Source organism: Bacillus sp. LJBS17, from assembly GCF_019334685.1.
GTDB lineage: Bacteria > Bacillota > Bacilli > Bacillales > Bacillaceae > Bacillus > Bacillus subtilis.
In genome coordinates this window covers 1,375,099-1,490,441 of record NZ_CP079759.1, presented here as the reverse complement: position 1 = coordinate 1,490,441, position 115,343 = coordinate 1,375,099, and the positions used below count along the sequence as shown (strand labels likewise).

122 protein-coding genes and 4 riboswitches (2 of these 126 only partly in view) are annotated in these 115,343 nt (G+C 42.1%); of the genes, 30 read left to right on the top strand and 92 right to left on the bottom strand.

Translation table 11 applies throughout. The features are described from left to right. The 15 genes from KXZ66_RS07745 to KXZ66_RS07675 all read right to left on the bottom strand — a co-directional run. A protein-coding gene (locus KXZ66_RS07745) for a PTS fructose transporter subunit IIABC (protein ID WP_038829599.1) crosses the window boundary here: on the bottom strand, positions 1-194 show its 5' portion. Its footprint begins 1,714 nt before the window's first position; the window shows 194 of its 1,908 coding nt (coding positions 1-194); its start codon is at positions 192-194; its stop codon lies off the left edge, out of view. A gap of 14 nt (positions 195-208) precedes the next feature. Further along, positions 209-1,120 carry a 1-phosphofructokinase gene (gene pfkB / locus KXZ66_RS07740; protein ID WP_003244923.1) on the bottom strand — a complete coding sequence of 304 codons (912 nt, stop codon included), beginning with the start codon at positions 1,118-1,120 and terminating at the stop codon, positions 209-211. After that, entirely contained in the window at positions 1,117-1,872 is a 756-nt protein-coding gene (locus KXZ66_RS07735) for a DeoR/GlpR family DNA-binding transcription regulator (protein ID WP_043857424.1), read from the bottom strand. The genes pfkB and KXZ66_RS07735 overlap by 4 nt, the downstream gene beginning before the upstream one ends. A gap of 279 nt (positions 1,873-2,151) precedes the next feature. Continuing rightward, a complete protein-coding gene (skiZ, locus tag KXZ66_RS07730) occupies positions 2,152-3,345 on the bottom strand; it encodes a sporulation-delaying-protein transporter subunit SkiZ (protein WP_032725619.1) in 1,194 nt (397 codons plus the stop codon). Continuing rightward, complete coding sequence (gene yknY, locus KXZ66_RS07725) at positions 3,342-4,034, bottom strand: ABC transporter ATP-binding protein YknY (RefSeq protein WP_003232356.1); 693 nt, start codon at positions 4,032-4,034, stop codon at positions 3,342-3,344. Before yknY ends, skiZ begins: the two co-directional genes overlap by 4 nt. Continuing rightward, complete coding sequence (locus KXZ66_RS07720; RefSeq protein ID WP_085186124.1) at positions 4,035-5,168, bottom strand: efflux RND transporter periplasmic adaptor subunit; 1,134 nt, start codon at positions 5,166-5,168, stop codon at positions 4,035-4,037. A 4-nt stretch (positions 5,169-5,172) separates the two neighbouring features. Beyond that, a complete protein-coding gene (yknW, locus tag KXZ66_RS07715; RefSeq protein WP_049139886.1) occupies positions 5,173-5,868 on the bottom strand; it encodes a YknW family membrane protein in 696 nt (231 codons plus the stop codon). Positions 5,869-5,977: 109 nt separating this feature from the next. Continuing rightward, the gene (locus KXZ66_RS07710; protein WP_151870255.1) at positions 5,978-7,792 is read right to left on the bottom strand and encodes an ABC transporter ATP-binding protein; all 1,815 of its coding nucleotides are present in this window, start codon (positions 7,790-7,792) and stop codon (positions 5,978-5,980) included. An 11-nt stretch (positions 7,793-7,803) separates the two neighbouring features. Next, positions 7,804-9,561 carry an ABC transporter ATP-binding protein gene (locus KXZ66_RS07705; RefSeq protein WP_038829592.1) on the bottom strand — a complete coding sequence of 586 codons (1,758 nt, stop codon included), beginning with the start codon at positions 9,559-9,561 and terminating at the stop codon, positions 7,804-7,806. Positions 9,562-9,784: 223 nt separating this feature from the next. Beyond that, on the bottom strand, positions 9,785-10,018 hold the full coding sequence (moaD, locus tag KXZ66_RS07700; protein ID WP_049139881.1) for a molybdopterin converting factor subunit 1: 234 nt from the start codon (positions 10,016-10,018) through the stop codon (positions 9,785-9,787). Between the two features lies 1 nt (position 10,019). After that, complete coding sequence (locus tag KXZ66_RS07695; RefSeq protein WP_049139880.1) at positions 10,020-10,484, bottom strand: molybdenum cofactor biosynthesis protein MoaE; 465 nt, start codon at positions 10,482-10,484, stop codon at positions 10,020-10,022. Further along, the gene (gene mobB / locus KXZ66_RS07690; protein WP_049139878.1) at positions 10,484-11,005 is read right to left on the bottom strand and encodes a molybdopterin-guanine dinucleotide biosynthesis protein B; all 522 of its coding nucleotides are present in this window, start codon (positions 11,003-11,005) and stop codon (positions 10,484-10,486) included. Before mobB ends, KXZ66_RS07695 begins: the two co-directional genes overlap by 1 nt. Then, positions 10,966-12,258 (bottom strand): molybdopterin molybdotransferase MoeA, encoded by a 1,293-nt coding sequence (gene glp / locus KXZ66_RS07685; protein WP_049139877.1) that lies wholly within the window; start codon positions 12,256-12,258, stop codon positions 10,966-10,968. The genes mobB and glp overlap by 40 nt, the downstream gene beginning before the upstream one ends. Positions 12,259-12,275: 17 nt before the next feature. Continuing rightward, entirely contained in the window at positions 12,276-13,295 is a 1,020-nt protein-coding gene (locus tag KXZ66_RS07680) for a molybdopterin-synthase adenylyltransferase MoeB (protein WP_049139875.1), read from the bottom strand. Positions 13,296-13,345: 50 nt separating this feature from the next. After that, positions 13,346-13,945, bottom strand: coding sequence for a molybdenum cofactor guanylyltransferase (locus KXZ66_RS07675; RefSeq protein WP_049139873.1), 600 nt, complete (start codon positions 13,943-13,945; stop codon positions 13,346-13,348). Positions 13,946-14,081: 136 nt separating this feature from the next. Between KXZ66_RS07675 and cse15 the strand changes: the two genes are divergently transcribed. After that, on the top strand, positions 14,082-15,047 hold the full coding sequence (gene cse15, locus KXZ66_RS07670; protein WP_049139871.1) for a spore protein Cse15: 966 nt from the start codon (positions 14,082-14,084) through the stop codon (positions 15,045-15,047). 40 nt (positions 15,048-15,087) lie between these two features. Here cse15 and rok read toward each other — a convergent pair whose 3' ends face one another. The 3 genes from rok to ahpA all read right to left on the bottom strand — a co-directional run bounded on the left by rok (position 15,088) and on the right by ahpA (position 17,197). Further along, entirely contained in the window at positions 15,088-15,672 is a 585-nt protein-coding gene (rok, locus tag KXZ66_RS07665) for a transcriptional regulator Rok (RefSeq protein ID WP_014113628.1), read from the bottom strand. A gap of 465 nt (positions 15,673-16,137) precedes the next feature. After that, on the bottom strand, positions 16,138-16,584 hold the full coding sequence (ykuV, locus tag KXZ66_RS07660; RefSeq protein WP_014476671.1) for a thiol-disulfide oxidoreductase YkuV: 447 nt from the start codon (positions 16,582-16,584) through the stop codon (positions 16,138-16,140). Positions 16,585-16,654: 70 nt separating this feature from the next. Then, positions 16,655-17,197: a biofilm-specific peroxidase AhpA gene (gene ahpA / locus KXZ66_RS07655; protein WP_003245371.1), complete on the bottom strand. Its 543-nt coding sequence runs from the start codon at positions 17,195-17,197 to the stop codon at positions 16,655-16,657. Positions 17,198-17,433: 236 nt separating this feature from the next. Here ahpA and mscT point away from each other — a divergent pair, with 236 nt between their 5' ends. Beyond that, positions 17,434-18,237, top strand: coding sequence for a small-conductance mechanosensitive channel protein MscT (gene mscT / locus KXZ66_RS07650; RefSeq protein WP_003244994.1), 804 nt, complete (start codon positions 17,434-17,436; stop codon positions 18,235-18,237). Positions 18,238-18,273: 36 nt separating this feature from the next. Here mscT and KXZ66_RS07645 read toward each other — a convergent pair whose 3' ends face one another. From KXZ66_RS07645 to fadH, 13 genes are all read right to left on the bottom strand, one after another. Further along, on the bottom strand, positions 18,274-18,519 hold the full coding sequence (locus KXZ66_RS07645; RefSeq protein WP_003232382.1) for a YkuS family protein: 246 nt from the start codon (positions 18,517-18,519) through the stop codon (positions 18,274-18,276). A gap of 61 nt (positions 18,520-18,580) precedes the next feature. Next, entirely contained in the window at positions 18,581-19,705 is a 1,125-nt protein-coding gene (locus KXZ66_RS07640; protein WP_015252188.1) for an N-acetyldiaminopimelate deacetylase, read from the bottom strand. A 69-nt stretch (positions 19,706-19,774) separates the two neighbouring features. After that, positions 19,775-20,485 (bottom strand): 2,3,4,5-tetrahydropyridine-2,6-dicarboxylate N-acetyltransferase, encoded by a 711-nt coding sequence (gene dapD / locus KXZ66_RS07635; RefSeq protein ID WP_003218680.1) that lies wholly within the window; start codon positions 20,483-20,485, stop codon positions 19,775-19,777. Between the two features lie 104 nt (positions 20,486-20,589). Continuing rightward, a complete protein-coding gene (locus tag KXZ66_RS07630) occupies positions 20,590-21,045 on the bottom strand; it encodes a flavodoxin (protein WP_032721472.1) in 456 nt (151 codons plus the stop codon). Positions 21,046-21,060: 15 nt separating this feature from the next. Then, complete coding sequence (locus KXZ66_RS07625; RefSeq protein ID WP_077670689.1) at positions 21,061-21,954, bottom strand: WD40/YVTN/BNR-like repeat-containing protein; 894 nt, start codon at positions 21,952-21,954, stop codon at positions 21,061-21,063. Further along, positions 21,944-22,420, bottom strand: coding sequence for a flavodoxin (locus KXZ66_RS07620; protein ID WP_032725603.1), 477 nt, complete (start codon positions 22,418-22,420; stop codon positions 21,944-21,946). The genes KXZ66_RS07625 and KXZ66_RS07620 overlap by 11 nt, the downstream gene beginning before the upstream one ends. A 110-nt stretch (positions 22,421-22,530) precedes the next feature. After that, a complete protein-coding gene (gene ccpC, locus KXZ66_RS07615) occupies positions 22,531-23,412 on the bottom strand; it encodes a transcriptional regulator CcpC (protein WP_219144866.1) in 882 nt (293 codons plus the stop codon). A 146-nt stretch (positions 23,413-23,558) separates the two neighbouring features. Further along, positions 23,559-24,002 carry a cyclic-di-AMP-binding protein CbpB gene (gene cbpB / locus KXZ66_RS07610; RefSeq protein ID WP_003218674.1) on the bottom strand — a complete coding sequence of 148 codons (444 nt, stop codon included), beginning with the start codon at positions 24,000-24,002 and terminating at the stop codon, positions 23,559-23,561. Between the two features lie 137 nt (positions 24,003-24,139). Further along, entirely contained in the window at positions 24,140-24,337 is a 198-nt protein-coding gene (gene abbA / locus KXZ66_RS07605) for an AbrB antirepressor AbbA (protein ID WP_010886502.1), read from the bottom strand. 133 nt (positions 24,338-24,470) lie between these two features. Continuing rightward, positions 24,471-24,989, bottom strand: coding sequence for a ribonuclease H-like YkuK family protein (locus tag KXZ66_RS07600; protein ID WP_003232389.1), 519 nt, complete (start codon positions 24,987-24,989; stop codon positions 24,471-24,473). A 109-nt stretch (positions 24,990-25,098) separates the two neighbouring features. Beyond that, entirely contained in the window at positions 25,099-25,338 is a 240-nt protein-coding gene (locus KXZ66_RS07595) for a YkuJ family protein (protein ID WP_003218671.1), read from the bottom strand. Between the two features lie 616 nt (positions 25,339-25,954). After that, a complete protein-coding gene (locus KXZ66_RS07590) occupies positions 25,955-27,178 on the bottom strand; it encodes an EAL domain-containing protein (RefSeq protein WP_021479390.1) in 1,224 nt (407 codons plus the stop codon). A gap of 63 nt (positions 27,179-27,241) precedes the next feature. Next, positions 27,242-28,006 carry a 2,4-dienoyl-CoA reductase gene (gene fadH, locus KXZ66_RS07585; protein WP_015383534.1) on the bottom strand — a complete coding sequence of 255 codons (765 nt, stop codon included), beginning with the start codon at positions 28,004-28,006 and terminating at the stop codon, positions 27,242-27,244. Positions 28,007-28,148: 142 nt separating this feature from the next. Here fadH and KXZ66_RS07580 point away from each other — a divergent pair, with 142 nt between their 5' ends. The 4 genes from KXZ66_RS07580 (at position 28,149) to KXZ66_RS07565 (ending at position 31,515) form a co-directional block, all read left to right on the top strand. Then, positions 28,149-29,006: a metallophosphoesterase gene (locus KXZ66_RS07580; protein ID WP_128737811.1), complete on the top strand. Its 858-nt coding sequence runs from the start codon at positions 28,149-28,151 to the stop codon at positions 29,004-29,006. Positions 29,007-29,062: 56 nt separating this feature from the next. After that, complete coding sequence (locus tag KXZ66_RS07575; protein WP_072174092.1) at positions 29,063-29,557, top strand: L,D-transpeptidase family protein; 495 nt, start codon at positions 29,063-29,065, stop codon at positions 29,555-29,557. 75 nt (positions 29,558-29,632) lie between these two features. Beyond that, on the top strand, positions 29,633-30,925 hold the full coding sequence (locus KXZ66_RS07570; RefSeq protein ID WP_014479656.1) for an MFS transporter: 1,293 nt from the start codon (positions 29,633-29,635) through the stop codon (positions 30,923-30,925). A gap of 125 nt (positions 30,926-31,050) precedes the next feature. Continuing rightward, positions 31,051-31,515: a YkyB family protein gene (locus KXZ66_RS07565; protein WP_086343783.1), complete on the top strand. Its 465-nt coding sequence runs from the start codon at positions 31,051-31,053 to the stop codon at positions 31,513-31,515. A gap of 43 nt (positions 31,516-31,558) precedes the next feature. Here the strand turns inward: KXZ66_RS07565 and cheV are convergent, their stop codons facing one another. Beyond that, a complete protein-coding gene (gene cheV, locus KXZ66_RS07560) occupies positions 31,559-32,470 on the bottom strand; it encodes a chemotaxis protein CheV (RefSeq protein WP_014476655.1) in 912 nt (303 codons plus the stop codon). Between the two features lie 203 nt (positions 32,471-32,673). On the opposite strand from cheV, the gene KXZ66_RS07555 reads away from it, so the two are divergent. Together KXZ66_RS07555 and KXZ66_RS07550 are read left to right on the top strand one after the other, a co-directional pair. Further along, a complete protein-coding gene (locus KXZ66_RS07555; RefSeq protein WP_219144865.1) occupies positions 32,674-32,835 on the top strand; it encodes a hypothetical protein in 162 nt (53 codons plus the stop codon). A gap of 201 nt (positions 32,836-33,036) precedes the next feature. After that, positions 33,037-34,218 carry an aminotransferase A gene (locus tag KXZ66_RS07550; protein WP_021479391.1) on the top strand — a complete coding sequence of 394 codons (1,182 nt, stop codon included), beginning with the start codon at positions 33,037-33,039 and terminating at the stop codon, positions 34,216-34,218. Between the two features lie 9 nt (positions 34,219-34,227). On the opposite strand, the gene kinA is transcribed toward KXZ66_RS07550, so the two are convergent. After that, positions 34,228-36,048 (bottom strand): sporulation histidine kinase KinA, encoded by a 1,821-nt coding sequence (kinA, locus tag KXZ66_RS07545; protein ID WP_015252197.1) that lies wholly within the window; start codon positions 36,046-36,048, stop codon positions 34,228-34,230. A 163-nt stretch (positions 36,049-36,211) separates the two neighbouring features. Further along, a complete protein-coding gene (locus KXZ66_RS07540) occupies positions 36,212-38,332 on the bottom strand; it encodes a peptidoglycan D,D-transpeptidase FtsI family protein (protein WP_032725601.1) in 2,121 nt (706 codons plus the stop codon). A 336-nt stretch (positions 38,333-38,668) separates the two neighbouring features. Here KXZ66_RS07540 and KXZ66_RS07535 point away from each other — a divergent pair, with 336 nt between their 5' ends. Further along, on the top strand, positions 38,669-39,442 hold the full coding sequence (locus KXZ66_RS07535; protein ID WP_041850889.1) for a CAP domain-containing protein: 774 nt from the start codon (positions 38,669-38,671) through the stop codon (positions 39,440-39,442). A 336-nt stretch (positions 39,443-39,778) separates the two neighbouring features. Here the strand turns inward: KXZ66_RS07535 and KXZ66_RS07530 are convergent, their stop codons facing one another. The 3 genes from KXZ66_RS07530 to mcpC all read right to left on the bottom strand — a co-directional run bounded on the left by KXZ66_RS07530 (position 39,779) and on the right by mcpC (position 44,034). Then, positions 39,779-40,669 carry a Vgb family protein gene (locus KXZ66_RS07530; protein WP_151870257.1) on the bottom strand — a complete coding sequence of 297 codons (891 nt, stop codon included), beginning with the start codon at positions 40,667-40,669 and terminating at the stop codon, positions 39,779-39,781. 393 nt (positions 40,670-41,062) lie between these two features. Beyond that, positions 41,063-41,929, bottom strand: coding sequence for an NAD(P)-dependent oxidoreductase (locus tag KXZ66_RS07525; RefSeq protein WP_049139853.1), 867 nt, complete (start codon positions 41,927-41,929; stop codon positions 41,063-41,065). 137 nt (positions 41,930-42,066) lie between these two features. Continuing rightward, complete coding sequence (gene mcpC, locus KXZ66_RS07520; RefSeq protein WP_163117403.1) at positions 42,067-44,034, bottom strand: methyl-accepting chemotaxis protein McpC; 1,968 nt, start codon at positions 44,032-44,034, stop codon at positions 42,067-42,069. 131 nt (positions 44,035-44,165) lie between these two features. Between mcpC and KXZ66_RS07515 the strand changes: the two genes are divergently transcribed. Beyond that, positions 44,166-44,867 carry a GNAT family N-acetyltransferase gene (locus KXZ66_RS07515; protein ID WP_041850892.1) on the top strand — a complete coding sequence of 234 codons (702 nt, stop codon included), beginning with the start codon at positions 44,166-44,168 and terminating at the stop codon, positions 44,865-44,867. Here the strand turns inward: KXZ66_RS07515 and splB are convergent. The 8 genes from splB to papB all read right to left on the bottom strand — a co-directional run bounded on the left by splB (position 44,860) and on the right by papB (position 53,971). Beyond that, positions 44,860-45,888, bottom strand: coding sequence for a spore photoproduct lyase (splB, locus tag KXZ66_RS07510; protein ID WP_003245173.1), 1,029 nt, complete (start codon positions 45,886-45,888; stop codon positions 44,860-44,862). The two genes, KXZ66_RS07515 and splB, sit on opposite strands and share 8 nt — an antisense overlap. A gap of 77 nt (positions 45,889-45,965) precedes the next feature. Then, a complete protein-coding gene (gene splA, locus KXZ66_RS07505) occupies positions 45,966-46,205 on the bottom strand; it encodes a splAB operon transcriptional regulator SplA (RefSeq protein ID WP_003218644.1) in 240 nt (79 codons plus the stop codon). A 90-nt stretch (positions 46,206-46,295) separates the two neighbouring features. Further along, on the bottom strand, positions 46,296-48,008 hold the full coding sequence (gene ptsP / locus KXZ66_RS07500; protein WP_219144864.1) for a phosphoenolpyruvate--protein phosphotransferase: 1,713 nt from the start codon (positions 48,006-48,008) through the stop codon (positions 46,296-46,298). Then, positions 48,008-48,274, bottom strand: coding sequence for a phosphocarrier protein HPr (locus KXZ66_RS07495; RefSeq protein ID WP_003154654.1), 267 nt, complete (start codon positions 48,272-48,274; stop codon positions 48,008-48,010). The genes ptsP and KXZ66_RS07495 overlap by 1 nt, the downstream gene beginning before the upstream one ends. A gap of 97 nt (positions 48,275-48,371) precedes the next feature. Next, positions 48,372-50,471: a PTS glucose transporter subunit IIABC gene (gene ptsG / locus KXZ66_RS07490; protein WP_003244661.1), complete on the bottom strand. Its 2,100-nt coding sequence runs from the start codon at positions 50,469-50,471 to the stop codon at positions 48,372-48,374. Positions 50,472-50,699: 228 nt separating this feature from the next. Then, positions 50,700-51,566 carry a glucose PTS transporter transcription antiterminator GlcT gene (gene glcT, locus KXZ66_RS07485; protein ID WP_003218635.1) on the bottom strand — a complete coding sequence of 289 codons (867 nt, stop codon included), beginning with the start codon at positions 51,564-51,566 and terminating at the stop codon, positions 50,700-50,702. A 62-nt stretch (positions 51,567-51,628) separates the two neighbouring features. Beyond that, a complete protein-coding gene (locus KXZ66_RS07480) occupies positions 51,629-52,594 on the bottom strand; it encodes a LacI family DNA-binding transcriptional regulator (RefSeq protein WP_049139842.1) in 966 nt (321 codons plus the stop codon). Between the two features lie 282 nt (positions 52,595-52,876). Further along, the gene (papB, locus tag KXZ66_RS07475; RefSeq protein ID WP_049139839.1) at positions 52,877-53,971 is read right to left on the bottom strand and encodes a di/tri-peptidase; all 1,095 of its coding nucleotides are present in this window, start codon (positions 53,969-53,971) and stop codon (positions 52,877-52,879) included. Between the two features lie 165 nt (positions 53,972-54,136). On the opposite strand from papB, the gene KXZ66_RS07470 reads away from it, so the two are divergent. Next, positions 54,137-54,340 (top strand): hypothetical protein, encoded by a 204-nt coding sequence (locus KXZ66_RS07470; protein WP_014476643.1) that lies wholly within the window; start codon positions 54,137-54,139, stop codon positions 54,338-54,340. 37 nt (positions 54,341-54,377) lie between these two features. Here KXZ66_RS07470 and pfeT read toward each other — a convergent pair whose 3' ends face one another. The 5 genes from pfeT to KXZ66_RS07445 form a co-directional block, all read right to left on the bottom strand. Then, on the bottom strand, positions 54,378-56,291 hold the full coding sequence (gene pfeT, locus KXZ66_RS07465) for a metal-transporting ATPase PfeT (protein ID WP_219144863.1): 1,914 nt from the start codon (positions 56,289-56,291) through the stop codon (positions 54,378-54,380). 235 nt (positions 56,292-56,526) lie between these two features. Further along, positions 56,527-57,024 carry a sporulation thiol-disulfide oxidoreductase StoA gene (gene stoA, locus KXZ66_RS07460; protein WP_014479641.1) on the bottom strand — a complete coding sequence of 166 codons (498 nt, stop codon included), beginning with the start codon at positions 57,022-57,024 and terminating at the stop codon, positions 56,527-56,529. A gap of 50 nt (positions 57,025-57,074) precedes the next feature. Next, a complete protein-coding gene (ykvU, locus tag KXZ66_RS07455) occupies positions 57,075-58,412 on the bottom strand; it encodes a sporulation protein YkvU (RefSeq protein ID WP_003245552.1) in 1,338 nt (445 codons plus the stop codon). 117 nt (positions 58,413-58,529) lie between these two features. After that, positions 58,530-59,156, bottom strand: a complete 627-nt coding sequence (locus tag KXZ66_RS07450; RefSeq protein WP_003232442.1) for a cell wall hydrolase — start codon at positions 59,154-59,156, stop codon at positions 58,530-58,532. Between the two features lie 299 nt (positions 59,157-59,455). Further along, entirely contained in the window at positions 59,456-59,650 is a 195-nt protein-coding gene (locus tag KXZ66_RS07445; RefSeq protein ID WP_003218622.1) for a hypothetical protein, read from the bottom strand. A 165-nt stretch (positions 59,651-59,815) separates the two neighbouring features. Between KXZ66_RS07445 and KXZ66_RS07440 the strand changes: the two genes are divergently transcribed. Then, entirely contained in the window at positions 59,816-60,001 is a 186-nt protein-coding gene (locus KXZ66_RS07440; RefSeq protein ID WP_003232446.1) for a YkvS family protein, read from the top strand. A 119-nt stretch (positions 60,002-60,120) separates the two neighbouring features. Here the strand turns inward: KXZ66_RS07440 and KXZ66_RS07435 are convergent, their stop codons facing one another. From KXZ66_RS07435 to KXZ66_RS07415, 5 genes are all read right to left on the bottom strand, one after another. After that, complete coding sequence (locus KXZ66_RS07435) at positions 60,121-60,411, bottom strand: YkvR family protein (protein ID WP_003245399.1); 291 nt, start codon at positions 60,409-60,411, stop codon at positions 60,121-60,123. Between the two features lie 725 nt (positions 60,412-61,136). Next, positions 61,137-62,072: a glycosyl hydrolase family 18 protein gene (locus KXZ66_RS07430; protein ID WP_219144862.1), complete on the bottom strand. Its 936-nt coding sequence runs from the start codon at positions 62,070-62,072 to the stop codon at positions 61,137-61,139. A 96-nt stretch (positions 62,073-62,168) separates the two neighbouring features. Continuing rightward, a complete protein-coding gene (locus KXZ66_RS07425) occupies positions 62,169-62,396 on the bottom strand; it encodes a LysM peptidoglycan-binding domain-containing protein (RefSeq protein WP_017695061.1) in 228 nt (75 codons plus the stop codon). A 15-nt stretch (positions 62,397-62,411) separates the two neighbouring features. Further along, a complete protein-coding gene (gene ykvP, locus KXZ66_RS07420; RefSeq protein WP_072175392.1) occupies positions 62,412-63,611 on the bottom strand; it encodes a spore protein YkvP in 1,200 nt (399 codons plus the stop codon). A 481-nt stretch (positions 63,612-64,092) separates the two neighbouring features. Beyond that, positions 64,093-64,839 (bottom strand): SDR family NAD(P)-dependent oxidoreductase, encoded by a 747-nt coding sequence (locus KXZ66_RS07415; protein WP_219144861.1) that lies wholly within the window; start codon positions 64,837-64,839, stop codon positions 64,093-64,095. Positions 64,840-65,007: 168 nt separating this feature from the next. Here KXZ66_RS07415 and KXZ66_RS07410 point away from each other — a divergent pair, with 168 nt between their 5' ends. Further along, positions 65,008-65,364 (top strand): winged helix-turn-helix transcriptional regulator, encoded by a 357-nt coding sequence (locus KXZ66_RS07410; protein WP_003245808.1) that lies wholly within the window; start codon positions 65,008-65,010, stop codon positions 65,362-65,364. A gap of 395 nt (positions 65,365-65,759) precedes the next feature. On the opposite strand, the gene queF is transcribed toward KXZ66_RS07410, so the two are convergent. The 5 genes from queF to KXZ66_RS07385 all read right to left on the bottom strand — a co-directional run bounded on the left by queF (position 65,760) and on the right by KXZ66_RS07385 (position 69,456). Beyond that, a complete protein-coding gene (gene queF / locus KXZ66_RS07405; protein ID WP_003218613.1) occupies positions 65,760-66,257 on the bottom strand; it encodes a preQ(1) synthase in 498 nt (165 codons plus the stop codon). A gap of 17 nt (positions 66,258-66,274) precedes the next feature. Then, positions 66,275-67,006 (bottom strand): 7-carboxy-7-deazaguanine synthase QueE, encoded by a 732-nt coding sequence (queE, locus tag KXZ66_RS07400; RefSeq protein WP_003232460.1) that lies wholly within the window; start codon positions 67,004-67,006, stop codon positions 66,275-66,277. After that, entirely contained in the window at positions 66,999-67,448 is a 450-nt protein-coding gene (gene queD, locus KXZ66_RS07395; protein ID WP_003232462.1) for a 6-carboxytetrahydropterin synthase QueD, read from the bottom strand. Before queD ends, queE begins: the two co-directional genes overlap by 8 nt. Further along, the gene (gene queC / locus KXZ66_RS07390) at positions 67,441-68,100 is read right to left on the bottom strand and encodes a 7-cyano-7-deazaguanine synthase QueC (protein WP_032725593.1); all 660 of its coding nucleotides are present in this window, start codon (positions 68,098-68,100) and stop codon (positions 67,441-67,443) included. The genes queD and queC overlap by 8 nt, the downstream gene beginning before the upstream one ends. Positions 68,101-68,229: 129 nt before the next feature. Then, positions 68,230-68,274: riboswitch (PreQ1 riboswitch) on the bottom strand. Positions 68,275-68,412: 138 nt separating this feature from the next. After that, positions 68,413-69,456, bottom strand: coding sequence for a YkvI family membrane protein (locus KXZ66_RS07385; protein ID WP_038829006.1), 1,044 nt, complete (start codon positions 69,454-69,456; stop codon positions 68,413-68,415). Positions 69,457-69,820: 364 nt separating this feature from the next. On the opposite strand from KXZ66_RS07385, the gene clpE reads away from it, so the two are divergent. The 3 genes from clpE to motB all read left to right on the top strand — a co-directional run bounded on the left by clpE (position 69,821) and on the right by motB (position 73,873). Further along, positions 69,821-71,920, top strand: coding sequence for an ATP-dependent protease ATP-binding subunit ClpE (clpE, locus tag KXZ66_RS07380; RefSeq protein ID WP_165634599.1), 2,100 nt, complete (start codon positions 69,821-69,823; stop codon positions 71,918-71,920). Positions 71,921-72,303: 383 nt separating this feature from the next. Next, entirely contained in the window at positions 72,304-73,116 is an 813-nt protein-coding gene (motA, locus tag KXZ66_RS07375) for a flagellar motor stator protein MotA (protein ID WP_003244739.1), read from the top strand. Continuing rightward, complete coding sequence (gene motB, locus KXZ66_RS07370) at positions 73,088-73,873, top strand: flagellar motor protein MotB (RefSeq protein WP_003232473.1); 786 nt, start codon at positions 73,088-73,090, stop codon at positions 73,871-73,873. The genes motA and motB overlap by 29 nt, the downstream gene beginning before the upstream one ends. Positions 73,874-73,912: 39 nt before the next feature. On the opposite strand, the gene mhqR is transcribed toward motB, so the two are convergent. Then, positions 73,913-74,350: a MarR family transcriptional regulator MhqR gene (mhqR, locus tag KXZ66_RS07365; protein ID WP_021479410.1), complete on the bottom strand. Its 438-nt coding sequence runs from the start codon at positions 74,348-74,350 to the stop codon at positions 73,913-73,915. A 192-nt stretch (positions 74,351-74,542) separates the two neighbouring features. On the opposite strand from mhqR, the gene kinD reads away from it, so the two are divergent. After that, complete coding sequence (kinD, locus tag KXZ66_RS07360) at positions 74,543-76,063, top strand: sporulation kinase KinD (protein ID WP_015252216.1); 1,521 nt, start codon at positions 74,543-74,545, stop codon at positions 76,061-76,063. Positions 76,064-76,090: 27 nt separating this feature from the next. Here the strand turns inward: kinD and KXZ66_RS07355 are convergent, their stop codons facing one another. Both KXZ66_RS07355 and spo0E read right to left on the bottom strand, forming a co-directional pair. Further along, positions 76,091-76,522 (bottom strand): hypothetical protein, encoded by a 432-nt coding sequence (locus tag KXZ66_RS07355; RefSeq protein WP_003245685.1) that lies wholly within the window; start codon positions 76,520-76,522, stop codon positions 76,091-76,093. Between the two features lie 85 nt (positions 76,523-76,607). Beyond that, positions 76,608-76,865 carry an aspartyl-phosphate phosphatase Spo0E gene (gene spo0E / locus KXZ66_RS07350; protein ID WP_003218598.1) on the bottom strand — a complete coding sequence of 86 codons (258 nt, stop codon included), beginning with the start codon at positions 76,863-76,865 and terminating at the stop codon, positions 76,608-76,610. A 202-nt stretch (positions 76,866-77,067) separates the two neighbouring features. Here spo0E and KXZ66_RS07345 point away from each other — a divergent pair, with 202 nt between their 5' ends. Next, entirely contained in the window at positions 77,068-77,388 is a 321-nt protein-coding gene (locus KXZ66_RS07345; RefSeq protein ID WP_003232481.1) for a YkvA family protein, read from the top strand. Between the two features lie 40 nt (positions 77,389-77,428). On the opposite strand, the gene mtnD is transcribed toward KXZ66_RS07345, so the two are convergent. From mtnD to mtnE, 5 genes are all read right to left on the bottom strand, one after another. Then, on the bottom strand, positions 77,429-77,965 hold the full coding sequence (mtnD, locus tag KXZ66_RS07340) for an acireductone dioxygenase (RefSeq protein WP_003232483.1): 537 nt from the start codon (positions 77,963-77,965) through the stop codon (positions 77,429-77,431). A gap of 14 nt (positions 77,966-77,979) precedes the next feature. Then, on the bottom strand, positions 77,980-78,609 hold the full coding sequence (locus tag KXZ66_RS07335) for a methylthioribulose 1-phosphate dehydratase (protein WP_003232485.1): 630 nt from the start codon (positions 78,607-78,609) through the stop codon (positions 77,980-77,982). Beyond that, positions 78,567-79,274 (bottom strand): 2-hydroxy-3-keto-5-methylthiopentenyl-1-phosphate phosphatase, encoded by a 708-nt coding sequence (mtnX, locus tag KXZ66_RS07330; protein ID WP_021479412.1) that lies wholly within the window; start codon positions 79,272-79,274, stop codon positions 78,567-78,569. The genes KXZ66_RS07335 and mtnX overlap by 43 nt, the downstream gene beginning before the upstream one ends. Then, on the bottom strand, positions 79,271-80,488 hold the full coding sequence (gene mtnW / locus KXZ66_RS07325; protein ID WP_038829020.1) for a 2,3-diketo-5-methylthiopentyl-1-phosphate enolase: 1,218 nt from the start codon (positions 80,486-80,488) through the stop codon (positions 79,271-79,273). The genes mtnX and mtnW overlap by 4 nt, the downstream gene beginning before the upstream one ends. Before the next feature lie 84 nt (positions 80,489-80,572). Beyond that, positions 80,573-80,673, bottom strand: a riboswitch (SAM riboswitch). 38 nt (positions 80,674-80,711) lie between these two features. Further along, positions 80,712-81,908, bottom strand: coding sequence for a methionine-glutamine aminotransferase (gene mtnE / locus KXZ66_RS07320; RefSeq protein WP_003244774.1), 1,197 nt, complete (start codon positions 81,906-81,908; stop codon positions 80,712-80,714). 94 nt (positions 81,909-82,002) lie between these two features. Here mtnE and KXZ66_RS07315 point away from each other — a divergent pair, with 94 nt between their 5' ends. The 3 genes from KXZ66_RS07315 (at position 82,003) to mtnA (ending at position 85,377) form a co-directional block, all read left to right on the top strand. Continuing rightward, positions 82,003-82,782 carry a carbon-nitrogen family hydrolase gene (locus KXZ66_RS07315; protein ID WP_038829015.1) on the top strand — a complete coding sequence of 260 codons (780 nt, stop codon included), beginning with the start codon at positions 82,003-82,005 and terminating at the stop codon, positions 82,780-82,782. An 83-nt stretch (positions 82,783-82,865) separates the two neighbouring features. Then, positions 82,866-83,022, top strand: a riboswitch (SAM riboswitch). A 92-nt stretch (positions 83,023-83,114) separates the two neighbouring features. Continuing rightward, a complete protein-coding gene (gene mtnK / locus KXZ66_RS07310; RefSeq protein ID WP_032725589.1) occupies positions 83,115-84,308 on the top strand; it encodes an S-methyl-5-thioribose kinase in 1,194 nt (397 codons plus the stop codon). 7 nt (positions 84,309-84,315) lie between these two features. After that, positions 84,316-85,377 (top strand): S-methyl-5-thioribose-1-phosphate isomerase, encoded by a 1,062-nt coding sequence (mtnA, locus tag KXZ66_RS07305; protein WP_003232498.1) that lies wholly within the window; start codon positions 84,316-84,318, stop codon positions 85,375-85,377. Positions 85,378-85,410: 33 nt separating this feature from the next. On the opposite strand, the gene KXZ66_RS07300 is transcribed toward mtnA, so the two are convergent. From KXZ66_RS07300 to kinE, 3 genes are all read right to left on the bottom strand, one after another. Further along, complete coding sequence (locus KXZ66_RS07300; RefSeq protein ID WP_003232500.1) at positions 85,411-85,536, bottom strand: hypothetical protein; 126 nt, start codon at positions 85,534-85,536, stop codon at positions 85,411-85,413. 89 nt (positions 85,537-85,625) lie between these two features. Further along, a complete protein-coding gene (gene ogt / locus KXZ66_RS07295) occupies positions 85,626-86,123 on the bottom strand; it encodes a methylated-DNA--protein-cysteine methyltransferase (RefSeq protein ID WP_070548878.1) in 498 nt (165 codons plus the stop codon). Continuing rightward, complete coding sequence (gene kinE / locus KXZ66_RS07290; protein WP_219144860.1) at positions 86,120-88,336, bottom strand: sporulation two-component system sensor histidine kinase KinE; 2,217 nt, start codon at positions 88,334-88,336, stop codon at positions 86,120-86,122. The genes ogt and kinE overlap by 4 nt, the downstream gene beginning before the upstream one ends. Before the next feature lie 252 nt (positions 88,337-88,588). On the opposite strand from kinE, the gene KXZ66_RS07285 reads away from it, so the two are divergent. Further along, a complete protein-coding gene (locus tag KXZ66_RS07285; protein ID WP_072174116.1) occupies positions 88,589-89,611 on the top strand; it encodes an acyltransferase family protein in 1,023 nt (340 codons plus the stop codon). A gap of 41 nt (positions 89,612-89,652) precedes the next feature. On the opposite strand, the gene KXZ66_RS07280 is transcribed toward KXZ66_RS07285, so the two are convergent. The 4 genes from KXZ66_RS07280 to htpX all read right to left on the bottom strand — a co-directional run bounded on the left by KXZ66_RS07280 (position 89,653) and on the right by htpX (position 92,557). After that, positions 89,653-89,835 carry a hypothetical protein gene (locus tag KXZ66_RS07280; RefSeq protein ID WP_015715779.1) on the bottom strand — a complete coding sequence of 61 codons (183 nt, stop codon included), beginning with the start codon at positions 89,833-89,835 and terminating at the stop codon, positions 89,653-89,655. Between the two features lie 2 nt (positions 89,836-89,837). Further along, a complete protein-coding gene (locus KXZ66_RS07275; protein ID WP_003232510.1) occupies positions 89,838-89,993 on the bottom strand; it encodes a hypothetical protein in 156 nt (51 codons plus the stop codon). A gap of 144 nt (positions 89,994-90,137) precedes the next feature. Then, complete coding sequence (gene ktrD / locus KXZ66_RS07270) at positions 90,138-91,487, bottom strand: Ktr system potassium transporter KtrD (RefSeq protein WP_219144859.1); 1,350 nt, start codon at positions 91,485-91,487, stop codon at positions 90,138-90,140. A gap of 173 nt (positions 91,488-91,660) precedes the next feature. Beyond that, positions 91,661-92,557 (bottom strand): protease HtpX, encoded by an 897-nt coding sequence (htpX, locus tag KXZ66_RS07265; protein WP_003232513.1) that lies wholly within the window; start codon positions 92,555-92,557, stop codon positions 91,661-91,663. Positions 92,558-92,727: 170 nt separating this feature from the next. Here htpX and htpK point away from each other — a divergent pair, with 170 nt between their 5' ends. Both htpK and sspD read left to right on the top strand, forming a co-directional pair. Further along, positions 92,728-93,429: a transcriptional regulator HtpK gene (gene htpK / locus KXZ66_RS07260; protein ID WP_021479421.1), complete on the top strand. Its 702-nt coding sequence runs from the start codon at positions 92,728-92,730 to the stop codon at positions 93,427-93,429. Positions 93,430-93,559: 130 nt separating this feature from the next. Further along, positions 93,560-93,754, top strand: a complete 195-nt coding sequence (sspD, locus tag KXZ66_RS07255; protein WP_003218568.1) for an acid-soluble spore protein SspD — start codon at positions 93,560-93,562, stop codon at positions 93,752-93,754. 10 nt (positions 93,755-93,764) lie between these two features. On the opposite strand, the gene rsgI is transcribed toward sspD, so the two are convergent. From rsgI to KXZ66_RS07235, 4 genes are all read right to left on the bottom strand, one after another. After that, the gene (gene rsgI, locus KXZ66_RS07250; RefSeq protein WP_032725586.1) at positions 93,765-94,910 is read right to left on the bottom strand and encodes an anti-sigma-I factor RsgI; all 1,146 of its coding nucleotides are present in this window, start codon (positions 94,908-94,910) and stop codon (positions 93,765-93,767) included. Next, positions 94,907-95,662 (bottom strand): RNA polymerase sigma factor SigI, encoded by a 756-nt coding sequence (gene sigI / locus KXZ66_RS07245; RefSeq protein ID WP_003245855.1) that lies wholly within the window; start codon positions 95,660-95,662, stop codon positions 94,907-94,909. The genes rsgI and sigI overlap by 4 nt, the downstream gene beginning before the upstream one ends. A 263-nt stretch (positions 95,663-95,925) precedes the next feature. Next, a complete protein-coding gene (locus KXZ66_RS07240; protein WP_151870263.1) occupies positions 95,926-96,900 on the bottom strand; it encodes a TerC family protein in 975 nt (324 codons plus the stop codon). Positions 96,901-96,976: 76 nt separating this feature from the next. After that, the gene (locus KXZ66_RS07235; protein ID WP_029726984.1) at positions 96,977-97,642 is read right to left on the bottom strand and encodes a DedA family protein; all 666 of its coding nucleotides are present in this window, start codon (positions 97,640-97,642) and stop codon (positions 96,977-96,979) included. Positions 97,643-97,822: 180 nt separating this feature from the next. On the opposite strand from KXZ66_RS07235, the gene KXZ66_RS07230 reads away from it, so the two are divergent. The 3 genes from KXZ66_RS07230 to KXZ66_RS07220 are packed head-to-tail and all read left to right on the top strand — an operon-like array spanning position 97,823 to position 103,036. Then, on the top strand, positions 97,823-100,225 hold the full coding sequence (locus tag KXZ66_RS07230; protein ID WP_151870264.1) for an EAL domain-containing protein: 2,403 nt from the start codon (positions 97,823-97,825) through the stop codon (positions 100,223-100,225). A 36-nt stretch (positions 100,226-100,261) separates the two neighbouring features. Next, entirely contained in the window at positions 100,262-101,197 is a 936-nt protein-coding gene (locus KXZ66_RS07225; protein ID WP_003232529.1) for a non-homologous end joining protein Ku, read from the top strand. 3 nt (positions 101,198-101,200) lie between these two features. Then, positions 101,201-103,036 (top strand): DNA ligase D, encoded by a 1,836-nt coding sequence (locus tag KXZ66_RS07220; RefSeq protein WP_046160323.1) that lies wholly within the window; start codon positions 101,201-101,203, stop codon positions 103,034-103,036. A 25-nt stretch (positions 103,037-103,061) separates the two neighbouring features. On the opposite strand, the gene KXZ66_RS07215 is transcribed toward KXZ66_RS07220, so the two are convergent. Next, positions 103,062-104,075: a glycosyltransferase family 2 protein gene (locus tag KXZ66_RS07215; RefSeq protein ID WP_021479427.1), complete on the bottom strand. Its 1,014-nt coding sequence runs from the start codon at positions 104,073-104,075 to the stop codon at positions 103,062-103,064. 12 nt (positions 104,076-104,087) lie between these two features. Further along, a complete protein-coding gene (locus KXZ66_RS07210) occupies positions 104,088-105,782 on the bottom strand; it encodes a DUF6044 family protein (protein WP_151870265.1) in 1,695 nt (564 codons plus the stop codon). Between the two features lie 192 nt (positions 105,783-105,974). Between KXZ66_RS07210 and KXZ66_RS07205 the strand changes: the two genes are divergently transcribed. Next, positions 105,975-106,787 (top strand): metallophosphoesterase, encoded by an 813-nt coding sequence (locus tag KXZ66_RS07205; RefSeq protein ID WP_151870266.1) that lies wholly within the window; start codon positions 105,975-105,977, stop codon positions 106,785-106,787. Between the two features lie 27 nt (positions 106,788-106,814). Here KXZ66_RS07205 and KXZ66_RS07200 read toward each other — a convergent pair whose 3' ends face one another. Next, a complete protein-coding gene (locus KXZ66_RS07200; protein ID WP_031314982.1) occupies positions 106,815-107,366 on the bottom strand; it encodes a YkoP family protein in 552 nt (183 codons plus the stop codon). A 90-nt stretch (positions 107,367-107,456) separates the two neighbouring features. Here KXZ66_RS07200 and KXZ66_RS07195 point away from each other — a divergent pair, with 90 nt between their 5' ends. Further along, entirely contained in the window at positions 107,457-108,578 is a 1,122-nt protein-coding gene (locus KXZ66_RS07195) for an MGDG synthase family glycosyltransferase (RefSeq protein ID WP_072175403.1), read from the top strand. A 14-nt stretch (positions 108,579-108,592) separates the two neighbouring features. Here KXZ66_RS07195 and KXZ66_RS07190 read toward each other — a convergent pair whose 3' ends face one another. The 3 genes from KXZ66_RS07190 to KXZ66_RS07180 form a co-directional block, all read right to left on the bottom strand. Next, entirely contained in the window at positions 108,593-109,057 is a 465-nt protein-coding gene (locus tag KXZ66_RS07190) for a MarR family winged helix-turn-helix transcriptional regulator (RefSeq protein ID WP_003232536.1), read from the bottom strand. Positions 109,058-109,189: 132 nt separating this feature from the next. Continuing rightward, the gene (ykoL, locus tag KXZ66_RS07185; RefSeq protein WP_003245766.1) at positions 109,190-109,372 is read right to left on the bottom strand and encodes a stress response protein YkoL; all 183 of its coding nucleotides are present in this window, start codon (positions 109,370-109,372) and stop codon (positions 109,190-109,192) included. A gap of 87 nt (positions 109,373-109,459) precedes the next feature. Next, positions 109,460-109,615 (bottom strand): hypothetical protein, encoded by a 156-nt coding sequence (locus KXZ66_RS07180; RefSeq protein ID WP_003232538.1) that lies wholly within the window; start codon positions 109,613-109,615, stop codon positions 109,460-109,462. Positions 109,616-109,809: 194 nt separating this feature from the next. Here KXZ66_RS07180 and tnrA point away from each other — a divergent pair, with 194 nt between their 5' ends. Next, positions 109,810-110,142 (top strand): MerR family transcriptional regulator, encoded by a 333-nt coding sequence (gene tnrA / locus KXZ66_RS07175; RefSeq protein WP_003232541.1) that lies wholly within the window; start codon positions 109,810-109,812, stop codon positions 110,140-110,142. Positions 110,143-110,184: 42 nt separating this feature from the next. Here the strand turns inward: tnrA and mgtE are convergent, their stop codons facing one another. The 7 genes from mgtE to ykoG all read right to left on the bottom strand — a co-directional run. Beyond that, positions 110,185-111,540: a magnesium transporter gene (gene mgtE / locus KXZ66_RS07170; RefSeq protein ID WP_003232543.1), complete on the bottom strand. Its 1,356-nt coding sequence runs from the start codon at positions 111,538-111,540 to the stop codon at positions 110,185-110,187. Positions 111,541-111,557: 17 nt separating this feature from the next. After that, positions 111,558-111,680 carry a hypothetical protein gene (locus tag KXZ66_RS22550; protein ID WP_009967087.1) on the bottom strand — a complete coding sequence of 41 codons (123 nt, stop codon included), beginning with the start codon at positions 111,678-111,680 and terminating at the stop codon, positions 111,558-111,560. A gap of 91 nt (positions 111,681-111,771) precedes the next feature. Next, a riboswitch (M-box (ykoK) riboswitch) is annotated at positions 111,772-111,937 on the bottom strand. Between the two features lie 107 nt (positions 111,938-112,044). Beyond that, positions 112,045-112,182 (bottom strand): transcriptional regulator SplA domain-containing protein, encoded by a 138-nt coding sequence (locus KXZ66_RS07165; protein ID WP_003218541.1) that lies wholly within the window; start codon positions 112,180-112,182, stop codon positions 112,045-112,047. An 81-nt stretch (positions 112,183-112,263) separates the two neighbouring features. Beyond that, entirely contained in the window at positions 112,264-112,776 is a 513-nt protein-coding gene (locus KXZ66_RS07160) for a PepSY domain-containing protein (RefSeq protein ID WP_077670673.1), read from the bottom strand. A gap of 91 nt (positions 112,777-112,867) precedes the next feature. After that, a complete protein-coding gene (locus KXZ66_RS07155; RefSeq protein ID WP_151870267.1) occupies positions 112,868-113,548 on the bottom strand; it encodes a PepSY domain-containing protein in 681 nt (226 codons plus the stop codon). After that, positions 113,545-114,909: a two-component system sensor histidine kinase YkoH gene (ykoH, locus tag KXZ66_RS07150; protein ID WP_003245526.1), complete on the bottom strand. Its 1,365-nt coding sequence runs from the start codon at positions 114,907-114,909 to the stop codon at positions 113,545-113,547. The genes KXZ66_RS07155 and ykoH overlap by 4 nt, the downstream gene beginning before the upstream one ends. Positions 114,910-114,912: 3 nt before the next feature. Next, a protein-coding gene (gene ykoG / locus KXZ66_RS07145; RefSeq protein WP_003232551.1) for a two-component system response regulator YkoG crosses the window boundary here: on the bottom strand, positions 114,913-115,343 show its 3' portion. 256 nt of this gene lie beyond the right edge of the window; 431 of the gene's 687 nt are visible here — the last part of the coding sequence; its start codon lies off the right edge, out of view; it ends in the stop codon at positions 114,913-114,915.

Genomic DNA, 115,343 nt, shown 5'->3' with positions numbered 1-115,343 from the left:
ATAGCGATTCCTTCACCGATACCCGTGGAGCTTTGGCTTTCGCGATTTAAAATGGCTTCTTTATAGGCTTGTCGGTCATTTAACTTTCCAGCCTTATCAAGAACAGTGACCATTTCGTCAATAACATTTTCTTTTTCTTTGCTCTCAATATTAAGCTTTATCGTATGCTTCGTTAAAAGCTCAGTTATTTTCACTTGTGTTTCCTCCTCTATAGACGTGTGACCTTAACTTCAGGAAGAAGCTGCTGGACAAATTCTTCTGTTCCAAGTTCTTCAGAGAACGCGGTAGCACTGCCTGAAGTAACTCCTAAGCGGAATGCTTCTTCAAGCGGCAGCTGTTTGGAAATTCCGGCAAGGAAACCTGCAACAACGGAATCCCCTGCTCCGACTGAGTTTACCAATTTCCCCTTTGGCACGTTAGCAAAATAAACAGCTTCGTTCGTAAACAGAAGCGCTCCGTCTCCGGCCATTGATACAATTACATGTTCAGCGCCTTGTTCTACAAGCTTTTTCCCATAAGGAACAGCTTCCTCAACAGATGTAATGGCCGTGCCGAACATTTCTCCAAGCTCATGATGATTTGGCTTCATCAAAAATGGTTTCATTTCTGTTGCTTTCAAAAGAGCCTCGCCTGAGATATCCAGAACAACTCGTGCGTTCTGCTGTTTGCAGGCCTCTGCGATTTTTTCATAAGTATCGTGAGGGAGTGAAGATGGAATGCTTCCTGCAAGAACGACGATATCTCCCTCTTGCAAAGATTGGAACTGTTCTAAAAAGGCTTTGAAATCTTCATCCGAAATTGTCGGTCCCTGCCCGTTAATTTCAGTTTCATCACCAGTTTTCAGCTTTACATTGATACGGGTATCCCCTTTTACTTCAGAAAAAGCTGTTTCCAGGTTTTCTTCCCGTAAAAATGTTTTGATATATTCTCCGGTAAATCCGCCGACGAATCCGAGCGCTTTAGACGCCACATGGTGTCTTTTCAGCAGTCTCGATACGTTGATGCCTTTGCCCCCTGGATACTTGGTATCATACGAAGAACGGTTCAGGCCTCCTACAGTAAAATCTTCAACGTGAACAATATAATCGACAGATGGATTAAGTGTTACAGTGTAAATCATGGTTTCACTACCTTTACGACAGTTTTTTCTTGGTAATTATCGAATGTAAGCTCTTCAGCGTCAGTCGTAATGATTGTTGCGTCGCCTATTGCGGCGAATGCCGAAAATGAAATTTCTCCGAACTTCGAAGGGTCTGCTAAGACGTAAGCGTGTTTTGCCTGTTTGATCGCTTTCTGTTTTAAAAGGGCCTCATCAGGGTCCGGCGTTGTAAATCCAGCCTCTGTATGGACACCGTTTGTCCCCAGAAAACTCTTGTCAAATCTGTACTGGTCCATGGCAATCAATGAAGCGCCTCCAATAATCGCGCCCGTTCTGTGCTTTACGTATCCTCCAAGCAGATAAAAAGAAATTTCTTTCCTTATTAATGCATCGATATGCATCACCCCGTTTGTGACAACGACAATATCTTTGGTTTTATCCATAAAATCAATCATGTGCAATGTCGTCGTGCCTGCATCAAGGTAAATGCAATCCCCTTCTTCTAAAAGAGAAGCTGCTTTTTCAGCAATCTTCAATTTATCGTGAAGGTTTTTGGATGATTTTTCAAGCATATCGGGTTCAAGTCTGATATCGGAAAGCTTGGCCGCTCCACCATGAACGCGCTTTAAAAAACCGCGTTCTTCAAGTGTCGATAAATCTCTTCTGATTGTTGATTCAGAAGCATTAGTCAGATTTATAAGCTCTTGAATCTTTACCACATCATGCTTTTCTATTTGATCAATAATCAATTGATGCCGTTCAGGAGTTAGCATGCTTCACCTCCTAATGAAAACGTATTCATTTTGAATACAATTTCATTGTAAACGCTATTTTCGGTTTAGGCAACTAAAATCATTCAAATTCATTCAATAACTATCAAAATCTTTCACGTTTCTCCATATTAACGTATGTCTATAGGGTTTGTAAACTGTAAATTCGACAAAAATAAGGACAATTGTACGACATTTTCTTCTTATTTTAATGAAAAAAGTCTTTTATATTCATAGTAGAAATCACTAAACATAAAAAAACCTCATGCATGTTGCATGAGGCTACTCATAACGCAGCGCTTCAATGGGATCAAGCTTTGCAGCTTTATTTGCAGGAAGCATGCCGAAAATAACACCAATGAGCATACTGAACAGCACGCCCCCGCATACAACCTGCCAGGATATGAGTGACGGCCAGCCCGCAATGGCTGAAACAAGCGCGGCCCCTCCGTATCCAATACCAATCCCGACCAGACCGCCAATCAGCGTCAATACGACTGACTCAATTAAAAACTGAGTCAGAATCTGTCCCCTCGTCGCACCGAGGGATTTTCTGATTCCAATTTCCCGTGTCCGTTCTGTGACTGATACGAGCATGATATTCATGACACCGATTCCGCCGACCAAAAGGGAAATACCTGCAATTGAGCCGATAATCGTCGTCATAATTGCCGTTACCTTGCCAATTCCGGCCGCAATCTCCTCCATGTTCATCACTTGATACGAATCCTCTGTGCCATGATTGTCATTTACCAGCTGTGCTGCTTCTTTTCCTGCCGATTTTATGTCGTCTGCTGATTCGACCTGCAATGATACGTTACTGAAATCACTTGTGCCAAAAGAGGATTTCATCATATTAAATGGCACATACATTTCACTTAAACCGAAAGAAAGCAAGCCTGTTTCTTTTTTCAGCACACCGATAATTTCAACGGGCTGTCCGTTTATCCAGACAACTTCACCTAAAGGGGAGGTTTTATCGAACAGTTCTTCAGCCATCTTTTGAGAGATGATTCCGGCTCTATTCCCCGCGAGAAAGTCATTGTCGGTAAATGTTCTGCCGCTTTCGATTTCTAAAGAATTGACAGTCATGTATCCATCATTTATTCCGTTAACCGTAGCATCGGTTTCTTCTTCGTGATAACGCGCTTTCATACTTTCAGAAGTCGAAGCAACGACTTGTTTAATGCCTTCTATTCCTTTTAAACCTTTAATATCGTTTTCTGTAAACGTAGATTCAGCTGCGGCGTTCGGGTTGCTTGCAAGCTCCTCGTCGCTAGGCATATAGTACAGCTCCACAGTATTTCCCGGGCCGCTGATCGACTGCTTCAGCATTTGCTCGCCGCCCTGTCCTACCGCAACGACAACAATGACAGAGCCTACACCAATGATAATGCCGAGCATCGTTAAGATCGAACGCATTTTATGGGCAAGGACAGAGCTTAGAGCCATTCTGATGTTTTCTAACAGGCTCATTCTCCCACACTCCTTTGTCCGGAGCTGGCAGGAACAATGTTTCCGTCACGCACCATGACGATCCGATTCGTGCAATCTGCTACTTCAGGCTCGTGAGTAACCAGAACGATTGTCGTTCCCTCGGCATTTAATGCTGTAAACTGATCCATAATCGCCTCGCTTGTTTTCGTATCCAGCGCGCCGGTCGGTTCATCAGCTAAAATCAATTTCGGCTCATTCACGATCGCCCTCGCAATCGCCACCCGCTGCTTCTGCCCGCCCGACAGCTCGTTGGGCATGTGGAGCATTCGATCGGCTAACCCGACCTTTTCCAATGCTCTCTCAGCCCGCTCTTGACGTTCTTTTTTGCCTATCCCGGAGTAAATCATCGGCAGCTCGACATTTTTTTTTGCGTTCAGCCGCGGAAGAAGCTGAAATTGCTGAAATACAAAACCGATGGACCGGTTACGGACTGCCGCCAGTTCTTTATCTTTATATGAAGAAATGTCTTCGCCGTCCAATTGATATGTACCGGAAGTCGGCCGATCAAGACAGCCGATAATATTCATGATCGTCGATTTTCCTGATCCTGACGGCCCCATAATCGAGACATATTCACCTTGATGAATGTCCAAATCAATAGAATGGAGAACATCAAACGTTTCCTTTCCGATCTGGTAGCTTTTTCGCACATTAGAAAGCTGAATCATTTAAGATTTCACTTCCATTCCGTCAGTCACCTGATCAGATGGATTCAAAATGACTTGATCATCTTGGGTAAGCCCCTCTTTAATTTCTGTCAGGTCATCTGTCACTTCGCCGATTTTGACATCAACTCGCTTTGCTTTTCCGTCTTTTACTGTATACACATAATATTGGTCATCTTCTTTTTTGACTGCCTTTGAAGGAAGCGTATTTGCTTTCCGTTTATCTGTTTCAATATTCATGATAAATTTAAAGCCTGGCTTTCCTTCTGGAAGATTTCCTTTTATTTTCACTTGAAGCGGGTATTGGACCGCCTGTTCTGTTCCTTGTGCCGCAGCGGTCTCCTGCTGATCCGGAACAAGCCCGACTGCGGAAACCGTGCCTTTCCATGTTTTACCCTGTATTACATCTGAAGTGAGTGTGACCTTCTGGCCTTTTTTGACTTTCAATGTATCGTATTCAGACAATTTCCCTGAGACGACAAGGTCTTTTGGGTTGCCGATATGTATGACAGGCTCTTGAATATCTGACTTTTTGGATGCCGCTTCTTGGTTGACAGAAATAACGGTGCCTTCAATTTCGCTTTTCACTTCTAAATCTGACACCCGGTTGGCAAGTGACTGCCGCTGAAGCTCGGTTTGTTTTAATTCGATCTCCGCTGTTTTTTTCTGCATTTGAAGCTCTGTCCGTTCAGATTCGATTTGTTTTTCTGCTTCTTTCTTTCCTACCTGTTTTTCCAGTTCTCTTTCTTTGCTGTCTAAGGCTTTTAACTTTTCTTGAATTTGGTCAATTTGAAGCCGGTTGGATTCAGACGTTAACTGGTTCTGTTCTTTTTCTAGGCTCAGCTGCTCATTTGTATAGGTGACTAAAGGCGTGCCCTTTTTAACTTTATCGCCTTCCTTAACTTTAATGTCTTCTAATGTCCCTTTATCCGCTTCATAAAAGACATACTGTTCATTTGAAAATTTTAGCGTGCCAGGAACCATAACCGTTGATGAGATTTCATTTTCTTCAACGCTCCCCGTCTGTATCTCCTTGCCGGCGCTGCCGCTTGTTGGAGCGGCAGACCGGTATATATTGATTCCAACAAAAAGAGCGACTATAACTGCGATTCCAATTCCGATCCAGACTTTTTTCATGAGCTTATGCACCCGCCACAGAATTGATTAAACCTGAAAAGAATGAAAATACAACTAAAATTCCGAATAGAATGATTGCTGAAATCCACCCGGCTTTTTTGGAGATGCCTCCCGTTTTGTGAAGTCCGATTGCTAATAATACAAAGCTCCAGATGCTGAAAATTTCAAAGGTATTTAACACGCTGGCAAGAGCCCCGTCAGATGGGATAATCCCTGCCAGTGACGTCGTGCTGTAAAGAGGATTCACGTCAGTCGTAAAAGCAACGATTCCATTAACCAATAATCCGAGACTGCTAATCAAAGAGACAAACAGGCCTAGAGAAAGCATTTTTTTATATGTCGTAACACCGCCTGATACTTTTACACAGAGCCAATAAATAAGAGGGGCAATAAATAATGCTGCGATACCGCCGATAATAGCGCCTGCCATTCCGCCAACTTTGGTTATTGTTGCGACAGTTTCCATTTGTTCAGCAGATAGCCCTTGCGTATCCTGGCTTTTCAAAAGCTCACTATAATCCGTACCGAGTGATTGCAGCACGGCACCGACGATGATAATTGCTGCAACAATCAAAAGCGGTCCCCACACAGCCGGCCTTTCTCTTATTCTTTCAAATTGAACGGACGGACTTGTGATTACTCCTAAAAGTGAAGGCTTTTCAGTCGCCGTTCCGCTGTTTTTTTCTACATTCGTTTCCATTTCAAAACCTCCTTGAGAATATCTAACAAATAGTACGGGAAGGATATCAAAAAGTTTCATGTTTTTCTAATAAATTTCCAAAAGCCTTCAATATTGAAGGCTTTTCATATTATTCTATCGCTGTGCTGTATTGCGCTTTCACAAGCCCGGCATAAATGCCTCCTTTAGCAAGCAGCTGATCATGGTTCCCTTCTTCTATTTTCCTGCCGTGATCAAGAACAATGATGCGGTCGGCGTCGCGGATCGTAGACAATCTGTGAGCGATCATCACTGCTGTACGCCCTTTCAGAAGCGTTTTTAACGCTTGCTGAACTTTTACTTCTGTCTCTGTATCAATGCTTGCCGTTGCTTCGTCAAGGATGATAATAGCCGGATCGGCGAGCAATGCTCTTGCAAAGGAAATGAGCTGACGCTGACCGGCAGACAGTACGCTGCCCCTTTCCTCCACCTCTGTTGCGTATCCTTCCGCTAAATCGGAAATAAACTCATCCGCTCCGACCGCTTGGGACGCTTTCATCACCTCTTCATCCGAAGCATTTGGCCTTCCAAAACGAATATTTTCCATGATGGTCCCAGAGAAAATAAATGTATCTTGCAGGACAATGCTGATTTGAGAGCGCAGACTGGCAAGGGAAAGATCCTTAATCGGTATACCGTCTATTTTAATGGTGCCTCCGGTCGCATCATAAAAACGGCTGATTAAATTGGCAATCGTCGTCTTCCCGCTCCCTGTATGCCCGACAAGCGCAAGCGTTGAGCCCGCCGGAATAGAGAAAGAAACGGCGTGAAGGGCTTTTCGTTTTTCATCATACGAAAATTCAACCTCTTCAAAACTGATCTCCCCATTTATCTTTTCATTATGAATGGCATTCGGCTTCTCCTTGACATTTGGCTGTTCGTCCAGAAACTCAAAAATCCGTTCTGATGATGCCATCCCCATTAACAGCTGATTATAGACCTGACCCAGTCTCGAAATAGGTTCCCAAAACATTCCAAGATAGAAAGCAAAAGAAACGAAGACGCCAATCGTAATGGTTTCATTCATGATGAGTGTGGCTCCATACCAAATCAAGACAGCCGTCCCAATCGCATTCGTCATTTCTACAAGCGGACGGAACATGGCATTTTTTCTAGTTGCTTCCCGCCATGATTCGTAGTTCTCCTGATTGACACCGTCAAAATACGCCATGTTTTCTTCTTCCTGCGTAAATGCCTGTGTGACCCGGATGCCCTGAATGCTTTCGTTTAGATGAGAGTTGAGCTTCGATTGCTTTAGCCGTACCGTTTGCCAGGATCGGCGTATTTTTTTTCTGAGACTTGTTGAAATAAAAAACATAATCGGCAATGTCACCATGATGGCTATAGTCAGCTCAGGGCTCAGCGTAAACAAAATGATAATCACGCCGGCCAGAAGCAGCAAGTCGGTCAACAAATTGATGACTCCGCTTGTAAAGAGCTCCTGAAGAGAGTTAATATCATTCATGATCCTGACTAAGATCGATCCCGCCGACCGCTGATCAAAAAATCGATGGGATAAGCGCTGCACATGGGTAAATAAATGCTGTCGCAAATCGTAAATGACATGCTGGCCAAGCTGATTCATCCACCTGATTCTTAACACATTGGCGGCGTAATTGAGGACATATAAACCGCTAATAATAAAAATGAGCTGAATCAGCAGCTCCGGGTTTCTTCCTGTAATCGCTTGATCAAGAACATAAACGCCGATCAGAATGGGGATCACAAGCTTCACAGCAGTGCCAATCAATACGGTGAGAAAAGAAAGCGGCAAAATTGTTTTTCGATATGGTTTGACATAGCTCAGCAGCCGCCACATTTGAGCCCAGTTAAACGGCTTTTCAATGATTTCATCTGAAGAGTAATAGAAACGCTCTAAAATCCCCTGTTTTTTCGTTTGTTTCATTTGGCCCCTCCCTATCCGACCTCATGCGGCTCATTAATCATTTTGACATCACGGTATTGCAAATCGTAAATCTTTTTATAGTAGCCGCCTTTTTCAAGAAGCTCATGATGTGTTCCCCTTTCACGAATGCGTCCTTTATTAAAAACGAGAATTTCATCGGCGTGTTTCAGTGAAGAAATGCGGTGAGCGACGATAAAGGTTGTGCGGTTTTTCATGACTTCTTTTAAGGCAAGCTGTATGCTGTGCTCCGTTTGCATATCTACTGCACTTGTGGCATCATCCAATATTAAAATGCTCGGGTTCAAGCAGATGGCTCTCGCAATGGCAATTCGCTGTTTCTGCCCGCCGGAAAGCCCCATTCCCCTCTCTCCCAGCATGGTGTCATACCCATCAGGAAGCTCCATAATAAAGTTATGAGCCTGCGCCCTTTTTGCCGCTTCGATGACGTCTTCCATTGAGGCATCCGGCCGCCCATACGAAATATTTGATCTAATCGTAGATGAAAACAGGAAGGATTCTTGAAGTACGACCCCGATATTGGAACGAAGGGTTTTTAACGAATAATCTGTGATGGGTTTGTGATCAATGGTAATCATTCCGCTAACAGGACTGTAAAATCTGGTGAGAAGCTGTGTCACTGAGCTTTTGCCTGAACCTGTCGGGCCCAACAGTCCGATTACCTTCCCGCTGTTTGCCTCAAAGCTTACATTGCACAGCGCGTTTGTTTGTTCTTTCCCGTATGCAAGAGAAACATTTTTGAAATGGACATCTCCGGTTAATTTTTGTTTATGCAAAGCATGAGGATGATCTGTAATGTCTTCTTCTTTTTCCAGAATGTCGAGCAGGCGTTCCCCTGACGCTTTTGCTTGAGAGAACATATTGATGACAAAACCTAAGTTCATAATGGGCCACATCATATAATTGACAAGGCTGAAGAAAGCAACAAGCTCGCCGGGATTGAGCTGATTTTGCATAACCAAGTAACCGCCGTATGAGAGAAGAGCTACAATACAAATGTTACCAATGAACTCCATTAAAGGGAAATACGCAGACCAGATGGATGATGTTTGTAAATACTGCGCCCTGTATTCTGCATTGGCTTTATTGAAAGTGCTGATCTGAAAATCTTCCCTTGAAAGAGATTTAACCGTATTAATGCCGCTGATATTTTCCTGAACTTTTGTATTGAGTTTCGCAAACGATTTGCGGATGCCTCTGAAGGCGGGATGGACTCTTTTGTCAAACCGGTATACCGCAACCGCGAGAAATGGCAGAACAGCTATTGTCACAAGCGTGAGAGGAACAGAATAGTAAAACATAACCGACAGGCTGATGGCTACCAGCAGGCCGAAGCGAATGAGCTCAGCGAGACCGTATGATAAGAAAAAACGAAGCCCTTCAACATCAGCAGTCAGCCTGGACATCAAATCTCCTGTTTTCGCGTTATCATAGTAAGAAAAAGAAAGCCGCTGCAGTTTTTCATACAGACCATTTCTCAGCCGATAAACGGATTTGATCCCGAACATATCACCTAAATACTGATGAAAAAAGGTAGCCATTCCTTTCAAAACCATTACCGCAATAAATCCTAAGCTGACCCACGCCGCAAGCTGATACTGCCGTCCCAGTACGATCTCATCAATCGTAATTTGCAGGATAATCGGATAAACGACAGTAATTGCTGTCATCAAAAGCATGGCTAGAAGCGACCACGTAAACACTTTTCTGTACGGCCAATAATACATTTTTAATCTTTTAAATGTCTCCATATCCAGCACCTTTCCAACATTTATCATCTTCACTATATCGATACCCGAAATAAATTTCTATTATTTTTCAAAATTTCAGTCTAATTATGGAGTGAGTCTCTTACTTTATAGGGAGTAACATATGTAGAATAAACGCTTACAGAAAATCATTGTATGCTGAGGATACTTGGGGATATGCCAATGAAATACAGAAAAACCGGACGGCTGAAATGCCGTCCGGTTTTCATCCCCCGCTGACCGGCGGTATGATGGCTACCGTGTCACCCGAAGATATAGAGGTATTTTCTTTTACATAGCTTTCGTTAACGGCAATCATAGCCGTATCAATAGATTCAAGACCGTATTGTTCTTTTAGACTCGCTTTTATTTCATCTGTGGTTGCTTGTTCCACATCTATTTCTATTGCTTGTGTACCGGCCTGTTCAGCCAGTCCTGCAAATAAAAGAATTTTAATCATGCTACTCTCCCTCGCTTAGGTCTGGTTTTCCGTTCGGATAAGCTGTTGTTTCTAGCTGGTCGCCGATCCATTGCTCACCGTCTTCCCAAATTTCTTTTTTCCAAATCGGCACAATCTGTTTAATGCGTTCAATCGCATACTCATTGGCTTCATATGAGGCTTTTCGATGGGGAGAAGATACAGCAATCACTACCGCTGCTTCACCGATATCGAGCACACCTATACGGTGCGTGATCGCAGCTGAGGCACCTTCCCATTTTTCTTCGATTTCAGCGCCGATTTGAGCAAGCATTTGCACGGCCATCGGTTCATATGCCTCATATTCAAGCCGAACCGTTCTTTTTCCGTTTGTCCATTCCCGAACCGTACCAATAAATGTTGTAATGGCTCCTGCTTCCCGTTTCTCCACTTTTTTGATGATTTTTTCAGTATTAATGGGTGTTTTCGTAATCTCAAACCGTTCCATTATGCAGATTCCCCCTTCAGCTGTGAAAGCACAAAATCCACGGCAACCGGATCATCCGCATGAAAAACGGGTAATCCCTGATGCTCTGTCATTTGCTCTTTTTTTCTATAGATGATGGCGATTATATTTACTGCTTGCAGCGCTTCCAGATCTTCCTTTTCACTTAGGATAACCACTTTAGGATAAGGGGCTTTTTTAAAGCCTTCAATCAGAAGACAATCTGTTTCGAGAAATTGGTATAACTCGATCAGCCGTGCCAAATCCCAATTGCGGCGGGCAGTCAGCTGTAACACACCAGCGCCTTCTACCGCTGTTACATCAGCACCTGCCGCCTTGTAACGGTCCGTGTCTTTTCCTTCCGTGAGCGTTTGCGGTTCACCGCCGTGACCATGATGCTTCAGGCAGCCCAAATGGACTCCCTGTTCAGAGGCTTTTTCAAGAATGCGCTCAATAAACGTTGTTTTCCCGCTGTTTTGAAATCCTACAACTTGGACGATCGGGAAAGGACGGACCAAGGCCATTCACTTCCATTCTCTTCTCTGATGAGCAGTACTTGAACCGTTCTGCCAGATTCGTAGCCTCGCGTGCCGCCCGGCAGGATAATAAATGCATTGGCATCTGCAAGTGATGTGACAGAGCTCGACTTATCTAAGCCAACGGGTGTCGCCAACAGCTTCCCTTCCTGATGGTGCACGAGCGCACGAACAAATCGGGTAAATGGGTTCGGCTTCGGAAAATCCTTGGTCAAAACAGCTTCCGCACAAATTGAATGCGGTGTTTCATTGAGCAGCCATGTCTGGATTATCGGTTTGACAAACAGTTCAAAACCAACATAGCATGCCGACGGATTACCTGAAAGGCCAAACAGCAGCATATCGTTTGCATGCGCCACCGTTGTCACGCTGCCCGGGCGCATGGCAACTTTATTAAACAGCACGTCCGCTCCGAGTTTTTCATAGATCGCAGGCAAAAAGTCAAAGTCACCGACTGACACACCTCCAGTTGTGATCAGGAAGTCCACCTTTTTCATCGCTTCTTTAACTGCAGCAAAGCTTTTATCCAATTCATCAGAGATTTTCCCTAAATAAAGCGGTGTTGCGCCTGCTTCTATCGCTTGCGCATATACCATACTCGCATTGCTGTTGCGGATTTTTCCCGATTCAAGCGGATCACTGACATTCAGCAATTCGGTACCGGTTGCGATAATCCCGACTACAGGCTTTCTCACGACAGGCACAGATGCGTATCCGAATGTTGCCAAAAGAGCCGTCACTCCTGGTGTCACCCGGGTGCCCTTTGTCAGTAAAACACTCCCTTTTTGAGCGTCCTCACCTGTTTTTGAAATATTATCCCCCGTCTGAAAGCGGCGTTTTAAAGACATAAATGACTTCCCATTCTCCTCAAAGGTTTGAGTCAGTTCAATCATGACGACTGCATCTGCCCCTTCAGGGATTTGCGCGCCAGTCATAATCCGCACGGCCTGAAACGGGCCAAGTTTTTTTTCAGATACTGCTCCCGCTCCAATATGGTCAATAACTTCAAACCGAACTGGGTTTTCACGTGAAGCTTTTGCCGTATCGCACGCTCTGACAGCAAAACCATCGTATGGCGAACGGTCAAACGCAGGTACGTGGTGATCCGCAGTTATATCTTCGGCTAAAAACCGATGAAGGCTGTCTTCAAGCGCCACCCATTCTGTTTCACCTTGTTTTTGAAAATGGCAGACACGCCGAACTGCCTCGTCTACCGGTATCGGTGTTCTTTTCTCCAGCATTCTGACCCCTCCTGTTGTTACAGTCCAATCACTCTTGCCAACACGGAGTTGGCTTCTTTCACATCATTTGTTCCATGCACCAGTGCCCGTCCGTCATTGAAAATGACAATTCTGAAATCCTCGTAAAAAATATGCAGCAAAAACGCATTAGCCTCGACCTTGCCGATTGTTTTCAGCCGCTTAATGAGCTCCTGTTTCGGGATTCTTTTTAATGATTCTGACCTTACCTGCACTGTGTCACGGCCGCATAGAACAGCAGCTTTTGGTGTGTTCCAATCCTGAAGATAAGGATATACCGCATTAGCTCCGCAAGATGGGCATTCCTCACGGCGTACATGATTAACGTTAATCTTCATATGCGAATTGTTCCAGACATCAAATGTCACAAAACCCCGCTGTATTGCTTCTTTTTGGCCGGTTAACAGCTTTAATGCCTCAGCCTGCTGATATGCTGAAACGATATGCACAGCAGGCGGAATAATGCCGGCAGTATCACACGTCGCCCCGCCGACAGGAATTTGCTCAAACAAACAAGACAGACAAGGGGTTTCTCCGGGAATGACAGTCATGAACATTCCCTGGCTGCTTACACAGGCGCCATAGACCCAAGGTGTCTTTGTTTTCTGGGCAAGATCGTTTATCAGCATGCGGGTTTCAAAATTATCTGTCGCGTCGATCACGACATCTGCTTTTTCAATCAGCGGCTCAAGCGTTTCGGCTGTTCCTTCGGTAACATACGCCTCAATATGTATCTCGCTGTTAATCGCTGATAGATGCTCTTTGGCAGCCATGGCTTTCGGCATGCGGAGTTTGGCATCGCTTTCTGTATAAAGCTGCTGCCTTTGAAGATTGCTCCACTCCACATAGTCACGGTCAATAATGGTAATAGTACCGACTCCCGCTCTCGAAAGCCCTTCAGCTCCTGCAGTGCCGAGCGCTCCCGCTCCGACAATCAGCACATGGCTGTCTGCCAGTCGTTTCTGGCCCTCTACCCCAATTTGCTTAAATCTGATTTGCCGTGAATAACGTTCCTCCATCAAACCTGTTCTCCTTATCTTTTATGTCATCTTATCATGTTATTGCCCCGTCAGTCCCGCTTGAGGGAGTTCGATTTTTCTTCCAAACAGCTAAAATCATCACGTGTATTAATGTTGATAAACTCTGCCGGGTTTGCTCCGATATTTTCAGCCTGTACGTAACAAACCGAAATTCTGCCTAATAAATCTGATATTCTCAACCTCTTCTCAGAAAGCTGATCGTATAGAACCGGCATGATACGTTTGTGGTAAATCGCAATCAATGGCTGCACTTGTCCGTCTGAAATTGGGACTGCCGCGTCAGCACCGGCAGTCATCAGACGTTTGAGCTCCAGTATCGTCCTTCTTTGTATCAGCGGTGTGTCACAGGAAAGAACAGTATAAAGATCACCGTCTGTCTTTTTAAAAGCGGTATATATACCAGCCAATGGCCCCATGCCTTGAAATGGCTCAGCATCTTGATACACTTCATTTTCACCGTTTTCTTGAAATCTATCAATAAATTCGGGACGGCTGATGATAACCGTTTGTTCTCCAAGTGCCTCTTTAGCGCATTCGTAAAGCATCCTGCCCTTCCATTTGACAAACGCCTTCGGTTCTCCAAATCGCCGCGAGGCTCCCCCTGCCAGCAGTACGTTTACATGCTTCATATCATCTCACCTCTAGTTTCGTTAAAAGCATAGCAAAAGCAAAGGCTCAACGCTACTGCTTGTCTGTTTATTAAAGAGGAATAGCTGTTCAGTATTTGCATATTGTAGTGTTAACATCATGAGGGAGATGGTTCGAATGAAAAGATCAGGTCCTTTTTTCCACGACGTGTCTCAGGAGAACCTTTATTTAAAATCCGAGCTTTCAAGGTGCCATAAGCTGATTTCTGAACTTGAAGCAAGCTACTTTCATCAGAAAAATAACAAATTGCTCAAAGAAAATACCGATATGAAAGAAAAACTCCAGCAGCTGTCTGCCGAATTAACACATATGTCAACAAAAGAAAAACATGCCTCCCACACCAGCCAAACCCTGCACCAAATAAGAGCTGAACTGCTTGATAAAATCGTTGTTTTGCAAGAGCTTCTATCTGTTGAAACCTATAAACGCAGAGCCGAAATCGAAGAAAAACATAAACTTCATATTGCTAAAGTCAAAATCGAAGAAGAAAATAAAAATCTTCATAAACGGATCAGCGAACTTCAAGCCTCAATTGAGCAAGAACAAAATGCACTGCTTCAGGCAAAACAGCAAGCCGAATTGATAAAAGCCGAAAACGGGCGTCTAAAAGAGCAAATGGTAGAAAAAGAATATCAGCTAAAACATATTAAAATAGAAGTTGATCATATGAAAGATCGAATCATAGAAACGAAAGAAAGACTGCTAGACATAGAAAAAACGAAAGAAAAATTATTTCACGAAACTATTATATCGTATAAACGGCAGCTTGATGAAAGCGATGCCTGGATTGCTTCTCATTTTGCTGATATTGATGGCGGCACAAAACAAAAAGAAAAAACGGAAGAAGAAGCTCCAGCGGCCTACGCGCAGCCATATCATGTAGAGACCATCCTTGAAGATGTCACCAAACAGATACATGTGCTCCAAAAACAGCTTGCCCGCGCCCAATCATCAGACCAGGCCAAGAGCCATACAATCGAAGAGCTGAAAAACAGAGCCGCTGAAGAAAAGCCTTATCAAAAGTGGGTGTATAAGCTTAATCTTGAAAAAGAAAACAAACCTTCACAGAAAAAACCTCAATAAAAAAACTGCTTGAGCGATGCCAAGCAGTTTTTCTTTATATTTATTCATTAGCTGATTCAGCTGATTCTGCAGATTCGATTTCACCCTCTAAAATGTACTGCCCGCGATATGGTTTTTTCACTTCCGGGTACATTTTAATTAAGCTTTGCATAAACGTTGTCATATTAGGGATTTCAAGACCGCTTTCTTTTTCAATCTCTTTTTGAAGCTCGGAGCTCTTAATCGCCGCGTTGTGGCGTTTTAATGTTTTAATAGCAGCTTCACGCAGCTTCGCTGCTTTTGATCCCGGTCTTGCCGTTCCTCTTCTTCTTCGTGTTGTTCCGTCTGGTATACCGGCAGGAAGAGAGGAAATAGATTGAAGCTGAGGCTGGACAGACTGCTGCTGTGATTGCGGCTGATAGCTTCTGATTTCCTGAGCCGCAAGCTCAGCGAGAACCGGCAGAGAGTCAGGTTTTTTTTCAGAACGGAAATCCTTTTTGATTTCGGAAGGGCTTCCATTTCTGTCCAGCTCTCTTAATTTTGCGTATATTTTATCACGTTCAATTTGATATTCACGAATGACTTTCACTTCAGCTTCATTTAATTGTTCTAACCGCAAGCGCAAAGCTTCTCTTTCATTAAACATTCCTCAATGTACCCCCTATCAAAATTAACATCTTTAATTAAGATATTAGATTACAAAAGTAATTTTATCAACTATTATTTTAGCATTTTACTATTATATTTACTCTATGAAAAATTCCTTATTTTCTGAAAATGTTTTATTTTTCAAAAGAGTCCTTTATTCTCAAGGGATTAAGGGGCTTTCTAGTTTATTTGGTATAATGTTGAAAATATATATTTTACTTACTTCTTTAAAGAAATTTAGTGTAATATCTACAATTTTCGAGTTATGAGATATGAGATTTATCTAAAATTGAGGAAAAACATCAAAAATTAGCTGTGTTTTCTAGCGTATCAATCAAACAAACCATCAATTCCTATACCCAAATTTGGAAAAATAAGCTTCTTACTCTTCTTCCATTGCTTTTTGCACAAATAAAAAACCTGATGTGATCAGGTTTTTAGGAAATACTATTTAGTCAGATACCTATTCCGTTTCAGCCAGAACGCGGTTCACACGTTTTTCAAGCATTTTCATACCGCTCCCGCCGGCTTGGAAGTGACGGAGCTGTCCTGTTTTATCAAACACATAATACGCAGGTACGTATTCATTTTCAAATGCATCGGTTAAAGCATGGTCACTGTCAACAAAAATCGGCTGAGTGATATCGTGTTCAGCGGCTGTTTCTTTAATTTTACCAAGGTCAAGATCATCTTCGGAACGGGGCATATGCACAGCTACAACATTCAGTTGATCTTTATATTTATCACGAAATTCATTCACTTGCGGCATCGCTTCTTTGCACAAGTGGCAGCTGATGGACCAGAAATGAATAAGCGTCGGCTTTTCCCCAATCAATTGCTCTCTCGTCACTTCACCATTTAACCAAGCTTTTTCTCCCGTCAATTCCGGCATGGGCTGACGTAATTTCATTGCTTTTTCCCTCCTATTTAACAGAGTGGCCTAACGAATATGCTAGACCGCTTTTCGTTCTTGGAAAGAATTAAAGTGTTTTTTGGCCTGGTTTCCAGTTAGCCGGACAGAGTCCGCCAGTTTGCAGCGCCTGGAGAACACGAAGCGTTTCATCAACATCACGCCCAATATTGTTATGGAAAACAGTTTGATATTGAAGCTCCCCTTCAGGATTAATAATAAACAATCCGCGCAAAGCCACACCTTCTTCTTCGATTAAAACGCCATATTCCCGGGATACCTCATGGTTTGTATCAGCAGCAAGCGGGTATTTCAGCTGGCCAAGACCGTTTTCTTTGCGGTCTGTATTGATCCAAGCTAAATGAGTATGGATGGTATCAGTTGAAACCCCGATGACTTCTGCATCAAGATCTTCGAACTCGTCATAGCGGTCAGACATTGCTGTAATTTCTGTCGGACAAACAAAAGTGAAATCCATTGGATAGAAGAACAGCACTGTCCATTTGTCGTTTTTCATGTTTTCCTCAAGACTTACTTTGCCGAATTCTTTGCTTGCAAGGACTGCTTCCATTTCAAAACGAGGAGCTTGTTTACCTACCATACGTTCTGCCATATGTATCCCTCCAATTTATTGTTTGGCTTAAAGGTCAAAATCGCATGAAAATAAAGGGTGATTAACCATTTTTAGTTATATTGCAATGCCATTATATAAAAGCAGATTTCCTGAGTCAATTTTTAACAAATCATGTATGTCTTTGGCTTCGACATTTTTGAATAAAACGTTTAACATGGTCATGTACAGGGTAACTAGTCTCAATGTGCAGCAATCAATTAGAAAAGGAGCTCAACATGGACTTTATTAAACAATATGATTGGGCGGGACTGATTACAAATGCCGGTGTTCTGCTCATTAAACTCGCCATTATGATATTGCTCTATTTTATCGTTCGATCATTAGGCATGAAAATCATTAAACATCTGTTTGCAAAATTCGAGGAGCAGAATAGCTTGTCTATCGGACGTGCACATACGCTCCGAAGCCTGACTCTTAACATATTTGCTTATACATTGATTTTCATATTTTTCGTCATGGTTCTAGATTTGTTTCATTATGATCCAAGCGCTCTTTTAGCGGGGGCAGGAATCGTCGGCCTGGCTGTCGGATTTGGCGCCCAAGGGCTTGTCAGTGATATCGTGACAGGTTTTTTTATTTTGCTTGAGAAACAATTGGATGTCGGAGATTATATTACCGTTTCCACCTTTGACGGAATTGTCGAGCAGGTTGGCTTAAGGACAACTCAAATCCGCAGCTTTGACGGAACACTGCATTACATCCCCAACAGAAACATCACAAACGTGAGCAATCATTCTCGTGGTACCATGCAGGCTCTTGTTGACATTAAAGTGCCGGCTGAAAGAAATATTGATGAAATGATTCATATTTTACAGCAGGTTTGTGATGAAACGGCAGCGGCTCTTCCACAAATAAAAGAAGGCCCAAATGTCATCGGGATTCAAGAACTGGGGACTTCTGAAATTGTAATCAGGGTCATTGCCAAAACAGAAAATATGGAACAGTGGCGAGTCGAACGAGTGTTGAGAAAAGAAATAAAGAACGCGTTCGACCGCGCTTTCCCTAAAGAAACAGAATAAATAAAAGAACCGAAGCTTTTTGCTTCGGTTTTTTTATTACTGAATTCTGCTCTCAACTTCGCTACAAATTTCTTCAGCCGTCATCCCGGAAGCTGTAATGACAGGTGCTTGTGTTACCGTATCGGCTATCCCTTGCACATTATTATCAAGACCTGTTACGACACAGCAGTCACAGCCTTGAGCATCAGCAGGGCTTTTCATCATTACAACGTCATATCCTTTTTCTTTTAAAGCAGCTTCTACATCTGATAACGATTGTTCAATTCCAATTTTTTTAGCCATTTTTGAACACCTCCGTTTACTAGAGTGCTCATTTTATGGAATTTTATTCTTTCATTTGTACTTAATTGGCATAAACAGAAAAATAACCTGTCATGACATTAACCGCTGTTTCTATCGCATTTTCATCGGGATTCAGCTTAGCATGATGAAGCCCATGTTCAGAATCAGCGCCGAGCCAGAACATGAAGCCGGGATATTTTTTCAGCATGTAGCCAAAATCCTCCCCAGTCATTGCTTCTTTTGCTTCAATTACTGTCGCCAGTTGATGTTCAGCAACAAAAGACATAAATTCTTCTGTTAATCCGCTCGTATTGTAAACTTGGTGATATACAGACGGATATGTCACTTTTCCTTTGCAGCGGAATCCGATTTCGATTCCTTTCACTACATCTTCAATCCGTTCCTTTACCTGTTTCATCGATTCTTCAGAAAGCGTGCGGATCGTGCCTTCCAGGTGGGCCGTTTCCGCAATGATATTTTGTGCCGAGCCTCCGGTAATGGTACCAACTGTAATAACAGCACTGTCTAGCGGATCTGTGTTTCTAGAGATAATCGTTTGCAGCTGGGTGACAAGTGTACTTGCTGCTACAACCATATCCTCAGCCAAATGCGGATATGCCGCATGTCCCCCTTTGCCTTCCAGATCGATGACTAGCTCTGATGTATTCGCAAATAGAAGGCCGCTTTTTGTCGCAATGGTGCCTACCGGAAGCTCTGGAGCAATATGAAGCGCAGTGATGAAATCAGGCTGCCACTTTTTTAATACATCGCTCTCAAGCATTGGTTCCGCACCGCCAGGCCCTTCCTCTGCCGGCTGAAACAGAAAAAGCAAATCTTGTTTGACTGGGTGGTGAACAAAATGATCAATAATGCCGAGTGCAATCGTCATATGCAAATCGTGACCGCAGGCGTGCATGTTGCCGTGATGCTCTGATGCGAATGGAAGACCAGTTTGCTCTTCTATAGAAAGCGCATCGATATCCGCTCTGTACGCCAGCATTTTTTCCGGCGCCGTCCCGTTCACTTTTACAAAAAGCCCTGTTCGCCATTTCTCAATTTCAATTCTGTCTTGCGGATATTGTTCCAAGACATTTAATAAATACTGCTGGGTTTTGAACTCCTGAAATCCAAGCTCCGGTATACGATGCAGATCTCTGCGAATTGCGATGAGCTCCTCTTTCTTCATTTCTATTCCTCCTGCCTATACGAATAAGGCGTGGATATATTATCCACGCCTTTTTTATCAAACTTTTCCTTACAGCTGGCGTAATTCCTGCTTGATTTCAGTTTTGCCTTTTGTTTTTTCATCAATGTCTTTGATTTTTTTAGCTGGTGTGCCTGCAACGACAGTGTATGGCTCAACGTCGTTTACCACGATCGCTCCCGCAGCAACAACAGCTCCTTTACCTACTGTTACACCTTCAAGCACAACAGCATTTGCGCCGATTACGACGTCGTCTTCAATCACAACCGGTTTAGCGGATGGCGGCTCAATAACGCCCGCAAGTACAGAACCCGCGCCGATATGGCAGTTTTTTCCGACAGTAGCTCGTCCGCCAAGCACAACGTTCATATCAATCATTGTGCCTTCGCCGATGACTGAACCGATATTAATAGAAGCACCCATCATGATGACTGCGTTATCACCGATTTCAACTTGGTCGCGGATGATCGCGCCCGGCTCGATACGCGCTTTGATGTTTTTAAGATCAAGCATTGGGATCGCAGAATTGCGGCGGTCATTTTCAACCACATAGTCTTCGATTTTGCTTTGGTTTTCTTCGATTGCTGTTTGGATTTCGCTCCACTCACCGAAAACGACACCAGTGTTTCCGTTGATAAAAGCTTTCGCAGATTCGCCGAAATTGATTCCTTCCAGCTCACCTTTCACGTAAACCTTTACAGGTGTTGATTTTGTACTATTTTGAATAAATGAAATAATTTCATTTGCGTCCATCATTTTCATATGTATAGTCCTCCTCCTGATTTTCTACCTCATTACTGTATCAAAGGAAAGATACAAAGACAAGAAAAAAAGGAACAGCCGTTTTAGCAGTTCCCAGTGAGTGATCAGACAGCGCACCCGCTTTTCTTTGCGAATTGTCTCCCAAAGTTTATTAATTCTTCCTCTTCTTCACCTTCTGGATTATTTTCGATTTTTACCGAAGGCAGCACAATGTCTCCACCGCGTTCTTTTATTTTTGCCTCTAGCGTATCAACCGCTCCGCAGAAAAATTCATATGCTGTATCACCGGAACCGAATACAGCGCATGTTTTGCCGGAAAAATCAATCTCATCCATGTCTTCAGCCAGATCTAAAAATTCATCAGGCAGATCTCCGTCTCCCCACGTATAGGTTCCCATTATGATATGGTCATAATCGGTAAACAGCTGGGCATCATCAATATCCATTGCTTCGAAACGGTCTACTTCTGCTTCCGCCTCCTGAAGCCCCTTTTCAATCAAATCTGCCATAGCTTCAGTGTTGCCTGACATTGTTGCATAAACGAGCAAAATCTTCGCCAATTCCTTGTTCCTCCTCTAATGAATCATTGCTGAAACTTCGTACGGCTGAACAAATTTACATTCATACAAGCCTGCGCAAAAGAAATTCTCTTTCTGATTGGCCACTCTCCATCCATGTCCCTTAATGGTATCGAACCATTTTAACGACCGGGCTTCGAGATCAGCCTGGTAAATTCTCGAAAAACCGTTTTCATCTTGTGTTGTAGTGACATATATAATGCCATCATCCTCTGAAAGATCAAGAAATGACTCTTCTTTTCTGATCATACTGGATTGAATGATAAATTCTTCACCATTCAAAAGATTCCGTACAGTGACAGCACCGTGCTTTCCTTTCACAGAACCCATCGCCGCCACCAGCCAATGTTCATTGAACACGAGCATGGATGCCGTCATCCGGTTTTTTTCTTTTTTGACAACTTGGACAGTGTCACGCTTAATGTCGTAAGCCCAAATACCGCCAAAATATTCGTGTATTTGCGTGCCGATAAAAAGATTGCCCCCGTGAAGGCATAGCGACCGGATAACAGGGGGATTATGAAATTCGGCAAAAGGTTTGACTACGCGCCATGAGACACCAAAATCATCCGATACATAAATACAATGCTTACCGTGGGCGCAGACAAACCCGTTGTTTCTGCCGGTAATCGCCCACACTGTTGCATTTGTCGGAAAGCTCGACATCGTCCAGGTTTTCCCTTCATCAGCCGAACGAATGACTGTTCCCTTTTCACCAACGCCAAATAAGTAAGGCCCTATGTAGCTGATACAGTGTATCTTACTTTTCAAACGAAAAAGCTTTCTCCAGCCCTGCTCCAAAGAATAATGAAAAATGCCTTCTCCTTGTACCGCCACAAAATATCCAGAAAACGCCGATGCCGTAACAGCAGTTGCTCCTTTATGAAACATGGCTTTTTTCCTTGTTCATATAATCTGCCCATGCAAGAAAACCTCTCGCAAACGCTCGGCAGCTTTCCACATCTTCATCTGTTTCAGGCCCTAATTCAATTTTTAGTGTTTCCTGGTAAACAGCAGCTCCCGCCTCTTGCAGCATGGCATTGAACAAATTCACCGCTTCGCAAAACTTTGGATAAGAATAATCGCCAGACCCGAAGCAGGCTGTTTTTAAACCATTAAGCTGAAGCTGTTTGACCTCTTCGAAAAAATCCTCCGCTTCGTAGGGCAAATCGCCGTCCCCCCATGTATAGGTGCCAATCAGTACATAATCATAGGAGGTTAAACAAGACACATCCACATCATCTATCTCGACACAATCGATATCCAACTCATATTCCTGAAGCGTATCTTTTATTATGAAGGCAATGTCTTCTGTATTTCCTGACATGCTGGCATATGTAATCAAGGCTTTAGCCATGTTATCACCCCATTAATTGATAATGATTTTCAATATCATATGTATCACTTTAAATGATAATGATTTTCATTGTCAACAGATAAATAAAAAAAGACAGCACCTCGCTGTCTTTAAAATGGATTTTCCTGATCCAGCATATCCTTTATCACTTGTACAAAAGCTTGGACTTGTTTCAGTTCAAAGGCAGGCTCATAGCCTAATAACCATGTATCCCGACCGATCGGATGCCCTTTCATGTCTAAAAGAGGCATTTTATTCACTTTATCTTCATTTTGAAGGGTAACAGACGGCAAAATGGCATACCCGATTCCGTGCAGCGCCATCTGTTTGCACGTTTCAATCTGATCAACCAATATCGTCTGTTTCGGTGACGTTTTAAATTTTTGATGCCACCAGTGCTGAATTTCCTGAAAATAAGTGCTGTCACTTTTAAACTGAATAAACGGCCGTTCTGTATGGGCAATATCTTCGATGCAGGAAATTTCAGTATCCACTAAATACAGATGATCTGTCATTAAGTAATCTTTGCGCCCCTTCCACTCAGGGTTGCCTCTTATAATGCCGATATGAACCTGATCCTCATACAAGCTTTTCAGCATTTCGCTGCTCCACCCGGTTATGAGCGAGATCTTTGCATTCGGATACTTTTCCACATACGTCTTCAGGACTTTAGGGAGCCAATGCTGACCGATTATGGAGGCGACGGCAAGCTTCAATGTGCCGTGAATTTCACCTTCAAGCTCGTCAATATTTTCTCTTATTCTTTCCTGCTCTAATGTCACATCATTCGCAAACTGAATGATTTTCTCACCGGCGGGCGTTACCGTTAATCCTTTTTGGGATCTTAAAAAGATTTTTGTTTCCCACGCCTTTTCAATGGTTTGTAAGCGCTGAGATAAAGCCGGCTGAGATACAAAAAGCCGTTCTGCCGCCTTTCTCATATTTAATTCCTCAGCTAAAACTACGAGCATATGAAGCTCTTGAAGCTGCATGTCGTCCTCCTTTTTGTTATCAATAAGTTTTTCTTATCTCCCATTCTAATAAAATCTTAGTTTCTTATTCAAGCCCTATTCTCGTTTAAATTATGTATGCGCTTTCTTTTTCACTCTGGCTATATAATAAAAATAGGCCGTACAGCCTACTTATTCAACGAGCGTATATGCTTATTCAATTCCTTTAAAACGACTCTTCTCGTAAAAATCCCTTCAAATACCTGCTCGTCATTTTCAACACAGACAAATCCGTTATTAATGACCATGCCGAATCCCTTCATAATCGGATCATTGATATGAAGGCGCGGAATGTCGGTCAGCATGACTTCCTCAACAGTGATTTGGTCAAGCTTTTCAAACTCAATTCGCTCAAGTCCAAAAATACTGTTCATGATCATATTTGTCCCGATTAAGCCATGTAAACGGTAGGAAGGATCCAGAACCGGGATGGCTGTGTATCCGGTTTTTGTCAATACTAATAATGCGTGCTCAAGGTTATTTCCGACTTGCACGTGCGCTACTTTGTCCGCCTCAATCATAAATTGTCCGACTGTTGCCTCAAGAAGTTGATCTGATTGTAAGCTTATCATGTTTTCGACCCCTTTTCATTTTCATCATCAATACATTCCCTATATTGCAATAATATAAACTTTATCAGTATTTGTCGAAAAGTTTCCTTTCAATAAAAAAGATACTCTTTGTGGAGTATCAATTATAGGGTGTCCCATTAATTTTCAAATCGAAATCGGTCGTATAGCGTTACAAGTTTTTTGTAGGTGGTTCCATCAACGTTTTTGGTCCCTGTCTCTATATCGTTGATCTCACTGCTTAATAGCTCGATGGCATACTCATGGTTGATCAGGATATTCAGCAGAAGTTTTTGTTCTTCTTCTGTAAATCGTTCACCGATAAGACTCATTCGCAATCAGGCCCCCTGTTTTATACTGAATACCTCTGAAAGCAAGACAACTTACTTTCAGCTCTACCGCTAGAATAAGTAATCAGATAACAAACGTCAACCGCATAATTCGACATTTACCTTGGCTTTTTCAGTCAAATTATTTTGTGAAACGATTTGCATAGCTGAAGGCAGTGTATGAATCCGGCTTTATTTTGGCCTCAATCCCCATGGAGGTAATACGTCCAGTCATTTCTTGGATCAGATCTTTTGTAAGCCCTTTTTTCCCAATATCCAAGTGAACTTCAAAGGTAAGATCCGCCCCCTCACCGGTAAAGGGCAGGAGCAGATCGGTAATATCCATTAAGTGTCCATCAAGAATATGAGCGGCCGTTTCTTGGCTGTACGCCGTTTCTAACGAAATCTTCTCCCGAAGGCTATGTATGGGTCTGTCGACTGTATGATTTTTCAAGCAGCCCCAAGCTCCCTTGCCTGTACGATGCAAATGCAATGCGGTAATAAACTTTGTGTAATCGCGGTAAACCTGTGAATCGGTTCCGATCGATAACACATAAGAAGAACGGGGGTCCTTTTGAACAAAGGCTTTAAGCCGTTCCATCACATCTTGAAAGGTCATCTGTGCTTCTGAAAGATTATAAAACAGAAAAGAATCAGCCATCACGACACTCCTTTTCAAGGATTTACAACCATGAAACAAGTATGTTCCTTACCGTTTATTTCGATTACTTTTGCAAAGGCGGAAGCTTGTTCCCCCTATTTCAGGAATCTTACTGAAGAAGTTCAAAGATTTCGATGGAAACCATGTCGATATTATCAAACGGATATGTGTTAGGTTTTTCACCTTTTTGGAAAACCGTCAGTTCAAACGTTTGATTTTTTTCGAAATATTTAACACTGCATATTTTCTCACCATTCACTTCGAAATAACGCTGCATTGGCTCGTTAGCCGCTTCCGCTGTTTCTTGCAGACTTTGCAGCCGTGTGATGATACCCATTAATTGTGACATTCTAAAAAAAGACTCCTTTCAAAAAGCAACTTCAAATCAACAAGTATTTATTATAATACAAGTTCTATTGAGCATCATACCATAAAGTCGGACAGGATGGCATTTTCACTGCTGAATTTAAGCAAAGAAAAAAAGTGAAAAAAACTATTTTTCTTTAGTTTGAGGCTTTTTTTGAATGTCATGCACACAATTATAATTTTTTTCGAATCTTTGGCAGCATTAAGAATGCCTTTTTGCAACTTTGTCAAAACCTTCTTTTGAATGTTATGGTGAAGTTCCGCGTGGCCATAATCAATGGGAGTCATGCTGGATAGAGGTAAACAACGGAACTGAACACCCGTGCAGCAGTGTCAGGGGTGTTCGGCACTCAATGTTTCTCCCCGTGTTAAACGTTTACCACTAGTTAGGTTTATTGTTTCATTGGATTGTCCTATGCTTTGACAAATAAAAAACTTGGCGGGGGTAGCGCCAAGTTTTTTCGGATCTTGATCTGATAGAGGGGTTGGGGAACAGAGAGTAGCTTCTCTCTATAATTAAATGATAATGATTCTCAGTATCAATGTCAATCGTTTTTTGATATTTTTTTCATTTCATAAAAAAAACGGCCTTTCAGCCGTTAAATCAGTCCGTCCTGCTCATATAAATAAGAATAAGGCAAGTCTATAAATAAATACATTTGATCATCCATCGGATATGAAAACGTTCTGATCATTTCACCTGTTTCCAAATCACTGTACAGATCACTGAAAAAACCTTTTCTGAGATTTCTCATTCGCATAATGTTCTCCAGAAAATAAGGACGCCAGCTCCAGTTCTTTTCCGCATATTCCGGCTGATAAATCCATTCCCCATCCTGCTTAAACACATTTCCCGTCAGCTGATCGCCTTCTTCATCACACATGTAAATCCTGAAGCTGCAATCTGTCAGCTCTTCCGCCAGCTTTTTAATAAAGTCATCATCAGAAGACAGATTGTTTTTTCTCAAAGAGGTCACAGCCTGATGCACTCGTTTGTAAAACTGTTCAGAGTGCTCATAGACGGTTTCCAGTTTCTTTTTCTCATGTGTGATAAATTGGTGAAATTCAGTTTTTAGTCTATGTTTCAATACATCTCTCTCTAGAAACGTTTCAGATGGAGACACTAAGTAATAGCCCTGAAAATAGCGGCCTCCGTTTCTCCAGGCGTACTGAAGCTGGAAGTTCGCCTCAATGTCTTCATACAGCAGCGCCGCACCGATTTTTCTTGCTAATAAAGATATGCTGTACAGCACATGCTCATATGACGGTGACGGCTGTGACACTTTCAGCGCCTGCAAATCGATTTTTAACAGATCTGGTGAGAGCAGCGCGATTCTGTCCAAGTTGCTGCTTTCTTTTCCGATGTTGTCAACTGCGATTTTAATTCCGTATGTACGATAGTATGCAAGCATATGGTAGAGCTGCTCAATATCCCCTTCAAAATTGTGCTCTGTAATTTCAAGCACAAAACGGTGGAGTTCGATTCCCTTCGCTTCATATTCTTTCAGAAGCTCCAGAAAGCTTTCACCATGATCCAGCATCAGCAGATTGGCATCCTGATTCATAAAAATCAGCAGATCAGAATCCGCCTCTAAAAAGCGGTCAAGAGCCTGGCGGATAATTCTGTTATCAACCTCTAATTTATATTCTTCGGGTATCCCCGCATCTAAAAAGAAGGGCCCGAGACTTTGGATTTCTGAATCTGCCAAAATTCGTCCAAGCACCTCATATCCGACAACCTTCTGTTCCTCGGCACTGAAAATCGCCTGGTAATATGGAAGGACATCATCAATGTTCGTTAAAATATCAAGTGGATCCAACATGTTATCACCTGCTTCTCTATCTTTGTCTGATTATACCACATTGAATCCAAAGATTAATATTCTTTAAAACGGATAAGGATTCAGCCATTGCCCTCCGTCCATTGTGATACAATCCCCGTTTATATAGGATGCTTCATCAGAAAGCAAAAACGCTGCCAAAGCGGCGATTTCCTCCGGTGTGCCCAATCGGCCGAGCGGCACACTGTTCATCGTGCGGGCCATCGCTTTTTCCGATTCAAATAGCTTCTCCGCACCGCCTGTTCGTTCAATCGGTCCGGGGGCTATCGCGTTTGTGCGAATGCCGTATTTGCTCCCCCATTCAACGGCCAGCGTTCTTGTCAGTGACAATACCCCCGCTTTGGCTGCAGCGGAATGAACGACCCCCGCTCCCGCTCCCCAAGCGTACGTAGCTGCCATATTTAAAATGACACCCTGCTGCTTCTGGTCAATCCAATGCCTTGCCGCTGCCTGGCTGCAAAAAAATGTGCCGTTTAAAACAATCTCAATAACGGCTTTCCATCCATTGGGCGTCAGCTTTTCTGCCGGACAAATAAAGTTTCCGGCCGCGTTGTTAATCAGCGCGTCAAGCCGGCCAAAGGCTTTTATCGCTTCTTTAATCATGTCTGAAGCGGCGGAATCGGAACGGACATCCATTTGAAAACAAGCGACCTGTCCCTCAAAGGTCTGAATTTCTTTTTTTGTTTCCTCAAGTGCCTCATGGTTCCTCCCTGTCACCATAACGTGCCACCCTAATTCAGCCTGTTTTTTTGCCATCGCTTTTCCCATGCCGCTTGACCCGCCGGTAATAATTACCGCCTTTTTTTCCATGTTTATCCCCCCTGTTATGAATGATTATTCATTCAATAATATTCTATCATTATATCCCTGCCTCTGTCAGCACATGCTCATATGAGATTTTTATCAGATACAGATGATATAATAGAAAAACTCTATTAAAGGTTGGTTTGAAATGAAAAAGATGTCCAGAAGACAATTTCTAAAAGGAATGTTCGGCGCTCTTGCTGCCGGGGCTTTAACGGCCGGCGGGGGATATGGCTATGCCAGGTATCTCGAGCCGCATATGATCGAGACAACCGAACACACAATAAAAAGCTCTCTCATCCCGCACGGATTTGACGGTTTTAAAATCGTGCAGTTCAGCGATGCACACTTGAGTGATTACTTTACTCTCGAAGATTTAAAAACTGTCATTCTTACAATTAATGAATCTAAACCTGATCTCATTGTTTTTACAGGTGATATTATCGATAATCCTGATACGTACCAGCACCACCAGGCAGTCATTCCATTATTGAGAAAGCTTAATGCTCCCTTCGGCAAGCTTTGTATTTACGGCAATCATGATCACGGAGGCTATGGAACTGCCGTTTACAAAAGCCTGATGACGGCCGGAGGTTTCACGGTATATCGCAATGGCTATCAAACATTGTCACTCGCAGATGGCAGCAAAATCGAAATTGCTTCGCTTGATGACTTAATGCTGGGAAACCCAGATTATGAAGCCCTTTCAAGGCTGAGCGACAGACTTTTTTCCATTCTTCTCGTCCATGAACCTGATGCGGCCTTGAAAACAACAGATTATCCCGTGAACCTTCAGCTTTCCGGCCATACACACGGCGGCCAGATTCAGCTGCCTTTTTATGGACCGATTATTACGCCTCCATATGGAAAAGTCTACACAGAGGGAATGTATCAAACGGGCAGCACTCATATTTACGTAAACCGAGGCCTCGGGATGACCAGGCTGCCTTTGCGGTTTCTGGCCAAGCCTGAAATCACTGTCTTCACCTTAAAAAGCACAAATTAATGTAGCAGGATGGGCTCCTCATCAATACTTATAAGTAAAAAAGGAGGTTGAGGAAACTGCTTACGTACCAGGTGAAGCAAGGTGATACACTGAACAGCATCGCGGCTGATTTCAGAATCAGCACGGCTGCATTACTCCAGGCTAATCCGTCACTGCAGGCAGGGCTCACCGCGGGACAGTCCATAGTCATCCCCGGACTGCCTGACCCTTATACAATTCCGTATCATATCGCAGTCTCAATCGGAGCGAAGACCCTTACGCTGTTCCTAAATAATCGGGTAATGAAAACCTATCCCATCGCCGTTGGTAAAATATTAACGCAAACGCCTACTGGCGAGTTTTACATTATTAACCGCCAGCGCAATCCCGGCGGCCCATTTGGCGCTTATTGGCTGAGCCTTTCAAAGCAGCACTACGGAATACACGGGACGAATAATCCCGCTTCGATTGGTAAGGCTGTTTCTAAAGGCTGCATTCGCATGCATAACAAAGACGTGATTGAACTTGCTTCAATTGTGCCAAACGGAACAAGAGTCACGATTAACCGGTAATGTTTTCTTATTTGTTTCAAAAACAGGCGGTTTATAATATGATAAAGTGGGACCTTTAGGGTAAGGAGCGTTTTTATGGATATATTTAAAAATCGTAATTTTGTTCGTCTATTTTTCGCAGCACTCGCTTCTCAAATGGGCACGACAGTAGGCAACATGGCCTTTGCTTTTTTTTTGCTGGACCGATTCAGCAGCCAGCCTTCATATACGACCTTGGCGGAGCTGATGTATTCTCTTCCGACCATATTTGTATTTCTGATCGTGGGAGTAGTCGCAGACCGGTTTGACAGAAAAAAGGTGGCAGAAAATTGTGATTGGATCAGAGCAGGCCTGACTGTCGTGCTTTTTTTCACTTTATTTACCGGCAATATTCCTCTTGTTTTTTGTATCTTATTTATCAGAAGCGCTGTAACAAAGTTTTTCTTTCCGGCAGAAAACAGTTTGGTACAAGCCATTCTGCCGAAGGAGCATTATGCGAAAGCGGCAGGGCTTAATCAGATGCTTTTTAGCATTTTTATGGTGTTTGGAGTCGGTATAGGCGCGTTTATGTACAACACCATCGGTATTGAAGGCGCCATTATTCTTGATTTTGTCAGCTTTATCATTTCCGGGCTGCTGATCCGCAGCTGCCGGATTCCAAAAGAAGCCCGACAGCCAAACGGTGCATTCAGCTGGAGAAAGACTTCTGTTAAGGATTCAATAAATGACTTTAGAGAAGGCATCCTCTATATTTTAAAAAACAAATTGCTGGCATCTCTTATTTTTGGCTTTTTCATTTTTGGATTTGTCAACGGAGGATTCGCTGTATTGCCGATGTTTACAATGAAATATGGATTGGCGCCTGACCGTTATGAGTGGCATACGTCTGTATTTACGATCGCACTCGGGTTTGGGCTGCTGGCAGGCAGCGTAATCGGCACGATCATCTCTAAAAAAGTGAAGCCGCACTTTTTAATGTCGATACCGATTTTCATTGCAGGTTTACTGATCTTCGTCCTCGGCTACACCAATATTTTATGGGTGTATTACGCGGCAGCTTTTGCACTGGGAATGTGCATCGGACCGATCAACATTGCAATCGGAGGGTGGATGCCAAAAATTGTTCATCCCAAACTGATGGGACGTGTAAGCGGCATGCAGGACCCTTTTATGATGTTTGCACAGTCTTTGACACTTGGCTTAGTCGCGCTGTTATTCCCTAAGTTTGTTTCAAACATTGATTATCTTTATTACGGCATGGGTGTTATTATCCTGCTCGTTTTTATTTTTTATTTTATTGCACTGCCAAAATACAGTGCTCAGGCTGTGGAAGTGAATGTTCAGGAAGCATTTCAAGAACAGCCGAAAAAGAAGGCAAGATCTGTATAATGCAGGTTAAAAATGCGCTTTTTTTCTTAGAAAAAAGCGCATTTTTATATTCAATATTTGCATTTCAACTTTAAAAAAGTATAATCTAAACATATAGAAATTGATAAGAGCAAAGGAGAGAAATAATGGACGACCATGCATATGCGAAAGATCTGCAGCCAACCGTAGAAAATCTTTCAAAAGCAGTTTACACTGTGAACCGCCATGCAAAAACCGCCCCCAACCCTAAATACCTATATCTGCTGAAAAAACGGGCTTTGCAAAAGCTTGTCAAAGAAGGTAAAGGAAAGAAAATAGGGCTTCATTTTTCAAAAAATCCAAGGTTCAGCCAACAGCAATCGGACGTGCTTATCTCAATCGGAGACTACTATTTTCACATGCCTCCAACTAAAGAAGACTTCGAACATCTTCCGCATTTAGGTACACTTAATCAATCGTACCGAAATCCTAAAGCTCAAATGTCTTTAACAAAAGCGAAACACCTTTTGCAAGAATATGTCGGCATGAAAGAAAAGCCGCTAGTGCCAAATCGCCAGCAGCCAGCTTACCATAAACCGGTCTTTAAAAAACTTGGCGAGAGTTACTTTTAAAATAAAAACAGCCGTGCCTCTTTCTGGCAACGGCTGTTTTTATTTATTCAATAACATACGTATCCACTTTTTTAATCAAATCACTGATCTCAGGCTTGCTGATTTGCTCATCTGCGCCTACAACTTCGCCGCGGTGACGCAGATCATCCGTAATTAACGATGAGAAAATCATAACCGGCACATCTGAGCTTTTCGGATTTTCCTTCAGCAGCTTTGTGAGCCTGTGTCCGTCCATTTTTGGCATTTCAATATCAGTGATGATCATATCAATCTGTTCTGATAAATCAGTTTCGTTTTCAGCAAGGTTCATAATGTATTCATATGCCTCTTTTCCATTTTCAAACGAAGCGATATTGTTGTACCCTGCTTCTTTTAATTCATCTTGCAAGAGGCGCATCAAAAGCGGTGAGTCCTCTACAATGATAAGCTTTTTATCAGTTCTTCTTTCATCGAAGCCCTCGGTATGCATATTATACGTGTCCACACCTGAATCTGATTCAATGTCATAAATAATTTTTTCATAGTCAGGCAAAAAGATCATCAGGTCTTCGAGCTTAATAATCCCGGTAAGGTGCCGCTCCATTCCTTGATTTAACGATGTCGGCTTTTCAATCGCTTCCCAGGATACTCTGTGAATTTGAGAAACAGAGCCGACATGAAAAACAATTTTCCGTTTATTAAATTCAGTCACGATATATTTCTCATCTTTTGATCCTTCAGGCTCTACTCCAAAAAATGAGAAGAGACTGATCACAGGGAGGATTTCTCCTCTGAGTTTAATCATTCCTTCTACATGCTGATGGGAGTGAGGCACTGATGTCACCTCGACAGGCTGAATAATTTCTCTTACCTTCATGACGTTAATTCCGAAAGCATTTTCACCCACGCCAAACTTCACAATTTCTAATTCATTTGTACCAGAATCCAATAAAATTTCGTATTGTTGTAACGACAATTCAATCCCTCGCTATTCGCATTCAGTATTGTACTGTATATATCGGCGTAATTTGTAAAAAGTGAATGGCAGCTCTTCAAAATCGAATTCCGAAGGCAACAAGCCGAGTTCCTCAAAAAAGAAACTTTTTTCCTAATAACCATTGACTTTCCAACTAACAGTGATAAAATAGTCAAGGATTTTTCCAAAGAAGGGTGTAAATAATGGGTACCTTAGTAATATTTAATGAAAACGAAATGACTGTTTTAGAGGATATCAGTGAAGAAACTTACCTGAATATGAAGAAAGAATCAGCTGACCTTCGAGAAGAGCATCCTCCGTATCTGATTTGGCACGAAGACCTTCATTTTGATTATGGCTATTAATGAAATTGGCACATATAAACAATAATAGAACATGATACAATAAAGACAATCAAATCGCTGGTTGTCTTCTTTTTTTCTGAAAAGAAAGGTATGTTTAGAAAAAAGGCGCATACAATCGAAATATATCAGTTAAAAAGGTGACAAATGATCAGCTAGTGGTAAAATAGGATAAACTCATTATATTTGTTAAGGTGATGAATTATGGAACATTTGCTGAATCCGAAAGCAAGAGAGATCGAAATTTCAGGAATACGCAAATTCTCGAATCTTGTAGCCCAACACGAAGACGTCATTTCACTTACAATCGGCCAGCCTGATTTTTTCACACCGCATCATGTGAAAGCTGCCGCAAAAAAAGCCATTGATGAAAACGTGACGTCATATACTCCGAATGCCGGCTACCTGGAGCTGAGACAAGCTGTGCAGCTTTATATGAAGAAAAAAGCGGATTTCAACTATGATGCTGAATCTGAAATTATCATCACAACAGGCGCAAGCCAAGCCATTGATGCTGCATTCCGGACGATTTTATCTCCCGGTGATGAAGTCATTATGCCAGGGCCTATTTATCCGGGCTATGAACCTATTATTAATTTGTGCGGGGCCAAGCCTGTCATTGTTGATACTACATCACACGGCTTTAAGCTTACCGCCCGGCTGATTGAAGATGCTCTGACACCCAACACCAAGTGTGTCGTGCTTCCTTATCCGTCAAATCCTACCGGCGTGACTTTATCTGAAGAAGAACTGAAAAGCATCGCAGCCCTTTTAAAAGGCAGAAATGTCTTCGTATTGTCCGATGAAATATACAGTGAATTAACATATGACAGACCGCATTACTCCATCGCAAACCATTTGCGGGATCAAACAATTGTCATTAACGGCTTGTCAAAATCACACAGCATGACTGGTTGGAGAATTGGATTTTTATTCGCACCGAAAGACATTGCAAAGCACATTTTAAAGGTTCATCAATACAATGTGTCATGTGCCTCATCCATTTCTCAAAAAGCCGCGCTTGAAGCTGTCACAAACGGCTTTGACGACGCATTGATTATGAGAGAACAATACAAAAAACGTCTGGACTATGTTTATGACCGTCTTGTTTCCATGGGAATTGATGTTGTTAAACCATCCGGTGCGTTTTATATCTTCCCTTCTATTAAATCATTTGGAATGACTTCATTTGATTTTAGTATGGCTCTTTTGGAAGACGCTGGCGTGGCACTCGTGCCGGGCAGCTCGTTCTCAACATATGGTGAAGGATATGTAAGGCTGTCTTTTGCATGCTCAATGGACACGCTGAGAGAAGGCCTGGACCGTTTAGAATTATTTGTATTAAAAAAACGTGAAGCAATGCAGACGATAAACAACGGCGTTTAAGCCGTTGTTTTATTTTTTTGGAAATGAAATTTTAAACGCTGTGCCTTTTTCAGGATGGCTGTCCACATGTATAACTCCCTGATGGTTTTCAATGATATTAAATGTCACCATTAATCCAAGCCCCGTACCTTTTTCTTTTGTTGTTAAAAATGGCTCTCCAATCCGGTTTAGTACCTTTTCAGGTATACCTTCCCCTTCGTCTTTGACAGTAACATGAACAGAATGCTCATCTTCGGTTATGATAATGTCTACTGTTCCCCCATCAGGCATTGATTCAACTGCATTTTTGATTAAATTAATGAATACCTGCTTTAATTGGTTTTGATCCCCGTTTATATAAATGCTGTCTTTTTCATAACTTGTTCTGATAAAAATGCCATTTAAATTCGCCTGCGTTTCTAACAGGGCTGAAACCTCACCAATTAATTTTTTCAAGTTCAAATATTCTTTGACAGCATTTTGCTGAGGTTTCGCCAGCATGAGCAATTCACTGAGTATTAATTCGATACGGCTGAGTTCAGAAAACACAATATCAAAGTAATGTTCGTTTCCTTCCATTGTCGGTTTCATCAGCTGTAAAAATCCTTTGATCGCTGTAAGAGGGTTGCGGATCTCATGGGCGATTCCCGCCGCGAGCTGCCCTGCGATTGATAATTTTTCCGATTTCAGCATCAATTCTTCTGTTTGTTTTCTCTCTGAAATGTCCCGAAGAATGACCTGGACGGCCGCTTCACCAAAAAAGGTCGTCGGAATGCAGACCATCTCCGTATAAATGACCCTGTTCTGAAAGGTGAACCAGGATTGCTTGACAATTTCAGATTCTGTTTTTTGCTCGGCGATGTTTTGGATTCTCTCTTTTACATCCTCGTGATCGCAAGGATGCAGCTGATCGTATATGTTTTTGCCAATTAAATCCTCATATGTAGCCGCTTCAAACAGGGAAATTCCCGATTCATTCATAAACACCCATTTTCCATTGTGAATCACCGCAATGGTATCAATGGAATTTTGAATCAGCAGCTGATATCGTTCACGGCTTTTTTGCAGGATGGTTTGGAATTTTTTCCTTGAAGAGATATCGATCAGCAGCAGCAGCTCAGCCTGCTGGTTTTTGTAGACGGTCGGGGATGCTTTCACTTCTAAATGAACAGGTGTGCCATCAAGCCTTTTCCACGTCTGTTCAATCATTCCGACTTCCATTCCTTTTTGCATTCGTATAATCCTGTTTTTCACGATATCATGATATTCTTCTTCAATAAATTCATAGGACCATTTACCAATAATAGCATCCTTGCTTTTGGCTCCCAGCATTGAAAGCATCGCGCTGTTTACATAGACGATCTTGCCTTTGACACTGATGCATAGCGGACTCGGGAGATTTTCAACCAACCGTTCATAATCATCCGTTATATATGTAGTCGATTCCGGGCTTGCAGGTTCGATTTCATGTTTTTCGCAGTTTAGGGATTGATGGCCTGTTTCTTCTTCAAGAACCTTCATTTTCAAAATGATTTCCCGTTCTGTCCGCTCAGCTCTTGTCGTAACAATTTCTACCGCAGCCTCCACCCACACAATCGTATGATCTTTTTTAATAAAACGAAAGGTGCACGGCATCAGGTGATGTTCATTATAAAAATAGCTTTCAACCAAAAATTGGTCTTCCTCATGCAGAAACGTTTTGAGGAATGATCCGATCATCTCTCCTTGGAGATAGCCCAAATGCAGTTTGGAGTTGGCAGATATATAAATGATGCGTCCATTAGAGGCCAAGACTGCATGAATATCGGTTTTTGTTTGAAGTGGTTTAACATGCTGCGTATCCTGTTCCACAGAATCCCTCCTTTGCATGATCATCGTGTTTCGACATATACAGATTGACTTTTACCTAGTATGATTCGCTAGAAAATGAGTATTCTCCTTCTATTCTTATGGTGAACGTCAATTTTTGAATAAAAGAAAGGGCACACAATCTTTTAGTTGTGCACCCTGTTTTTTATTTTTTACTGTGTTTTTTTTCGAGCTCTGCGTAGGCGTGGATAGCTCTTTTGGCAATAATTTTATTGATCTTATCATCATCATTTACTGATGGAACAACAACACTAAAAGCCACTTTTGGATTTTTCGATGGGTAATAGCCGACAAAAGTCAGATTGTATGTTTTTTTCCCCCACCAGTTGCGATTCGTGCCGTAGTAAAATGTTTCCGCTGTTCCCGTTTTCCCTGATACATCTTCTGTAAACGTATTTTTTGCTGTCCCTGAAGTGGTAACTAGCTTCATTCCGGTCTTCACCTGCTGAATGTCACTTTCTGAGTTGTTAATTTTGTTGAGAATGTTTGGCTTTCTTTGTTCAATGGTCTTCCCAAGGCCTTCTTTTTTGCTGGGCTCATGGATACTTGTAACAATTCTTGGCTGAACACGGTAGCCCCCATTGGCAATTGATGAGATGTACTGTGCCATTTGAAGCGGTGTATATGTATCGTATTGTCCAATGGCCAAGTCTAAAATTAACCCCCCTACCGCATCAGGTGTAGTTTGCATACCGGCTGATTCCTGCGGCAGATCGATACCTGTCTTTACTCCCAGGCCAAATTGGCTGTAGTAATTTCTCATTTTGTTTAAATCCTTCTGGTCAGCAGGAAGAGGTCCATACGGCTTGTATGTGACACCGGCAATGTGCATGGCAACATTAAACATATATACGTTTGAACTTTTTTGCAGAGCGGTTAATTCATTGATGGTTCCCATGTTCATGTAGGATTTCTTCGGTTTGTTACCGTATCCTGCTAAATAAAGAGGTGTATCAACAAAATATTTATAATGCGGGATCCCGTCCTGATAGCCGGCTAGCACGGTGGCCCCCTTTACTGCTGATCCCATTTCATATTGGGTGGTAAATGCCCCTATCGCATAATCTTCAATTTTGTTGGTTTTTAAATCTATCTTTTTCCCTGCCATCGATAAAATATCGCCGTTATTCGGGTCCATCATCACGACAAAGGCTCTGTCAAGCATGTAATTTCCGCGTGCACGGCTGTTTCTTACTTCTTCTTCAATGATCTTTTCTACCTTTGCCTGAAGCTCCATGTCAAAAGAAAGCTGAAGATCGTATCCCCTGCTGCCTTTATCAATGGTTTTTTGGCTGACGACATTTCCTTTATTATCTTCTACGTATTCCACTTTTTCTTTATGCGAATTTAAATATTCTTCATATTGATACTCTAAATAACTTTTTCCCACCCTGTCATTATTCGCATAGCCTCTTGTTAAGTAGAAATCTTTCCGGTCGCTCAGCAGGCCCTGATCAGGTGTCGTAACGCCCCCGAAAACAGAATAAAGGGTTTTGTCATAAGGATATTTTCGTGTCCAATCGTTTACGATATCGATTCCCGGAAGTTCTTCTAAATGCTCAGAAACAATGGAAATTTCATCATATGTTAAGTCATTTTTTGGTCTTTGCGAGGAGTTTTTCTTCTCATCAAGCAGCGCTCCGTTTTTTCCATTGCTATTGCTCTTATTTGGATTCATTGCCTTTACGATTTGAGGTTCGTAAGCATTTCCGCTTGAAAACCTTGTATATATCGCAGCAGTTTCCATTTCTTCGTCATCTTGCTGAATAGCCTTTAATTCTTGATCCGGAACACGCTCTATTTGAAGCTTGTAAGCCTGGTCTCCTTTCAGATTGCTTTCTGATTCCTTAAGCAGAGCGGCGGCTTTTTTCGGATGAGCTGCGATCCAGTAATCACGAAGATCCCTTTCCTTCAAAAATTCGGTATCAATATGAATGAAAGAAGCAAGCCGCTTCGCTGTTTTGATTTTATCTTCTGTTTTTGTGCTAGATGTTGATACATACACAATTTCTGGAACGCTCTGGTTATCGACAGCAACTTTCTGATTTCTGTCGTACATCTTCCCGCGAGGCGCAGGATAGTAAGCTGTTTTTGCATTTGATTTCTCAGCGTCTTCTTCATGCTGTTCGCCTTCAACAATTTGAACAACCCCGAGCTTAAAAATTAATGCAGTGAATAGAACAAAGACAGCTAGGAAAAAAAGGTTCATTCTGATTGCTCTGTTTCCTTTGCTCTTTTTCTTTGGTTCACGTCCTATTTCAGTCACTTCTGGTTACCCCTCTCAAATCATTCAATAAATTTACATATACTGAGATTAATTGTAACACCTTTGTAATAGTTGTTACAGCGAAAAGGAGTAAAAAAAGCTGTCAATATAAAAACACATTAAAATATAACTAACGGTTCAAAAAAAAGGAAGCTATGTAACGGTACGATAAAATCATATATACCGCTGATTCCCTTATTCTTAGTGATTCAACGCATTTACTTTACGAAAATGACAATCTCTATTTGTCAAAGGAAAGTGCTGGAATCTTTATGACAAAAAAGCTATGTTATGATTTTTCTGTAGAAACAAACAACTCTAGGAGGTTACGAACTAATGAAGAAAGCATTTATTTTATCTGCTGCCGCTGCGGTTGGATTATTCACATTCGGGGGCGTACAGCAAGCATCAGCGAAAGAACTCTCCTGCCAGCCTGTGGTTACAGTAAAAACGGGGAACACAGTACAAAACATGTCACTTAACGATGCAGTGAAAAAACTGCATATTAACACAAATATCAAAACGTTAAACGCTGCAAACGAAAAAGAGATTAAGCAGTTTCTTCAAAAACATGCGAAGCAATCTAACGTGAAAGTTCAGGATGTTCAAAAGACAGAAACGGCAAAACCTGCACAAAAGACTACTGAAAAAGCAGCTGCTGATCAAAGCACTGCTTCTAAAGCACCCGCAACTGCTGAAAAAACAAACACAACAACATCTGCACCTTCATCTGTAAGTGCATATGAGAAAAAAGTTGTTGAACTTACAAATGCAGAAAGACAAAAACAAGGCTTAAAACCGCTTCAAATTGATGAAACGTTAAGCAAATCTGCACGAGCAAAATCTCAGGATATGAAGGACAAAAACTACTTTGATCACCAAAGCCCAACATACGGCTCACCGTTTGATATGATGAAATCTTTCGGAATCAGCTACAAAACAGCAGGTGAAAACATTGCGAAGGGCCAAAAGACACCAGAAGAAGTAGTAAAAGCTTGGATGAACAGTGAAGGACACAGAAAAAACATTCTAAACCCTAACTTTACTCACATCGGTGTTGGCTACGTTGAGTCTGGAAGCATCTGGACACAACAATTCATCGGAAAATAATAAAAAAAATTCCCTGTACGATACAGGTAATCTTCAGCTTGTAGAGAAAACCATGTTTTTTCTACAAGCTTTTTTTGTATTCATCTAAATGTATGGAGAAACAGAAAAAAGCCGCCAGACCCCCAGCCAAGCAAGGTCAAGTTACGGCAGTCTTCTTCATCCGGCTGCGAAGGGAACTTATTCACTACAATCCGTTTTTCTTTCACCTTCAATAGCAAAGCTGCTGCAACAGATTTATGCCATTGATAGATTTGACTTTTTATAATAAAGGAGAAATGTTTGGGTCAGGTTGAGCAACATAGGTTTCGCATGAGATGCAAAGGATCCTCTTTTCCTTTATTTAGTTAATTTTAATTTCCCTATTTTGTTACATTCTAATGCAAACCATACTGTGCCATCATTATCGCATCCTATTCCATGAGGCTCAGCATGAGGTGTGTTGATTGTATATTCTTCAATTGTTTGATCACTTGTCAGCCTTCCGATTTTATTCCCCCCCCATTCGGTAAACCATAAATCAGATTTTACACCTGCAGCGATAGCGTGAGGCCGTGCATTTGGTGTAGGGATATCATATTCAGTTATGTCACCGGAAACCGTAATCTTACCTATCTTATTACCCACTATCTCTACAAACCAAAGTGCATCATCATGCCCTTTTGTAATGCCTACCGGTCCTGCTGCTGGTGTAGGAATCGGAAACTCCGTTAACTCACCTGATTCAGTTATTTTGCCGATAGCATTATTCTGGTTTTCAGTGAACCAAAGTGAGTGATCTGAACCCAACGTAATAAAAGAAGGGTACGATCCTTCATTAGGCAGTTCGTATTCATGAATTTTGCCCTCTGATGTCAATTTACCTATACGATTTCCATTCATCTCAGTAAACCAGATATCTCCGTCTGGACCTTCCGTAATCCCATATGGGGCTGAATGTTGATGCGGCAATGGATATTCTATAAATTGCCGTTTTGCTGTCAGTTTCCCTATCTTATTAGCCCTATTTTCTGTAAACCAAATATCACCTTCTGAAGACACCGTTAAACACATGACTCCAGCATCAGGTGTCGGAACAATATACTCTTGAATTTGGCCCGTTCTATCAAGACAGCTGATCTTGTTAGCTTTATGTTGAGTAAACCATACCTTTCCTTCGGGTGAAATGGCTATCCCGTATGGACCAGAATCAGAATGTAAAATATTTATTTCTTGCTGTTCAAGCTTCATATCAATACCCCCATCAATAATAATCTACAAAAAAAGCCTCCTATACTCACTTTTCTGAGATAGGAGGCAATGCTAAATCGACTTCACTCCAAAGCCGCTTTAGTAATAAGAATATTACCCCATAATCCTATCTCAGAGAATAAATCAATAAACAAAACAAATAAGCATTTAGATCATCAGAAAAATAGTCACTGATGTTGAATGTATAGGTTAAGCTATTGATTCTTTCTTAAAGCTAGAATTATAGAATCATGTTCTTATTTTCACCCTTCCGTTTTGTCAATTAATTAAAACAAGTGGTATTTTTCTCTTTTACGCACTTATAGTCCAAAAAAAGGCTATCGAGATTTTCACGACAGCCTGATGGTTGCCTGCAGGATACAAGCAGTCCTTTTATTTCACCCAAAGCTTATATATACTCTGTGTTCCGCTGTTTTCTTCACCTTGAGCAGCTAGCTTGTCATATAAGGATTTTGCGAGCGACAAGCCTGGCATTTCTTCCCCCATTAATTCTGCTTCCTCTAGTGCAATTCCCATATCCTTAATAAAATGCTTCACATAAAATCCCGGTTCAAAGTTGCCTTGCAGCATACGGGGAGCAAGATTTGACAATGACCAGCTTCCGGCTGCGCCCGTTGTGATGCTTTTCAGAACATTTTCCGGCTCTAGGCCTGATTTTTGGGCATAAGCCATCGCTTCAGCAACACCGATCATACCGGCTGCAATTGCAATCTGATTGCACATCTTGGTATGCTGTCCGCTTCCAGCCGGTCCTTGATACTGAATATTCTCTCCCATTAAAGAGAAAATCGGCATGCAGGCTTCAAAAGCTTCTTTTTCTCCACCGACCATAATCGCGAGTGTTCCGTTTTGTGCACCGACGTCTCCACCGGAAACAGGAGCGTCTAAAGCGAACAATGCTTTTTCTTTGGCCGCTTCAGCAATCTTCTTCGCAAGCGAAGGCTTAGATGTCGTCATATCAATAAGATATGCGCCTTCTTTTGCGTTTTCAATAATTCCATTGCTTCCGAAATACACTTCTTCAACATCGCTGGGATAGCCGACCATTGTAATGATGACATCCGCTTCTTTCGAAAGATCTTTGACCGTATCTTTCCAGATCGCGCCTTCTTGAAGTATGCTTTCTGCTTTTTCTTTTGTCCGGGTGTACACCAAAACAGGGTGGCCGTCATTCAGAATATGTGATGCCATGCTCTTTCCCATCACTCCAAGACCGATAAAACCAATTGTTTTTTTCAAGGTCATTCCTCCCTGATGTTTCGTTTTGATTTTAGTTAAAATTTATCATTTTTCCTTCATTTTTTAGACTACCATATCTATTCATCTTATAACATAAAAAATCCCCAAAACAAATGATGTTTGGGGATGTAATTGGATTACAATGTGAATTTTGCAATTGTGTTCATAAGCTCTTGGCTTGCATGTTTTAGTGTTTCCGTTGAGTGTTTGACTTTATCAAGGGTGACAAGCTGTTCATCGGTTGATGCGTTCACTTCCTCTGCTGCGGCAGCTGATTCCTGTGATATGGCTGAAATGCTTTGAATAGCTTCAGAAATCGCAAGCTGTTCTTCACTCATTCTTTGAATTTCCGCGTAAATGTGATCAATACCTTGTACCAGTGACTGCATTTCTGCAGTTATCGTATTTAATACCTCTCCAGTTTCGTGAATGGCACTGTTTTGTTCATCATTCATTCTGCTTGCCTCAACCATCGCGTGAGAGGCCTCTTTTGTCTCAAGCTGGATAAGCTTCACAGTCTCACTGATATGCTTTGTAGAAAGGGCTGATTGCTCAGCTAACTTCCGCACTTCATCGGCTACGACGGCAAAACCGCGCCCGCTTTCTCCGGCTCTGGCTGCCTCAATACTGGCATTTAAGGCAAGCAAGTTGGTTTGATCAGATATGTTTGAAATCGCTGTAACGACTTCTTCAATATTCTTAGTTTGATTTTCCAAATCCAACAGCATCGTTTCAACCTTTTTCGTTTCCATATTGGCTTCGTTTGATTTCATCAGCAGCTGGCCGAGCGCGTCAAGTCCTTTATAGCTTGCATCCTCGGACGATTTTGAGCGTTCTTTAATTCCGCCTGCCTCCTCAGCGATTTGCCTGATTTTCGTTGACAGGCTTTCCGATTTTTCATTAATGGTTTCAACTTCAGAAGCCTGTTCCGATGCTCCTGCGGCTACTTCTTCAATCGCTTTTGCAATTTGGCCGCTTGTTTCATTAGTTTCGGCAGAGACAGCCGTTAGTTGTTCAGAGGTGTCAGATACTTTCCCTGAAGAGAGTCTCACTTGCTCAACCATTTCCTTCATATTTTCAACCATCAGATTGAAATCTCTTGTTAAAATACCGACTTCATCCTTAGATTTTGATTCCGCGCGCACTGTTAAATCGCCTGCGGAAACAGCTTTCGTTTTTACGATCAGCTGCTGTATCGGACCGGTTATCGTTTTGGCCAGGAAGTAGCTGAGAATAATTGTTATGATAAGCGCAATCAACGATATCCAAAGATTTGCCCGATTCATTTTATCTGAAATCCACATTAATTGATCGGTATCAAATTGCGTTCCGACCTTCCAGCCTGTTTCGCCAATCATTTGGTACACAACCATTTTCCCATTCACATCTTGTATCCCTTTTTTCTCGGATGCGATGGTTTGCAGTGTTTGATCCTTTGATATATTTTTTCCTTGATTTGACGGATGGGCTAAAAGATTGCCGCTCGCATCAGCTAAAAAGGCAAATCCTTTGTAAGGCACCTTTTGTTTATTGACCATACTCTGGATAGCAGAGAGTTTCAAGTCATAGCTGGCAACCCCTATCACTTTTTGCCCGTCTAAGATCGCTTTCGATGCAGTAACAATCATGTCTCCTGTCACGACATCTTTATAAGGTTCCGTCCAAACAACTTGATCCGGGGTTTCAGCTGCAAGCTTATACCATGGTCTTGATGTTGGATCGTAATCCTCAGCGAAATCCGCTTTTGGATATGTAAACATTTCTTTTTTTGCGGTGCCTATGTAAGCCATCGCAACATAATCATCGTTGTCTTTGATTTGCTTAATGTCATCGTGAAACAGCCGAGCAGCTTCTTTACTTGGTTTCGTTACAAATGTATGCGTTAATTCCCCATTAGCCAATCTTGATAACGAAATGGCATAACTCTTTAATTGCAATTCAATATTTTGTTCAAGTGACTGCGTCACGTTTTGAGTTGTATTTTTCCCATCCTCTGTAATCATCGGTTTTAGCGTCAAATAAGAAGACAGCATTAAAAGAACAACTGTGACGATTAACATAATCGAAACAAAAACAGCAATCTTCATGTGAAGTTTTTTAAACAAACCAATCCCCTCCTAATTTCTATATCGGCCCTTTCGTTTGAAAAATGAATAATCAAAAAATAAATTATAAGAAAATCGGAATATATTTACTGAAAATTCAATTTTCATTATAATGAAACATAAGGAGAGTGATGATCATACTAAAACAAATGTATGTGCACGACGGCAGAAAATTTGAGGCTCTGACCATCAGAAACTACACTGAGACTGACATCCAGAGGCTGATTTCTCTTCAAAAAGAATGTTTTCCTCCTCCGTTTCCCCAGGAATTGCTGTGGTCAGAGGACCAGCTTGCCAGCCATATCAAAACCTTTCCAGAAGGCGCTTTATGTGCGCTCATCAATGGCAGAATTATCGGTTCCATGGCTGCTCTTATTGTACAATTTGAGCCTGAATCTCCTGACCATACATGGGCACAAGCAACAGACAACGGATCGATTAAAAACCATGAACCTTATGGAAATACTTTATATGTAGTGGATATTTCTGTTTCTCCTCATTATCGAAAGCTTGGAATCGGAAAATGGCTGATGAATACGATGTATGAGCTGACTGTTGATAAGAGACTGGAGCGCCTTCTCGGCGGCGGCCGCATTCCTTTATATCATAAATACGCACACGAGATCAGCGCTGTTCAGTACGTTGAAGATGTGATGGAAGGCAGGAAAAACGACCCTGTGCTTTCCTTTCTCCTCCGTTGCGGGCGTTCACCTATTCGTGTAGTAAGCAATTATGTAGAGGATAAAGAATCATTGAATTACGGCGTTTTGATGGAATGGAAAAATCCTTTTTATAAAAAGAGAGCTGTTGATCACAACAGCCCGTTTAAGTAAAATATTCAATTTTCGCGTTAGGGAAAAAGGTATCAATATAGGATTCAAGTGCTTCTCGAAGTGCATGCTCTTCATCTTTCTGATAAATATATTTTCCGATCCCGTAGCGTCCCCATTTATAACGGCGCTTTTCTTCATCTAATTCGAGCTTCGTCTTCGGATAATTTTTCTCTATCACTCGTTTGGCCGGTTTTGTAAAACGGTGTTGAATTAATTCAAACGTTATGTCATGTCTAACGTCCTGCGGCAAAGCAGCATCAAGCTTTTCAAACAGATGTCTGTATCCTTCTTCCCAGCCTTCATGAATATAAATCGGAGCAACAATAAAGCCTAGCGGGTAGCCTGCTTTTGCAACTTTTACTGCCGCCTCTATCCGCTTATCAAGAGGTGAAGTTCCCGGCTCAAAGTTTTTAATCACATAGTCGGCATTAATACTGAATCTGAATCTCGTTTTCCCGTTATGCTTTGCGTCTAATAGGTGATCGACATGATGAAATTTCGTTACAAATCGGAGCTTTCCGAGATCACTTTGGCCAAAATGTTCAATGGCGCGCTTCAGCGTGTGTGTCAGATGATCAATTCCTACAATGTCTGACGTACATGATGCCTCGAACCTTGTGAACTCTGGTGCGCGCTCCTTCATATACTTATCTGCCTGATCCAAAATCTCTTCGACGTTTACATAAGTTCTGATATACGGCTTTGATCCCATAGTTGTTTGCAGGTAGCAGTAATGACAATGCCCCATACAGCCTGTTGCAAACGGAATGGCATATTCGGCCGAGGGTTTGGATGAATCAAACTTTAATGTTTTCCGGACACCGATAACTAAAGTTGATTTCGCATTGCGATATTGCTGAAGATGATTTTTCCCAGGAATATTACGCACCTGATTGTGGGATGTTGTTTCTCTGATTTCAATGCCCATATTCTCAAATTTATCTTGTAATTCTTGGCCTAGCGGATATTCCAGCGCCCTCGGTTCTATATATACAAGCTGCGGAACAAATGGGTTCTGCATGATGCCACATCCTTTTCCTTTACTAACGTTACTTTTCTCACTAGGCGGAAAGGATATGAGTTGTAATGATTTCCTTGTTACTCATACGGATCAATATCAAAGAGTTCTTTGTAAAGCGATTTAGCTTCTTCATAGCTTGCAAACACAGCATCGTCCTCTGCGAACGGATGATAGGTTTCATAAATAAACAGGGAAAGCTCGCCTTCATGGTATGGATGGTGCACAATTTCGGCTTCCTTTATGTGGGCTACATTGGCGGCGTGCGGATTTCTGTAGATCACATAAACAGTATCTCCTGCGTTAAATTGGTTTGACATACTATCCCTCCTAGCCATGTTATTGTGTCCTTCTATACCCTTACTTATGAAAAAAACCAGACAGGCCGGAGGCCGTCTGGTTTTTGTACATTACTTGAATGTTTCTTTTACGAACGCGACAACTTCTTCTGTCGTGCTCATAGATAAGATTTTCTCTTTGAATGACTCAGCTTCTTGTTTAGACAATTTGCTGATCTGTGTTCTTGCCGGAAGAATAGACGTTGCGCTCATTGAGAACTCATCTAAGCCTAAGCCGAGAAGGATTGGAATCGCAATCTCGTCTCCTGCCATTTCTCCGCACATGCCAACCCATTTTCCTTCTTTGTGTGCTGCTTCAATTACCACTGTAATTAAGCGAAGGATTGCCGGGTTGTATGGCTGATACAGGTAAGATACACGTTCATTCATACGGTCAGCTGCCATTGTGTATTGGATCAAATCGTTTGTTCCGATACTGAAGAAATCAACCTCTTTAGCAAACTGATCAGCGATGACTGCAGTTGACGGAATCTCAACCATCATTCCGACTTCAATATCGTCAGATACAGCCTGTCCCGCTTTTACGAGCTTTTCTTTCTCTTCAAGAAGGATCGCTTTTGCTTCTTTGAATTCGTTAACTGTCGCAATCATAGGGAACATGATTTTCAAGTTTCCGTATGTACTTGCACGAAGCAGCGCGCGAAGCTGTGTTCTGAAGATTTCTTGCTCTTCAAGGCAAAGACGAATCGCTCTATATCCCAGGAACGGGTTCATTTCTTTAGGAAGCTGCAGGTAAGGAAGCTCTTTGTCTCCGCCGATATCAAGTGTCCGCACGACGACTGATTTTCCTTCCATACGCTCAAGAACCGTTTTGTAAGCATCAAACTGCTCATCTTCTGTAGGCAGCTGATCTCTTCCCATGTAAAGGAATTCTGTACGGTAAAGGCCAACTGCTTCTCCGCCGTTTTCAAGAACACCTTTTACATCATCAGGAGTACCGATGTTCGCTGCAAGCTCTACATGATGTCCATCTTTTGAGACAGTCGGTTCATTGACAAGCTTCGCCCACTCAGCTTTTTGAGCCAAATAAGCATTATGTTTTTCTTCATACTCTTTTACAGTTTCCGCAGATGGGTCAATAATGACATCGCCATTGATACCGTCAACGATAACAGTCACGCCGTTTTGGATCGTGCCTGTAGCCGCTTTCGTTCCAACAACTGCTGGAATCTCAAGAGAACGTGCCATGATGGCAGAGTGAGATGTGCGTCCGCCGATATCAGTAGTGAATCCTTTTACGAACTCACGGTTTAATTGAGCTGTGTCAGACGGTGTTAAGTCTTCAGCGACAATAATAACCTCTTCTGAGATCATGCTTGGGTTTGGAATTTCGACGCCAAGCAGGTGGCCGGTTACGCGTTTTGTTACATCGCGGATATCTGCCGCACGCTCTTTCATATATTCGTTGTCCATAGATTCAAACATGGTAACGAACATAGAAGACGTTTCTTTTAAAGCGAATTCAGCGTTCACTGAATCAGTGCTGATTTTTTCTTTCACAGGGTTCAGAAGCTCAGGGTCACTGAGAACTAAAAGGTGAGCAGAAAAAATATCAGCTTTATCCTGACCCAGTTCTTTCAAAGCGTGCTCTTTGATTTTTTCGAGCTCTTCTTTTGAACGTGCAATCGCTTCATCAAAACGGCTTACTTCCGCTTCAGAATCAGAGATGTTTTTCTTTTCAACCGTTAAATCTGGCTCTTCAAGCCGGTATGCTTTTGCAATCGCGATGCCGGCTGAAGCACCAATCCCTTTTAATTCTTGCATTACTCGCCGAGTCCTTCGCTTTTCATTGTTTCTTCTAAAGCGTTAAGAGCATCGTTTTCGTCAGCTCCGGAAGCAGAGATTGTGATCTCAGCGCCTTTAGCGATACCTAAAGACATAACACCCATAATAGATTTAAGGTTAACTGTTTTGCCGTTATATTCTAAATTAACGTCAGCGTCGTATTTGCTAGCAGTTTGTACAAGAACTGTCGCAGGACGAGCATGGATTCCAGAATCTGCAGTTACTTTAAATGTTTTTTGTGCCATTTTTATCATTCTCCTTTTAACTTAAAGCTTTATTACTTCACAATATTATATCATACAACCGTACTTGTCATCTGACAAGCACGGCGTACTAACACCCTTATTTTTCAATCTTCACAATATCTTCTTGTTCTCTGTTGACTGAACCGCTTGCTTTAATGCTGACTGTTTCTCCTTCAGCAAGGTTTGTAAATACAATCGGTGTCATGAGAGATGGTACATTCGGTTTGACTGCATCCAGATCAACTTCAAGAAGTTTTTGTCCAGGCTCAACGCGGTCTCCTTCTGATACGAAAGACGTAAATCCTTCGCCCTTCAGGCTGACGGTATCAATACCAAAGTGGATTAAAATTTCTCTTCCGCCGTCGGATTGCAGGCCGATCGCATGTTTCGTCGGGAACACATTGAGAATTTTTCCACGAACCGGTGATACGACAATTCCTTCAGAAGGGAGAATCGCAAAACCGTCACCCATCATTTTCCCTGAGAAGACTTGGTCAGGAACATCCGTAATCGGGTGAATTTCCCCGGTAATCGGAGAAACGAAAACTTCCTCGCCGATTTCATTTTGCAGCGGTTCTGCAATCACTTCCTCAACCTGCTGGCCTACTTCCTCTTGAGCAGATGTTTTCGGCTCAGGTCTAGGCTTGCGTCCCGCAATAATGTCTTGCATTTGCGTTTTTAACCCGTCAGAACGCGGTCCGAAAATAGCCTGAATGTTGTTGCCGACTTCCAGCACTCCGGAAGCGCCAAGCTGTTTCAGACGGTCTTTATCAACCTTTTTCTGATCGTTTACAGTCACACGCAGACGAGTGATACAAGCATCAAGGTGTTTGATGTTTTCCTGGTCACCCATTGCCTGCAGAATCTCATAAGGAAGATCCCCTGCTTCACCTGTTTTCCCAGGTGCTGCTGTTTCTTCCGCAGCATCCTCGCGTCCAGGTGTTTTCAGATTAAATTTGCGGATGGCAAATCGGAATCCGAAGTAGTAAATGACCGCTAACCCTAAGCCGACAGGGATGACAAGCCACCATGCCGTCCGGTTCGGTAAAATACCGAATAGGAAATAGTCAATTAAACCGCCGGAGAATGTCATACCAATCTTAACATTCAACAGCTGCATGACCATGAATGAAAGTCCCGCAAACAAACAGTGAATCGCAAACAGGACTGGAGCAACGAATAAGAAAGAAAATTCCAATGGCTCTGTGATCCCCGTTAAGAAGGATGTCAAGGCCGCTGAACCCATAATACCTGCAACGAGTTTTTTGTTTTGCGGTTTTGCTTCATGATAAATGGCAAGCGCCGCAGCAGGCAGACCGAACATCATAAATGGATATTTACCTGTCATGAACGTACCTGCCGTTAACTGTACGCCGTCTTTAATCTGCGCCATAAAGATACGCTGATCCCCGCGGATGATTTCTCCTGCAGCACTCTTATAGCTGAAGAATTCATACCAGAACGGCGAATAGAAAATGTGGTGCAATCCGAATGGGATAAGCGAACGTTCAATCACCCCGAAGATAAATGCAGCAAGGGTTGGATTCGCTTCCACTAATCCTGTTGAAAAGGCATTCAATCCATGCTGGATCGGAGGCCAGATCACTAACATAATAAGACCCAGAATCAGTGCAGAAATTGACGTTACAATTGGAACGAAACGTTTACCCGCAAAGAAACCAAGGTATTGCGGCAGTTCAATTGTGTAAAATCTGTTAAACAATAATGCAGCTAACACACCGACGATAATACCGCCGAACACCCCTGTCGCCAGGGTAGGTATACCTAGCATGTTTACATATGCAGGATGGTTTTCCGTAAAGAACTTGGCTCTTTCAACTGAATCCGAAGGAATGGTTCCGTTTGCAAGAAGAACCGCACTCATGGATACATTCATTACAAGATAACCGATAATTGCTGCAATCCCTGCAACTCCATCACCATTGGCAAGCCCGATGGCTACACCTACTGCGAAAAGAAGCGGAAGGTTATCGAAAACAATCTGCCCAGCGCTTTCCATCACACCTGCTACAAGCTGAACATTGTCATTGCTCAAGAAATGCAGGACCTGAATCATGTCCTTATTTTGCATCGCATTCCCGATCGCAAGCAAAATACCCGCAGCCGGAAGGATCGCAACTGGAAGCATAAGCGCACGCCCAATTTTTTGAAGAACGCCGAATAATGCTTTAAACATAAGAATTGACCTCCTCTTTTTACTAGTCTGACCTTACAGCTAAAAATCATGACAACGAATTCACAGGCGTAAGTCTTCCAGTTTAACCGTTTACATTTGCCCTTTTACACAACAAAAAGGCATGAGCAAAATTGGGTGCGCAAAAGAACGAGAATGAACTTCCCGTTTTTTCCCCTCAATCACTCATGCCTGATCGAATCAGTAACACGTTATAAGGATAAACTGAATTTATGAAATTTTATTGGTTAATCGGTACAGATGAAGCGTCAGATAAACCGCTTCCGCCTCATGAACTGGTTTCTTCAATGTTTGCTGCAAGATTTTAATCAATTTCCAAGCTGTATTGTAGCATAGCGGATATTCATTTTTCAATAACAACATTAATTTTTCTGGTTCTTTAGTCGGTTCTTCTTTTTTAATTCTTTCTATTGTAAATCTGATATGCCTGATCAGCCGCAAATAGTTGACACTTTCCTTATTTACTTTCATTTGAAATGAGTCTTCAATCACCTCGACAAGCTGCGCCATGAGCTGAGAGTGCTGATTGACCTCGGACAGCGGACGGTTTGTCAACGCTGAATGGATATGCAGAGCGATAAAACCAATCTCCCCTTCAGGAAGGCAGATTCCCGCTTTTTCATTGATCATATCTATGACTTCTTTGGCAATTTGGTACTCCTCAGGATATAGTGACTGAGTCTCCATTAAAAATGGATTTTTCATATCAAATCCCTGCTGCTGCCTTTTGATCGCAAATGCGATATGGTCTGTCAACGCAATGTGAATATGTTCATTTAATGAGTGATTAGTCCTATTGCTTATGTGATAGATGACATCGTTTGAAATATCAACGAGCTTTTCATCAACATAGTCAAGGAGCTTTTTAAACTGCTTTTGTTCCTTCTCGTCTTTTAAAATGAACATTTTATCGTAGCCTTTATCTTCAATGACATCATCTTGTTTTTTTCCGAAACCAATACCTTTTCCGATTAAAACGACTTCGCTGTATTTATGATGAGAAGCAATTAATACATTATTATTCAGTACCTTTTTCACTGTGAAGGACCCATTCACGATCCTCAGCTCCTTTGTCATTCAATACCTCATATCGTACATAACGAACGGAATGCACGTCAAACCTTTTTTCAATGCATTCACTAAACAGTCGATCTTTCGATGAGACGGTAATCCAGAACTTTCCTTTCAATCGGCTGTCCTTGAATTCTTTTTTCCAGTATGGCAAATGCCTGCTTTCCCATTTCCCTTGTCTGAATATCGATCGTTGTGATCCCAAGCGCTTGGCTGATTTCGTGGTTATCAACGCTTAAGATTGCAAGCTCATCCGGTACTGACACCCGCTGGTTCTTTGCTTCAAGAAAAAGCCCTGCTGAGACTTGGTCATTGGCAACAAAAATAGCCGTCGGCTTTTCCTTCCACGTATTCCATTTATGAAAAAGCGCCTTCCCATCATTGATTGTAATCGCTTTCTCAATTACCCAGTCTTCACGAAATGCCTCGCCGATCTCTTCCAATGCCTCTTTGTAGGCTTTGATTCGAAAATGACTGTTCATGCCTTTTTTTCTTGCCAAACAGATAGCTATTTTTTTGTGCCCTTTGGCAATTAAATAGTCCAAGCCGTTCCGAAATGCTTCTTGGTGAGGAATGCTGATGGTTGGGAAGCGGGCAATATCTGAATTCTGGCAAAGCAAAATCGGGCCCTCCCATTCCATGAGTTTCTCATCAGCAAGCGCCTTTGAGCAAAAAATCAGGCCGTCAACCTGGCGCTGCTTTAATTGGGACAGCGCAAAGATTTCTTTTTGTACCTCATAGTTTGTTTGGAATAAAGAGAGGTGAACCCCGGATTCCGCGGCTGCGTCGGCTATTCCTGCAATCAGCTCTGCAAAATATGGCAGATTAACCGTCGGCAAGACAACACCAATCATGTTTGAAAATCCTTTCGACAAATGTACAGCGTGAATATTTCTCGTGTACTCCAATGATTCCATTGCCTCAAACACTCTTTTTCGTTTGTCTTCACTGACGTATGGATGATTGTTTATGACTCGGGAAACCGTTGTAACAGAGACACCGGCTTTCTCTGCAATGTCTTTAATATTAGCCATAGATTCCCTTCTTTCTAAATCCCCTTGATCTGGAATGCGTTTCATACAATATGATATGGACGTACCAGATATCTTTTTGTGTTTTTAGCTGAAAGGAGAAGATCACATGGGTTTCTTCATTTTAATTGGGTTATGTCTCACTGTTCTCGGTGGCAGCTGTCTTGCTGTAAAACCTCTCAACCAAAAACATGAAATTAAACCCTTTCGAACATTTGATGATTTTTTTATTTAATGCAGATAAAAAAGGACGATGTCGAGAACAAAGTCCTTTTTTATTTCTTATTACGGCAGTATGATTAATTCCTTTGGATATTGGGTCAGAGCAACTGCCCCGTCCTTTGTTACGTGAACGTCATCCTCAATGCGCACGCCGCCGATTTCAGGCACATAAATCCCCGGTTCGATCGTGTAGACCATGCCTTCCTGCAGCAGTGTATCGTTGGCCTGGCTCATGGATGGATACTCATGGACAGAAATTCCGAGTCCATGCCCAAGCCGGTGAGGAAAATAGTCACCGTATCCCGCTTTTTCAATGATTCCGCGGGCTGTTAAATCCAGATCTCCGATTCTCACACCGGGTTTGCTTGCCTCAATCGCGGCTTTTTCCGCTTGAAGCACAGTCTCGTAAATGGCCTCCTGCTTCGGATTGATGGTTTTGTATGCAAACGTTCTTGTAATATCAGAGCAATAGCCATCAAGAATAACACCGAGATCAAATAAAACAAAATCACCTTTCTTCAACGTGGCTGTACCAGGATTTCCATGAGGCTGGCCAGATTTTTCTCCAAATAAAACCATTGTAGAGAAAGACATGCCCTGAATTCCTTTTTTCTTCAGCTCATACTCAATTTGAGCGAGCACTTCCACTTCACTGATGCCTTCACGCAAAGCGGCTGTGCCGACTTCAACACCGTAATCTGCAAGCTTTGCCGCCTCTTTCAGCAAACGAATCTCATTGTCATCTTTAATCAGGCGAAATTGATTGAGTGTTTCTTCTGCTGAAACAAATTGAGCCCCGCCCGTCGCATGCTTCAGCTGTTCTGCACGTGATAGCGAGATTGAATCCTTTTCTACCGCAAGCGTATGTATGCTGATATTTCGCTTTTTCAAGGCCTTCTCTATCAGCTCCCACGGATTTTCGTGATCCGCATAGGCAATGATTTCATGATTCCAGCCTGCGTTGCGGGCCTGTCCTGCTTCCATTCCTGGACAAACAAAGAAAGGCTCCTCTTCTTGAAAAATAAATAACCCCATTAATCTTTCATGCGGCTCTGTGTAAAAACCGGTTAAGTAAAAAACATTTTCTTTTGTATGAATAAATGCGGCAGTATGCCCCGCTTCCTTCAGCCATGAAGAGACGCGTTGTATTCTATTCACTTCTTGTTCCTCCCTGCCATTTTCAATGCATTGTTCTGTCTTCCATTGTAACAGGTTTTACCGGTGTTTGCCTTTCACGACGCCTTCATTTTCTGATGCATTTTATTTCCTGCTCCTCTTCCTGTATACTGACAGTAACGTTCAATCGCAGGGGGGTTGTTCCGTTTGCTGATGAATTTTTTCAGACGAAAAGCAGTTATGCTCTTAACGGTTTTGGGAATTTCCGCTCCTTTTATCGGGATGAAGATGGTGGGCTTTTATTATTACAGCTCTATCATAGGCTGTGCAGCGGGTTTCCTTTGCTGCATCCTCGCTCTCATCCTGGTTATGAAAAGATCTGATAAAGACAAAAATGAAGGGAAAGCTTGATACATAAAAAGCCAGCAGCCTGATTAGGCTGCTGGTTTTATTTTAGGAGTCTTAAACCGTTTAGTATGACCAAAATCGTGCTGCCCTCATGACCAATCACGCCAAATGGCAATTCCATCGCCTGCAAAAAGTTTGCACAAATCAGCAGGCAGATTACAGCTAGAGAAAACACGATATTTTGTTTGATGATCCTGTTCATTTTCCGAGACAAGCGGCACATGTTTACGAGCTTTTTCAAATCGTTTTTCATGAGGACCATATCAGCGGTCTCAAGTGCTACATCTGTTCCGCCGCCCATCGCAATGCCGACATCCGCCGCTTTGAGTGCCGGCGCATCATTGATTCCGTCACCCACCATTGCAATCGTTCCGAATTCTTCTTTTAACCGTTTGATTTCATTCACTTTTTGGTCAGGTAGGCATTCTGCTACGACAGTTGTCATGCCGGCTTCCTTGGCAATCGCTTGAGCCGTGTCTTCGTGATCTCCTGTCAGCATGGCCGTTTTAATCCCAAGTCGGTTCAGTTCTTCCATGACCTCTTTTGCTTCAGGCCTGATTTGGTCCTTCAGTGCGATACAGCCTGCTATTTGATCATCCTTTTTCACAAATACAATTGTATGACCGCTTTGAATGACATCTGATGCTGTTTGTTTCAAAAATTGTGCTGCCATTTCCTCGCCGATAAAACCTGCTTTACCGACCTTCCATTTCGCACCCGACACTTCTGCCATAACGCCAAACCCTGAGGTTTCTTCTATAGATATGTAGCCGGACTGATTCACGCCGCGGCTTTCAGCGTACGCCGTTATGGCTTGGGCGAGCGGATGGCTTGATTGCATTTCGATGGCATAGACAGCCTCAAGAACTTCCGCTTCACTGAATCCTTCTGCTATTCTAATCGTCTCTACGGCAGGCTGGCCTTTTGTTACAGTGCCGGTTTTATCAAAGGCGATCATTTGCACTGAGCCCAGCTGTTCAAGAAAGACGCTTCCTTTCACAAGCATACCGTTGCGGGCGCCATTTGAAATCAGGGACAGCGCCGCCGGCATAATAGAGGCGACAAGCGCACAAGGTGACGCGACAACCATAAACACCATTGCGCGGTAGAAGGTTTCACTCCAGCTCCAGCCCAGCGCAAAGTGCGGGACGAATAAAAGGAGCGTCACCGCAATTAGCACACCTTTCACATAAGCATTTTCAAATCGTTCGATGAAAGCCTGAGCGGGTGAAACACTATTTTGCGCTGATTCAACCAGTTTGATAATTTTTCTGAATAACGAATCTTCATTTGCTTTCGTGACACGGACAGTCAAGGAGCCATTGCGATTCACCGTTCCTGTGAATAAAGTGTCGCCTGTGTTTTTTTCTACAGGCATTGATTCACCTGTTAAAGCCGACTCGTCAAGACTTGTCGAGCCCGATTCAATGATACCGTCTGCCGCTAAGCGTTCTCCAGGTTTGATCACGATCATATCACCGGCCTGCAAGTCTGAAACCGGAACTCTTTTGGTTTCACCATTGACCATCAATGTCGCTTCTTCAGGCTCAAGCTGCATTAAAGACGTTAAATCTCTGCTGCTTTTATTCATCGTGTATGTTTCTAAAGCTCCGCTTAAGGAAAAAATAAATATTAAAATAGCACCCTCTGCCCAGTATCCGATCAAGGCGGAACCAACGGCAGCGAAAATCATTAAAAGTTCTACATTCAGCGTTTTGGATTCGAGTGTTTCTTCGATTCCTTCCTTTGCTTTAGCAAATCCGCCGATCACAAAAGCCAGCAAGAAAAGTATTATGGATAATACCTGATATCCGGATAAGAGCCAGCCTGCCAAAATAAGAGCGCCTGATACAAGTGCTGCAATAAGCTCCGCGTGCTGTGCCCAGTTTTTTTCCCTCTTGTCTGTTTTCAATGGCTCGTGCGGGTCGCGTTGAACGATAACTTGTTCATTCATATCGAATTCTCCTCTCTAATTGAGAACGTAAATCATCTTCATTTCTCTTATAAAAACAAAATCGCTGCCCAAAAGGCAGCTTTATTGTCAGTTATTTCTTGATGTCTTCCTTTATTATAGCACGCACGAAGAGAATTTCAATTATAATTATTTTAATTTCTTTTTGATAATAATTATCATTAATGTTTATTCGCTTCTTCTCTATATGAAAAAAGCTGAGAGTCTATGCTCTCAGCTATTCTTCCGTCCATTCCTTCAGTTGTTCCGCTGTCATCGGGCCAATTTTTGTTTTTTCAATTTCTCCCTTTTCATTCAGCAAAAATGATGTTGGGATCGTAATGATATGATACTCCTTCATCAATTCCCCTTTTGAGTCAAGGACAATCGGGAACGTCAGCTTGTTTGCTTTAATAAAATCTTCAACGACTTGCTGATTTTGTTCCGAATTCACTAAATTCACCGTTACCAGCTTTACACTGTCGGATGGATGGGCATCATAAAACGATTGAAACTGGGGAAGCTCCTTTTTGCAGGGCGGACACCATGACGTCCAAAAATGGAGAATTGTTTTTTGCCCTTTATTCGGAATCGAGATGTCCTCCCCTTCTATCGTTTTCATAAGAAAAACAGCGGGAACAGCAGGCTGTTTTTCCTCAGCTTGTGCCGCACATGGAAACCATGCAATCAACCCTAATAACATAATGTATATAGTAAGCAAGCGCTTCGTCAACATGGAATCTTCCTTTCATGCTTTTCAATTAGCTTGCCCCTGCTGTTCCTTTATCATCCTTCAATTCGCGGCGTTCTGGTCCCACCCGTAAGAAATACGGATACCTTCAATGCTTTGCAGATCGTGGCATAGTGCAAGCTCGTCAAAAGAATCATGCCAGTGTTCATTCCAAGGATAATCCCGAGCATTTGCAGATTCTCCATTGATCCCAGTACATACATCATACTTAGCGCAACGATATGGCTCCACACATTGTGATAAAAAGCCTCTTTCACAAAACCCATCCCGATTAAGCACGCCTGCAGCGGCATGACAAACAGATGAAAGAGAAAGTAAGGCCACAACAGCTGCAAGTAATACTGCGCTTCAGGAGAGTGAAAAAACAAATGCGTGAGAGGTCCCGCAAACTGGAACATGACCCAGACGGCAGGTATACCGTAACCTAATGTAATGAAAATCGACTGCTTCAGCCTTTTTAACACGATGTCATACTGAGAAAGTGCATAAGCTTCCGAAATACTCGGTATCATGACGACCATTAACGAATGGGCAATAAAAGCTGGGAACGACCCTATCGTCACAGCCACTCCTGCCAGCATTCCGTATTGATCGATCGCCGCTGTCCCGGCAACGCCCGCAGCCAAAAGAGCTCCTTTTACTAAAAAGGGTTCAATTGCATTGACAACCGCATGAAAAATGCGCAGTCCTGTTGTAGGAATTGAAACAGCAAGCAGCCTTTTCCTTACATCCTTTCCGCGCAAATGAATGTGCTGCTGGCCGGATAACGCCCGCCTTGCCATGATAAATTGTGAATATAAATAAACAAGCACGACCACATCACTCACGACTAGAACAAACAAGGAAATCAGCACAGCCATGTCCAATTCAAATGAGTACCATTGAAAAAAGAGGAATAAGCACAAGAGCTGGATGATTTTTTTCAGCACATTGGCAATTGCGATCTTCCCCATTTTCTGCACACCCATAAAGTAGCCCCTGGCGATTGAAGTAAAGGCGACAACAGGAATTAAGCCGATGACAATCCCTTTAATAAACGGGTGGTATGTATCAAATACCGGAATAAACGGAAGCGCAATACTAGCGGCGGCAGTAGAAAAAGCAGTAAAAATGGCTGTCATTCTGAAAGCGTGCCTCAGCATGCTTTCATGAAGCTTAGGATTTGACTCGGCAATGAATTTAGAAATGGATATCGGCAGTTCCAGGCTCGCGATGACAATAATTAAAAAGATCGTGGGCAAAATACTCATGTAAAGCCCCATCCCATGCTCGCCAAGCTCCCGCGCCAAAATCATATTGACGACAAATTCAAGGCATTCAGCGAAAAAGGCGGCAATGGATAAAAGAATGATCCCTTTCACAAATCGATTCATGATGTCTCTCCTTGTCTCTTGTACTACCAACATCATATGAGACAAGTTCAAAAATTATTTTATTTTTACTCTTTATATGAAAAAAAGCACAGCTGAGACAAATTGTCTCTTCTATGCTTAGACGGCAAAAACGTGTCTGCCGATTTTTTCTACGATTTTTCTTGAACGAATCCAATTATCTGACGCTGTTTTCGGATTATAAAAGAATATGGCATCTGTTTCTCTATTTTTTGAGGACAGCGCTTCTTCGGCAGCTTCAATCGATTCTTTATCAGGCTTTTGGTTAATGCTCCCGTTTGCGACCGGTTCAAAGGCGTTTTTCTGATAAATAACTCCTCTTATCGTATCAGGAAAACCTTTTTTCTCCGTTCTGTTCAGTACAACGCTTGCTACAGCGACCTTGCCTTTATATGATTCTCCTTTGGCCTCTGCGTGAACGAGACGGGACAGCAACTCTTTTTCAGACTGTGTATATGTTTCTTTCTCATCATTTGTTTTGTCCGGTTTATCTTTCTCTTTCTTTTCAGTGTGTGCTGATAGCTTAATCGGTTTTATTTTCTTGTCTTTATCAGCAGACAGTGAAGGGAAAGATTCATTCGTATTTCGATCTATATGTGTAAGCCATTTCGCTTCTTCATGTTTTGTCTTCTTTGCGCTCAGTAGTGAAGCTTGTGTATGCTCAATTTTGGCTGCAGGCATGAAACAAAGAAGAAAAACAGCCAGAGCAGTGAATTTCGTTGTCATACAGTTTCCTCCTTAAAGTGCTCCAAAAAACACTTCATAACCTTAACAAGAGATCCATTCATTTTCACGGAAAAAGATTTTCCAACTCTCCCAAGGAGGTATCAGGATGGAATAAAGAGGATGACTCACTGCTTAATGGCAAAAAAACAGTCTGAAATTCTATAAATATTGTCAAATTAAAACATGTTTATCCATCTTTGACACTTTACATTTTATTTACGCCTGTTACAGACAGCTGTAATAAAAGGCTTTGTATTCTGTCATATATGATAAAAAGGCTTCTCACGTATGAGAAACCTTCAGCTTCTTGGCTGTTCTAAGTATTGAAAGATAACATCTCCGCCTTGCTGGGCAATTCCTCGGAAATGTTTAAAATCATCTTGTTTAGATAACACGGCCCTGAAATCAAGAAAATGCTCTTTCTGGACTCTCAGTTCGTTTATGGCGCCGGTGCGCAGCTGTTCAATCATTTCTGTTATTTCTTCGGGACGCAACAAAAATTCCCCCCTTTTCTTTCTATCGACGAAAATCAATATATCATCTTTATAGCGACAGAACAATTCATAAGGGAGATAAAACTCCTTATCGCTTTACTTCTCAATGAAAATACTGCAAAATACTTTCAAAAGGCATTATTATGTTTAAAGGAGAGGAAGCTTGTGAAAATCGCTAAGGTTGGGAATGTCATTGAATTTAAAAACGGATTAACCGGTGTTGTTGAAAAAGTAAATGAGAATTCTGTTATCGTTGATGTGACGATCATGGATAACTATCGGGATCTTGAGTTAGATTCATTGACAGTTGTTAATCATAAAAATTATAAGATCATCAGAGACTCCTATTAAAACCTCCTTATTTCCACATTTATTCAAAAACTGCAAGACGGACAATTTAACACCTTACATATGAAATTCGCTTTCTCAAAAGCTGCCGGCCGGCAGCTTTTTTACATAAAAAACACCGATCATGAATCGGCGTTTTTGTCTATTTCCGTTATTTCTATATAGAACTCGCTGACGGCCCCTGGTTCGTACAGGTTGGTCAATGATGTTGAATAATTTGTCATTTCCCCCCGGAAGGCAAGATCGCGTTCCGGAACCTCGACATTAAACGTTTTTTCATACAACAGGACAGCGATATCATGGTAAGTCTCACTCGTAACGTTTAAGGTAAATGCAATTTTTCGCTTCGGCTCGCTCTCCTCTTGATATGCAGCCATTTCTAACGTTACATTGTTTAACCGCAATGTCTTCACTTCATATCACTCCTTTATAGTCCATGCATCTTAGCATACCTTAGCGAATGTTTACAATGAATCTGGTCTTAACGGTTATATGAACCAATTCATTCGAAAAGACATCTTTACAAACATACGTTCGTTAAATTATAATAAAACAGACGAGCTGCCATCCAGCATCCCGTCTTTTCATTAGAAAGCGGCGAGTGGAATTCCCCCCGGATTCGCTCGTCTTTTTTATGTAAAAACCCCCTCATTTCTAAGGAGAAACTATATGGTCGATTATCAACAAGTCATGTTTCACCATGCGTACCTTGGCACCTTGAATTTCCCCATCCTTTAATGAGAGCGGTCAATCAATTCTCATCATGTTTTTTAGATAAACCAGCATCCATTCAGGAAGTATATGAGTGTATGTTTTTAAAGTTCTAGTTATTCGTGCGCTTCCATATCGATCCTGAACAATTCTGAATGAAATGCAATAATCCTGCTATTAAGGTAGCATGTGTATGACTTAAATCATGGAAGCAGAATAAATTCAACATATCCGTAAAATGCGTACTATAACATAAGTTTGAATGTGTATTTCAAGCCCAATGTAATGCCTCGTATAGAACATTTCGGGAGAAGGGCCTATGGAATGCCCTCACTGTTTTACCCGCACCCGTAATAAACTCCTTTCAGTATGTCCATTTAGAGATTCATTGCAATTATCTTCGAATTTTGTTCTGAACTATAAATCATTATATATTTTTAAACACTGTATTCCAGACTGACACATCTTCTTGTCCAAGACTCCAACTGCCAAGACCTTTCAGATTATATTTTTGAGCGAGTTTTATTTTTGCTCTGAGTGACTGTTCATTTTCAAACCATAATTTATATGTTCCCGAAGGCAACGGCCCCTTGTTATTGTGATTGACAGTAAAAATAGCTTTTGGAGATTGACTCTTGGTGTCAAAAATAATTGTCCCGCTATGCCTTTTTACTAAGGAGTCAACAAGGTAAAGGGGAATGCCTTGAGAGGCAGATTGGCCTTCCATCCAGCAGCGGCCATAGAATGGCAATCCTAAAACTAGTTTTTGAGGAGAGATTTTTTGGGTCAGAACATATTGAATGGACTTTTCCACCCATCCTACACTTGCGGTAGGCCCAGCAAGGCGGCTTTCATCATAGGCCATAACCATAAGATAATCTGCATATTTAGCTAAATACTCGTAATCATATGATCCGTGCCAGCCCTTCGTCCAGCCAAAAGGATTTGCCGCCACTGCAACTGATACTTCTTTATGTCTAGGAATACTTTTCCTTACTAATCTAATAAAATCTGTAAATAGATTCCGATCTTTTTCTGTAAGGTTTTCTATATCGATATTAACTCCGTCCAAATCCAGTTCTTCTATTGCATGAGAAATTTGTTTAGCTAAAAGAACTCGGTTCATTAATGCAAATCGTCCCAATTCCTGATCCCAATGATTGCTTAGAAAAGGAACTACTTTTAATTTTCTTCTATGAAGAGCTTTAATCACATCGGGATTAGCTGAACGGAGAAGTAATGATCCATCTTTTCTGATATAGAAAAAATCAGGAGACACAACATTTAATACTCCGTTCGTTTGATCAACGTGTTGAATAAAATCCCATCCTAATCCAGAATAGAAATAGCTCATTTGAAACATCTCATAACCCCTTCATCCCCAAAAATATCAAGTTCCCCACAAATAAAAAAATGAGGATTGTCATTTCAATTTGATTCGTTTCCGAAACCTCAAAGATTACCTTTCTCTTATCTTTATAATTTGTCCAGGATAAATTCTGTCTGAAGAAAGCTTATTAAGATTCATAAGTTGTTGTACCGGAATTTTAAAGGATTTGGCAATCGTCCATAATGTATCGCCGGATTCCACATGATACACTTCGTATGTTACGGGAAATTCCATATAACGAGGCGTTCTTTTTACTTTATTCGCTTGATTTCTTATTTTAGGTATTTTCCCCTTCATTCATATTACTCTCCTTTAGAATAATTTGTTATTAATATTTCTAAACCGTTTCTCTCTAATCTTAATGATTTGTCCAGCATATATTTGATCTGATTTGAAATGATTAAGCTCCATGAGTTGCTGCAGGGAAACATTATACTTCCTGGAAATTATTGATAATGTTTCACCGGGAGTAACATGATGGATCACGTATTTTTCTTTAAGAACATCTACATAATGAATGGTTTCCCCTAAGTTTCTTATAATTCCTCTGCTTTTTAGCACCTCAAGCATTCTCTCGGCTCTATGCCGATAGGAATCATTCTTTACAGCCTTTTTACCGTTTATCTGAATCTTTTTTCTCTCGCTATCATGATTCAAATAGTATTTAACCTTTTCCAATGTTTCTTTTGGGGAGGAAGAAACGATGAGATCGCGGCCAGGTTTGAATTTACCTCGAACTGCTGGTGTATCCGATGTCAATAAAAACCCCCCGGAACCAAGAATCTCATAGGTGCGTTGCGTAAGTTGGCTTTCACAGTTTTGCAAACCGATAACGACTTTTGCTGAACTGTAAACTTTATATGCTTCAGTATAATCAAGGTATCCATGGATCCAATTGGGGGGAATTTCTCTTCCTATATATTTACTCATTTTTTCCCAGTTTCTCCCCCAAAAATCAATGCGAATACCCTTCCGTATAAGAGGACGAATAAGCGTTTTTAAAGAGAACGAACGGAACACTTCCGGATGTTCTTCAAGAAAATTAGGGTAAGCATTAGCCACCACTGCTATATCACAACTGTATTTTGCTAATGGTTTAATCTGGTGATGTATACTTTCGTGAAATGCAAAGTCTAAGTGAGCTGCTTTAATCCCCATGCTTTCATAAGTTTTACACAGAGAAGGCGTAACCGTGAAAACAAAATCTGGTTTCATCTTCTTAATTAACGGGATAGTAAAGTTTTGAGTGTGCAGCGGGTCTTCAGTTGCCCAATAAACGAGAGGGATATTCACCTTTTTAGTAGCGTTGCGAATCCAGGCCTGCTTTTCCCTTGAATGCTCTGGTGTCCATCCCATAGATACTATTAGATCTGGTTTAAATTCGTCTATCATTTCAGTGATATTTTCCCGACTTACAGGACCGGAAATCATTACGGTATGTCCTGCTTCCCTAAACCCATTCGGTAAACCATAGAGCCACATGGGATGACTCTCAAGGAAAAGAATTTTCACACATTTCCATCCTCTCTTTCACTTTTTAATGTCTACTTTATTGGTATGTATATGTAATATAACTTGTCGCGGTACTAGTCTATAAAAAAACGTTCAGGTGTGAGATCACGTGATAGCTTGTGTGGGATGCCCTACAAAAAAAGAAAGCAACCTACAACATATTTTCCTATGTGGTTATTCAGGACATAAGGATTCCTTTAAATATTTTCAAAAGTATTGGAATACAAGGACAGGGATATTATTTTTTATTAAAAGTCAAGATCCCCCGTTACTTTAAGTACATTTATTCACAGTGTAATCTTTTTTACAGGTCATTTAGTGGTAGCCCCAGGAAAATGCGAATTTACAACGTTAAGCAAATTCAAACATAAAAAAGTCGAATTCCCTGTCCTTTAAGGAAAACGACTTTTTTATACGACTTCTTCAAGTAAATCCCCATCAACCTTTTTTGGGGACTATTTGTAATCTCTGCGCAGGGAAATTATACCTGTGCTAGCCCGCCATCTACGAACAATTCAACACCCGTCAAGTAACTGCTTTCTTCTGAAGCAAGGAAAGATACAGCGTTTGCTACTTCTTCAGGTGTCCCAACTTTTCCAGCTGGAACAGTATTTCTGCTATTTTCCAGTACCTCTTCAAGTGCATCACCAAAAAGCTCATCGTAGGCAGGTGTAAGAATACCTCCTGGACTAACCACATTTACACGGATTTCAGTACCTTTTAGGTCAAGAATCCAGTTGCGAACTAGTGCTCTTAATGCTGCTTTAGATGCTCCATATACACTAAACGCTGGGTTGCCAATTGATCCAGCAGTAGAGCCCGTTACAATAATAGAACCTACTTTGTCTGGGAATAGTGATAATGCTTTTTGAACAGTAAAGATGGTTCCTTTAACGTTAATGTCGAACGTTCTATCAACCTGCTCTTCAGTAATTTCACCTAATGGAAGGAAGTTGCCGATGCCTGCATTAGCAAAAAGAATGTCCAACTTACCTTTTTCCTGCTTTATAATGTCATATAGTTTGTCTAAGTCTTCAAGCTTAGAAATATCACCTTGAACACCGGTTACGTTCTTGCCAATTTGGTCAACAGCTTTATCAAGTTCGTTTTGTCTACGTCCCGTGATATAAACATATGCACCTTCGTTTACAAATTTTTGTGCTGTAGCAAGACCAATCCCACTTGTTCCACCCGTTACAAGCGCTATTTTACCTTCAAATTTACCCATACTTAACACTCCTTTAGAATTAATATTATTTTATGTCTAGTACCTTTAAGTACTTGAAGAACAACTTACAAGATATAGTATCCTTCAGTAAGCACATTATCGGAAGTACCCACTTTTTTGTGATATAGTAACTAAAAAGTAATAAATGTGGAATGGAGAGCTTTAGACATGAAAAAATTTAGCTGTGGGTTTGAAGTGACAAAGGAAGTTATTGGAGGAAAATGGAAAGGCCTTGTATTATACTTTTTAATGAATGGACCAAAGAGAACGAGTGAATTAAAGCGCATTATCCCAAATATAACTCAGAAAATGCTGATTCAAACACTTAGAGAGCTTGAAGCCAGTGGACTTGTGAGCAGAAAGATGTATAATCAAGTACCGCCGAAGGTTGAATATTCATCCACTGAACTTGGAGAATCTCTTAAACCTATCTTGCAGGAGCTCTGTCAATGGGGAGGCTATTATGCGGAGCAAGAGTATGCAGAAGGTGAATATGAAATTGTACAACCAGAACAACTAAGTTAGGATTGATGTAGCTGCTGAAGTAAATGCTAAACAACTTCAATACCATCACCTAACAGATGAAGAACAGTCAGAAATAAATGAGATATTCAATTTTGAAAGTGAAGTTCTAATAAGAAGTGTCGATTATATTCAGGAGAACTTTGATGAAATTCAAAAAAGAGCTGTTTCAAATGTTAAAGAGAAGATTCAGGAACTTAGCCAAAAAATAATGAAGATATTGATAATAATATTTAATGCCTATGATCTCTAGATAGGCATTTTTTCTTTCGGATAAAAAAGAAAAGACGTACAAATTGTACGCCTTAATCTGCTTCTGTACTATCAATTTTTCACTGCATAAAAGTCACAGTTCAGGTTGCACCTCAGGTCACACTCCGTATCACACAACGGAATAATTAACGGTTATCAATCGTCTCCGGATACAAATCATGATTCATCATGCGGTATTCGGCCATTTTCTCATACTTCGTGCCAGGTTTTCCGTAGTTTGTGTACGGGTCAATGGAAATTCCGCCTCTTGGCGTGAATTTGCCCCATACTTCAATGTAGCGCGGGTCCATTAATTCGATCAAGTCATTCATGATGATGTTCATACAGTCCTCGTGGAAGTCACCATGGTTTCTGAAACTGAATAGATACAGCTTTAATGATTTGCTTTCAACCATTTTTTCATCAGGAATGTAGCTGATGTAGATTGTTGCAAAGTCAGGCTGCCCTGTTTTAGGACATAAAGATGTGAATTCCGGGCAATTGAATTTTACAAAGTAATCACGGTTTACATGTTTATTCGGGAAGGATTCCAGCACGTCCGGTGCATATTCGAACAAATAATTTGTACCTTGGTTGCCTAGCAATGTTACACCTTCTAATTCTGATTCTTTTCTTGTCGTCATGTTCATCTTCCTTTCTATTATACTCCGCGTTTGTTGCCCCATAACAGGGTGTGCAGCTGCGGGAGCACTCTGACGAGATTCAGCTCCGCATCGACAGCTACCTTATCAACAAGCGCTTCATATTTCCCAAGCAAATGTGCAATCAGTGACTGATCATCTGTCGTATGCACGTCATCATTTCCGACTTGTAAATAAAACGGGATTCCCGGATACCGCTTGTGCACAGTTTTGGCAAATTCCAGATCTTCATCATTAAAGATGACAACCTTCAAGCTGACAGCATGCTGTCTATCATTCTCTTGAAGTGAAGTTAAAATGTGGTCAAGCTTTTGAAAGTTCGTTACCATTTTTGAGCTTGGCGGTTTTGGAGAAATTGTCAGGTCATCAATCAGCGTAAACCAATCCTGATAAACGGTCCCTTGAGTTTCAAGCGCTGCACGGATGTTATTTTCCTTCAGCAGTTCAATAAAAGCATCCAGCTGTTTTAACAGAGCCGGGTTACCGCCTGAGATCGTCACATGAGAAAACGCGTCTCCCCCAATGTCCTTAAGCTCCGCAAAAATCTCCTCCGCCGTCATCCAGCGAATATCTTTTTTAGCAGACCCGTCCCAAGTGAAAGCGGAGTCACACCAGCTGCAGGAATAATCGCAGCCGGCTGTCCGGACGAACATCGTTTTCTGTCCGATCACCATGCCTTCTCCTTGAATCGTCGGGCCGAAAATTTCTAATACAGGAATTCCTTTAGCCATTCAAACCACCCTTTTTCGGACGGTAGACACAGTAGCTTGTCGGTGTTTCACGGACAAACACCTGTACACAGGTCGGCTTATTCTCCAAAGTGTCTAAATAAGCCTGTACGTTATCATAAATCGTTTTCGCCACGACTTCAGTTGTCGGCAGCGAATACCGGTCGTCCTGAGAAAAATCTTCATGATCATTTAATAGCGTGTGATCATAGTTTCCGTGCACCAGTTTTTTGAGTACGCTGAAATTGACAAGAAAGCCTGAATCGTCAAGTTCGTCGCCGGCAACAGTTATATTTACGGTATACGTATGTCCGTGAACCCTGCTGCACGCTCCCGCACTTTCCCGAGGGATAAAATGAGCGGCTGAGATATGCATGTCCTTATTCAGTTCAAACGAATAAGGATGCTGGGCCTGCGGATAAATTTGAGATAACAATTTATGCACGCTCTCCTTTCATCATCATATATTCTTCATAACCTTTTGAACGAAGGTGACATGCCGGACATTCGCCGCAGCCGTCGGCGATGATGCCGTTATAGCATGTCAGCGTGTTGTTTTTCACAAAATCCAGCGCGCCAAGCTCATCTGCAAGCTTCCACGTTTCCGCCTTATTGAGCCACATGAGAGGCGTGTGGATCACAAACGGCTTCTCCATCGCCAGATTCACCGTTACATTGCAAGATTTCACGAATTCGTCACGGCAGTCAGGGTAACCGCTGAAGTCTGTCTCGCAAACTCCTGTAATAATGTGGCGCGCGCCAATTTGGTAAGCCAGGATAGACGCAAAGGATAAGAATACCAAATTGCGGCCTGGAACGAATGTGGATGGCAGTTCGCCGTCTTTTACTTCTATCTCAATATCATTTCTAGTCAGGGCATTCGGTGCAAGCTGATTTAAAAGTGACATATCAAGCAAATGATTTTTCACACCAAGCTTTTCCGCAATGGATTTTGCCACTTCAATTTCCTGCGAATGTCGCTGATTATAATGAAAAGTCACCGTTTCGACTTCTTCGAATTCTTTTAAGGCCCACAGTAAGCATGTTGTGCTGTCTTGACCGCCGCTAAATACGACAATTGCTTTTTCTTTTTTCATGATTCCTCTCCTTCTCCGCAATAAAAACGCCGGCGAGAGACATCGCTACAGCTAATTCACGCAAAAAAACACCTTTTTTCGGAAGGTGCTCTAGAAAAACATAAAAAAGGCCGTATCCAAGGATACAGCTCGTCCTTAGTTTTTTATAGAGGGTGTAGCTAGAACCTCTCCCGCATATCGCACGGATTTTCTTCAATTTTTTCACTTCTGCTATCTTACCATAATGTTGTTTTTCATGACAATAAAAAAGTCAATCCCCGGTTCCTAGATCAATTATCGCTCTATAGTGACGGTTCGCTTCATTATATATATTTATAAACTGCGCCGTCGAGGAGCCTTTTTGCATAGCAAAGCGCCTATGAAGGCCAAGCTCACATAGCCAAACAAGGGATAAATCGTTGAAATAAGCTTGCCATACCCTATTTGGCTCGTAATATAAGCCGTGATCATAATAGCTGTAAAGATATATTTGCTTTTCACTGGAAGAAAGCTTTGCACTTGTTTTTCTAATCCATATAGATTACCGATAACTGATGTGAACACTTCTCCGAAAATAATGAGTAAATAAATCAAATGGACAGAACGTGCAAAGAGATAAACCACTTGCGCCATCGGTATATCATATAAAAATACATCCGGAAGAGTCGACAAAGACAGAAAACTCGCGGACAGCACAATCGTCAGCATCGTCCCTCCGATTAAAGCGCCTTTTTTGATCACTTTCTCCGAGGACATTTCATTCGCCAGCGGAACCAAAACTGCTTGGGCAAGCGATAAATTCAAAGCCCCGTAAGAAACAGCTGATAACAGCCAATCCCAGCGATGCGGCCAGACCCACTGAGCTGCGTTTCGTGATTCGCTGAATATAAAAGAGTCGGCCACTACAATCATTGAAAAGAGGATTAAAAGGGGAACAACAAACACATTGACACCGAAAATGCCTTTTACTCCTCTAGTCATCACAATTAAGCTCAGACCGATTGTAATGAGCATCCCAATCTGAGCGGACATCCCCAATTGTTCCTCAAAAAGCGCCCCTGCTCCTGAAAGCATGACAGATGTAACTCCGAGGAGAACAAACAGCATAAATACATTGATAATCCGCCCAGCCGCCGCCCCGAACAAAAAGATGTTCATTTCTTGATATGACTTGGCATTGATTCGCTTTGAAATGATCATCAGCTTGGCGCCCAGAAACGTAAACATTCCGCCGCTGACGAGAATGCCGAATAAACCGAACCAGCCGAACTTCAGAAAAAACTCAACAATTTCTCTGCCAGTCGCAAATCCAGCTCCGACTACTGTGCCGACATACACAAAAGCAAGCTGACTTGCAGACCCTTTTGATTGTTCCATTTCTCCCCTCCGAACGAACCGCAGTTTTGTCCATAGATGCCTTTTTATAACCTATGAGACAAGTTCCTTGAAAAGACGAAGAAAACATGTTTTACTTTGTAACAAATTAAAAAATGTTGTGCAAAAGACTTGAAAGTCAAAGATGGTCAGAGTATACTATTAATCAAAGTTGGTCAAACAAACCGGCCTTTTTTAAAAATCAATTAGTCAAAGATAGTCAAATATTCAGTCTGCTTTGAGCATATTGGTTTGAATGCCGTTAAGTTTGCCGTATACTAATAGTCAAAGAAGGTCAAATCCAATAGACCTTTTTATTCACTTTCATTGGTCAAAGAAGATCAAATTATTAAGGAGGTTTTGGCAAATGCGTTGTCAACATTGTCATCAAAACGAGGCGACGATTCGCCTTAACATGCAAATAAATTCCGTTCATAAACAGATGGTTCTTTGTGAAACTTGCTATAACGAACTGACCCGTAAACCTTCAATGAGTATGGGTCCTCAATCTTTCGGATTTCCGTTTGAACAGGCATTCCAGCCGAAAGAAAAGAGCGCAGCAAAACAAAGCGGAAAAAAAGGGTTGCTTGATGAGCTGGCTCAAAATATTACAAACGGTGCAAAAGCCGGTCTCATTGACCCCGTCATCGGCCGTGATGATGAAGTGGCGCGAGTGATCGAAATTCTAAACCGCCGGAACAAAAACAATCCGGTTCTTATTGGTGAGCCGGGTGTAGGGAAAACTGCCATCGCTGAAGGGCTCGCTTTAAAAATTGCTGAAGGTGATGTTCCAAACAAACTGAAAAACAAAGAGCTATATTTGCTTGATGTTGCATCCCTTGTTGCAAACACAGGGATCAGAGGCCAATTTGAGGAGAGAATGAAACAGCTGATCACTGAGCTGAAGGAACGAAAAAATGTCATTCTGTTCATTGATGAAATTCACCTTCTCGTCGGCGCAGGCTCTGCAGAAGGATCAATGGACGCCGGCAACATTCTCAAACCGGCCCTAGCCAGAGGCGAACTGCAAGTCATTGGCGCGACAACACTGAAAGAATATCGTCAAATCGAAAAAGATGCCGCGCTGGAAAGACGTTTTCAGCCTGTCATGGTGCAGGAGCCTTCAATTGAACAGGCTATCCTCATTCTGCAAGGGATTAAAGACAAATACGAGGCGTACCATGGCGTAACATTTAGTGATGAAGCAATCAAAGCGTGTGTCACTTTATCATCCCGCTACATTCAGGACAGACACCTGCCGGATAAAGCAATTGATTTATTAGATGAAGCAGGTTCAAAAGCCAACCTGTTAATTGATGAACTGAATGATGAGGATGCCGCTGAACGCTTAACTGCAATTGAAGCCGAAAAAACAAAAGCCCTGGAAGAAGAAAATTACGAACTGGCGGCAAAACTCCGTGATGAAGAACTCGCATTGGAGAAAAAACTGAACAGCTCCTCCGCTCATACCGCTGTCACTGTGGAAGCTGAGCACATTCAGGAAATTGTTGAACAAAAAACAGGCATCCCTGTCGGCAAACTGCAGGCAGACGAACAAACGAAAATGAAAGAGCTTGAAGCAAAACTTCATGAACGCGTGATCGGACAAGAAGCCGCTGTTCAAAAAGTGGCAAAAGCGGTAAGACGAAGCCGCGCCGGATTAAAATCCAAAAACAGACCTGTCGGCTCCTTCCTCTTCGTCGGTCCTACCGGCGTAGGGAAAACAGAGCTTTCTAAAACACTGGCAGATGAATTATTCGGCACAAAAGACGCTATTATCCGACTCGATATGAGCGAATACATGGAGAAACACGCCGTATCTAAAATTATCGGTTCACCGCCTGGATATGTCGGCCATGAGGAAGCTGGACAATTAACTGAGAAAGTGCGCCGCAATCCTTACAGCATTGTGTTGCTGGATGAGATTGAAAAAGCACACCCAGACGTTCAGCATATGTTCCTGCAAATTATGGAAGATGGCCGTCTGACAGACAGCCAAGGCAGAACTGTAAGCTTCAAAGACACAGTGATCATCATGACAAGTAATGCGGGTGCTGGTGAGAAACAAACGAAAGTCGGTTTCCAATCAGATGACAGTGTCATCGAAGAACAAACATTGATTGATTCACTGAGCATGTTCTTTAAACCTGAGTTCCTCAACCGTTTTGACAGCATTATTGAGTTCCACTCATTGGAAAAAGAACATCTTGTCAAAATCGTCAGCCTTCTTCTTGGAGAACTTGAAGAAACATTGGCTGAACGGGGCATTAGCTTGAATGTGACAGATGAAGCGAAAGAAAAAATCGCTGAGCTGGGCTACCACCCTTCATTCGGTGCACGTCCGCTTAGAAGAACCATCCAAGAATGGGTTGAGGATGAAATGACCGATCTGCTGCTTGATAATGGCGAGATCACCAGTTTTCACGTGATTTTAGAAGATGATAAAATCAAAGTGCGAGCAAAATAACAATCAGCGGTTTCCTTTTAGGAAGCCGCTTTTTTTTATACTTTCATACTCTTGACTTAGAAATTACCGTCCCTTCTCCTGAAGCGCTACTTCCCTTCATCCTTTACACTTTTTTTAAGGAGGGATGGAACATGTTTATATACAGTGAATATGTATTTCTACTATTATATGAATACCATCTGAAGGACAGCTTGCAAGCAAGCTGCTAATTTCAGTAGACCCCCGGGCTTTTCAATTTTGGAGAGCCCGTTTTTGTTTATTTCTCCCTTCTATGCCTCTTCCTTGAATATTTCATGAACAAATTCACAATGTCCCTAAAGTTCCGGGCACCAAAACCGATATTAACCATAGACAAGCTAGTAAAAAAGGATTTGGTGAAAACTATGGATAAAACTTCGTTAATCGGTATTATTCTTGCTTTTGTGGCATTGAGCGTCGGGATGGTTCTGAAAGGCGTCAGTTTCAGCGCCCTTGCAAACCCCGCTGCCATTTTAATTATTATCGCCGGGACAATCTCAGCAGTCGTTATTGCGTTCCCAACAAAAGAAATTAAAAAAGTGCCTACGCTGTTTCGAGTGTTATTTAAGGAAAATAAACAGCTCACAATAGAGGAACTCATTCCTATGTTCTCTGAATGGGCTCAGCTTGCACGCCGCGAAGGTCTGCTTGCTTTAGAAGCAAGCATTGAGGATGTAGATGATGCTTTCTTGAAAAACGGGCTCAGCATGGCTGTTGACGGGCAAAGCGCGGAATTTATAAGAGATATTATGACAGAGGAAGTCGAAGCAATGGAGGACAGGCACCAAGCAGGAGCCGCTATCTTTACACAAGCAGGAACGTACGCTCCGACACTTGGAGTACTCGGCGCTGTAATCGGGCTGATTGCCGCTCTCTCTCATATGGATAACACAGATGAGCTTGGACACGCCATCAGTGCCGCCTTTGTTGCCACACTTCTCGGTATCTTTACAGGGTATGTGTTATGGCATCCTTTCGCAAATAAATTAAAACGAAAATCAAAACAGGAAGTAAAACTGCGTGAGGTCATGATTGAAGGTGTTTTATCCGTTTTAGAAGGACAAGCACCGAAAGTCATCGAACAAAAGCTTTTAATGTATCTTCCTGCGAAGGACCGCTTGAAATTTGCAGAACAAGGAGAGGCGCAAAATGGCGAGAAAAAAGAAGAAGAAGCATGAGGACGAGCACGTTGATGAATCATGGCTCGTTCCTTACGCCGACATCCTTACTCTTCTCCTGGCATTGTTTATTGTGCTGTACGCGAGCAGCTCGATTGACGCAGCTAAGTTTCAAATGCTCTCAAAATCATTTAATGAAGTTTTTACAGGCGGCACCGGTGTACTGGACTACTCCAGTGTCACTCCTCCTGAAAACGAGTCAGACGGCATTGATGAAGTGAAAAAGGAAAAAGAAGAGAAAGAGAAAAACAAGAAAGAAAAAGAAAAAGCAGCTGATCAAGAAGAACTTGAAAATGTGAAGAGCCAGGTGGAAAAGTTCATCAAAGATAAAAAGCTGGAACATCAGCTGGAGACGAAGATGACTAGTGAAGGCCTTCTGATTACGATTAAAGACAGCATCTTCTTTGATTCTGGAAAAGCGACCATCCGTAAGGAAGATGTGCCGCTTGCAAAAGAGATTTCAAATCTTCTTGTGATTAACCCGCCAAGAAATATCATTATCAGCGGACATACTGATAATATGCCAATTAAAAATTCTGAATTCCAATCAAACTGGCATTTAAGCGTCATGAGAGCGGTAAACTTTATGGGGCTCCTGATTGAAAACCCCAAGCTCGATGCAAAAGTGTTCAGCGCCAAGGGTTATGGCGAGTATAAACCGGTGGCTTCCAACAAAACTGCGGAAGGCCGAAGCAAAAACCGGCGGGTTGAAGTTCTCATTTTGCCAAGAGGCGCAGCGGAAACAAATGAAAAATAGCAAAAAAGGAAGCCTTGTGACATATCAGGCTTCCTTTTTTTACTTATTATGAAACTGTTTTGCGTTTAATCCTACTCTTTTTAACATTTCGGTGCACATCTCTACCTCTTCTTCGCTTAATACGCTGATCATTTCATCAATTTCAGCAGCGTGACCAGGGAAAATATCGTTCAAAAGACCGATGCCTTTTTCAGTAATTTGCGCAAATGTCACTCGTCTGTCTGTAGGAGACGCTTTCCGAATGAGAAGTTCTTTTTGCTCCAGCTTATCTACAACGTATGTGATGCTCCCGCTAGCCAAGAGAATTTTATCTCCTATCTGCTGCAGCGGCTGATCACCTTTATGGTACAAAAGCTCTAGCACAGCAAATTCAGTCGGATTCAGCCCATGCTTATGAATATGCTTATTCATATGATCGTTAATAGACCGATACGCGCGCGACAGCACGATAAATAACTTCAGTGATTTTTCTGTCATGTCTCAATCATCCTTTTAGAAACCGTTACAGAGAAACATTAATAAACAAAGACCAAAATGTCAATAAAAATCTTTCCAATATTTCTCTTCTTTTTTAAAATGTAAGCATGCCAACACCTTTTTCTAATTTTTTTGGTTATTTTTTCTTATTAAAGAAGAAGAAACAATGATATAATACCTCTAATCAGGTGTATGTTGGAGCGATGCAAATTGAAAATACTAAAAGGCGCCTGCGGGAGAGTCAAACTTTATATCATACTGGTCGTGATTCCGGCAATCGTCATCAGCTTTTTCGTATATGAAAAAGAAAAAGATACAATAGCTGCAGAACATAAACAAGAAGCAAGTGTCCTGCTAAACCTTCACCGCAACAAAATCAATTATTTAATCGGAGAAACAATGGCGAGAATGACCTCCTTGTCCATCGCCATCGACAGACCGGTTGATATAAAGAAAATGCAGTCAATTTTGGAAAAGACCTTTGATTCAGAGCCGAGATTTTCCGGTCTCTATTTTCTCAATGCCAAAGGAGACGTCACCGCAAGCACAACCGAATTAAAAACGAAAGTAAACCTGGCCGACAGATCTTTTTTTACAAAAGCAAAGGAAACTAAAAAGACAGTCATTTCAGATAGTTATTCGAGCAGAATTACTGGTCAGCCAATTTTCACAATTTGTGTGCCTGTTTTGGACTCAAAACGAAATGTGACAGATTATCTTGTCGCAGCTATTCAAATTGATTATTTGAAAAATCTCATTAACTTGCTGAGCCCTGATGTTTATATTGAAGTTGTGAACCAAGACGGGAAAATGATTTTTGCGAGCGGACAAGCCTCTCATGCAGAGGATCAGAAACCTGTCAGCGGATATCTGGATGATATCAGCTGGAATATGAAAGTCTATCCGAACCCGGTCACAATAGAAGAACTGTCGAAAAGCCTTGTGCTTCCGCTTTCATGTATTATTGTTCTGCTGAATATCCTTTTTATTCTCGTGCTGTATTATTTGCTGAAGCGGCAGACCCAGCTGGAGCGCTCAGAAAACGAGGCGCAAAAATTAGAGCTGATCGGGACGCTTGCTGCCAGCACAGCCCATGAAATCCGTAACCCCCTCACCGGGATAAGCGGCTTTATTCAGCTGTTGCAAAAGAAATATAAAGGTGAGGAAGATCAGCTTTACTTCTCCATTATCGAACAGGAGATCAAGCGCATCAATCAAATAGTGAGTGAGTTTCTCGTTCTCGGCAAGCCGACAGCTGAAAAATGGGAGCTGAACTCACTTCAGGACATTATCGGAGAAATTATGCCGATCATTTATTCTGAGGGCAATCTATACAATGTTGAAGTCGAATTACAGTATTTAACCGAGCAGCCCTTACTCGTAAAATGTACAAAAGATCATATTAAACAAGTGATTTTAAATGTAGCAAAAAATGGCCTCGAGTCAATGCCTGAAGGAGGCAAACTGACGATCTCCCTAGGAGCTTTAGATAAAAAAGCCATAATCAAAGTTGTGGATAACGGCGAAGGGATTTCTCAGGAAATGCTGGATCACATCTTCCTCCCCTTTGTTACTTCTAAAGAAAAAGGAACCGGTCTCGGCCTTGTTGTTTGTAAACGGATTGTGCTGATGTACGGAGGCTCTATTCATATTGAAAGTGAAGTTCGAAGAGGCACAGAGGTGACGATCACCCTCCCCGTATCCGCATCATAGCCCCCCTGACCATGTCAGGAGGGTTTTTTATCTTCGTGATCGGGCATTGCCATTCGATTTGCTTGCTGGTCTTCCAGAAAAAAGGATTTTGATGAAACGCAACAGCATTTTCAAAAGCAAAAAAAACATAAAAAATACTAAAAAACCCTTTATACCTTCCGTGGCATCTAAAAACTCCATATTCCCTCTACCCGTCACCTTTTGCTGAATCTCAATCGCAAATACGATGACAATGATGACTGTAACAGTATAGATAAAGGACAAGGCTGTCATACTCCATTTAGAAAGCCATGTAAACACAGCGTGAGTGACGCCGAAAAAGAATATGCCAAAAATGCCGATCACCCAAAAATGCATTTCTTTGTCAGTTAAATGAATGCCAAATATTCCGCATAAGGAAATAAAAGCATCATGAAATTGATTGACCATTTCGGTAATGAGAATCGCCAGTTCCTTCATTAGTTCCCTCTTTCATATGAATTTTTTCCAGAAAAAAAGAGCGCTTCCGAAAAGCTCTCTCTTTATATATGCATCTGATAGGCCGCTATTTATTTGCATCATATGCTGGCATAACATCTCTGCGGGGCCACAAGCCTAATTTCTTTACAAGGCCTTGAATCCCTTGGGAATGTTCGTTTTCTTGCATAAGCTGATGATATTCATTTATTAAACAATCCAGCTCCTGACTGTGCCTGATCGTGTCATGCCCTGTAAATCCCTGCTTTCTAGCGGCATCTATCATTAACTTTCTTTTTTCATCAATAGACACCAACAATCTTTCTTGTTCAGAAGAACCGCCCATTCACTTCACCCCTCGCCGCTAAGAAATAGGAAACAAGTTTGATTGGGTTATTGTGCATTATTACAGATTATACTTTATTTGTAAACATATTTTCATTAAATAAGTTAATTTTTCAGGTATAATAGATATATTGATAGGATTAGAAGAACAATACCCAGGTGAAGAATATCTTAAACACGCCGCCAGGCAGGAGGTATGCCCAATGAAGAAAAAGAAAGCAATAATGCTCGGAGCGGCAGGCGGAAAAGCGATTTTAAAGAGGAAAAACCGAAAAAAATGTATCCAGCACATCACTACTTTTTTTCAGATGCTTCGCGATTGGCGAAATGGCGACTACCCTCGTTCACAGGTTAAAACACTTTTGCTGTTAACTGCCGCAATCCTGTATATCGTCATGCCGCTCGATATCATTCCAGACGTAATCCTCGGTCTTGGGTTCATTGACGATGCAGCTGTTTTAGGTTTGATTTGGACACTGATTAAAAAAGAACTGTCACAGTATGAAAAGTGGCGTTTGCAATAAATATATAAAGCCCCGTTCGATGAACGGGGCTTTCTCATGCTTATTGATTCACGCTGTCTTTTTCATAAATCGGAACCCAGCCTTCAGTTGTGACAAAAATTCTCACCGCGACAACTTTGCGGTCCTCCTGAAGCGTGAAGTAATGGCGGATATTCTCAGGCACGGAGATTAAATCTCCAGGGTTTAAACGGACATCAAAAAACGTGCCGTCCTTGCCTTGAATGACAAAAATACCGTGTCCGCTTACAATAAAACGAACCTCATCGTCTGTATGGTGATGCTCTCTTTTAAAGTTTTCAAGCAGTTCATCAAGTTTCGGATTGCTGTCTGACAATGAAATAACATCCTGTGCTTTATAGCCGCGGCGGGTTGAGATATCTTTAATTTCAGTTTCGAAGGTATCAAGAATTTGCTGTTTTTCTTCTTCTGTCAGGTCATATTTCTCTGAGAGATGTTCCGGAAGCTTCGTGATATCCCATTGCTCATAAATAACCTCTTGACTGTCCAGAAAGCTTGCCACTTCCTCTTGATTTTCAATCGTTGTATTTGCCTCATCATGAATTCGAATTGTAGCCATTTCAATTCCTCCTTTTATTTAACCAGCTGATGCTGAAGTGTTTTCAATTTCAAATGGTAGCTGAACAAAAATTCATACGCTTCAAGCACTCTTTTTGCCTCAAATGCTGTTTTCCCCCAAGCCGTAATACCATGATTTCGGATCAGAACAGCTCCTGAATCTTCTGAAATCTCTTCCGCAAACAGTGCCGCAAGCGTCGGGATATGTGCCGGATTTTCTATAATCGGAACGGTCACTTCTGCGTTCTCTTCCCACAAGCCGAGTGCTTTTATAATTTCCTGGCCTTTGAATGTGATTTTCTTTTGGTCTCCGTATAACTCTGAAATCACATTATTGTTTACCGTATGGACATGCAGGCAGCATCCGGCATTGGTTTTATTGTACAAATGTGTATGCAAAAGCGTTTCTGCTGACGGTTTCAGAGAATGCCCGCTTTCAGCAGGCTCTCCGTTTTGATCGACCAGCAGAAAATCTTCAACCGTCTCTTTGCGTTTATCTTTTCCGCTTGCAGTGACGAGAAATGTTAAAGGCTCATCTGTAACCTTAATTGACAGATTACCGCTAGTAGCCGGAAACCAATCTCTCTCTGCCAATTCCCGTTTTACTTCAGCGAGCTCTCGCCAGCGTTCTTGTTTTGCAGCCATTCCTGTACCTCCATTACATTCTCAATTTCCTTTCTGATCTCATAAAAATCTTGATACGGAAGATGATTGAGGTTTTGCTCCCGGCATTCGTTTAATAAATAATCCCTTGCAAAGCATAGGTCAGACAGCTTTGCTGCCTCCACATCTGTAACCGAATCACCGATCATGATGATATATTGGTTCGGTTCAGAAAGTTCATGGATGACCGACGGCTTACAGCACCCGCATTGATTGCTGCATGTGCCCTTGCAGGAATGAGGCCAGTCAATATGGATATAGTCATTGTCAAATGAAGCATGGTTGCAATAAATGCGGTCTTTCTCCACAATGCCTTCAAGCAAAGGATATACAAAAAAGTCCATTCCACCGCTTATGACATAAAACGGAATCTCGTGCTCATTGATAAATGCTACAAATTCCCGAAAGCCTTCCCTGATTTTTGCATCTTCCAATACAAAACTTGTAATCTCTTCTTTTAAACGGCTGGGCAGAAGGCCGAACATCCGCCCGACACCTTCCTTGATCGACAGCGTTTTGGAAAGTACGCCGTCTTTTAATGCCACCCACTCTGGGGGAGCAAATGTTTTCATGATATTTATAATGTTGTCGTTCATCGTGATTGTTCCGTCAAAATCACAAATAATAAAAGGTTTTCGAGTCGTCATACGGCTTCAACCTTTCCCCATTTATCTAGCGCAAGCTTAAGATCCTTGCATTGTTCGGCTTTTTCATCAATCGGCTGGGCCTCTAGGACCGCATCAATAATGGCTCTGAACGCTCGCCCCCCGCCTTGGGCACCGTTCGGATGTCCATGTACGCCTCCTCCGGCGTTAATAATGTGGTCTATGCCGAAATCACGCATTAATAGCGGAACCATGCCGGGATGAATGCCTGCTGACGGAACCGCAAATGTTTGGTTAAAAGCATCCTCTCTCACACATTCTTCATGAATCGCCAGTGCATCCGCTCTTGGAAGCGCAACCGAACCATATGGAGACGGAAAGAGGCTGAAGTCAGCACCGCAATATCGGTTTAATTTTCCGAGTAAAAGAGCGTGAGAAAAACCGTAAAACGGAGAAGACGTAAACGCTCCGCTGACTGCTGGATGCGCCATAATCGGAACTGGGATTTCAGGATCTTCTGCAAGGCCTTGCATAACGTCCAAGCCGTAAGCAAAGACATTAAACAAAAGCGCATCCGCTCCCAACTCGGCGGCGCGTCTCGCTTTGTCTTTCAGATCAGCCGTACGTCCGGTCAAATTCACCGCATACAGCGTTTTATGTCCGGTTTGCTCATACGTTTCTTTCAATATTTGCTTTCCTTCTGTAATTCTTGTTTCAAAAGGCGCTAGACCTGTCTCAAAGAAAATTTCATCGTCTTTAATCAAGTCAACTCCGCCAAGCGCCTGCTGCCGGAGCTGTTCTTTAATATCACTCAGGTCCCTTCCGATTACGCCTTTAAATATGCTCATTAACAGCGGTCTCTCAAACTCTCCCAGCAGCTTCCGGATGCCGTATACGCCAAACTTCGGTCCCGGCAGTGCACGCTTAAATGCTTCAGAGAAGTGAAGATCGATTAATTTGATTTTTCCGTCCAGGGACAGCTTGCCAAACACTGTTGTCAGCAAAGCCGGAATATCCTGAGAGAAATTGATTTCAGGATAGGCAATTGTGATGACCGCTTGTTTTTCTGATGCAGCAGTTCCCTCTCTCTCCTCAACTTTTATCACCCGCCCCTTGTGCTTTTGCATTTGCTCCTGTTTTACAAGGGGCAGATCAGTCCAGGAGCCTACTGTCAATCCTGTTGCGATTTGTTCTGCTTTCTTCTCTGTATCGGCTCCCGGTTCGGTCAGGAGATATGTCGCTAATAACTCACTCATGCCAGAGCTCCTTTCATTTTCATCCATATCAAAAAACCTCTTCAAACTGCAATCGCGTCTAAAGAGGTTTCGTTTCTCGTCCGAATCTTATCTCTCAGCCGCTAGCTGCAAGAATTAGCACCGTGCTTTATAAGTCGGTTGCCGGGCTTCATCGGGCTCGTCCCTCTGCCTGCTCTTGATAAGAAAATATAGATTTTATAAATTATTTTGAATTATCCCATCGTTATAAGGTCTTGTCAATGCTTTTTTGGGTAAACAGGTTCAGTTTGCCAATTCGATAAGCGGCTTCCTTAAGTCTTTCTTCACTTGTTAAAAGTCCGACTCTGACGTAGCCCTCGCCATATTCACCGAAGCCGTTTCCAGCCGCAACTGCCACATTCGCTTTTTCCAGCAAAAGATCTGAGAACTGCTCAGAAGTATAGCCTTCAGGCACAGGCAGCCATGCAAAAAAAGAACCTGCGGGAGCTGTTACATCCCAGCCGATTTCCCGGCATGCCGTGATCCAAGCGTTTCTCCTGCTCTCATACCTGGCATTTTGCTCTGCCACACACGTCTGATCGGCTAACAGTGCCTCTGCTGCAGCCTCCTGAGTCGCTCTGAAAAGACTGACAAACATATGGTCTTGATAAAGATTGATCGCTTCAATGACCGAAGCGTTTCCGACGGCAAAGCCAACCCGCCATCCTGCCATATTATACGTTTTTGACAGCGTGTAAATTTCAATTCCGATATCCTTCGCACCTTCAGTCTGCAAAAAGCTTAAAGGCTTGCAGCCGTCAAATCCGACAGCGCCGTAAGCAAAATCGTGAACGACGCAGATTCCGTTTTCAGCCGCAAAACGCACGGTATCTTCAAAGAACTCGGAAGTAGCAACAGCTCCAGTCGGATTATTCGGATAATTCAAATACATCAATTTCGCCTGTTCCCTTATTTCAGCGGTTATGCTGCTGTAATCAGGGAGAAACGCCCTGTCCTTTACGAGCGGCATCATTTCCATCTTTGCTTTTGCAAGTGTGACACCCGACCAGTAATCAGGATAACCCGGATCGGGAACTAAAATCGTATCACCGGGATTCAACAAGCATTGCGGGAGCTCGACTAAACCGGCTTTTCCGCCGAATAATACAGCGACTTCGGTTTCCGGATCCAGATCAATGCCGTATTCTCTTTTGTAAAATGCAGCAGCCGCTGACTTCAGACGGTATGAGCCGCGAAAAGACGAATATTTATGATTCTCAGGATCAGCGACAGCTCGTTTCATCTCCTCAACAATATGCTCAGGAGTCGGCTGATCTGGATTTCCCTGTCCTAGATTGATAACGTCATGTCCTTCTGCGAGCTTTCGGTTCACTTTCTGCACCAGAGAAGCGAAGAATTGTTTAGGCAATTCCTTCAATACATGAGACTGTTCAAATTTCATCTATTCTCACCTTCTAAAAAAATCTTGAAATGATAGTCCATCATCATATATGGTTAAATGAAAAAAGTAAAGAAAAATTTGGGGTGTTAAAAAGATGAAATGGACGATATCTTGTCTTCAATTTGATATTTCATACGGCAAACCTTCGGAAAATATAAAAAAGGCTGAATTTTTCATCGGAAAAGAAAGCAAACATGCTGATGTTCTTGTTCTGCCTGAATTATGGACGACCGGATATGATCTGGCCAATCTTGATGAACTCGCTGACGAAGACGGCCGCTCCGCTCAGAGCTGGCTGAAGAAAACGGCAAAAAAACATGGTGTTCATATTGTCGCCGGGTCGGTCGCTGTCAGGAAGAATTCTGATGTTTATAATACAATGTACATCGCGGATAAGGAAGGGCAAATCATTAAAGAGTACAGAAAAGCCCATCTTTTTCAGCTGATGGATGAGCATCTGTATTTATCAGCCGGTTCCGAAGACGGATACTTTGAGCTTGACGGCGTCAAAAGCTCTGGATTGATCTGTTACGATATCCGTTTTCCGGAATGGATCAGAAAACATACGACAAAAGGCGCCAACGTGCTGTTTATTTCTGCGGAATGGCCTCTTCCCCGCCTTGATCATTGGAAAAGCCTGCTTATTGCGCGAGCCATTGAAAACCAATGCTTTGTCGCAGCCTGCAATTGTACCGGTTCAAATCCGGATAATGAATTTGCAGGACATAGCCTGATTATTGATCCATGGGGGCGTGTACTTGCTGAAGGCGGCCGGGAAGAAGGCATAGTCCGAGCGGAAATCGACCTTCAAGAAAGCGCAGAAGTTCGGGAGAGCATTCCTGTTTTCGATGATATCAGAAAAGATTTATATTAAAAAATATATTGACAACTAACTAAATTACCTGTTACCATGTTCATCAACTGATAAATTAGAATTGTCAAACAAGTGAATATATTCTCTTATCGAGAGTTGGGCGAGGGATTTGGCCTTTTGACCCCAACAGCAACCGACCGTAATTCCATTGTGAAATGGGGCGCATTTTTTTCGCGCCGAGACGCTGGTCTCTTAAGGCACGGTGCTAATTCCATTCAGATCTGATCTGAGAGATAAGAGAGGCGGACATAGATGTTAAGCCTCCTTCTCTCTGAGAAGGAGGCTTTTTTACGGCCACATATTAATTAATTACATAATTGGAGGTTATGATGATGGGAGTCACAAAAACACCTTTATACGAAACGTTAAATGAAAGCTCCGCTGTGGCGTTGGCGGTGAAGCTTGGCCTATTTCCAAGCAAAAGCACGCTGACATGCCAGGAGATCGGAGACGGCAACTTAAATTACGTTTTTCATATTTATGATCAAGAACATGACAGAGCATTGATCATTAAACAGGCGGTTCCGTATGCAAAAGTGGTGGGAGAAAGCTGGCCGCTGACAATCGACCGTGCAAGAATCGAAAGCAGCGCTCTCATCCGTCAGGGCGAGCATGTGCCTCACCTGGTTCCAAGAGTGTTTTATTCTGATACGGAAATGGCGGTTACCGTCATGGAGGATCTCTCTCATCTCAAGATCGCAAGAAAAGGACTCATTGAGGGTGAAAACTATCCTCATCTGTCGCAGCACATCGGTGAATTTTTAGGAAAAACACTTTTCTACTCATCAGATTACGCGCTTGAACCTAAGGTGAAAAAACAGCTTGTTAAACAGTTTACAAATCCAGAGCTATGCGACATTACGGAAAGACTTGTTTTTACAGATCCTTTCTTCGACCATGACACAAATGATTTTGAAGAAGAGCTTCGTCCTTTTGTCGAAAAGCTTTGGAATAATGACAGCGTTAAAATCGAAGCCGCTAAGCTGAAAAAGTCATTTTTAACGTCTGCAGAAACGTTGATTCATGGTGATTTGCATACAGGAAGCATTTTCGCAAGTGAGCACGAAACAAAGGTGATTGATCCTGAGTTTGCTTTTTACGGACCGATCGGCTTTGATGTAGGGCAATTTATCGCCAACTTATTTTTGAACGCACTCAGCCGTGACGAGGCTGACAGAGAGCCGTTATATGAACATGTCAACCAGGTCTGGGAAACGTTTAAGGAGACGTTTAGTGAAGCCTGGCAGAAGGACAGTCTGGATGTTTACGCCAACATCGACGGTTACCTCACTGATACGCTCAGCCATATTTTTGAAGAAGCAATCGGATTTGCGGGCTGTGAGCTGATACGACGCACGATCGGCCTTGCCCATGTAGCTGACCTGGATACGATCGTGCCGTTTGATAAACGAATCGGCAGAAAACGCTTGGCGCTCGAAACCGGCACAGCCTTTATCGAAAAACGTTCGGAATTCAAAACGATAACAGATGTTATTGAATTATTTAAGTTACTTGTAAAGGAATGATCTATTCATGACCCATTCATTTGCTGTTCCACGTTCTGTTGAATGGAAAGAAACAGCTATTACCATTTTAAATCAGCAAAAGCTTCCTGATGAGACGGAATATTTGGAGCTGACGACGAAAGAGGATGTATTTGATGCGATTGTCACGCTCAAAGTAAGGGGCGCTCCGGCGATCGGCATTACAGCTGCCTTCGGACTGGCGCTTGCTGCCAAAGACATTGAAACAGACAATGTCACGGAATTCCGCCGCAGACTGGAAGACATCAAACAATATTTAAACAGCTCACGGCCTACCGCCATTAATTTGTCATGGGCGCTTGAGAGACTGAGTCATTCGGTCGAAAACGCGATTTCCGTAAATGAAGCAAAAACAAACCTTGTCCATGAAGCCATTCAGATTCAGGTCGAGGATGAGGAAACGTGCCGGTTGATCGGCCAAAACGCCCTGCAGCTTTTCAAAAAAGGCGACAGGATCATGACGATCTGCAATGCCGGCTCAATCGCGACAAGCCGCTATGGAACGGCGCTAGCTCCGTTTTACTTGGCCAAACAAAAAGATTTGGGATTACACATTTATGCCTGTGAAACAAGGCCTGTCCTGCAAGGTTCACGCCTTACTGCTTGGGAGCTGATGCAGGGGGGCATTGATGTCACTCTGATCACAGACAGCATGGCCGCCCATACGATGAAGGAAAAACAAATTTCCGCTGTTATCGTCGGAGCCGACCGAATTGCAAAGAACGGTGATACGGCAAATAAAATCGGCACATACGGTCTTGCTATTTTAGCAAACGCCTTTGATATTCCGTTTTTTGTCGCCGCACCTTTATCTACATTTGATACAAAGGTCAAATGCGGCGCTGATATCCCGATAGAGGAACGAGATCCCGAGGAAGTCAGGCAGATTTCCGGAGTTCGGACCGCTCCATCCAATGTGCCTGTCTTTAATCCCGCTTTCGACATTACACCTCATGATCTCATTTCAGGAATCATCACAGAAAAAGGGATTATGACCGGAAACTATGAAGAAGAGATTGAACAGCTGTTTAAAGGAGAAAAGGTGCATTAAAAAACCGCTGGACTTTGCTCATTTGGAGCCGAGTCAGCGGTTTTTTTGTTTCTTTTTGTTAACATTGATGATTTCATCTTTTTGAGCGCTTGATAAGATATGCAGTTTCACAAACAGTTCGGCAAAAACGGCAAGTTTCTCAGAGCGGCTCGGCTTCAATTGCTTTGTCCTCCTTTTTCATCAGACCAACTTTTTTAACTTAATAAAATGATATGTCGGCCGTGAAAAAAGGGAACGTGCCATATGTTTTATTTTTCTTTATAGGAGATTCGCTCGATGTTTAGCAAAAATGCTTTGATCTCCGTTTTGCTTCCGGCGTATCCTGTTAACGCACTGTTTTTGCCGATCACTCTGTGGCACGGGACAAAAATCGGCAGGTCGTTACGTTTATTAGCTTGCCCGACAGCGCGCACCGCTTTCGGACTGCCGACCGCAGCGGCAATATCCGCATAGCTTCGGGATTCACCATATGGAATCCTCTCCAGCGCTTGCCACACTTTTTGCTGAAAAGGAGTGCCCTTTTGGCTGAGCGGCAGGGTGAATGTCTTCCTTTCGCCTGCGAAATATTCTTGAAGCTGTTGTTTCGCTTCTGCAAGATTAGGTGTTTCCATGTGCTCAGTATTCTGAACCGTTTCTTTCCAATCCACCCAATCTTCCTGACTGAGAAATAGACGAGTGATCCGGTCCTCCTCTTCGGCAATGATAAGTTCACCGAGCGGCGTTTCGGCTGTCGTATAGTAGTTCATTCATCATTCCTTCTTTCTTCAGCATTCTGTCTGACAGGAAGCGTAATATGGAAAACGGTGCCCTTCCCTTCTTCACTTTCTACCATAATCTCGCCTTGATGTTCTTCAATAATTTTATAGCTTACCATAAGCCCAAGTCCAGTTCCCCGTTCCTTTGTCGTATAAAACGGTTCACCAAGTCGCTTTAATTTATCTTCTGTCATTCCGATTCCCTCGTCTTTTAAGGAGATTAGAACATGATCTTGATCCAATGCCTTTATCGTTACAAAAATATTTCCGCCGTCAGGCATCACTTCGATGGCGTTTTTTAATATATTGATAAAAACCTGTTTCAGCTGATTCGGTTCACAGTAAATCGGGGGAATGTCGTCAATTAAATCAAGTTGCATTTGTACATTGCTGAGATTGGCTTGCGCATTTAGAAGGTCTATCGTGTCCCTCATAATTTGGGTAACATGTTTTTCCTCATACATAATGGCCTGGGGCTTGGCTAAAATCAAGAATTCGGTGATGATGGATTCGATGCGCTTTAGTTCTGAGGTGATCACGTTGAAGTAAAGGGCGTAGTCTCCCTCGACACTCCCTTTCAGAAGCTGAATGAAGCCTTTAAGAGCAGTCATCGGATTTCTGATTTCATGAGCAATGCCGGCTGCGAGTTCGCCGACAACATGAAGGGTATCTGATTTGCGCAGGCGCTCCTCCAATTCTTTTCGCTCTGTTACGTCTTTAAAGATAGCCAAGTTCATATTTTGAATAATATTCCGTTTAAATGAGAATTCGAGTTTTCTGTTATCACCGCTGCTCAGCAAAAATGGAATTTCGTTGTCCATTTCATCAAAATTAATCTGCCTTGCCGGTGATGCCAGATTTTCTATTTCATAAGCAGAAATAATATCTAACAGGCTATGCTGTTTGATCTCTTCATGTGACAGGCCCAAAATATGGCTTGCTAATGGGTTGGCGTCGATGATCCTGTATTGATTGTCAAACAATACATTGCCGTCCATTGAGCCGTTGAACACTTTTCTGAATTTCAGCTCGCTTTCCCGAAGCTCCTTTTCCATCCGCTTTCTGTCGCTTACATTTCTTAAGATCGTCAAATGCTGATTTTCAAGGATTGTCCGTTTTGAAGTAAATTCAAGCTCTTTGAATTGCCCGTTCCCCATTTGAAACAGCAGCTCTTCTCTGATCTCTCCGTATTTTGCGTATTTCCTCTTCGTTATGCTGTATTTCTGATGCGAGTCAACGAGAAAATCACACAGCTTTCTTTTCAACAGCAAATTCATCGGCAGCTCAAAAATTTTACAGGCTGATTGATTCGCTTTTACGATTCTTCCGTCATTCGACCAGATGATGATGGCGTCCATTGCATTTTCAAAGATTTCTCTGAAGCGCTCCTCACTTTTAAAGAGCTGCAGCTCCATAGACCGCTTCTCTGTGATATCCCTCATAATGGACATATAAAAACCGCTGATGATGTTTGATGTAATCGTGAATTCAAATAGTTTTTGAACTCCTGAACGAAGCTTGACAGGCAGCTCCCCCTTCGCTTTTCCCTTGCGGTTGAGCGTCTTCCAGATATTGTCGAAATCTTTTCGTGAGCCGCTGTCTATGAACTCATACAAAGATAAATGAGACAGCTCATTATGATTGATTTCAAAGCTTTTACAAAAGGACAAATTGGCATCAATAAAACCGCCATCTTTATCAAACAGGACGATTCCGTCAACTGCTCTGTCAAACAAGTCCTTAAAAAGCTGTTCATTCATAGAGAATTCCCGCTCCAGAATCTTCTTAGAAGATATGTCCCTCATGACAACAAAAAAGAAATCCTCGCCAATACCTCTTTTGGCCAGAAACTCTATGTATTTTGTTGCCCCGCAATCAAGCCTGATCGGAACCTCCTTCCACAGAAAGCCTTTTTTAAAAAACTTCTTTACGGAAAGATTCAGTTCATCCTTTGGAATTGAAAACAAAAAATCCAAAACAGAACGCTTTTTCAAATCTTCCGAGTCAACTTGAAGCATCCTTTCTGTTGCTTCATTTGCCTGAACAATCCGCATTTCGTTATCACAAATAAAAATAGCATCGAGCGTATTGTTGACAATCACTTGATGCTGATTCAATTCCTTTTTCAGTCGCGCGTTTTCTTCTTTGAGGCGATTCAGTTCCTCTCGCAGCTCCGAGTTTGTCTGGACACCAAGAGTTTCCATGCATGTACACTCCTTCTTCAAAACCTATCCCTCAATATTTCTACAAAATGCGGGAACTTCCTTCATTTGCCCTATAAATTTCAGAAAATTTCAGCGCCATTACATTACGAAGACATTTTCTACGATCCTTACCGTCACTTTACATCGACCTAACAATCAGCATTTTTTTAGATTCCTTTTTCATCTTTTATTTTAAAATATGTACCAGCAGGGAATAATCTCTTAGTGACTGATGAAAGAGAAGGTGATGCTATGAGTAAATCGCGGGACAGTTATTTCGATAACGCAAAAATTTTATTGATATTCCTTGTTGTATTCGGTCATATCCTTCGTTCCTTTATTAATGATAATCATTTTATGCTCTACCTCTACAAGTTCATTTACACATTCCATATGCCTGCATTTATTCTTGTATCCGGTTATTTCGCGAAAGGCTTTAAACGGGCGGGATATGTAAAAAAGCTGGCGGTCAAGCTGATTATTCCGTATTTGATTTTCCAAATCATTTATTCCGTCTTTTATTACATTATGCAAGATGAAAGCATGGCAAATGTGAACCCGATTGATCCGCAATGGTCGTTATGGTTTCTTGTAAGCTTATTCTTTTGGAACCTGCTCCTATATCCTTTTTCAAAGCTTTCAAAACAGTGGGCGCTGTTTGTCAGCTGCGGAATCGCCGTGCTGATCGGTTATCTGGACTTTGTCAGCAGCACGCTGAGCTTGTCACGGACATTCGTATTCTTACCGATGTTCCTTGTCGGTTTTTATTTAAATAAACATCATTTTGATTTATTGAGATCAAAACGCGGCAAACAAATTGCGCTCGGAGTGCTTGCCGCAGTATTCGTCATCTGCTGGGGCATCGATTTTGACTATTCTTTTCTGTTTGGTTCAAAACCGTATTCTTCATTTGGAGACGTTACCCTGGTAAGCGGACTATCCCGAATCGGCTGGTATGTACTCGCCTTTGGGGCAACCTTCAGCTTTTTAGCGCTTGTTCCGCAAAAACGGTATTTCTTTACCAAATGGGGAACCCGGACATTTTACGTGTATCTGCTTCACGGGTTTATTATTAAAACATTACGGCAGGTCGGGCTTGAGGATTGGCTTACTGACTATCAAAGCTTAGTGATCCTCTTGCTTTTAACAGCAGCCCTGACATCAGTCCTCTCCAGCAACTTTGTTAAGACAGTCGCTCAGCCCTTCATTGAGCTGAGGATGACCAGCTTATTGCAATTTGTCAGAGGAACGGGCAAAAATGCTTATTTAAAATAGAAAAAGCACCTCTTAAGCGGACGCCGCCTAAGAGGTCTTTTTTATTTTTGTTTTTTATTTTTGTTTTTTTCTTTTTTCTTTTCAGGCTTGGTGACTTCCAGCGTTTCGATGATCTTCCCGGCATTGTAATCCCCAAGTTCACTTGAGAACTCTTCCTCCAGCACCTTTTTATTCATAGGCTTTTTATGATTTTGCATGTCTCTGCTATGACGGTTTTTCTTCACAACTACATGCCTCCCTGCTGGCCCTGTTTGGAATTGCGGTTTGCCCCTCTAAAATTGGGGTCGTCATGATATTGTGTCTTATATGAATTGGGGTCCATGCTCTCGGTAGGTGTATTGTTATTTTTAATGGCTTCATTCACTTCAGCTTTACGCTTCATACGAATCCTCCTCGCCAGTTTTCAGACATTTTAAGATGCAGGAGCGTAAATTGCACCTGTCGAAGTTAGGTTCTCCATCTGAACAGGAGGCACACATCTTTTTTTTGGCAATCAAAAAACACCGCAAAGTATGCGGTGTTTTGCCTATCCGATAATCACTCTTTCTTTCGGATAGTGATAGTTCGCTTCAATTTCCTTTCTTCCGATCAGATACAGGAAGGTTAGAATGCCGATTCGCCCGATAAACATGACAATCATAATGACGCATTTTCCAACACTGCTCAAATCTGCCGTAATTCCAAGCGACAGGCCGGTTGTACCGAATGCCGAGCACACTTCAAACAAAAGCTCCAGCAGGGAATGCTTTTCTGTAATGGTCAGAATGAGTGTCGCGCCAAAAACGAGCAGGATCGCCATCATCGTGACAACAAGCGACTTCATCAAGTCAGCAGGGTGAAGCTCCCGTTTGAATACCTTTACGGCCTTATTGCCGCGGGCAAAATGAAACAGCGCAAGAAGGTTCAAAGCAAAAGTCGTTGTCCGTATGCCTCCCCCGACTGAGCTTGGCGACGCTCCAATAAACATCAGCGCACAAATAAAAAAGAGTGTGGAATCTGATAATTGGCTGATATCGATTGTTGCCAGCCCCCCGCTTCGGGTTGCCGTTGATTGAAACAGGGACAAAAACAAAACATCATGCCATGATTTTCCTGCGAACGCATGGTTTGCTTCCAGGGCAAAGATGCCAATGGCTCCAAACAAGACAAGTGAGCCGAACGTAATCGTCGTGATCTTTGTAAAAAGCGTAAATGGATAACGCCGATGCTTTGAAAACAGGAAATCCTTTACTTCAACAAGCACGGGAAATCCAATCGCTCCAAATATAATTAAAAGCATTGTAATAAACTGCACAAAATAATCGTGGCGAAATGGAATCATCGAATTACCGGTAATATCAAATCCGCCGTTTGTCGTTGCACTGATACTGGCAAAAAATCCGTGTAAATAGGCTTCCTGATAGGAGTCATAGTAGGTTAAGAAATATGTGCCGAGTATCAGCCCGCCAAAAAATTCAATCCACAAGATCAGAAACAGTACCTGCTTCATCAGATTGACAATTCCTGAAAACTGGGATTGGTTTTGATCAACCATAATCAGCTTCCGTTCTTTCAGCCCGATTCGTTTTCCCATGATCAGCCAAATGAACGTTCCGAGCGTCATAATTCCGATTCCGCCAAATTGCAGAACAAATGCTAATATAAAAATCCCTATTGTGCTGAATGTATCAGCTGTATCAACAACTGTCAGCCCCGTTACACTGACTGAACTGACAGCTGTAAAAAGCGCATCAATAAACGTCCAATTTGCCCCCGGTTTATGGGCCGCCGGCAAACTCAGCAATATAACGGCCACAGTAACTGCAAGAAAATAATATAATGCGATCAGCTGGGCCGGTGACAAGGCCTGTATCAATTTTCCAAACTTTAATCTCATGTAAAATCCTTCTGCCTCTCTTTTTAAGTACGGTAATTATTCTAAAGATATTAGGTCCATTTTTAAAGGCTTTTACGAAACATTTTCTTAACTTGCTTATTTTTTTATGATTTTAGTCAATGGATAAAATAAAAAACCTCTGAGAATTCTCTCAGAGGAACAATGTGTTTGTATTATTTAGCTTCCAGCCGTCTGATTCGCTCATCTAAATCAGGATGAGTAGAGAAAAGTGAAGAGCGCTTCTTGCCATTAATCTTTAACGTTTGGACAGCTGTCTGATCGTCTTCCATAATCCGGGAAGAATAGCTTTTAAGCGTCCGCAGCGCATGAATCATCTTGTCCTTGCCGGCAAGATCCGCTCCTCCCCTGTCAGCATGGAATTCACGATGGCGTGAATACGCAAACACAACCAGGCTGCCAAGTATCGAAAAGACAATCTGAAAAATAATCATTGCAATAAAATGAACGATCGGCGCTAGATCTTCTTTGACAAAACGGCTTGCTATCCAAGCGGCGATACGCGATAAAAAGACGACAAAGGTATTAACGATACCTTGTAAAAGCGTCATTGTTACCATATCACCATTTGTGATATGCGCGACCTCGTGGGCAAGCACACCTTCAACCGCTGCGTCATCCATCTGCTCCAGCAGCCCTGACGATACTGCGACAAGTGAACGGCGTTTTGACGGTCCAGTCGCAAACGCGTTTACTTCAGGTGAACGGTAAATCCCGACTTCCGGCATTTTCGTTAAACCGGCAGAGCGGCTTAATCTGTGAACACGATCAACCAATTGCTGTTCCTCATAGCTGAGCGAGTGTTTTTTCGGATTCAGCACTCTGACGCCCATCATCGTCTTTGCCATCCATCTGGACATCGCAAGAGACGTAAAGGAACCGACAAATCCAACGACTAAACTGAACACAAGAAGCGCCATTGGATCGATACCGCCATCAGCTGTAAAATACGTCCCGACTCCTGTAACAGAGCTTAAAACAGACAAAACGATCCCGATTGTTGTAAGCACCAAAATATTCGTTAGAATAAACAGAAAAATTCTTTTCGCCATAACAACCTCCGTTATTTTAAGTTCAAAAGAACCCGTATATTTAAATTATAAAACATCCATTTGAAAATGCAAGGAATTCGACGTATGATGTTAATGTAATTTGCTGACGCTTGAACTTTGAATTTATACATAGACCTATATCCGCGTCAAATTGTTTAAAGAGGTGAACAATGAACATTTTTAAACTCTCTCGAACCGATATGGTGCGGCTGCTCTATTCCCTAAAAGGACAAGGAGAACATAGCCCGCTCGACATTCTCGTCCAATCAGCGAACATGTCAGCAGAAAAAGCAGCCAATCATCTAGAAATTCCTGAATTTCTTACAAGATACGAACGAAAAAAACAGAAAAAAGAATACGGTCTTTCTACAAATGAAATCGTAGAGCTTGGCAACTTATGCGAGCTAACTTCGTTAAAGTCAACCGCGATTCAAAACTGGGTAAAGCGTGATATCAAAGATCTGATCGGACACCCTGAGCTGGGCAAAAAATACTCAGTTGAACAGGCAGTTATTCTTTTAATTGTACGTGATTTAAAATCCATTTATGACTTTGAACACATACGGGCTATTTTAAAAGTGGCCTTTAACACAATCTCAGACAGATCTGATGATGTCATCAGCCCGATTGCTTATTATGAAAGCTGCGCATATGTGCTTGATGCCATCCATCACCAAGATACTCCTTCTATGAAAGAATCCAATCTACAGGAGATCGCCGAACAGGAGACAGAGCGTCTCCGTCACCGTTTTGAAGAACTGAATGACGGCCAATGGCTTAAAATCAGACAAATTATCGCCATTACAGTTCTCTCCATTTTGACGTTCCATATTCAGGCAACCGCACATAAAATGACAGCAGACATTCTATAGTCTGCGTCACCCCGGCTCAGAGGCCGGGGTTTTATTTTTCTCCACAACAATTGCCAGCATAAATAAACCCCGTATATTTCAAACTAAATACGCGTTAAGAATTTCTTTATCGAAAAAGGAGATGAAAAAGATGGCGAGCAGAAATAAACTCGTTGTTCCAGGGGTGGAGCAGGCACTAGACCAATTTAAACTCGAAGTGGCTCAAGAATTCGGTGTGAACCTTGGTTCTGATACAGTCGCACGCGCTAACGGCTCTGTAGGCGGAGAAATGACAAAGCGGCTGGTACAGCAAGCACAATCACAATTAAATGGCACAACTAAATAAATTCAGGTCTTTATTCGCCGGGGGCACTCGGCGAATCTTCATTTTGAGCTGAATTATTATCACTGCTGTAGCCGTTTGGATTACGTCGGTCTGAAGCGTTATCCCTTCTGGACGAAGAACGGTTCTTGCCTTGTTCACCATTGTTCCAGTCCCTGTGATATTGGCTTTGACCCTTGTCAGCGCCGTTATTTTCATTTCCTTTATCTTGAGGATCTTGTATTGGGGTTTGCTCATGGTCCCCATCTTTTTCGGTATTTGTATTTTCATCTGATTCCTTTATTTTTTTATCTTTGTCACTATCATCAATCTGGTCATCCGCTTTATCTTCTTTCTGGTCTCCGGAATCCGCATCATTCAGCTGTTCATTATCTCCTTGCTTGCTGTCCTGGGTGTCAGTTTGATCGTTGTTTTCATCCTCATTTTCATCACTCTTTTGATCCTCTTCCCCGGATGGTTTGCTGGAGTCATCTTTTAAATCTTTATTGTCATTCTTTTCATTTGATTTGATGTAGCTGCCTGTTGAGACGCCTTCTTTCTTCGCTTTTTCCCTCGTTTGCATATCTGACTCGAGAGATTCCATGCGGTATGTCGTTTTATATTTTTCAGTCACATCATTCAGCTGTTTTTTCACAGCCTTTTTATATGTATTGTCTTCTGTGTTTTCATAAACAGTGGAAATCAATATTTCTTTCGATTTCTTTACATACCCGTGTTCACTGCAGTCGGTTATAATATCGTCAATCACCTTTTTAAAATCAGTCTTCTCCCAATCATCTATATCATTCACGACTTTCTGTCCCTCATCGTTTAGAGGCGTCAGTTCAATCACTTCATAATCGCTGTTTAACGCCATTTCGACGCTTGGATTGATATCGATTGTCATATACGCATAGGCCTTATTATTAGAAAAAACGGGGAGAACTATAAAAATAAAGAGCATAATAGCAGTCATCGTAAAAATCCCCATTTTGAAAGGGCGCAGTTTAAAAAAATCAAAAAAGCTGGCCCTTCTGCCCATGCGTGTTTCACTCGGAAGCATGATTTCTTCTCCGATTTCATAGCTGTGTCGATCATTTTTGGCTTTTAAAAATTGTCCGTCAGGGGTCAGCAACGTGACGAATTTTTTATTTTTCTCTACTATAATCCCTCTTCTCATGAGTGCAGCACCCCTTTAAGATAATCTTTTAAATAAATATAATCACCCGTAATGATAATACACATCGCAATAATATATTTTCTGTTTCTCTCAATCGTTTTTCGGCTTACAGAGACAAGCTGTTCAAGCTGTTTGACCGGAAGCTGCTTCTTTGTATACAGGATAGCGGCCAATTCTTCATGTTCAACAAGCGTCATTGCCACCTTTATGGCGTTTTGCCTTGCATCCGTGTGCTTTGGAGAATTTTCAAGCAGTTCTTTAAACGATAAACCATAATCCTTGAGCTGCTTTTGAAAATAGAGGATTTCCTCCCGCCTCTGCTCCTGTTCAATCTGACGGCGGTATTCATCTATGGAAAGCTCGGCTTCAATCAGGCTTTGTGATGACTCCTGATCGTCTCCTTCCTGTAAATCGATATTTATATTTTGTGCGCTTCTGGCTTCTTTTCTAATGTAATCAATGACTTTTCTTTTTATAATAAGCTCAGCAAATGCGAGCAGAGAATTTCCTTTTTCAGGTGAATATTTTTCTATAGCTTCATTAAACGCGATCAGTCCAATACTGAACTCATCGTCTTTTTCATCTATATATCGTTTACAAACGGATGAAACCGTCTTTGCGATAAATGGCTTATATTGCTGTATTAATTCATTTTGCAGATCTTTATTGCCTTTTTGTATACTCTCAACAGCTTTTTCAAGTGTTTGCTTCTTTTTTCCCAATTTAAACAAAAGGCTAAGCACTGGTTTCACCTCAGTTCCTCCCTATAACTACTCATTAATGATAGCTAATTTGATAGGGATTCGCAAAGGAGAAAAAGAAATATTGATTTCCAATGTCTCAATTATGACAAACCATTCTGACGTCCTATACATGATTTCGTGCCTTTCTAAAGAATTAAGGGGGTTTTATGCGTGTTTTTTGTAACAAAGATGTTATAAAAATGTTATTTTATTTCGCTTATGAAAACGCTTCAAACACAAAAAGACTCTGCTTTTAAGCAGAGTCTTTCAGATTACGCCCGTTCACGGGTGCTGTTTTTTTGTTCGTTTTGTGCGCCCTCCGGCTGTTTTTTCCCACCTGACATAAACCAGCCGCAAACCGCGATTGCTGCTAAGACACCCCAGAATATCAGCTTCCATGTTCCAGAATGGATAAAGTGCTCAGAAACAACCGCTATGTCGCGATGGGCAAGCGTATATAAAGCAAGCTTCACTCCTACCCAGCCGACAATCACAAAGGCTGCTGTTTCTAGGCTTGGACGTTCCTTTAATAACTTCACAAACATGGAAGCCGCAAACCGCATGATCACCAGTCCGATGATACCGCCGGCCAAAATGACGAGAAATTGTCCTCCGTCAAGTCCGCCGATCTTCGGGAGTGATGTCCCAGGAAGTGTAACCGCCAGCGCTACTGCTGCTAAGATGGAATCAACAGCAAACGCGATATCTGCCAGTTCAACTTTTAAAACAGTCTGCCAAAAACCGCTTTGCTTCGTCTCTTTATGTGTGTCTTCTTTCTTAAATACATATCTTTTCAATAAGTGGCTTGCTGAGATATACAGCAAATAGATCGCGCCAATCGCTTGAACCTGCCATACGTTGACCAAAAATGAAATGGCGAATAAAGAGCCAAATCGCAGAACAAAAGCCCCTGCCAATCCATAAAATAACGCTTTTTTTCTTTTTTCCTCCGGCAAATGTTTTACCATTACCGCCATAACCAGCGCGTTATCGGCGGCTAAAATCCCTTCCAGCCCGATCAAGACGAGAAGAACCCAACCATACTCTAATAATAATGCTGCATCCATAAATGATACCCTCCCAAAAAAGTTGTTTTCTTTCTCTTCATCCGATCTTATGCCGGCCGGACCATGCAAAAAAGACCTTTGCCGACATAAGGCAAAGGTCTTGCTAGACATGAATTCAGGCATGCCAACAAAGCCGATGGATACAATCCATGAAATGACGACTTTGTTTCCGGAATACATTCCGGACGCTACTCCCCTTTGGGATTTCAAGAAATATGATTTTATACGTCAATGATATGCGCAGCGCAATGATTTGTCAACGTTTATTTTTCAAAAATACAGATAATTGTTCGGAGTGCGTGCGTTTCTTCCTCTTTTTCATCAGTAAGTAGAGCAGGAACAGCGCCAAAATCGCTATCCCGATTGGAAGCATATATTGATCAAGAATAGAGCCGACTTCCTTCCAATTTTCACCGAGCTTCACACCGAGATAAACATATACAAATGTAATCGGAAGCATAGCAATGAATGTATAAAGCGAAAACACCCAAACATTCATTTTTGCAATTCCGCACGGTATGGAAATCAATGTCCTGATGCCAGGCAAGAAACGGCCGCTGAACGCGACAAAGCCCCCATGTTTTTTGAAAAATTTATCTGACTTATCAAGCGCTTCAGGTTTAATAAAGAGATACTTCCCAAAACGTTCAAGAAACGGCCTTCCTCCGTACCGGCCTATCCAATACAGCGTAAGCGGACCGGCGACTCCTCCAAGCGATCCTGCCAAAACAACGCCGGCAAGTGTCATATCGCCTTTAGATACCCAATAGCCCGCAAGCGGCAAGACGACTTCGGCCGGGATAAACTCAATACTGAGCGCTAGAAATATTCCAAAATAAGATAAGCTTTTAAATGCTTCTATCCATGACATAACCAGCTCTTCGATAGCCACCAACTCCCTTGTTTCATGTTTATGTATCATACATTTTTGTTTTTTCGGAAAACGTCAAGATGATTTTAACACATTTTTCACGGTCAGTTGAACTAAAAATAGATCTCCCTCGTATTTCTATCGTTTTGAAGGCTGAAACTCTGCGGTTAAGCAGCCGAAAATAAAGAGAGTCAACAAGACTGGAACACACGATACGGGGGGAATCTCCATTTGGAAATACACGTTACATATAATACGACGCTCATATGTTTATCTTTTCTTATCGCCTGTACCGCCTCGTATATTTCCCTTGAACTTTCAAGGAAAGTCACCATCAATACAGGCTTAAAAAGTAAAATTTGGCTGATCGGCGGCTCACTTATTATGGGATTCGGTATTTGGTCAATGCATTTTGTAGGGATGATGGCGGTCCATATGGAAATGCCGATGGAATATGAATTCATGCCTTTAATGGCAGCCATTGGCGCATCTGTTTCGGGATCATTTGTGTCATTATATTTTGTCAGCCGGCACATTCTTACATATTACAGACTGCTTACCGGATCAGTTGTGCTTGGCGCATCTATTGCTTCTATGCACTATATCGGAATGTCTGCCATTTCCCGGGTAATGATTATTTACGAACCGATTTTATTTACAGCTTCAATTATCATTGCGATTGCAGCCTCTTTCGTCTCGTTAAAAATATTCTTTGACTTGGCCGTAAAAAAACATTCTGAGCATCTTATATTCTATAAAGTCGTCAGTTCAATTGTAATGGGCATTGGGATTTCGGGCATGCACTACACAGGGATGCTTGCGGCAACTTTCCATAAGGACATGGCTCCGCCCGGAAGCCATATGGAGGTGCAAACGTTTCATTGGTCAATTTTTGTTACTTTAATTATTTTTTGTATCCAAACGTTATTGTTATTCAGTTCCCATGCAGATCGAAAGTTTATTAAACAGAGCGAACGCATAAAGGATAACGAACAGCGATTTCAGTCTTTAATCGTCCACAATATTGATGCAATCTTTATTTTATCATTAGAAGGAGACATAATATCTTCCAATCACGCTGGTGAGGAAATGATCAGCAAATTTGGCTTCAGCATGCATGACTGGAGGAATTACACATCACAGAAGATTAAGCGCCTTTTTGAGCAAGTTAAAAAAGATAAACAAGCGATGAACAGCGATAGCGATCTTATCACTGAAAAAGGCCAGTTTCACTTAAATATTACGCTTATACCTGTTGAGGTCAATCAGGAACTAGACAGCATTTATGTCATTTGCAAAGACATGACGAAGCAGTACAAAGCAGAAAAAGAAATCCATAGAATGGCTCATTATGATTCGCTTACAGACTTACCTAACAGAAGGCATGCCATCTCTCATCTAACAAAGGTGCTGCATCGCGAGCATTCCTTGCATTATAACACCGTTGTATTCTTTCTCGACTTAAACCGGTTTAAAGTGATTAACGATGCATTAGGGCATAATGTCGGTGATCAACTGCTTCAGTTTGCGGCTAAACGCCTGTCATCTGTAGTCCCTGATAACGGATTTATCGCCCGTCTTGGCGGTGATGAATTTATTATTATATTGACAGACGCCAATACAGGAACAGGCGAAGCAGATGTTTTAGCAAGAAAAATTATCCAAAAATTCAAAAAACCTTTTAAAATTCAAGATCACATCCTTGTCACATCTGTCAGTATCGGGATTGCGATATCTCCAAAAGACGGGACTGATGGCCTTGAATTGATGAAAAAGGCTGATATGGCGATGTATGCGGCTAAAGAACGAAACAAAAGCAAATACAGATACTATTCTTTTTTAATCGGCAACAAAGAAACCGTCAAGCTTAACCAAGAGATGGTACTCAGAGAAGCAATCGAAAACGATAGATTTGTCTTGCATTATCAGCCGCAATTCAGCGTAAAAAAACAAAAAATGACAGGAGCAGAAGCACTGATACGCCTTGTGACACCAGACGGACAACTGCGTCCGCCCGGAGAATTCATCGGTGTTGCAGAAGAAACGGGACTTATTATTGATATCGGAAAGTGGATTATAGATGAAGCATGCAAGCAGGCAAGGATTTGGCACGACAAAGGCTATGATCTTTCTGTCGCCATTAATATTTCCGCCAGACAGTTCCAATCCGAAGATCTGATTCCCCTCATCAAGGATACGCTTAATAAATACCAGCTTCCTCCGAAGCTTCTTGAAGTGGAGGTGACGGAAAGCATGACAATGGACAATCTCGATCACTCCAAAAAGGTTTTGTCATCCCTTACAGAATTAGGAATCAGAATCAGTATTGACGATTTCGGTACTGGTCACAGCTCCCTTAGCTATTTGAAGGACTTCCCGATTCACAGGCTGAAGATTGACAAATCATTTATTGACGATATTCAGACCCATCCTAAATCAGAGCAAATTACCGGAGCTATTATTGCCATGGGGCATCAGCTGTCTTTACAGGTGATTGCCGAAGGTGTGGAAAATGCAGCTCAAAAGCAGCTTCTATATGAAAAAGGCTGTGACCATTTGCAGGGCTTCTTTTTCAGCAGGCCAATACCTCCGGAACAATTCGAACAATTCATTATTGAACAGCCGTCGCAATAACAGCGCCGGCTTTTTTTCACCCATAAGTTACTACACATGAATCGTACTCCTTCTCTTCACACTAAAGAAAAAAAGGGGTTTATCGATATGCATACAATGTGGAAGGGATCGATCAGCTTCGGATTAGTAAACATCCCCATCAAGCTATATGCGGCCACAGAAGATAAAGATATTAAACTGCGCAGCCTCCATAAAGAGGATCACGCACCAATCAAATACGAGAAAGTTTGCACAAATTGCGAAAAAACTCTTAGTCCTGATGAAATTGTGAAGGGATATGAATATGTAAAAGGGAAATATGTAGTGCTGACGGACGAAGATTTAAAAAGCTTAAAACAGGAGCATGAGGAGAAAGCAGTTGAGATTGTTGACTTTGTTCAGCTTCAGGAAATTGATCCGATTTATTTTAACCGCTCCTACTTTGTCGGCCCCGGGGATAATGGGACAAAGGCCTATACCCTGCTGCGTGAGGCGCTGCGCTCAACCGGAAAGATCGGTATCGCCAATATGACAATCAGGTCAAAGCAGCAGCTGGCGATTCTCCGCGTTTATGAAAATTGTATCGTCATGGAGTCTATCCATTATCCCGATGAGGTCAGAAGCGCCGCTCATGTCCCAGGTGTACCTGATCAATCGAATGTAAACGATAAGGAACTGCAAACCGCTATCACATTAATAGATGAACTGACTGCTGAGTTTGAGCCTGAGAAATATGAAGACACGTACCGACAGGCGCTGCTGCAAAGAGTCAACGACAAGCTAGAAAATAAAGAAACGGCCGTCACTCCTGATAAAGCGCCACCTCGTGAAGATGTCATTGACCTGGTAAGCGCTCTGCAAGCCAGCATTGACAGAACCAGAAGGCCGAACCGGGAGACACCGGCTGCCGCACCTGCACAAGCCGCTGAACCGAAAGGAGCCGGAGATAAAAAACAAAAAACAACTAGAAAAAAAGCCTCCGGCACGTCATAGCCCATGGCGTTTACCATGCAGCCGGTCTTAACTTCGTCACCGCCAATCGGAGCAGAATGGCGTTACGAAGTAAAATATGATGGGTACCGCTGTATTCTCCGCATCCATTCTTCAGGTGTGACCTTAACCAGCAGAAATGGTGTGGAGCTCAGCAGCACCTTCCCTGAAATCACACAATTCGCCAAAACTGCCTTTCAGCACATGGAAAAAGAGCTTCCGCTGACACTTGATGGTGAAATCGTATGTTTGGTGAATCCTTGTCGTGCAGATTTTGAACACCTTCAAGTGCGGGGGCGTTTGAAAAGGCCAGACAAGATTCAGGAATCGGCAAACGCGCGGCCGTGCTGCTTTCTCGCCTTTGATTTGTTAGAGCGAAGCGGAGAAGATGTAACGCTTCTTTCGTATTTGGACCGCAAAAAATCGCTGCGTGAACTCATATCCGCAGCAAAGCTTCCTGCATCTCCAGATCCTTACGCAAAAGAAACCATTCAATCCATTCCCTGTTATGATCATTTTGATCAACTCTGGGAGATGGTAATAAAATATGACGGAGAAGGAATTGTAGCGAAGAAAACAAACAGCAAATGGCTTGAAAAGAAGCGGTCGTCCGATTGGCTCAAATATAAAAACTTTAAACAAGCTTATGTTTGCATAACAGGGTTCAACCCTAACAACGGGTTTCTGACGGTATCTGTGTTAAAAAACGGGATAATGACACCGATTGCCTCTGTCTCGCACGGAATGCGCGATGAGGAAAAAAGCGCTATACGCGAGATTATGGAACAGCACGGACAGCAAACACCCTCAGGCGAATTTACGCTTGAACCTTCGATTTGTGCAGCTGTTCAATACTTAACAATTCTCCAAGGCACATTAAGAGAGGTATCGTTTATCGGTTTCGAATTCCAAATGGACTGGACCGAATGCACATATGCGCAAGTCATACGACACTCCAAACCGGTTCACCCAAAGCTCCAGTTCACAAGCCTGGATAAAATCATATTTGAAAAGAATAAAAAAACAAAAGAAGATTTTATTCAGTATATGATTGAAGTCAGTGACTATCTGCTCCCATTTCTGAAAAACCGGGCTGTCACCGTCATCCGCTATCCGCATGGATCTAGGAGCGAATCATTTTTCCAAAAAAACAAGCCGGACTATGCGCCGGATTTTGTTCAATCTTTCTATGATGGGAGCCATGAACATATTGTCTGTGAGGATATGTCTACATTGCTATGGCTTTGCAACCAGCTTGCTTTGGAGTTTCACGTTCCTTTTCAAACCATTAAAAGCAGGCGTCCGGCTGAGATTGTCATTGATTTAGACCCGCCTTCGCGAGATGACTTTCTTATGGCCGTGCAGGCCGCAAATGAACTGAAGCGGCTGTTGGATTCCTTTGGCATCACATCGTACCCGAAGCTGTCCGGCAACAAAGGCATCCAGCTTTATATTCCCTTGTCTCCCGAGGCATTTACGTATGAAGAAACACGCCACTTTACGCAGCTGATCGCAGAGTACTGCACCAATGCATTTCCCGAGCTATTTACCACTGAACGCTTGATTAAAAACAGACACGGCAAATTGTATCTTGATTATTTGCAGCATGCAGAAGGAAAAACGATTATCTGTCCCTATTCGACGAGAGGAAATGAGCTTGGGACTGTTGCAGCCCCGCTCTACTGGCATGAGGTGCAATCATCTTTAACACCCGCTCTGTTTACAATTGATACGGTCATCGATCGAATTAAAAAGCAGGGCTGCCCATTTTTTGATTTTTACCGCAACCCGCAAGACGAACCGCTTAGCGCCATATTGCATCAGTTGAAGAAAAAGAGCTGACTAATGAAGTCAGCTCTTTCCGTGTTTAACTGTACTTTTTTTCTAACCGCTCTTTTTCCTGGCGCTGAAGCGGGCTCAGCTGTTCATTATACAAATCAATATCAATCGCGTATTTCGGCCGTCTTTTCACTTCAGAAAAAATCGTTCCAATATACTCTCCGATGATGCCAATTCCCATCAATTGCAGCCCGCCCAAAAACCAAATGGATATGATGAGAGACGCCCAGCCTGCATTCGTATGGCCGAGCAGCTTTTGAATAAACGCGCCAATCCCTGCCACAGCGCTGAGGAAAAACAAAACAAACCCTAAAAGCGTAAAGAATCGAATTGGTGCGACACTGAATGAAGTAATCCCGTTAAAAGCGAAGGATAGCATCTTTTTCAGCGGATATTTCGTTTTGCCGGCAAAGCGTTCCTTGCGGTCATACAAAACTTCGGCCGATTTAAAGCCGATCATGGGGACAATACCTCTTAAAAACAGATTCGCTTCCGGATAACGCTCGAGCTCTTCAAGGGACCTTTTATTCATTAAACGAAAATCAGCATGATTATAAATTAATTTAATCCCAAGCTTATTCATGAGACGATAAAACCCTAACGCGGTCGTGCGCTTGAAAAAGGTATCGGTTTTTCTGCTCCGGCGTACACCGTAAACGATCTCGCAGCCCTCATGATATTTCAGCATAAAATCCCGGATCACAGAGATGTCGTCCTGAAGATCAGCATCGATCGAAATGACGCAGTCTGACCTATTCTTCGCTTTATGCAGTCCGGCTAAAAGCGCTTTTTGGTGGCCGACATTGCAGGCTAATTTTAAGCCGGTAACCTTCTTGTTTCTTATGCTCTCCATAGCAATTAAAGCCCAAGTGCGGTCTTTGCTGCCATCATCGACAAACAGAATTTTACTGTCTTCAGCAATTAATTTTTCTTCAATTAAATCATCTACAACCTCTGTCAGCTGACAGCTTGTTTCTTGAAACACTTCCTCTTCATTGAAACACGGAACGACGATGGTTAATACTGGCTGTGACTGTTTCAATCGATATCCTCCTTATCTTGTTTCATATAAATAAATGCGCCAGGCGGAATCTTTATGGTCAAACGTCTTTACGAGCGCGAGATGGTTTTGTTCAGCATTCATGATCGGAACTGAAGAAAAAATGTACCGTCCGCCCATTTTTTTAAATACATCTGTATTTAATTGAAGGTTGTTGATCGTTTTCTTCGAGTTCTTTTTGAAATCATATCGTTTACCGAGTTCATCGACAAAAAGGTAGCAGCGGCTGCCCCATTCATCAAAGTATTGTTTCAGCCGAGAATTTTTTTCCAGCTCTTTTTCGATGATTTTCCTAAATTCATATTTATATGAGAGCGGATACAGATTGTTATACGTATCTAACGTATAAAACCCGTTATATTGGGCGATAGACGGATGCAGTCCGATGCTCGCCACCCTGTACGAATCCTGCGGACGTCCGATATATTCCTTAATCTCTTTGAATTGCTCCGATGCATAAAACTCCTTGAATGTCGGCGCGTTGTAATGAACGCCATACGTATATTCTTCATTAAAAGGCGCCAACACCATCAGCTGTGCAGCGACTGCGGCGTACACAAGCCATTTCCATCCTTTCCCCATCCGCCAAATGAGATATAAAGCAAGCGCAAAGCTCACGTATATAACAAGCGGCCGAAGAAAATGAAAACGGGCAAAATTAAATTCAGCTAAAAAGGCAAATTTCTGCTTTGGAACAGCCCAAATTTTGTTGAACCAAAACGCATACCATAATGACAATCCATAATTAAGCACACATAAAAACAGATAAACATTTTCTGGCTTTGTCCGATTTTGTTTGAACAGCAGAGCAGCAAATACGACCAGCAGGATCGGGAGGATGACAACGGTATGAACGGTCATCACATGATTATGGCCATAGACAAAGTTTTTTACGGATAGCCGAAGAGAATGCCAAACGTCATGCCTGGATGAGATAAATTCGATACGATGCATCGGTGCGTGTTCAAACAGCATCGAATAGACAAGCCGATATTCAACGAAAAGATAGATACTCGTCATAAATGCAATACTGCCTAAGAACATCAAATTCCATCTTCTTTTTGTAATGGCATCATACAGCCAAAAACACGCCATCCCTGCCAGGAAAAAGAAGAAGCCTAGAACAAAGCTTGAGTATAGAGGGAGCAAGCCCAGCGTCAGCCACTCTCTCCATGAGATATCCCCTTTTCGGATATTTAAAAAAGCCCACAGTGCCAAAGGGTACCCAAGCGTACTCAGCATTCCCGAAGGCCAGAACGGTGTTAAGGCAAATGCAAGCGATACGCCAATTCGGATGAAAGCCGCTTTTGGTTCCGGGATTATATGTTTCTTCAGCAGCACATACATTCCAAAAAAAGCGACAACTCTTGTAACCGTCTGGCTTATTGCATAGGCGGTCATGGAAGAAAAGAAAGCATGGAGCCAAACAATTCCGCTCCACTCGGTGCCAAAGGCATCCCGGGGCAGCCCGTTAATGATTTGCGGAATGGCAGCGTCAACCTTGCCGACGATTTCTCCGCTATCGGCCAAAACCTTGTACCAAGCGATGTTGGAATCTAAATTATCGTGGACCCGGATATGGGCATCTTCCTTTAAAATAAAAAGCGGGGATACATACAATAAAAGAAGAAATAATGCGATCCAGAGATAATATGTTTCTTTTTTTTGTTGTCTCATCAATCGTAACATTGCTTACACATCCATTTGTTATTCTGACTCCGTCGGCATGTTCTGCCTCATGTGTCAAAATTTATTATCCCTTTTCCCTTCCAAATCATTCATCATATGACAATCCGTTTTTCAACCTGTCTCTACCCATTAATTCCCGCTATCCATAGGGCTTGATCACTTACTATACTGATAGAAGGGAGGGGATATATTTTGTTTACAATCTTACTTTCATTGGCCATACTCGTATTTGTGCCATTTCTATATAAAGCGAACCGCAATACAAAAGATGTGAAAGTCAACACCATTTCAATCGACCAAAAAGACGGCCTTCCAGCCAGAAAAAAATTAAATATCCTTCATTTATCAGATCTTCACTTGGAAAACATTTCAGTCTCACCTGAGGAGCTGTATCATTTAACAAAAGATCAGCCTGTGGACATCATTGCTCTTACCGGGGATTTTCTTGATCGGAAACGTAATATTCCGAAGCTGGCAGGTTACTTGAACGCCTTGCAAAAGCTAAAGCCTGCATATGGAATGTACGCGGTGTTCGGTAACCACGATTATGTATTGAAAGAAGAGGACTTTCAGAGATTGAAGCGAGTTTTAGAGGAAAACGGCTGTATCACGCTGCAAAATGAACATGTTCGAATCGAGACGGCTGCAGGGCCAGTCAATATTATCGGCATTGATGATTACAGTACGCATCGAAGTAATATCACCGGCTCTTATCAAAGTCTGGAAAATGGCTATCATCTTGTCTTAACACATGACCCAAATATTATTCTGGATATGAAAGATGTTCATTATGATTACCTGCTGTCAGGGCATTTTCACGGCGGGCAAATTCACTGGCCAAAACCGTATCATTTGGTGAAAATGGGAAAGCTCGTGCGAATGAACATGATTAAAGGTCTTCATTATCATCACGATAAACCATTTTATATCAGCGAGGGCTTGGGACAAACCGGCGTAAATATCCGTGTCGGAAGCCGTCCTGAAGTGACATTTCATCAGATTTAATCAAAAAAGACTGTGCTGACCGAGGCATCAGTCTTTTTTTTGATAGGTTTTCTGCAGCTTTTCTTTTGAGATAAACAAATAGGATGAATTCGGTAAATGCCGCAAGCTCACAGGCTTTGAAGTCAAATATAAAATCGGCACATGGGACACTTTTTTAAAACATCTGTAAAAAGGATTCACCGGGGTGATCACATCAAAGCCGAGCCTTTCCACACCTTTGTCAAGCATTGTAATCCCAATGATTCCTTTGATTTTCTCGCTTTTTTTATGATTGTTAATATAGTCAAGAAGAAGCGGCATCGATTGATATACTTTCTGATAAATAATGATTCCCTTTCTGACTGCGCTCTCAATGCTTTGAAGCTCCCTGATCAGCTTTATGTTATGCAGGTGGATTTTAACGAGCACATCATTTTTTCTTATATGCGTTCCGTCGCTAAGCACGACATGATGTCCTTTGTACTTCGTCAGCCTGACTCGAAAGACGCTTTTACGATCTTTGTCAACCAAGGTCAGCCTTGAAAAAAAGAAATAAATCGGGTCAACCACTCTCCATATGGAAAGGAAACAAGTTTTCATCTTTTCACCTTCCTTATGATCAAAAACACCCTTATATTTTGTGAACGTTCTCCTCAAAATATAGTTGCCATATTTTTTAGGAGGAGCGTCATGAAAAACATTCTCATTTTTCCTTTTTTAAGCATTTCCACCGGCCATCATCATGTGGCTGATGCATTGCAGGCTGAATTAGAGTCTCAAGGGCTGGCAGCTGAAAAGATTGATATCTTTTCACATGCGTATAGCCGGTTAGAAAAATTGTCCTCCGTGGCTTATTTAAAATGGATTCAATATTTCCCGAAAACGTACAGCGGCATTTACAGGCTCCTCGCCTGCGGAGAATTTCAGCATGACAAACGCTATTTCATGTACGAATGGCTGTTCACACAGCAAATGAGGCACATCCTCCAAGAAAAACAGCCTGATATCGCCTTCTGCACACATGCGCTGCCTTCTTATCTGCTGAACCGATTAAAGCCTGAATATCCGAATCTGACGGTTGTGAATGTATACACTGATTTTTTCGTGAATCAATTATGGGGACGGAAGAACATTGATTACCATTTTGTTCCGAGCACGGAAGTAAAGAAGCAGCTAATATCAGAGGGGATCGATCAGAACAACATATACTTGACCGGCATACCAGTTCACCGAAATTTTGAAATGGAATCAGCAGATACCTTGCAGCACCACCCGCCATATACCATCATCATCACAGGGGGCAGTATGGGGGTCGGTGGGATTTTAAAATGGGTGCAGGAACTGTCGCCAGGCGGAAAGATCTTATACAAAATATTATGCGGCAGAAACGAAAAGCTCTACTCCTATGTCAAAAGTTTACACCACCCCTTGATTGAGGCGATTCCTTACCTTCACAGCAAAGCAGAGATGAACCGTTTGTACGAACAGGCGACAGGCATCATGACTAAACCCGGAGGCGTGACCATCAGTGAATGCTTACAGAAACGGCTTCCGGTATTTATTTATCATGCACTGCCGGGACAGGAGGAAATGAATTTAAACCTTCTACATGAAAGGAAGCTCGTCACAGATATGAGAAACTGGGACATGCAGAAAGCAGAAGAGTATATCGCGGTATTTTTTCAATCGAACGAACAGATGAAGGAGTATAAAAAACACGTCAATGGATACCTTGGCGAAATGTCTGATAGGAAGATTGAAGATGTTTTAAAAAGAGTCATATGGAAACAAAAAAACACTCTCCTGAAATAGAGAGTGTAGAATAGTTAACGAAACAGCAAATGCTGGCTGTGTATGCCTGCTTTCTTGAGCAGGACGATCAGCTGGTCCTGTTCATCAGGCGAAAGACCTGAAAACGCTCTCGCAATACGCAGTGCATGAATCGGATAAATTTTATCCAAATACTCATTTCCCTTGTCAGTTAAATGTGCGTAAACAGAGCGTTTATCTTTTGGGTCCTGCTCCCTTACTAAAAACCCGTTTCTTTCTAGTTTGTCAATAACATATGTGACGTTTCCGCTTACAAGCAGAAGTCTCGACCCAATTTGCTGTAATTTTTGCGGGCCTCTTGTGTACAGGAGCTCCAGTACAGCAAATTCAGTGGGATTAAAACCGTGCTCTTTGCTATCACGGATACTATGTTCGGACACACTTTTGAAAGCCCTTGCAAAAACTCTGTACAAATTCATCGCACGCTCAACTTCTTCTTCGTTAAACGATAATCTCATCATATCTACCTCGTATATAGGATTTTTATAAAAAAATAATGAAAACCCTTACATATAATAAGAGTTCAGTCCCTTACTATACGTATTCGCTATAATTCGAGAAATTCCTTCTAAAAGCAAAAAAATCCTTATACATTATCTTGTATAAGGATAATTTTTATGATTTGTAATGCTTCGAAAGAAATAAGCGTATTCTTTCCGAAGCTCAGAAATCGTCATTTTGTTCATGACCTCTTTATTATAAACCCCAATCTGATAGAGTTTTTCAGAATAATGGCGTCGTTCTTTTTCTAAAGCGGATTTCAATAAATTACTCATAGCGTCCTCCTTCATTTTGAGGTATCCTATACAAAAGATACTCTTTTTAAATGAACGTGGTATGAATCTAATGTAAAGAATTTATGTTTACGAAGATTTTCGGTATTGTCCGTTTTGAACCGATCTTAATAATTGAAAAGCCTGTTCTCCGGCAAGCTGCATAAACGTCTCCAGCATTTCATCACGCTTGATATCCAACTCTATAATTTCTTTTGCCAGTGAGACCGCTTTTTCTTCCTCCATGATTATCCTTCCTCCTCGTTTGATTCGTTACATAAAGGATAAAACGCGCTTGGGTGTTACGCATTATTCTTGTTAATTTTTCTTCCGTATTTTTTCAAAAATCTTCTATTTGATGTTAGAAAATATGACAAGCGTCAGGTTTTTTCTCTTTGTTTTTTATATACTATTATCAAAAGACATCCAGGGGTGGAAAAATGACCACAGAAGATCATTCTTATAAAGACAAAAAAGTGATTTCAATCGGAATTGTGAGTGAATTGACAGGATTGTCCGTAAGACAGATCAGGTATTATGAGGAACGAAAGCTCATTTACCCGCAGCGTTCTTCAAGGGGGACAAGAAAATACTCCTTTGCCGATGTGGAGCGGCTGATGGATATCGCCAATAAGCGTGAAGACGGCGTACAGACGGCAGAGATTTTAAAGGATATGCGCAAAAAAGAACAGATGTTAAAAAACGATCCGCAAGTGCGGAAAAAAATGCTGGAGGGGCAGCTTAATGCTCACTTTCGGTACAAAAACCGTTAAATAATAAAAGTCCGGCTCGCAGTTGAGACGGACTTTTTACGTTTATAATGAGTGAATGAATGCAGTGGCAATGCCAAAGTAGATTAATAAAGATAAAATATCGTTTAACGTTGTAATCAGCGGTCCAGAAGCAATCGCCGGGTCTACTTTCAGTTTGTGCAAAATAATAGGAATAATCGTTCCTGACATCGTGCCGATGATTAAGGTTAAGAACAGTGAAGAGGCGACAACAAATCCCAAAAGCGCATTCCCCTGCCATATGATGGAGACAATCGCAATCAGCACAGAACAAACCGCTCCGATAAAAATGCTTGTTCTGAACTCCCGGAAGATCAGGCGCACAATCGTTTTTTTGTTCATTTCTTCTTTAGACAAACCTCTGATGACAACCGCGAGAGATTGTGTTCCCGTATTTCCTGTCATCCCTGACACCATCGGCATGAAAAACGCAAGCGCGACAACCTGCTTCAGCGCATCTTCAAAATAGCTGATAATGCTTCCTGAAATCAGTCCGATAAACAAGAGTAAAATCAGCCATGGCAGGCGCCGGTATGCCGCCACGTAAGCTTTTGTGTCAAAGGTGATGTCTTTACCGGAAGCGGCAAATTTTTCGTAATCCTCATCAGCTTCCCGAATAACGACGTCGATAATATCATCGACCGTCACAATACCGACAAGCACGTTGTTTTCTTCTACAACCGGTATTGCCAAAAAATCGTAACGTTCAATCAGGCGGGCAACTTCTTCCTGGTCCTGAAGAGCATCTGCTGATATGACGCGGGTAAACATTAAATCCTGCACCTTTTCTTCAGGTTCACCCAGAATCAAATCGCGGTAGGAAAGAACCCCAACCAGCTGTTTGCTTTCATTAATAACATATAAGTAGTTGATCGATTCAGCTATTTCAGCGAAGCTTTTCAGTTTGACGACCGCGTCTTTTACCGTGTAATGCTGAGGAATCCACACATACCGGTTTGTCATCATGCGTCCCGCTGAATCAGCCGGGTAATTCATTAAGAGCTGTACAGCTTTTGACTCTGACGCTTCCATGCTGGACAAAAGCTGTTCCTTCAGTTCTTCGTCCATTTCTTCAAGCAATTGAGCGAGGTCATCGTTGTCCATTTTATTCATCGCCAGTGTTGCTTTTGTTTTTCCGACTTTATTTAAGACGACAAGCTGAAATTCGCGTTCCAGCTCCCCGATCATATCAGTGATATCGTCTACAGTTAAATAAGATAAATAGCGGGCGCGGTGTTTTTCCGGCATTTCTTTAAAAATAAATGCCATGTCATAGGGCTGAAGCTCATCAATAACACTTCTGAAATCCCTGATTTTCCCGTCTCTCAGTAAAATAATGATGCGTAAAATGAGTTCGTCATAGGTCATGTTTTGAACCATCGGGACTCGTACCTCCTCTACGGAGACGTGCCGGCCTCGCCAGAAGGTGCGGCAGTTCGTCTCCTCATCGTGTAATCAATTGTCTTGCTGTCATAGTATATGGGTACTTCTTCAGATTGACTCGAATGGGGAGAATCCATACTCCGCACCTCCTTTGATTGGTTTCGTTTTAAAGGCATAAAAAAAGCCTTCGGGATTGAAGGTGAAAGAAGCACGGCAAAAAAAGCGTGCGGGCGCCTTCAATCGTAGAGCTTTAGCACTGTATGGCATAGGACAAGCATCCAGCTGCATTAAAAATCACCTTATGTCGATGATTTCTGTTGACCCATTGGCGTCTTTGGACATTTTTGGGCAGCAGCGTATCTCCATACAGGAGCCTCACCTAACGAAGTTCCTAATTGAATTGACACACTGAGATTACAGAAAAAAACAAGCTGTGTCAACTCAAAAAAGTAATAAATGCGCTTACATCACAATTACGGAACAAAACAAGGGCCTAAGCCCTTATTCTGTTGTTTGTGTCTCGTCATCTTCAGAAAGCAAATGATACGTTTCATGAAGAAATAAGGCATACTCTCCTTCCTTCGTCGGATGAGGGACATATTCAGCCTGATTGATGTATTGCTCCTCTTTCTTTTCCATGCGTTTCGCCTCCTTTTCTACTTAGATTGTCCAAAAGAAGGTTTCTTATCATGAAAAACCCCCGCGCAGCGGGGGTTTTGATTAGTCATCTATCTCCTGTTTGATAATGCGTCCATCTTTTGCGGAAATTTCAAATTCTGTCTCAGTTCCTTGTTTCGTTTGGATTTCCATTTCATAGATGTAAGCACCGTCATCTTCGTCAAGCTTACTTTCTGTTACGGTTCCGCCTGTTTGCTTTAAAGCAATTTCTTCAGCTTCTTCTTTGGTTATGGCGACTTGTTCTGCTTTCTCCTTTAACGGGTCATTAAGCGCTTGTTTTGTATGAATATCTACATAAACGTCGTAGTCTTCACCTTCTTTTTCAATCTCCACTTCATAGACTTCTTTGCCGTTGTAAAGGTCTCTGTCAATGTCTTCTACTGTGCCGTCAACAACTGTTTTAGCAATTGCTTCTGCTTCTTGTTCAGTGAGTGCACCCGTCTTAGAAGAAGCCTGTCTGTTTTCATTGTTTTCTTTGGCAAACGCGTTGTAGCTGAATCCTCCGGCCGCTAGGCACCCTGCTAAAAGACCGACCATCCATTTTTTCTTGAGCATTTGTGAGTCCTCCTTTGTTTTGTATGAGTACAGTTTACACACTCAACATGAAAGGAAAACGAGAGCAAGATGAGAATTTGATGAGAAACCGTCAGTCTTCATACACAATGTTAGCTACCTTTCCTGTGTAGGCATTGATTTTCACTGTCGCTTCCTTATTATCAGGAAGATCAACGTCTACTTCAAAGATGAGAGTGCCCTCACTTTCTTCGAGATCTGCGTCATCCGCTGTTCCGCCCGTTTTTCGCTCTGCAATTGTTTTGGCTTCTTTTTTCGTAATCGGCGTTTTTTGTTGATCTTTGCTGCTGATTTGATCGGCAGACAAGACTGTTTTTGCCTGCATGTCTACCTTCACTTCGTATGTTTTCCCGTCTTCTTTTTGTATGGTATAAGTGGCAACTTGACTTTGCCGTGTTTGTTTTTTGACCGTTCCCGGCACCCGCTCAAGCGCGAGATGCTCGGCTTCTTTTTCTGTCATGGCAGATGGATTCACTGCTTTTACTCTATTCATTGAAAGAATGTCAGCCGATATTGCGTCTGCTTTTACAAAGTAAGTTCCCTTTGGATTTTCAAGGGTTATATCATATGTTTTTTTATCCTTTGATTGTGTTGCTTTCGTGACCTTGCCTTCATAAGAGGCTTCGACTTTTTTTACGACAGTCTCCTTTGACAATACGTTCTCATGGGTTTGCCGAATGATGAGAAACGCACAGATGATGACAACTAAAATGGCTGCTGCAGCAAAAGATACTGTTTTTATTGTTTTAGTCATCGGCCTCCCCCATTCTGTTCGCTGAATTGCATGGTGACAGCTGTTCCTTGTCCCGGCTTGCTTTTGACAGACAGCTCAATGCCATGCTCATCAGCGATTTGCTTGGCAATGGAAAGGCCTAAACCTGTTCCGCCTGTTTTTCTGTTTCGTGCCTCATCTGCCCGGTAGAACCGTTCGAACAAATGCGGGATATGCTCCTCAGGTATTCCGATGCCTTCATCCCTCACTGATAGAAATGGCCGTCCATTCCTCGTTCCGGCTGACATCTCAATAGGCTTTTCACTATACTTTATTGCATTATCAAGCAAAATGGTCAACAGCTGCTTGATGCGTTCTTCATCTGCCTTTACAAGCAGGCTCTCTTTATCTGTTTCAAGCAATATGTCACGCTGATAAACGGACTGGAGCGTTTGCATAACCGCGCGCGCCGCTTTAATCAGATCGATTGTTTTCAGATCAACCTCGAGTCCTTGATGGCTTTTGGCCAGCGCCAAAAGCTGATTGGTCAGTTTTTTCATATGCACCGCTTCTGAGTGAATGGCTTCTATCGACTCCTCAAGCACCTCCGGCTTTTTTGCACCCCACCGCTTCATCAGGCTGCTGTAGCTTTCTATAATAGTGAGCGGGGTTTTCAATTCGTGTGAAGCATCTTGAACAAATTGCTGCTGTTTATCATAGTGCTCCTTCAGCATCATTGCCATTTCATTAAATGTCAGCCCCATTTGATACAATTCATCGTTGGACTGTCCTTCTAAAGAAATCGTTTTAAATTCTTTGTCTCGCTGTATGTCTTTCATTGTGATCATTAATCGTCTGATCGGATTGATGATTCGGCGGGCTAGCAAGCTGCCTGCAAAAAAAGAAGCAATGCAGACAGCAGCACTTGCAGCGATTAAGATGATTTTCAGCAGAAACAGACTCTCTTCTGTGTTCTCCAGTCTTTCAACCAGCTGAAGAGACACGACTTGTCCATCGGTCCAAATCACCGGAACAGCAGCCTCGGCAAACAGCTTGCCGTCAGGTTTCCTCACATCTGCCGTTTCGCCGCTATGAAAAGAGAGAGGAAAATCTTTATAGGCTTTTTCTTTTGTGATCGTCATAACGGCTTTTTGATCACCATTCACTACACGCACCATGCCATTTGCCGGAAGATAGGCCTGCAGCATATCCTGCAAAGCCACTCCTTCTGTTTCAGCGGCACGCAGCGCTTCGGCAATGTTATCCGTCTCATCAGCAAGCCGGGCCGCATCCTTTGATGTCAGCGCAGACGAAAAAATGAGATATACTGCGGTATGAACCAAAATTAATAAAATCAACAGTGATATCGAAGTGTATAGATGAATCTTGGTCTTCAGCTTCATCGTTTACCCCTTAATGGCATAGCCGACCCCGCGAATCGTATGGATCAGCTGTTTTTCGTAAGGATAGTCCAGTTTTTTTCTGATGTATCTTATGTAGACGTCCACGACATTTGTATCACCGATATAATCAAATCCCCATACTGAGCTTAGAATTTGCTCCCGTGTCAGCACTTGCTGCGGATGCTTTAGCATATAGACGAGCAGATCAAATTCCCGCGGCGTTAATTCCACCTCTTTGTCTCCGCGTCTCACTTCACGGGTTTTTTCGTTCACCCGCAAATCGTCATATGTAAGAAAGGTGCCGATATCTTCAGTTTTTGTTCCATTTTGCCGCAGCGCCGCCCTGATTCTCGCAAGCAATTCCTCGATTTCAAACGGCTTGGTGACATAGTCATTTGCACCGATGTCCAGACCTGTTACCTTATCAGGAATAC

Bases quoted from the DNA above. Each gene is read 5' to 3' on its own strand.
- pfkB (WP_003244923.1), bottom strand. From the start codon at position 1,120: ATGATTTACACTGTAACACTTAATCCATCTGTCGATTATATTGTTCAC.
- KXZ66_RS07735 (WP_043857424.1), bottom strand. From the start codon at position 1,872: ATGCTAACTCCTGAACGGCATCAATTGATTATTGATCAAATAGAAAAG.
- skiZ (WP_032725619.1), bottom strand. From the start codon at position 3,345: ATGAGCCTGTTAGAAAACATCAGAATGGCTCTAAGCTCTGTCCTTGCC.
- yknY (WP_003232356.1), bottom strand. From the start codon at position 4,034: ATGATTCAGCTTTCTAATGTGCGAAAAAGCTACCAGATCGGAAAGGAA.
- KXZ66_RS07720 (WP_085186124.1), bottom strand. From the start codon at position 5,168: ATGAAAAAAGTCTGGATCGGAATTGGAATCGCAGTTATAGTCGCTCTT.
- yknW (WP_049139886.1), bottom strand. From the start codon at position 5,868: ATGGAAACGAATGTAGAAAAAAACAGCGGAACGGCGACTGAAAAGCCT.
- KXZ66_RS07710 (WP_151870255.1), bottom strand. From the start codon at position 7,792: ATGAAACAAACGAAAAAACAGGGGATTTTAGAGCGTTTCTATTACTCT.
- KXZ66_RS07705 (WP_038829592.1), bottom strand. From the start codon at position 9,561: ATGGAGACATTTAAAAGATTAAAAATGTATTATTGGCCGTACAGAAAA.
- moaD (WP_049139881.1), bottom strand. From the start codon at position 10,018: ATGATTAAAATTCTTTTATTTGCAGGACTGGCTGAACAGGCCGGTACA.
- KXZ66_RS07695 (WP_049139880.1), bottom strand. From the start codon at position 10,484: ATGGAACGGTTTGAGATTACGAAAACACCCATTAATACTGAAAAAATC.
- mobB (WP_049139878.1), bottom strand. From the start codon at position 11,005: ATGGCCTTGGTCCGTCCTTTCCCGATCGTCCAAGTTGTAGGATTTCAA.
- glp (WP_049139877.1), bottom strand. From the start codon at position 12,258: ATGCTGGAGAAAAGAACACCGATACCGGTAGACGAGGCAGTTCGGCGT.
- KXZ66_RS07680 (WP_049139875.1), bottom strand. From the start codon at position 13,295: ATGGAGGAACGTTATTCACGGCAAATCAGATTTAAGCAAATTGGGGTA.
- KXZ66_RS07675 (WP_049139873.1), bottom strand. From the start codon at position 13,945: ATGAAGCATGTAAACGTACTGCTGGCAGGGGGAGCCTCGCGGCGATTT.
- cse15 (WP_049139871.1), top strand. From the start codon at position 14,082: ATGAAAAGATCAGGTCCTTTTTTCCACGACGTGTCTCAGGAGAACCTT.
- rok (WP_014113628.1), bottom strand. From the start codon at position 15,672: ATGTTTAATGAAAGAGAAGCTTTGCGCTTGCGGTTAGAACAATTAAAT.
- ykuV (WP_014476671.1), bottom strand. From the start codon at position 16,584: ATGAAATTACGTCAGCCCATGCCGGAATTGACGGGAGAAAAAGCTTGG.
- ahpA (WP_003245371.1), bottom strand. From the start codon at position 17,197: ATGGCAGAACGTATGGTAGGTAAACAAGCTCCTCGTTTTGAAATGGAA.
- mscT (WP_003244994.1), top strand. From the start codon at position 17,434: ATGGACTTTATTAAACAATATGATTGGGCGGGACTGATTACAAATGCC.
- KXZ66_RS07645 (WP_003232382.1), bottom strand. From the start codon at position 18,519: ATGGCTAAAAAAATTGGAATTGAACAATCGTTATCAGATGTAGAAGCT.
- KXZ66_RS07640 (WP_015252188.1), bottom strand. From the start codon at position 19,705: ATGAAGAAAGAGGAGCTCATCGCAATTCGCAGAGATCTGCATCGTATA.
- dapD (WP_003218680.1), bottom strand. From the start codon at position 20,485: ATGAAAATGATGGACGCAAATGAAATTATTTCATTTATTCAAAATAGT.
- KXZ66_RS07625 (WP_077670689.1), bottom strand. From the start codon at position 21,954: ATGTTTCATAAAGGAGCAACTGCTGTTACGGCATCGGCGTTTTCTGGA.
- KXZ66_RS07620 (WP_032725603.1), bottom strand. From the start codon at position 22,420: ATGGCTAAAGCCTTGATTACATATGCCAGCATGTCAGGAAATACAGAA.
- ccpC (WP_219144866.1), bottom strand. From the start codon at position 23,412: ATGCAGCTTCAAGAGCTTCATATGCTCGTAGTTTTAGCTGAGGAATTA.
- cbpB (WP_003218674.1), bottom strand. From the start codon at position 24,002: ATGATAAGCTTACAATCAGATCAACTTCTTGAGGCAACAGTCGGACAA.
- KXZ66_RS07600 (WP_003232389.1), bottom strand. From the start codon at position 24,989: ATGGCTGATTCTTTTCTGTTTTATAATCTTTCAGAAGCACAGATGACC.
- KXZ66_RS07595 (WP_003218671.1), bottom strand. From the start codon at position 25,338: ATGTCACAATTAATGGGTATCATCACACGGCTGCAAAGTCTGCAAGAA.
- KXZ66_RS07590 (WP_021479390.1), bottom strand. From the start codon at position 27,178: ATGTTGGATCCACTTGATATTTTAACGAACATTGATGATGTCCTTCCA.
- fadH (WP_015383534.1), bottom strand. From the start codon at position 28,006: ATGGAAAAAAAGGCGGTAATTATTACCGGCGGGTCAAGCGGCATGGGA.
- KXZ66_RS07580 (WP_128737811.1), top strand. From the start codon at position 28,149: ATGAAAAAGATGTCCAGAAGACAATTTCTAAAAGGAATGTTCGGCGCT.
- KXZ66_RS07570 (WP_014479656.1), top strand. From the start codon at position 29,633: ATGGATATATTTAAAAATCGTAATTTTGTTCGTCTATTTTTCGCAGCA.
- KXZ66_RS07565 (WP_086343783.1), top strand. From the start codon at position 31,051: ATGGACGACCATGCATATGCGAAAGATCTGCAGCCAACCGTAGAAAAT.
- KXZ66_RS07555 (WP_219144865.1), top strand. From the start codon at position 32,674: ATGGGTACCTTAGTAATATTTAATGAAAACGAAATGACTGTTTTAGAG.
- KXZ66_RS07550 (WP_021479391.1), top strand. From the start codon at position 33,037: ATGGAACATTTGCTGAATCCGAAAGCAAGAGAGATCGAAATTTCAGGA.
- KXZ66_RS07535 (WP_041850889.1), top strand. From the start codon at position 38,669: ATGAAGAAAGCATTTATTTTATCTGCTGCCGCTGCGGTTGGATTATTC.
- KXZ66_RS07530 (WP_151870257.1), bottom strand. From the start codon at position 40,669: ATGAAGCTTGAACAGCAAGAAATAAATATTTTACATTCTGATTCTGGT.
- KXZ66_RS07515 (WP_041850892.1), top strand. From the start codon at position 44,166: ATGATCATACTAAAACAAATGTATGTGCACGACGGCAGAAAATTTGAG.
- splB (WP_003245173.1), bottom strand. From the start codon at position 45,888: ATGCAGAACCCATTTGTTCCGCAGCTTGTATATATAGAACCGAGGGCG.
- splA (WP_003218644.1), bottom strand. From the start codon at position 46,205: ATGTCAAACCAATTTAACGCAGGAGATACTGTTTATGTGATCTACAGA.
- ptsP (WP_219144864.1), bottom strand. From the start codon at position 48,008: ATGCAAGAATTAAAAGGGATTGGTGCTTCAGCCGGCATCGCGATTGCA.
- KXZ66_RS07495 (WP_003154654.1), bottom strand. From the start codon at position 48,274: ATGGCACAAAAAACATTTAAAGTAACTGCAGATTCTGGAATCCATGCT.
- ptsG (WP_003244661.1), bottom strand. From the start codon at position 50,471: ATGTTTAAAGCATTATTCGGCGTTCTTCAAAAAATTGGGCGTGCGCTT.
- glcT (WP_003218635.1), bottom strand. From the start codon at position 51,566: ATGACAAAGGAGCTGAGGATCGTGAATGGGTCCTTCACAGTGAAAAAG.
- KXZ66_RS07480 (WP_049139842.1), bottom strand. From the start codon at position 52,594: ATGGCTAATATTAAAGACATTGCAGAGAAAGCCGGTGTCTCTGTTACA.
- pfeT (WP_219144863.1), bottom strand. From the start codon at position 56,291: ATGAATGAACAAGTTATCGTTCAACGCGACCCGCACGAGCCATTGAAA.
- stoA (WP_014479641.1), bottom strand. From the start codon at position 57,024: ATGTTGACGAAGCGCTTGCTTACTATATACATTATGTTATTAGGGTTG.
- ykvU (WP_003245552.1), bottom strand. From the start codon at position 58,412: ATGAATCGATTTGTGAAAGGGATCATTCTTTTATCCATTGCCGCCTTT.
- KXZ66_RS07450 (WP_003232442.1), bottom strand. From the start codon at position 59,156: ATGACAACGAAATTCACTGCTCTGGCTGTTTTTCTTCTTTGTTTCATG.
- KXZ66_RS07430 (WP_219144862.1), bottom strand. From the start codon at position 62,072: ATGTTTCAAATGAGCTATTTCTATTCTGGATTAGGATGGGATTTTATT.
- KXZ66_RS07425 (WP_017695061.1), bottom strand. From the start codon at position 62,396: ATGAAGGGGAAAATACCTAAAATAAGAAATCAAGCGAATAAAGTAAAA.
- KXZ66_RS07415 (WP_219144861.1), bottom strand. From the start codon at position 64,839: ATGGGTAAATTTGAAGGTAAAATAGCGCTTGTAACGGGTGGAACAAGT.
- KXZ66_RS07410 (WP_003245808.1), top strand. From the start codon at position 65,008: ATGAAAAAATTTAGCTGTGGGTTTGAAGTGACAAAGGAAGTTATTGGA.
- queF (WP_003218613.1), bottom strand. From the start codon at position 66,257: ATGACGACAAGAAAAGAATCAGAATTAGAAGGTGTAACATTGCTAGGC.
- queE (WP_003232460.1), bottom strand. From the start codon at position 67,006: ATGGCTAAAGGAATTCCTGTATTAGAAATTTTCGGCCCGACGATTCAA.
- queC (WP_032725593.1), bottom strand. From the start codon at position 68,100: ATGAAAAAAGAAAAAGCAATTGTCGTATTTAGCGGCGGTCAAGACAGC.
- KXZ66_RS07385 (WP_038829006.1), bottom strand. From the start codon at position 69,456: ATGGAACAATCAAAAGGGTCTGCAAGTCAGCTTGCTTTTGTGTATGTC.
- clpE (WP_165634599.1), top strand. From the start codon at position 69,821: ATGCGTTGTCAACATTGTCATCAAAACGAGGCGACGATTCGCCTTAAC.
- motA (WP_003244739.1), top strand. From the start codon at position 72,304: ATGGATAAAACTTCGTTAATCGGTATTATTCTTGCTTTTGTGGCATTG.
- motB (WP_003232473.1), top strand. From the start codon at position 73,088: ATGGCGAGAAAAAAGAAGAAGAAGCATGAGGACGAGCACGTTGATGAA.
- mhqR (WP_021479410.1), bottom strand. From the start codon at position 74,350: ATGACAGAAAAATCACTGAAGTTATTTATCGTGCTGTCGCGCGCGTAT.
- kinD (WP_015252216.1), top strand. From the start codon at position 74,543: ATGTTGGAGCGATGCAAATTGAAAATACTAAAAGGCGCCTGCGGGAGA.
- KXZ66_RS07355 (WP_003245685.1), bottom strand. From the start codon at position 76,522: ATGAAGGAACTGGCGATTCTCATTACCGAAATGGTCAATCAATTTCAT.
- spo0E (WP_003218598.1), bottom strand. From the start codon at position 76,865: ATGGGCGGTTCTTCTGAACAAGAAAGATTGTTGGTGTCTATTGATGAA.
- KXZ66_RS07345 (WP_003232481.1), top strand. From the start codon at position 77,068: ATGAAGAAAAAGAAAGCAATAATGCTCGGAGCGGCAGGCGGAAAAGCG.
- mtnD (WP_003232483.1), bottom strand. From the start codon at position 77,965: ATGGCTACAATTCGAATTCATGATGAGGCAAATACAACGATTGAAAAT.
- KXZ66_RS07335 (WP_003232485.1), bottom strand. From the start codon at position 78,609: ATGGCTGCAAAACAAGAACGCTGGCGAGAGCTCGCTGAAGTAAAACGG.
- mtnX (WP_021479412.1), bottom strand. From the start codon at position 79,274: ATGACGACTCGAAAACCTTTTATTATTTGTGATTTTGACGGAACAATC.
- mtnW (WP_038829020.1), bottom strand. From the start codon at position 80,488: ATGAGTGAGTTATTAGCGACATATCTCCTGACCGAACCGGGAGCCGAT.
- mtnE (WP_003244774.1), bottom strand. From the start codon at position 81,908: ATGAAATTTGAACAGTCTCATGTATTGAAGGAATTGCCTAAACAATTC.
- KXZ66_RS07315 (WP_038829015.1), top strand. From the start codon at position 82,003: ATGAAATGGACGATATCTTGTCTTCAATTTGATATTTCATACGGCAAA.
- mtnK (WP_032725589.1), top strand. From the start codon at position 83,115: ATGGGAGTCACAAAAACACCTTTATACGAAACGTTAAATGAAAGCTCC.
- mtnA (WP_003232498.1), top strand. From the start codon at position 84,316: ATGACCCATTCATTTGCTGTTCCACGTTCTGTTGAATGGAAAGAAACA.
- ogt (WP_070548878.1), bottom strand. From the start codon at position 86,123: ATGAACTACTATACGACAGCCGAAACGCCGCTCGGTGAACTTATCATT.
- kinE (WP_219144860.1), bottom strand. From the start codon at position 88,336: ATGGAAACTCTTGGTGTCCAGACAAACTCGGAGCTGCGAGAGGAACTG.
- KXZ66_RS07285 (WP_072174116.1), top strand. From the start codon at position 88,589: ATGAGTAAATCGCGGGACAGTTATTTCGATAACGCAAAAATTTTATTG.
- KXZ66_RS07275 (WP_003232510.1), bottom strand. From the start codon at position 89,993: ATGAAGCGTAAAGCTGAAGTGAATGAAGCCATTAAAAATAACAATACA.
- ktrD (WP_219144859.1), bottom strand. From the start codon at position 91,487: ATGAGATTAAAGTTTGGAAAATTGATACAGGCCTTGTCACCGGCCCAG.
- htpX (WP_003232513.1), bottom strand. From the start codon at position 92,557: ATGGCGAAAAGAATTTTTCTGTTTATTCTAACGAATATTTTGGTGCTT.
- htpK (WP_021479421.1), top strand. From the start codon at position 92,728: ATGAACATTTTTAAACTCTCTCGAACCGATATGGTGCGGCTGCTCTAT.
- sspD (WP_003218568.1), top strand. From the start codon at position 93,560: ATGGCGAGCAGAAATAAACTCGTTGTTCCAGGGGTGGAGCAGGCACTA.
- rsgI (WP_032725586.1), bottom strand. From the start codon at position 94,910: ATGAGAAGAGGGATTATAGTAGAGAAAAATAAAAAATTCGTCACGTTG.
- KXZ66_RS07240 (WP_151870263.1), bottom strand. From the start codon at position 96,900: ATGTATTCCGGAAACAAAGTCGTCATTTCATGGATTGTATCCATCGGC.
- KXZ66_RS07235 (WP_029726984.1), bottom strand. From the start codon at position 97,642: ATGATACATAAACATGAAACAAGGGAGTTGGTGGCTATCGAAGAGCTG.
- KXZ66_RS07225 (WP_003232529.1), top strand. From the start codon at position 100,262: ATGAATCGTACTCCTTCTCTTCACACTAAAGAAAAAAAGGGGTTTATC.
- KXZ66_RS07220 (WP_046160323.1), top strand. From the start codon at position 101,201: ATGGCGTTTACCATGCAGCCGGTCTTAACTTCGTCACCGCCAATCGGA.
- KXZ66_RS07210 (WP_151870265.1), bottom strand. From the start codon at position 105,782: ATGTTACGATTGATGAGACAACAAAAAAAAGAAACATATTATCTCTGG.
- KXZ66_RS07200 (WP_031314982.1), bottom strand. From the start codon at position 107,366: ATGAAAACTTGTTTCCTTTCCATATGGAGAGTGGTTGACCCGATTTAT.
- KXZ66_RS07195 (WP_072175403.1), top strand. From the start codon at position 107,457: ATGAAAAACATTCTCATTTTTCCTTTTTTAAGCATTTCCACCGGCCAT.
- KXZ66_RS07190 (WP_003232536.1), bottom strand. From the start codon at position 109,057: ATGATGAGATTATCGTTTAACGAAGAAGAAGTTGAGCGTGCGATGAAT.
- ykoL (WP_003245766.1), bottom strand. From the start codon at position 109,372: ATGAGTAATTTATTGAAATCCGCTTTAGAAAAAGAACGACGCCATTAT.
- KXZ66_RS07180 (WP_003232538.1), bottom strand. From the start codon at position 109,615: ATGGAGGAAGAAAAAGCGGTCTCACTGGCAAAAGAAATTATAGAGTTG.
- tnrA (WP_003232541.1), top strand. From the start codon at position 109,810: ATGACCACAGAAGATCATTCTTATAAAGACAAAAAAGTGATTTCAATC.
- mgtE (WP_003232543.1), bottom strand. From the start codon at position 111,540: ATGGTTCAAAACATGACCTATGACGAACTCATTTTACGCATCATTATT.
- KXZ66_RS22550 (WP_009967087.1), bottom strand. From the start codon at position 111,680: ATGGATTCTCCCCATTCGAGTCAATCTGAAGAAGTACCCATATACTAT.
- KXZ66_RS07165 (WP_003218541.1), bottom strand. From the start codon at position 112,182: ATGGAAAAGAAAGAGGAGCAATACATCAATCAGGCTGAATATGTCCCT.
- KXZ66_RS07160 (WP_077670673.1), bottom strand. From the start codon at position 112,776: ATGCTCAAGAAAAAATGGATGGTCGGTCTTTTAGCAGGGTGCCTAGCG.
- KXZ66_RS07155 (WP_151870267.1), bottom strand. From the start codon at position 113,548: ATGACTAAAACAATAAAAACAGTATCTTTTGCTGCAGCAGCCATTTTA.
- ykoH (WP_003245526.1), bottom strand. From the start codon at position 114,909: ATGAAGCTGAAGACCAAGATTCATCTATACACTTCGATATCACTGTTG.